The 115,343-nt window shown below is 38.8% G+C and carries 103 protein-coding genes, 1 tRNA gene and 1 pseudogene (2 of these 105 cut by a window edge); 60 read left to right on the top strand and 45 right to left on the bottom strand.

Translation table 11 applies throughout. From position 1 onward, the window contains the following. On the top strand, window positions 1-612 hold the 3' portion of the coding sequence (locus E4T88_RS07290) for a shikimate dehydrogenase family protein (RefSeq protein ID WP_135104807.1). It extends 135 nt beyond the left edge of the window; 612 of the gene's 747 nt are visible here — the last part of the coding sequence; its start codon lies off the left edge, out of view; it ends in the stop codon at window positions 610-612. Between the two features lie 63 nt (window positions 613-675). Further along, a complete protein-coding gene (gene upp, locus E4T88_RS07285; RefSeq protein WP_135104806.1) occupies window positions 676-1,332 on the top strand; it encodes a uracil phosphoribosyltransferase in 657 nt (218 codons plus the stop codon). Window positions 1,333-1,406: 74 nt separating this feature from the next. On the opposite strand, the gene E4T88_RS07280 is transcribed toward upp, so the two are convergent. After that, window positions 1,407-2,330, bottom strand: coding sequence for an HU domain-containing protein (locus tag E4T88_RS07280; protein ID WP_135104805.1), 924 nt, complete (start codon window positions 2,328-2,330; stop codon window positions 1,407-1,409). 132 nt (window positions 2,331-2,462) lie between these two features. Between E4T88_RS07280 and E4T88_RS07275 the strand changes: the two genes are divergently transcribed. The 18 genes from E4T88_RS07275 to E4T88_RS07190 all read left to right on the top strand — a co-directional run bounded on the left by E4T88_RS07275 (window position 2,463) and on the right by E4T88_RS07190 (window position 22,387). Beyond that, window positions 2,463-3,053, top strand: coding sequence for a D-sedoheptulose-7-phosphate isomerase (locus tag E4T88_RS07275; RefSeq protein ID WP_135104804.1), 591 nt, complete (start codon window positions 2,463-2,465; stop codon window positions 3,051-3,053). A 301-nt stretch (window positions 3,054-3,354) separates the two neighbouring features. Continuing rightward, window positions 3,355-5,772, top strand: a complete 2,418-nt coding sequence (locus tag E4T88_RS07270) for an SLBB domain-containing protein (protein WP_135104803.1) — start codon at window positions 3,355-3,357, stop codon at window positions 5,770-5,772. A 1-nt stretch (window position 5,773) separates the two neighbouring features. Continuing rightward, window positions 5,774-6,862: a Wzz/FepE/Etk N-terminal domain-containing protein gene (locus E4T88_RS07265; RefSeq protein WP_135104802.1), complete on the top strand. Its 1,089-nt coding sequence runs from the start codon at window positions 5,774-5,776 to the stop codon at window positions 6,860-6,862. 14 nt (window positions 6,863-6,876) lie between these two features. Next, window positions 6,877-8,394: a lipopolysaccharide biosynthesis protein gene (locus E4T88_RS07260; protein ID WP_135104801.1), complete on the top strand. Its 1,518-nt coding sequence runs from the start codon at window positions 6,877-6,879 to the stop codon at window positions 8,392-8,394. A gap of 39 nt (window positions 8,395-8,433) precedes the next feature. Then, a complete protein-coding gene (locus tag E4T88_RS07255) occupies window positions 8,434-9,672 on the top strand; it encodes a glycosyltransferase family 4 protein (protein WP_135104800.1) in 1,239 nt (412 codons plus the stop codon). 3 nt (window positions 9,673-9,675) lie between these two features. Beyond that, a complete protein-coding gene (locus E4T88_RS18375) occupies window positions 9,676-10,293 on the top strand; it encodes an acyltransferase (protein WP_135104799.1) in 618 nt (205 codons plus the stop codon). 104 nt (window positions 10,294-10,397) lie between these two features. Then, window positions 10,398-11,537: a hypothetical protein gene (locus E4T88_RS07245; RefSeq protein WP_167755441.1), complete on the top strand. Its 1,140-nt coding sequence runs from the start codon at window positions 10,398-10,400 to the stop codon at window positions 11,535-11,537. 3 nt (window positions 11,538-11,540) lie between these two features. Next, window positions 11,541-12,266 carry a glycosyltransferase family 2 protein gene (locus E4T88_RS07240; protein ID WP_135104797.1) on the top strand — a complete coding sequence of 242 codons (726 nt, stop codon included), beginning with the start codon at window positions 11,541-11,543 and terminating at the stop codon, window positions 12,264-12,266. Window positions 12,267-12,300: 34 nt separating this feature from the next. Then, window positions 12,301-13,005 carry a LicD family protein gene (locus tag E4T88_RS07235; protein ID WP_135104796.1) on the top strand — a complete coding sequence of 235 codons (705 nt, stop codon included), beginning with the start codon at window positions 12,301-12,303 and terminating at the stop codon, window positions 13,003-13,005. 1 nt (window position 13,006) lies between these two features. After that, complete coding sequence (locus tag E4T88_RS07230; protein ID WP_135104795.1) at window positions 13,007-14,818, top strand: aminotransferase class I/II-fold pyridoxal phosphate-dependent enzyme; 1,812 nt, start codon at window positions 13,007-13,009, stop codon at window positions 14,816-14,818. Further along, window positions 14,815-15,930, top strand: coding sequence for an NAD/NADP octopine/nopaline dehydrogenase family protein (locus tag E4T88_RS07225; RefSeq protein ID WP_135104794.1), 1,116 nt, complete (start codon window positions 14,815-14,817; stop codon window positions 15,928-15,930). The genes E4T88_RS07230 and E4T88_RS07225 overlap by 4 nt, the downstream gene beginning before the upstream one ends. Next, window positions 15,927-16,976, top strand: coding sequence for a metallophosphoesterase family protein (locus tag E4T88_RS07220; RefSeq protein ID WP_135104793.1), 1,050 nt, complete (start codon window positions 15,927-15,929; stop codon window positions 16,974-16,976). The genes E4T88_RS07225 and E4T88_RS07220 overlap by 4 nt, the downstream gene beginning before the upstream one ends. A 72-nt stretch (window positions 16,977-17,048) precedes the next feature. Next, window positions 17,049-18,005, top strand: coding sequence for a capsular polysaccharide synthesis protein (locus tag E4T88_RS07215; RefSeq protein ID WP_135104792.1), 957 nt, complete (start codon window positions 17,049-17,051; stop codon window positions 18,003-18,005). A gap of 238 nt (window positions 18,006-18,243) precedes the next feature. Continuing rightward, window positions 18,244-19,389, top strand: a complete 1,146-nt coding sequence (locus E4T88_RS07210; protein ID WP_135104791.1) for a DUF1972 domain-containing protein — start codon at window positions 18,244-18,246, stop codon at window positions 19,387-19,389. Beyond that, the gene (locus E4T88_RS07205; protein WP_135104790.1) at window positions 19,382-19,615 is read left to right on the top strand and encodes a hypothetical protein; all 234 of its coding nucleotides are present in this window, start codon (window positions 19,382-19,384) and stop codon (window positions 19,613-19,615) included. The genes E4T88_RS07210 and E4T88_RS07205 overlap by 8 nt, the downstream gene beginning before the upstream one ends. Window positions 19,616-19,627: 12 nt before the next feature. Next, entirely contained in the window at window positions 19,628-20,614 is a 987-nt protein-coding gene (locus E4T88_RS07200) for a glycosyltransferase family 1 protein (RefSeq protein ID WP_135104789.1), read from the top strand. Window positions 20,615-20,617: 3 nt separating this feature from the next. After that, window positions 20,618-21,880 carry a protoporphyrinogen/coproporphyrinogen oxidase gene (locus E4T88_RS07195; protein WP_135104788.1) on the top strand — a complete coding sequence of 421 codons (1,263 nt, stop codon included), beginning with the start codon at window positions 20,618-20,620 and terminating at the stop codon, window positions 21,878-21,880. Between the two features lie 24 nt (window positions 21,881-21,904). Then, window positions 21,905-22,387: a GAF domain-containing protein gene (locus E4T88_RS07190; RefSeq protein ID WP_135104787.1), complete on the top strand. Its 483-nt coding sequence runs from the start codon at window positions 21,905-21,907 to the stop codon at window positions 22,385-22,387. 6 nt (window positions 22,388-22,393) lie between these two features. On the opposite strand, the gene E4T88_RS07185 is transcribed toward E4T88_RS07190, so the two are convergent. Both E4T88_RS07185 and E4T88_RS07180 read right to left on the bottom strand, forming a co-directional pair. Then, entirely contained in the window at window positions 22,394-24,223 is a 1,830-nt protein-coding gene (locus E4T88_RS07185; protein ID WP_167755447.1) for an SLC13 family permease, read from the bottom strand. A 469-nt stretch (window positions 24,224-24,692) separates the two neighbouring features. Further along, on the bottom strand, window positions 24,693-25,220 hold the full coding sequence (locus E4T88_RS07180) for a hypothetical protein (protein WP_135104785.1): 528 nt from the start codon (window positions 25,218-25,220) through the stop codon (window positions 24,693-24,695). Between the two features lie 397 nt (window positions 25,221-25,617). Between E4T88_RS07180 and E4T88_RS07175 the strand changes: the two genes are divergently transcribed. The 6 genes from E4T88_RS07175 (at window position 25,618) to E4T88_RS07150 (ending at window position 33,786) form a co-directional block, all read left to right on the top strand. After that, complete coding sequence (locus tag E4T88_RS07175) at window positions 25,618-26,172, top strand: nucleotide exchange factor GrpE (RefSeq protein WP_135104784.1); 555 nt, start codon at window positions 25,618-25,620, stop codon at window positions 26,170-26,172. A 15-nt stretch (window positions 26,173-26,187) separates the two neighbouring features. Beyond that, complete coding sequence (dnaJ, locus tag E4T88_RS07170; protein WP_135104783.1) at window positions 26,188-27,324, top strand: molecular chaperone DnaJ; 1,137 nt, start codon at window positions 26,188-26,190, stop codon at window positions 27,322-27,324. A 151-nt stretch (window positions 27,325-27,475) separates the two neighbouring features. Continuing rightward, complete coding sequence (locus E4T88_RS07165) at window positions 27,476-28,570, top strand: Nif3-like dinuclear metal center hexameric protein (protein WP_135104782.1); 1,095 nt, start codon at window positions 27,476-27,478, stop codon at window positions 28,568-28,570. A gap of 111 nt (window positions 28,571-28,681) precedes the next feature. Beyond that, complete coding sequence (locus E4T88_RS07160; RefSeq protein WP_135104781.1) at window positions 28,682-29,437, top strand: zinc ribbon domain-containing protein; 756 nt, start codon at window positions 28,682-28,684, stop codon at window positions 29,435-29,437. Between the two features lie 328 nt (window positions 29,438-29,765). Next, complete coding sequence (locus E4T88_RS07155) at window positions 29,766-32,309, top strand: adenosylcobalamin-dependent ribonucleoside-diphosphate reductase (protein WP_135104780.1); 2,544 nt, start codon at window positions 29,766-29,768, stop codon at window positions 32,307-32,309. Between the two features lie 94 nt (window positions 32,310-32,403). Continuing rightward, window positions 32,404-33,786, top strand: coding sequence for a DUF3329 domain-containing protein (locus tag E4T88_RS07150; protein WP_135104779.1), 1,383 nt, complete (start codon window positions 32,404-32,406; stop codon window positions 33,784-33,786). A gap of 12 nt (window positions 33,787-33,798) precedes the next feature. On the opposite strand, the gene E4T88_RS07145 is transcribed toward E4T88_RS07150, so the two are convergent. The 5 genes from E4T88_RS07145 to E4T88_RS07125 form a co-directional block, all read right to left on the bottom strand. Then, window positions 33,799-34,446 carry a LysE family translocator gene (locus E4T88_RS07145; RefSeq protein ID WP_135104778.1) on the bottom strand — a complete coding sequence of 216 codons (648 nt, stop codon included), beginning with the start codon at window positions 34,444-34,446 and terminating at the stop codon, window positions 33,799-33,801. A 309-nt stretch (window positions 34,447-34,755) separates the two neighbouring features. Further along, a complete protein-coding gene (locus E4T88_RS07140) occupies window positions 34,756-37,041 on the bottom strand; it encodes a TonB-dependent receptor (protein ID WP_135104777.1) in 2,286 nt (761 codons plus the stop codon). Window positions 37,042-37,238: 197 nt separating this feature from the next. After that, complete coding sequence (locus E4T88_RS07135; protein WP_135104776.1) at window positions 37,239-37,619, bottom strand: DUF8478 family putative metalloprotein; 381 nt, start codon at window positions 37,617-37,619, stop codon at window positions 37,239-37,241. 17 nt (window positions 37,620-37,636) lie between these two features. After that, entirely contained in the window at window positions 37,637-39,049 is a 1,413-nt protein-coding gene (locus tag E4T88_RS07130; RefSeq protein WP_135104775.1) for a DUF4270 domain-containing protein, read from the bottom strand. Window positions 39,050-39,146: 97 nt separating this feature from the next. After that, window positions 39,147-39,953, bottom strand: a complete 807-nt coding sequence (locus E4T88_RS07125) for a glycogen/starch synthase (protein WP_135104774.1) — start codon at window positions 39,951-39,953, stop codon at window positions 39,147-39,149. Window positions 39,954-40,182: 229 nt separating this feature from the next. Here E4T88_RS07125 and panC point away from each other — a divergent pair, with 229 nt between their 5' ends. Genes panC through E4T88_RS07110 form a run of 3 tightly spaced genes read left to right on the top strand, consistent with a single transcriptional unit; the run spans window position 40,183 to window position 42,819 of the window. Further along, a complete protein-coding gene (panC, locus tag E4T88_RS07120; RefSeq protein ID WP_135104773.1) occupies window positions 40,183-41,034 on the top strand; it encodes a pantoate--beta-alanine ligase in 852 nt (283 codons plus the stop codon). A 15-nt stretch (window positions 41,035-41,049) separates the two neighbouring features. After that, window positions 41,050-41,403 (top strand): aspartate 1-decarboxylase, encoded by a 354-nt coding sequence (gene panD / locus E4T88_RS07115; RefSeq protein WP_006843338.1) that lies wholly within the window; start codon window positions 41,050-41,052, stop codon window positions 41,401-41,403. A gap of 60 nt (window positions 41,404-41,463) precedes the next feature. Continuing rightward, window positions 41,464-42,819: an MATE family efflux transporter gene (locus tag E4T88_RS07110; protein ID WP_135104772.1), complete on the top strand. Its 1,356-nt coding sequence runs from the start codon at window positions 41,464-41,466 to the stop codon at window positions 42,817-42,819. Between the two features lie 40 nt (window positions 42,820-42,859). Here E4T88_RS07110 and E4T88_RS07105 read toward each other — a convergent pair whose 3' ends face one another. Beyond that, on the bottom strand, window positions 42,860-43,570 hold the full coding sequence (locus E4T88_RS07105) for a tRNA1(Val) (adenine(37)-N6)-methyltransferase (protein ID WP_135104771.1): 711 nt from the start codon (window positions 43,568-43,570) through the stop codon (window positions 42,860-42,862). 199 nt (window positions 43,571-43,769) lie between these two features. On the opposite strand from E4T88_RS07105, the gene lon reads away from it, so the two are divergent. The 6 genes from lon to E4T88_RS07075 all read left to right on the top strand — a co-directional run bounded on the left by lon (window position 43,770) and on the right by E4T88_RS07075 (window position 49,483). Next, window positions 43,770-46,259: an endopeptidase La gene (gene lon, locus E4T88_RS07100; protein WP_135104770.1), complete on the top strand. Its 2,490-nt coding sequence runs from the start codon at window positions 43,770-43,772 to the stop codon at window positions 46,257-46,259. Between the two features lie 150 nt (window positions 46,260-46,409). Then, window positions 46,410-46,964 carry a DUF4199 domain-containing protein gene (locus E4T88_RS07095; RefSeq protein ID WP_135104769.1) on the top strand — a complete coding sequence of 185 codons (555 nt, stop codon included), beginning with the start codon at window positions 46,410-46,412 and terminating at the stop codon, window positions 46,962-46,964. Between the two features lie 7 nt (window positions 46,965-46,971). Then, complete coding sequence (locus tag E4T88_RS07090; RefSeq protein ID WP_135104768.1) at window positions 46,972-47,922, top strand: glycosyltransferase family 2 protein; 951 nt, start codon at window positions 46,972-46,974, stop codon at window positions 47,920-47,922. An 86-nt stretch (window positions 47,923-48,008) separates the two neighbouring features. After that, entirely contained in the window at window positions 48,009-48,527 is a 519-nt protein-coding gene (locus tag E4T88_RS07085; protein ID WP_135104767.1) for a nitroreductase family protein, read from the top strand. Then, window positions 48,524-49,102, top strand: a complete 579-nt coding sequence (locus tag E4T88_RS07080; protein WP_228093796.1) for a manganese efflux pump MntP — start codon at window positions 48,524-48,526, stop codon at window positions 49,100-49,102. Before E4T88_RS07085 ends, E4T88_RS07080 begins: the two co-directional genes overlap by 4 nt. A 129-nt stretch (window positions 49,103-49,231) precedes the next feature. Beyond that, the gene (locus E4T88_RS07075; protein WP_135104766.1) at window positions 49,232-49,483 is read left to right on the top strand and encodes a DUF4834 family protein; all 252 of its coding nucleotides are present in this window, start codon (window positions 49,232-49,234) and stop codon (window positions 49,481-49,483) included. Between the two features lie 71 nt (window positions 49,484-49,554). On the opposite strand, the gene E4T88_RS07070 is transcribed toward E4T88_RS07075, so the two are convergent. The 22 genes from E4T88_RS07070 to E4T88_RS06965 all read right to left on the bottom strand — a co-directional run bounded on the left by E4T88_RS07070 (window position 49,555) and on the right by E4T88_RS06965 (window position 74,137). Then, window positions 49,555-50,223 (bottom strand): HD domain-containing protein, encoded by a 669-nt coding sequence (locus E4T88_RS07070; RefSeq protein WP_135104765.1) that lies wholly within the window; start codon window positions 50,221-50,223, stop codon window positions 49,555-49,557. Between the two features lie 125 nt (window positions 50,224-50,348). Continuing rightward, the gene (gene asnS, locus E4T88_RS07065; protein WP_135104764.1) at window positions 50,349-51,749 is read right to left on the bottom strand and encodes an asparagine--tRNA ligase; all 1,401 of its coding nucleotides are present in this window, start codon (window positions 51,747-51,749) and stop codon (window positions 50,349-50,351) included. Between the two features lie 99 nt (window positions 51,750-51,848). Continuing rightward, entirely contained in the window at window positions 51,849-53,294 is a 1,446-nt protein-coding gene (locus E4T88_RS07060; protein ID WP_135104763.1) for a pseudouridine synthase, read from the bottom strand. A gap of 77 nt (window positions 53,295-53,371) precedes the next feature. After that, entirely contained in the window at window positions 53,372-54,715 is a 1,344-nt protein-coding gene (gene purB / locus E4T88_RS07055; RefSeq protein ID WP_135104762.1) for an adenylosuccinate lyase, read from the bottom strand. 335 nt (window positions 54,716-55,050) lie between these two features. Next, window positions 55,051-56,154, bottom strand: a complete 1,104-nt coding sequence (locus E4T88_RS07050; protein WP_135104761.1) for a DegT/DnrJ/EryC1/StrS family aminotransferase — start codon at window positions 56,152-56,154, stop codon at window positions 55,051-55,053. 5 nt (window positions 56,155-56,159) lie between these two features. Further along, the gene (gene recN / locus E4T88_RS07045) at window positions 56,160-57,824 is read right to left on the bottom strand and encodes a DNA repair protein RecN (RefSeq protein ID WP_135104760.1); all 1,665 of its coding nucleotides are present in this window, start codon (window positions 57,822-57,824) and stop codon (window positions 56,160-56,162) included. 10 nt (window positions 57,825-57,834) lie between these two features. After that, window positions 57,835-59,028, bottom strand: coding sequence for a metallophosphoesterase (locus E4T88_RS07040; RefSeq protein ID WP_135104759.1), 1,194 nt, complete (start codon window positions 59,026-59,028; stop codon window positions 57,835-57,837). Continuing rightward, complete coding sequence (locus E4T88_RS07035) at window positions 59,025-60,158, bottom strand: metallophosphoesterase (RefSeq protein WP_228093795.1); 1,134 nt, start codon at window positions 60,156-60,158, stop codon at window positions 59,025-59,027. Before E4T88_RS07035 ends, E4T88_RS07040 begins: the two co-directional genes overlap by 4 nt. Before the next feature lie 151 nt (window positions 60,159-60,309). After that, window positions 60,310-60,993, bottom strand: a complete 684-nt coding sequence (locus E4T88_RS07030) for a zinc metallopeptidase (protein WP_135104757.1) — start codon at window positions 60,991-60,993, stop codon at window positions 60,310-60,312. A 263-nt stretch (window positions 60,994-61,256) separates the two neighbouring features. Beyond that, a complete protein-coding gene (locus E4T88_RS07025) occupies window positions 61,257-62,522 on the bottom strand; it encodes an adenylosuccinate synthase (protein WP_135104756.1) in 1,266 nt (421 codons plus the stop codon). Then, a complete protein-coding gene (locus E4T88_RS07020) occupies window positions 62,519-63,031 on the bottom strand; it encodes a Fur family transcriptional regulator (RefSeq protein WP_135104755.1) in 513 nt (170 codons plus the stop codon). Before E4T88_RS07020 ends, E4T88_RS07025 begins: the two co-directional genes overlap by 4 nt. Before the next feature lie 174 nt (window positions 63,032-63,205). Further along, entirely contained in the window at window positions 63,206-63,964 is a 759-nt protein-coding gene (locus E4T88_RS07015) for a NigD1/NigD2 family lipoprotein (protein ID WP_135104754.1), read from the bottom strand. A 139-nt stretch (window positions 63,965-64,103) separates the two neighbouring features. Beyond that, window positions 64,104-64,550: a nucleoside deaminase gene (locus E4T88_RS07010; protein ID WP_135104753.1), complete on the bottom strand. Its 447-nt coding sequence runs from the start codon at window positions 64,548-64,550 to the stop codon at window positions 64,104-64,106. Beyond that, a complete protein-coding gene (locus E4T88_RS07005) occupies window positions 64,547-64,762 on the bottom strand; it encodes a hypothetical protein (protein ID WP_018074919.1) in 216 nt (71 codons plus the stop codon). Before E4T88_RS07005 ends, E4T88_RS07010 begins: the two co-directional genes overlap by 4 nt. A gap of 63 nt (window positions 64,763-64,825) precedes the next feature. Continuing rightward, window positions 64,826-65,911 (bottom strand): DNA polymerase IV, encoded by a 1,086-nt coding sequence (gene dinB, locus E4T88_RS07000; RefSeq protein ID WP_135104752.1) that lies wholly within the window; start codon window positions 65,909-65,911, stop codon window positions 64,826-64,828. 60 nt (window positions 65,912-65,971) lie between these two features. Next, window positions 65,972-67,147 (bottom strand): anaerobic sulfatase-maturation protein, encoded by a 1,176-nt coding sequence (locus E4T88_RS06995; protein WP_135104751.1) that lies wholly within the window; start codon window positions 67,145-67,147, stop codon window positions 65,972-65,974. A 70-nt stretch (window positions 67,148-67,217) separates the two neighbouring features. After that, a complete protein-coding gene (locus tag E4T88_RS06990; protein ID WP_185146735.1) occupies window positions 67,218-68,825 on the bottom strand; it encodes a sulfatase family protein in 1,608 nt (535 codons plus the stop codon). Between the two features lie 181 nt (window positions 68,826-69,006). Next, window positions 69,007-69,654 (bottom strand): hypothetical protein, encoded by a 648-nt coding sequence (locus tag E4T88_RS06985; RefSeq protein ID WP_135104750.1) that lies wholly within the window; start codon window positions 69,652-69,654, stop codon window positions 69,007-69,009. Window positions 69,655-69,811: 157 nt separating this feature from the next. Then, window positions 69,812-70,639, bottom strand: a complete 828-nt coding sequence (murI, locus tag E4T88_RS06980; protein ID WP_135105278.1) for a glutamate racemase — start codon at window positions 70,637-70,639, stop codon at window positions 69,812-69,814. 357 nt (window positions 70,640-70,996) lie between these two features. Then, window positions 70,997-71,542, bottom strand: coding sequence for an REP-associated tyrosine transposase (locus E4T88_RS06975; protein WP_228093794.1), 546 nt, complete (start codon window positions 71,540-71,542; stop codon window positions 70,997-70,999). Window positions 71,543-71,642: 100 nt separating this feature from the next. Further along, a complete protein-coding gene (locus E4T88_RS06970) occupies window positions 71,643-72,128 on the bottom strand; it encodes a GyrI-like domain-containing protein (protein ID WP_135104749.1) in 486 nt (161 codons plus the stop codon). 131 nt (window positions 72,129-72,259) lie between these two features. Continuing rightward, complete coding sequence (locus tag E4T88_RS06965) at window positions 72,260-74,137, bottom strand: ABC-F family ATP-binding cassette domain-containing protein (protein WP_135104748.1); 1,878 nt, start codon at window positions 74,135-74,137, stop codon at window positions 72,260-72,262. A gap of 313 nt (window positions 74,138-74,450) precedes the next feature. On the opposite strand from E4T88_RS06965, the gene E4T88_RS06960 reads away from it, so the two are divergent. After that, the gene (locus E4T88_RS06960) at window positions 74,451-75,584 is read left to right on the top strand and encodes an NAD(P)-dependent alcohol dehydrogenase (protein WP_135104747.1); all 1,134 of its coding nucleotides are present in this window, start codon (window positions 74,451-74,453) and stop codon (window positions 75,582-75,584) included. A gap of 72 nt (window positions 75,585-75,656) precedes the next feature. Here E4T88_RS06960 and E4T88_RS06955 read toward each other — a convergent pair whose 3' ends face one another. Both E4T88_RS06955 and E4T88_RS06950 read right to left on the bottom strand, forming a co-directional pair. Beyond that, window positions 75,657-76,355, bottom strand: a complete 699-nt coding sequence (locus E4T88_RS06955; protein WP_135104746.1) for an LrgB family protein — start codon at window positions 76,353-76,355, stop codon at window positions 75,657-75,659. Then, window positions 76,352-76,699, bottom strand: a complete 348-nt coding sequence (locus E4T88_RS06950) for a CidA/LrgA family protein (protein WP_135104745.1) — start codon at window positions 76,697-76,699, stop codon at window positions 76,352-76,354. The genes E4T88_RS06955 and E4T88_RS06950 overlap by 4 nt, the downstream gene beginning before the upstream one ends. A gap of 400 nt (window positions 76,700-77,099) precedes the next feature. Between E4T88_RS06950 and E4T88_RS06945 the strand changes: the two genes are divergently transcribed. After that, a complete protein-coding gene (locus E4T88_RS06945) occupies window positions 77,100-77,579 on the top strand; it encodes an outer membrane beta-barrel protein (RefSeq protein ID WP_135104744.1) in 480 nt (159 codons plus the stop codon). Window positions 77,580-77,645: 66 nt separating this feature from the next. Here the strand turns inward: E4T88_RS06945 and E4T88_RS06940 are convergent, their stop codons facing one another. From E4T88_RS06940 to E4T88_RS06915, 6 genes are all read right to left on the bottom strand, one after another. Then, a complete protein-coding gene (locus E4T88_RS06940) occupies window positions 77,646-78,452 on the bottom strand; it encodes a UDP-2,3-diacylglucosamine diphosphatase (protein ID WP_135104743.1) in 807 nt (268 codons plus the stop codon). A gap of 10 nt (window positions 78,453-78,462) precedes the next feature. Further along, window positions 78,463-78,777: a metal-sulfur cluster assembly factor gene (locus E4T88_RS06935; protein ID WP_006843372.1), complete on the bottom strand. Its 315-nt coding sequence runs from the start codon at window positions 78,775-78,777 to the stop codon at window positions 78,463-78,465. Window positions 78,778-78,872: 95 nt separating this feature from the next. Further along, a complete protein-coding gene (locus E4T88_RS06930; protein WP_135104742.1) occupies window positions 78,873-79,424 on the bottom strand; it encodes an SMI1/KNR4 family protein in 552 nt (183 codons plus the stop codon). Between the two features lie 21 nt (window positions 79,425-79,445). Continuing rightward, entirely contained in the window at window positions 79,446-80,144 is a 699-nt protein-coding gene (gene radC, locus E4T88_RS06925; RefSeq protein WP_135104741.1) for a RadC family protein, read from the bottom strand. A 130-nt stretch (window positions 80,145-80,274) separates the two neighbouring features. Beyond that, window positions 80,275-80,841: an elongation factor P gene (gene efp, locus E4T88_RS06920; RefSeq protein WP_135104740.1), complete on the bottom strand. Its 567-nt coding sequence runs from the start codon at window positions 80,839-80,841 to the stop codon at window positions 80,275-80,277. Window positions 80,842-80,939: 98 nt separating this feature from the next. Next, window positions 80,940-83,093 carry a M3 family metallopeptidase gene (locus E4T88_RS06915; RefSeq protein WP_135104739.1) on the bottom strand — a complete coding sequence of 718 codons (2,154 nt, stop codon included), beginning with the start codon at window positions 83,091-83,093 and terminating at the stop codon, window positions 80,940-80,942. Between the two features lie 164 nt (window positions 83,094-83,257). Between E4T88_RS06915 and E4T88_RS06910 the strand changes: the two genes are divergently transcribed. The 4 genes from E4T88_RS06910 to E4T88_RS06895 are packed head-to-tail and all read left to right on the top strand — an operon-like array spanning window position 83,258 to window position 86,597. Continuing rightward, window positions 83,258-83,662 carry a DUF8479 domain-containing protein gene (locus E4T88_RS06910; protein WP_135104738.1) on the top strand — a complete coding sequence of 135 codons (405 nt, stop codon included), beginning with the start codon at window positions 83,258-83,260 and terminating at the stop codon, window positions 83,660-83,662. A gap of 20 nt (window positions 83,663-83,682) precedes the next feature. After that, the gene (locus E4T88_RS06905; protein WP_135104737.1) at window positions 83,683-84,081 is read left to right on the top strand and encodes a DUF805 domain-containing protein; all 399 of its coding nucleotides are present in this window, start codon (window positions 83,683-83,685) and stop codon (window positions 84,079-84,081) included. A gap of 14 nt (window positions 84,082-84,095) precedes the next feature. Then, complete coding sequence (locus tag E4T88_RS06900) at window positions 84,096-84,542, top strand: NanQ anomerase/TabA/YiaL family protein (RefSeq protein WP_135104736.1); 447 nt, start codon at window positions 84,096-84,098, stop codon at window positions 84,540-84,542. 48 nt (window positions 84,543-84,590) lie between these two features. After that, window positions 84,591-86,597 carry an alpha amylase C-terminal domain-containing protein gene (locus E4T88_RS06895; protein ID WP_135104735.1) on the top strand — a complete coding sequence of 669 codons (2,007 nt, stop codon included), beginning with the start codon at window positions 84,591-84,593 and terminating at the stop codon, window positions 86,595-86,597. 57 nt (window positions 86,598-86,654) lie between these two features. Here E4T88_RS06895 and E4T88_RS06890 read toward each other — a convergent pair whose 3' ends face one another. After that, window positions 86,655-87,257 (bottom strand): hypothetical protein, encoded by a 603-nt coding sequence (locus tag E4T88_RS06890; RefSeq protein ID WP_135104734.1) that lies wholly within the window; start codon window positions 87,255-87,257, stop codon window positions 86,655-86,657. Window positions 87,258-87,515: 258 nt separating this feature from the next. On the opposite strand from E4T88_RS06890, the gene E4T88_RS06885 reads away from it, so the two are divergent. The 13 genes and pseudogenes from E4T88_RS06885 (at window position 87,516) to E4T88_RS06825 (ending at window position 104,606) form a co-directional block, all read left to right on the top strand. Beyond that, window positions 87,516-88,490 carry a type I phosphomannose isomerase catalytic subunit gene (locus E4T88_RS06885; protein WP_135104733.1) on the top strand — a complete coding sequence of 325 codons (975 nt, stop codon included), beginning with the start codon at window positions 87,516-87,518 and terminating at the stop codon, window positions 88,488-88,490. Window positions 88,491-88,571: 81 nt separating this feature from the next. Further along, a complete protein-coding gene (gene hemH / locus E4T88_RS06880) occupies window positions 88,572-89,531 on the top strand; it encodes a ferrochelatase (RefSeq protein WP_135104732.1) in 960 nt (319 codons plus the stop codon). Next, a complete protein-coding gene (locus E4T88_RS06875) occupies window positions 89,532-90,695 on the top strand; it encodes a glycosyltransferase (protein ID WP_135104731.1) in 1,164 nt (387 codons plus the stop codon). Between the two features lie 152 nt (window positions 90,696-90,847). Beyond that, window positions 90,848-91,612, top strand: a complete 765-nt coding sequence (locus E4T88_RS06870; RefSeq protein WP_135104730.1) for a ParA family protein — start codon at window positions 90,848-90,850, stop codon at window positions 91,610-91,612. Between the two features lie 34 nt (window positions 91,613-91,646). Continuing rightward, complete coding sequence (locus E4T88_RS06865) at window positions 91,647-92,555, top strand: ParB/RepB/Spo0J family partition protein (protein ID WP_135104729.1); 909 nt, start codon at window positions 91,647-91,649, stop codon at window positions 92,553-92,555. Between the two features lie 26 nt (window positions 92,556-92,581). Continuing rightward, window positions 92,582-93,280, top strand: a complete 699-nt coding sequence (locus E4T88_RS06860; RefSeq protein WP_135104728.1) for a DUF5683 domain-containing protein — start codon at window positions 92,582-92,584, stop codon at window positions 93,278-93,280. A 26-nt stretch (window positions 93,281-93,306) separates the two neighbouring features. After that, window positions 93,307-94,584 (top strand): annotated as a pseudogene (locus tag E4T88_RS18760) (lytic transglycosylase domain-containing protein); the annotation flags it as partial. 824 nt (window positions 94,585-95,408) lie between these two features. Then, complete coding sequence (locus E4T88_RS06850) at window positions 95,409-97,676, top strand: RelA/SpoT family protein (protein ID WP_135104726.1); 2,268 nt, start codon at window positions 95,409-95,411, stop codon at window positions 97,674-97,676. A 133-nt stretch (window positions 97,677-97,809) separates the two neighbouring features. Further along, entirely contained in the window at window positions 97,810-98,277 is a 468-nt protein-coding gene (gene rimP / locus E4T88_RS06845) for a ribosome assembly cofactor RimP (protein ID WP_135104725.1), read from the top strand. A gap of 5 nt (window positions 98,278-98,282) precedes the next feature. Beyond that, window positions 98,283-99,539 carry a transcription termination factor NusA gene (gene nusA / locus E4T88_RS06840; RefSeq protein WP_135104724.1) on the top strand — a complete coding sequence of 419 codons (1,257 nt, stop codon included), beginning with the start codon at window positions 98,283-98,285 and terminating at the stop codon, window positions 99,537-99,539. A 118-nt stretch (window positions 99,540-99,657) separates the two neighbouring features. Then, window positions 99,658-102,630: a translation initiation factor IF-2 gene (gene infB, locus E4T88_RS06835; protein WP_135104723.1), complete on the top strand. Its 2,973-nt coding sequence runs from the start codon at window positions 99,658-99,660 to the stop codon at window positions 102,628-102,630. A gap of 210 nt (window positions 102,631-102,840) precedes the next feature. Beyond that, complete coding sequence (locus E4T88_RS06830; RefSeq protein WP_135104722.1) at window positions 102,841-103,365, top strand: OmpH/Skp family outer membrane protein; 525 nt, start codon at window positions 102,841-102,843, stop codon at window positions 103,363-103,365. Window positions 103,366-103,436: 71 nt separating this feature from the next. Next, window positions 103,437-104,606 carry an MFS transporter gene (locus E4T88_RS06825; RefSeq protein ID WP_135104721.1) on the top strand — a complete coding sequence of 390 codons (1,170 nt, stop codon included), beginning with the start codon at window positions 103,437-103,439 and terminating at the stop codon, window positions 104,604-104,606. Window positions 104,607-104,617: 11 nt separating this feature from the next. On the opposite strand, the gene E4T88_RS06820 is transcribed toward E4T88_RS06825, so the two are convergent. The 4 genes from E4T88_RS06820 to E4T88_RS06805 form a co-directional block, all read right to left on the bottom strand. Next, complete coding sequence (locus E4T88_RS06820; protein ID WP_135104720.1) at window positions 104,618-105,598, bottom strand: Gfo/Idh/MocA family protein; 981 nt, start codon at window positions 105,596-105,598, stop codon at window positions 104,618-104,620. A gap of 7 nt (window positions 105,599-105,605) precedes the next feature. Then, entirely contained in the window at window positions 105,606-106,385 is a 780-nt protein-coding gene (locus tag E4T88_RS06815; RefSeq protein WP_135104719.1) for a 4Fe-4S binding protein, read from the bottom strand. A 94-nt stretch (window positions 106,386-106,479) separates the two neighbouring features. Further along, the gene (locus E4T88_RS06810; RefSeq protein WP_135104718.1) at window positions 106,480-107,343 is read right to left on the bottom strand and encodes a hypothetical protein; all 864 of its coding nucleotides are present in this window, start codon (window positions 107,341-107,343) and stop codon (window positions 106,480-106,482) included. Between the two features lie 211 nt (window positions 107,344-107,554). Then, window positions 107,555-107,737 (bottom strand): hypothetical protein, encoded by a 183-nt coding sequence (locus tag E4T88_RS06805; protein ID WP_135104717.1) that lies wholly within the window; start codon window positions 107,735-107,737, stop codon window positions 107,555-107,557. A gap of 382 nt (window positions 107,738-108,119) precedes the next feature. On the opposite strand from E4T88_RS06805, the gene E4T88_RS17975 reads away from it, so the two are divergent. Together E4T88_RS17975 and E4T88_RS06800 are read left to right on the top strand one after the other, a co-directional pair. Continuing rightward, window positions 108,120-108,287 (top strand): hypothetical protein, encoded by a 168-nt coding sequence (locus E4T88_RS17975; protein WP_167755438.1) that lies wholly within the window; start codon window positions 108,120-108,122, stop codon window positions 108,285-108,287. A 78-nt stretch (window positions 108,288-108,365) separates the two neighbouring features. Next, window positions 108,366-108,863 (top strand): DUF2628 domain-containing protein, encoded by a 498-nt coding sequence (locus E4T88_RS06800; RefSeq protein WP_228093792.1) that lies wholly within the window; start codon window positions 108,366-108,368, stop codon window positions 108,861-108,863. 1,159 nt (window positions 108,864-110,022) lie between these two features. Here the strand turns inward: E4T88_RS06800 and E4T88_RS06790 are convergent. Beyond that, window positions 110,023-110,094 (bottom strand) — tRNA-Arg (locus E4T88_RS06790). Between the two features lie 205 nt (window positions 110,095-110,299). Between E4T88_RS06790 and E4T88_RS06785 the strand changes: the two genes are divergently transcribed. The 4 genes from E4T88_RS06785 to E4T88_RS06770 form a co-directional block, all read left to right on the top strand. Then, window positions 110,300-110,887, top strand: a complete 588-nt coding sequence (locus tag E4T88_RS06785) for a DUF3109 family protein (protein WP_135104715.1) — start codon at window positions 110,300-110,302, stop codon at window positions 110,885-110,887. A gap of 71 nt (window positions 110,888-110,958) precedes the next feature. Further along, complete coding sequence (locus E4T88_RS06780; protein ID WP_135104714.1) at window positions 110,959-111,480, top strand: NUDIX domain-containing protein; 522 nt, start codon at window positions 110,959-110,961, stop codon at window positions 111,478-111,480. Next, window positions 111,477-114,473, top strand: coding sequence for a tetratricopeptide repeat protein (locus E4T88_RS06775; protein ID WP_135104713.1), 2,997 nt, complete (start codon window positions 111,477-111,479; stop codon window positions 114,471-114,473). Before E4T88_RS06780 ends, E4T88_RS06775 begins: the two co-directional genes overlap by 4 nt. 27 nt (window positions 114,474-114,500) lie before the next feature. After that, a protein-coding gene (locus tag E4T88_RS06770; protein ID WP_228093791.1) for a TonB-dependent receptor crosses the window boundary here: on the top strand, window positions 114,501-115,343 show its beginning. It continues 939 nt past the right edge of the window; the window shows 843 of its 1,782 coding nt (coding positions 1-843); the start codon lies at window positions 114,501-114,503; the stop codon falls past the right edge of the window.

Below are 115,343 nucleotides of genomic sequence, written 5' to 3'. Positions count from 1 at the left end.
GATATTATCCGCAACTATCCAAACCTTAAAGGTCTGAATGTAACAATCCCATACAAAGAAAAAATAATACCATACCTCGATGGGCTCGACAAAGGGGCTGAAAGGATCGGGGCCGTAAATGTGGTAAAAGTAATCCGAGACAAAAACAATGCAATAAGATTGATCGGATACAACTCCGATATTATCGGATTTCAGGAATCTATCAGGCCGCTTATCAATACGGCTATCCATAAAAAAGCATTGATATTAGGAACAGGCGGTGCATCCAAAGCGGTAAAAGGAGCGTTAGATGCACTAGGCATAGAGTGGATATATGTATCGAGAACTCCGAGTGAAGGACAATTATCATACAGCGATATCGACTCACAGGTAATGGAGAAATATACCGTCATCGTCAACACATCGCCACTGGGCACTTTTCCGGACGTAGACAATGCCCCCGACATCCCATACACCCTGCTCACAGACAAACACCTGCTTTTCGATCTGGTGTATAATCCGGCTGAAACAAAGTTTCTGAGGCTGGGCAAAGAGAATAAGGCTAGCATAAAAAACGGAGCCCAAATGCTCGAGCTGCAAGCCATTGCAGCATGGAAAATATGGAATGAATAAATTCCTTCGTAAGACAAATAGAAATGTGAAAGAAAACTTATACCTTTAAAGTCAAAAATCAAGATGAGAATTATAAATCTTTCAGAGCAAAACACTATCCTCAATCGTTTTGTCAGCGAATTGCGCGATGTAGACATCCAGAAGGATAGCATGCGTTTCAGACGAAATGTTGAACGCATAGGAGAAACAATGGCTTATGAGATCAGTAAAACACTGAATTACGCGCCGCTCGAAACTCAAACACCTCTGGGTACATCGATCACAAATGTGCCTACCGACCCTATCGTTATCGCTACAATACTTCGTGCAGGACTTGTTTTTCATCATGGATTTCTGGAATGCTTCGACAAAGCAGAGAATGCTTTTGTTTCTGCCTACAGGAAATACAGAGAAAACCATCAAAGTTTTCATATCCACATCGAATACATCGCTTCTCCACAAATAGAGAATAAGGTTTTGATCCTTACCGACCCGATGTTAGCTACAGGTGGCAGTATGGATTTATCGTATCAGGCGCTATTGACCAAAGGTGAGCCAAGCCATGTACATATAGCTACTATAATAGCAAGTAAGCAAGCTATTGATTATTGTGCAAAAAACTTCCCTCAGGAAAAGACTACAATATGGGCTGCGGCTATCGATCCCGAACTGAACGAATCGGCATATATAGTTCCCGGATTAGGTGATGCCGGAGATTTGGCATACGGAGAAAAAGAATAAATAAGATATTTATAAAATCAAAAAAGAGGAAAGACTTATCTTTCCTCTTTTTTTGTTATATATCGCTCTACTAATTAGTTCCTTTTGGAATACAACCAAGCTGTTTCGTATTTTGGATTCTCTTTACGGAATGTGTCCAAAAAGCCTTCGGCTTCAGGCTTATCAGAGAATGAAGCTACATAGATACGGAAACGACCTCCTGCCTCTAAGATATTTACACTCTGAAGACCACTCTTCTTAATCTTATCCAACAAACGTTCTGCTCTGGATTGTGTATCCTCTCCCCCTACAATGATATAGTATGTACGTAAAGATTGAGGCTGTGCTTCAGGCTCTTTGCTCTCTACCTTGGTTTCTAGAACTTTAACAGAATCAGCCTCCAACAATGGTTTTACTTGTTCTGCAAGAGAATAGATAAAGCCTGACTGCTGAGTTATGGCACCTTGCAAACCTGTATTATTACTTACATTTGCTGATGGTACAGTGAATAAAAACATTGCAACCAAGGCAGCGGCAATACTTCCGAGCGTATATTTAATCGGAAAGCTTTTTCTTGAAGCAGACTCCCGTCTATTTATATTCGACAGGTTGCTTAACCCCACAGCGGTAAGACCATAAAGAGAAGGAAACACAAAAGATGAATTAGCCTCGAACAGAAGTTTACCTTCCTTATTCATGTATAAGCTACCCAATCTTCCACAAGATACAGGCTTTTGAGTAGAAAGCTCTTGTTTTAAGCCTTTGACAAAATCTTTTATTTTTTGCAATGCAGCATTATATGTCATTTTACCGTCTCTTATATAATAAGAGACGATTACACCATCATCATGCTTCAGATCAGGGTTGAAAGTTATCATATATCCGGGTACGCACACATTAGCATCAATATGATGCAATGGTTCCTCCTGATTGACAATAAACCCACCCAACTCCGGTATAGTCACACAGTTATGGATTGGCAAGGCAAATTCTAAATATGTAAAGACTTTGTTTTCCATAGAGGCAAAGATAATTATAAGTTGTAGAAATGAAAAAGATGATGTTCTCTTTTATTTAAAAAGTTACTAACAATTAACCGTGAAAATTGTTAAAAAAAAGTTACTTTTGGGACTAATTAGCTAAAACAGAATATGGAACTTGAACAAATTATTACAGAGCACATCCGAAAGTCTATCTCTGTAAAGGAATCTATACTATCCAATCCTGCCATCATAGCAAGCATCAAAGATGCTGCTACAGCAACAGTGGATGCTTACAAAAGAGGAAAAAAAACACTGATTGCAGGAAATGGAGGAAGTGCTGCAGATGCACAACATATAGCCGGGGAGTTTGTTAGCCGATTTTATTTCGATAGACCCGGAATCCCTTCCATAGCATTATCAACTGATACATCTATTATAACTGCAATAGGAAACGACTACGGGTTCGATAGGCTTTTTGAGAGACAAGTGCATGCTCAGGGTGCAGAAGGCGATATTTTTATCGGTCTTACAACATCCGGCAACTCCGAAAACATTGTCAGGGCACTACATGCATGTAAAGAAAAAGGTATAAATTCTATAATTTTGACGGGTAAATCAGGAGGCAAAGCTTCTGAGCTATGTGATATTTGCATAAAAGTTCCGTCGGAGGAAACTCCAAGGATACAGGAATCACATATACTAATAGCCCATATTATTTGCTGTATCGTTGAAGAAGAGTTATTTGGAAATCAAAAGTAGCCTCAATCTTGATTGTATTGAAACCGACTCCGGATACCAATATATATATTATCTAAAATTGTTTTAACTTAAAAATTAGCTACATTTGTAACGTTAAAAATAACAAACATTGTATGATCGAGACACAATATCAAAATAGATTACCCCAGAACCATCTGATAGGCACCTAAATACACATTGATGGTTGTTGCAAAAGGATATTTATAGATTATTGAATTGTGTATTAAAATATAAACCTTCAAGACAAATTAACATAGAAAATCTAGAGTCATTGCTTTTAAGCCTTTAATATTTTAAATATATGAAAAGAGTTATTCTTTATTTTTTTATTTCATTAATTTCAGGAAACCTGTTGTTTGCCCAGATGTCCGATTCACAGGTCATAGAATATGTTAAAACAGAGGCAGCCAAAGGAACTTCCCAACAAATGATTGCTACCGAACTTTTAAAGCGGGGAGCAACTCAAGACCAGCTATTAAGGATAAAAAGTCAGGTAAATCAGCAAAATCAGAATACCAGCAATATAAACACCCCTACAAGCAGACCAACACTCAGAAAAGACGTAACGAGTGAAACGTATGCTCTTAGAAATGACTCCATAGCCAGACTGTTGGAATACCAACGAGAATATGGCCTTTTAGAAGATAACAAACCTGTAATTTTCGGTAAAAATATATTCAACCAAAAGAATCTTTCATTTCTACCTAATATGAATATCCCGACGCCCGAAGATTATAAATTAGGACCCGGTGATGAAATAGTCATTGATATCTGGGGGGCATCTCAAGCATCACTGCAACAAATAATTTCTCCGGAGGGGAGTATTGTGGTAGACAGGCTTGGCCCTGTTTACTTAAACGGAATGACAATAAGAGAAGCAAACTCTTATATACAACAAAAGTTTTCGAGTGTTTATTCAGGCATCGGTAATGAAGGAGGGTCTTCTCAAATAAAACTTACTTTAGGCCAAATACGTACTATCCAGATAAACATATTAGGAGAGGTGGCCGTACCGGGTACATATGCTTTATCTTCTCTCTCATCGGTATTTCATGCTTTATACAATGCAGGAGGGATAAATGACATCGGTTCTTTACGTTCTATTCAACTGTATCGTAAAGGTAAGCTCATAAAAACAATAGACATCTATCAGTACCTATTGAATGGGAATGCAAGTGGCGAAACCCGTTTGATGGACGGAGATATTATTATGGTTCCTCCATATATCTCTCTTGTAGAGATAGTAGGGAAAATAAAACGCCCTATGTTTTATGAGATGACAGTAACCGAAACCCTTTCAGACCTAATCAAATATTCGGGAGGTTTTACGGGTGATGCATACAAAGAAAAAATAGATATTACCAGAAAGACAGGGAAATACGATAAGGCATATACTGTTAGTTCAAAAGATTTTGAGAACTTCATATTGGACGATAAAGATAGCATCTTTGTTAGTGCGGGATTAAATCAGTTTGACAATAGAGTTGAAATAAAAGGAGCTGTATTCAGACCCGGTTACTATGAAGTGGGCGAACAGATAAAAACAATAAAGAATCTAATAGAAAAAGCCGGAGGCATTAAAGAAAATGCATTCCTCAACAGAGCGATACTCACAAGGGAAAAAGCTGACTTAACTCGTGAAACAGTTCCTATCAACCTGAAAAATCTTCTTGAAGGCCGTACCGCTGATATTAACCTGAAGAAAAACGATATGCTCCTCGTAGCTTCAGATAGCGTATTAGTTGAATTAGGCAGCTTCACCATTTATGGAGATGTACAGACTCCAGGAGAGTATGACTATGCAGAAGGAACAAGCATCGAAGATTTAATCATCAAGGCCGGGGGGCTTCTAAAATCAGCCTCTTTAGCAAAAGTGGATGTTTCGAGAAGGATCGTTGACCCTTTAAGTATTGAGAGTCCAAATGTGATAGCCGATATTTATACATTTAATATAAAAAATGGATTGATAGTAGATGGTCCACCGGATTTTGTATTGAATCCATACGATCAGGTATACATCCGCCGTAGTCCGGGATATATCGAGCAGAGAAATATAGAGATTGCAGGCGAAGTTCTATTTCCGGGCAGATATGCTTTGAAGGAAAAAACTGAAAGGCTTTCGGATATTGTAAAACGAGCTGGCAATTTAACCCCCCACGCATTTTCTGCAGGAGCAAGATTGTTAAGAGAGAAAACAATAATGGAAATGACTGAAGAAAGAAAAGCTATGCAAGCCCTATCGAAGGGACTGAAAGATTCTATTTCTACAGATTTACTAAACATTAATCCTTATTACTCAGTAGGTATAGAATTGGACAAAGCGATTGCAAATCCAAAATCAGAATATGACCTTGTCCTTCGTGAAGGAGATCAACTTATTGTACCGGAATATGATAATACGGTAAGAATAAATGGCTCCGTCATGTACCCAAATACTGTTCTATACAAAAGAGGACAGAAAGTATCTTATTACATTAATCAAGCTGGAGGATACAGTGATTTGGCAGAAAAGAAAAGAGCATATATCGTATATATGAATGGAACTGTTGCAAAGGTAAAGGGTTCAAATAGAGATGCAATCCAACCGGGATGTAATATTGTTATCCCATCTAAGGAACAGAAAGAGAAAATGTCATTAGCTCAGATATTAAGCCTAGGGACCAGTGTTACTTCTATGGCTTCTGTCGTTGCTTTATTAATAAATAATTTGAGCAAGTAAAATGGAAGGACAAAGACAAGATAATATATCAGAGGAAAAAGAAATAGACTTATTGGCATTGGTAAACAAAATCTGGCTAAAGAAAAAGTTTATACTAAAAGTTGTTGGTATAGCTTTTATTCTCGGATTGGTGGTTGCTTTTAGTATTCCGAAAGAATATACGACAAGGGTCATTTTAGTCCCCGATACTCAAACCTCGGGAACAATGGGATCTTTGGCTGCTTTAGCCGGAATAAACTTAAATAGTATGACAGGAACAGATGCCTTGGCTTCTCCTGACCTCTACCCAGACATCATTAATTCTTCACCTTTCCTCCAGGGGTTATTCGATATTCCGGTAATAGATGCCGATAAGAACATTGATACTACTCTCTACTCATATTTAAACGACCATCAGTCGGCCGCCTGGTGGAGTTATATATTAAATGCTGGAGGATTATTAAAAAAGCAATTCTCATCGAATGATAAAAATATAAATATGATAAAAGCTCCAAATAGTCGTTTTATTTCTCAAGAAGAACAAAATGTACTGAATAATTTAAAAAGCAGATTGACTATTAATTCTGATAAAAAGACAGGAGTTATTACTCTCGAGATAATTATGCAGAGCCCAGAGATATCTGCATATATAGCAGATACACTCACTTCTTACCTTCAGGCATATGTCATCAATTATCGTACACAAAAAGCTCGAAATGATTTAGCCTATGCAGAAAAACTATATGAGGAGTCGAAAATAAATTATTATAAGGCGCAAAAAGCTCTGGCAACATTTACAGATGGAAATCTTAATGTTGTTTCCGCTCAATTTGGGACAACACAAGAACGGTTACAGAATGAATCAAACCTAGCCTATTCTGTTTATAATCAGACAGCCCAGCAGGTACAGATGGCAAAACTAAAAGTACAGAATACAACGCCTGTTTTCACGGTTATTCAACCAGCGGTAAAACCATTACAAGCTTCAAAACCATCTAAGAAAATAATATTAGTATGTTTTATGTTTTTATCCTTATTAGGAGCTTCATTATGGACTCTAAGAAACGATTTATTCGACATTTCGAACAGAAATGAAGAAGCTGATACTTGATAAGAATAATTATAATGCAAGAGAATAATAAACGTATAGCTAAAAACACTCTATTTCTCTATTTTCGGATGTTGTTCACAATGGGGGTTAATTTATATACTTCCCGCGTAATATTGAAAACATTAGGAGTAGAGGATTTTGGGATATACAATGTCGTTGGCGGAGTTGTAGCTATGTTTGCCTTTATAAATGGCTCATTGACATCTGGAACCCAACGTTTTCTAACATTTCAAATAGGGAAAAACAATTTCGTTGGACTGAAAAAAATCTTTTCGGCATCACTCAACACACACATTATTTTAGCCTTAATAATCCTAATTCTTGCAGAAACAATTGGACTTTGGTTTTTAAAAAATGAGATAAGCATTCCTGAAAATCGTGAATATGCGGCTTTCTGGGTCTATCAGTTTTCTGTTTTTGCTATACTTCTATCTATCATCCAAGTTCCATATAATGCCAGTATCATAGCACATGAGCAAATGAATGTTTATGCATATGTAAGCATTATTGATGTTACTTTAAAACTAATAGTTGTTTATCTATTATCTATTTCAGAATATGATAAACTCATTACTTATTCGTTCCTAATTTTTATAGTAAATAGCATTATAATAAATATTTATATTATTTACTGTAGAAAGAAATACTCTGAATGCCGATTTGAATTAGTATCAGATAAATCCATATATAAATCTATATTAACTTTCTCCGGTTGGAATACTTTTGGAAGTGGTGCTGTCGTTGGAGCAACACAAGGAATTAATATTGTATTAAACATATTTTTTGGACCAGCAGTTAATGCCGCACGAGGAATTTCCGTGCAAGTTAACAATGCAATCACATCTTTTGTTAATAATTTTCAAACGGCAGTGAATCCACAAATAGTAAAACTATATGCTGCTGGAAAAATAAGTGAATTATATACTCTGTTATTTCAGAACGCTAAATTTTCTTTTTGCATGATGTGGTGTTTACTCCTCCCTATATTCTTAAAATTAGAAATAATATTAAAACTTTGGCTAGTAGAAGTTCCTGAATACACAGCCTTATTCTGTCGATTAATTCTCTTACAATCTTTAATCTCATGTTTACAACGTCCTTTCGTGATGGCCATTAATGCAACAGGAAAAATAAAATTATTAAACATTGTATCCGGGGGGATCTTATTAGCCGTATTACCTATATCTTATATTTTATTAAAGGAAGGGGTAGCTCTTTATATACCTTTTATTGTTCATATTATAGCATCTATTTGTGGGTTTTTTATAGAATTATTCTTACTTCATAAATATATACGTTTACCAATAAATAGATTATTTACCGATGTATTTATTCCAATATTATTTATTATCATTTGTTCTTTACCTATACCTATAATCGTTTGTTATAGCCTGGCTGACAATATACTATCTTTAACATGGGTAATCGTAATATCGCTAATATCAGTTATTATACCTGTGTACAATATAGCTCTAAGTAAAGAAATGAAAGACAAAATAAAGCAACGAATAAAAAGATATAATATAAAATAAAAACATGCTAGTAAAAGAATTTCTAAATATTGCAACAATATGAAAGTTCTCTGGTTTACAAATACAGCGTCTTTATATCAACAAAACAATAATGCTTACAATGGCGGAGGTTGGATCGAATCGTTGGAATCGAATATTCGCACTAATCCGACAATAGATCTAGCAATATCATTTTTCCATTCAGATACTATTTTTAAAATTAAAAAAAATAATGTAACTTATTATCCAATATATGAAAAACGTAATATATTAAAAAAAGTATTACATGAGCTAAATCCGGATCAAAGAAATGACGAGAATATTCACCGTTTTTTACGTGTTATAAATGATTTTAATCCTGATATTATCCACATATTTGGCTCTGAGAAATCTTTCGGATTAGTTGCCAAATATACCTCTATACCTGTTATCCTTCATATACAGGGGATCATAAATCCTTATTTGAATGCATGGTATCCTCCAGGATACAGTAATATGGGGATGTATTCTCTATTTCGTTTTAATCCATTACGTATATATTCTTATTTCAGAGGCTATAAATATTTTTCGATAAGAGCCAAACAAGAGTTAAAAAGGCTTTCGTATGTTCGAAACTATATGGGACGTACAGAATGGGATAAATTAGTAACATCAATATTATCTCCAGGCTCAAATTATTACTATTGCAGTGAGGTGTTACGTTCTCCTTTCTATACAAATACACCATGGAGGTTTCATCAACGGGATAAAATTATAATAGCGACAACAATATCATCACCTCTTTATAAAGGTTTTGATTTAATATTAAAAACAGCGGCTCTTCTTTCCTCTCTGCCATCATTATCTTTTGAATGGCGTATTTTTGGAAATATAGACCCCAAATTAACAGAACGGAAATTAAAGATAAGAGCAGCAAATGTTCATGTTGATTTACGAGGAGTACTCTCTGCAGAATCTTTAGCGAAGGAGCTTCTTGATGCTGATATGTTTGTACACCCCTCTTATATTGATAATAGTCCCAATAGTATTTGCGAAGCTCAATTATTAGGCCTACCCGTAATCTCTACAAATGTAGGTGGAATTTCTTCTTTGATAGAACAGAATGAGACAGGAATTCTAATACCGGCAAATGACCCTTATACACTATGCGCTAAAATACAAAAAGTATTTAATGATCCGGATTTTGCCGCATACTTGGGCAAAAATGCAAGAGACTGCGCATTAAAACGACATAACATTGAATCTATTGTAACTCAGAATATATCGATTTATAAATCCATTCTATCTAAGCAGATTTAAACTATGTCACGAAATACTTTCTATTTTATTTTCCGACTTCCGGTAAAAATTGCAATTTTTCTTTCCAGAATCTGGAATCCTATCAAATTTCGTTTGGCTGGGATAATTATAGGGAAAAATGCCTGTATAAGAGGTAAGATATTTATTGATATGGGTAAAGGTTCACAAATCATTATAGGTAATAATTTAACTATCTCCAGTGGATTAAATATCAACCCCCTTTCTCGTAATATACGGGCGTGTATCAGCGCATATAAAGGGGCTACAATTAAAATAGGGAATAATGTAGGAATAAGCTCTGCATGTATATGGTCTTCTAAATCTATAACCATTGGTAACAATGTAAAAATAGGAGGCGATAGTATTATCATTGATAGTGATTCTCATAGTTTAGATTATTTAATACGCAAAGATTCTGACAACAAAATAATTAGCAAAGATATCATTATAGAAGATGATGTATGGATCGGTACCCGATCTATAATTTTGAAAGGAGTTACAATTGGTGCACGTTCTATTATAGGAGCAGGTAGCGTTGTTACAAAAGATATTCCGACAGATTGTATAGCTGCAGGTAACCCTTGTCGTATAATACGACATTTAGAAAATAAAAATTCATGAGAGTTAGGCTAAAAAAATATATATTCACCCTTAGAAGAAATAACAATGAAATAATAACGGAGTTACTTCTCGCCAGTCTTCTGTTATTTACAATTGCTCCACTTATGCCTAAACTCTATTATCCACTTGGTGCTGTTAGCTATTTGCTATTTATTTATGCATTTTTTATTAAACGCTGGTCACTACCATTTAAAAGCAATACTGATATTGTTTATATTTTTTTGCTTTTTATTATTCTCTTAGTAATTCTTCGTCCTGTCCTAAAATTCAATTTATCCGAATATAGAGGACAGCTACTTTATCCATATGGTTTTCTGGCCCACATCTTACCATTTATATTGTTATTAAGACTCCACAATATTTCCTTCCCGATAGTAAAAAGATATTTATACATTTATGGAACAATCGGAATATTCTTTTTTATAATTGACATCAATACAATCTTTATAGATAATACAAATTTAGGTTTCAATGAATATCAAGAATATTTATTTACAATAAGTAGATCTCTGACCTTTTTAACTGCAGGACTAATCGTATTTTTTATTCCTCAATTTTTTTCAAAGAAAGTAAAAGTATTAACTATTATCTGTTTTTTATTAGCTTTGTTTATTCAGGCATTTGCTGCGCGAAGAGGTGGTATTTTACTACTGCTTATTATTTTATGCTTTTCACTATATTTAGTGCTAGATAAAAGATATGGATTTGTAACTAAAGGTATAATATTCGTTATTGTAATAGCATTCATTTCTATTCTTTTTTATCTGGTTGCTGATAATTTCGCATTATTGCTCGAAAGGTTGGATAAAGACACAAGAGGCGTTGTAGAAGTCTATTTATATAGGAGTCTAGATCATAATTATACGGACTGGATCTTTGGTAGAGGCTTAGACGGAACTTATTATTTTCCGATAGGAGATCCTGAGTCTTTTCCTGATATGAACAGAGGAGTTATAGAAACAGGCTATTTATATTACATCTTGAAGGGCGGACTACTCTATTTATTCTGCTATATTGTTATATTACTGGTAGCTTTTATCAAAGGTTTCTTCTTTTCAAATAATACATTATGTAAAGGTATGTCGCTATATATTTTATATAATCTAATTAGTTTATATCCGTTTGGCTTACCAAGTTTTTCATTTAGTACATTTATTCTTTGGCTTTCAGTAGTATGGTGTATGCGAAGCTCATGCCTAAAAAAAACAGATATGGAAGTACAAACCTTATTCAATAGCAAATAGAATATGAGAGAAGATATTTTAATTACAGTTGTTCTTGTGACTTATAATGCAGCAGAAACCATAGAAACAGCCATCTTAAGTGTATTGAATCAGACATATAAAAATATCGAATGCCTTGTAATAGATGGAGCCTCTACGGATAATACTGTTGATATTATAAAAAAGTATAATATCAGATACATCTCAGAACCTGATAAAGGTATATATGATGCTATGAATAAGGGCTGGAAACAAGGAAGAGGAGAATGGGTTTTATATCTAGGTGCAGATGACGAATTGGTCTCAAACGGCATAGAAGCTCTAGTTAATGTCAGCTCTAATGCGGAAATAGTTTATGGTGATACAATCTTAAAGTTTCTTTCGGGTAATACTAAAAGAAGAGGAATTCAAGATTTATCGGTGATAAAATACTATCTATGCAGTAGTCATCAGTCATTTATGATGAAAAAAAGCGTCATTGATAGCTTAGGTGGATTCAATTTAAAATACAAAATATATGGCGATTTTGATTTGATACAAAGAGCCTATATCAATGGTTATAGATTTAGACAAACAAAAGAAGTGATATCTATATTCTTCCTTGGAGGTATTAGTACAAATAATATTATGGCAGAAAGAGAACGATATATATTGCTAAAAGATAATAAATTAGCCAAACATCCTCTCTTAGTATGCTCCTATTTTGCTTTAAAAAAGATACTTTTAAAGATAAAACATTTATATTCATAAAAGATTAAAGAATAAACATTTAGATATAGAAAAAGTGAAAAAAATAAATACACCTAAAGGGATATATAAATATAAATTTGTTCCTCTTTGTGCAGAAAAGAAAAGAATTAACAAGGAAATTGCAAAAGAAAATTTATTATTATTTAAGAAAATAGCAGAAAAGAATAATCTTCAATTTTCTTTAGCTTTTGGGACAATGCTCGGTGCTATAAGAGAACATGACTTTATTGATCATGACGATGATATTGACCTATGGATTTTGAGTGAGCAGCAAGATACCTTCTTCAATATGTTGTTCGAGTTAAGAGAATATGGATTCGAACTTGTTCGCTTCCATCGAAAAGGATTAGGCTCTATTATACGGAAAGGTGAGAATATAGACATTTATGTTCTATATCCGATAGCAGAGGGCTTAAGAGGATATTATGGCAATCCTATTCCGGAAAAATATGTAACAAAATTAAGTCTATATGAATTTCAAGGGGAACTCTTTCATGGAGCTACAAATAGTGAAGAGTTGATGGTCTTCTTTTATGGCGAGAATTGGAGAACTCCCATCGCTTATGCAAATTTCGATCTACCCTTTTATAAATGGTTGGTATCTCTAATAAAAGAATATGCGATCTCTTATACTCCAAATTGGCTATTTAATTCAATAACTAATAAGAGAAAAAAACGTAAAATGGACTTATATTTAAAACGCCTTAATAGATTAAATAATTTCTTACAAAAAAAATAATATGCAAGCAATAATTTTAGCAGCAGGAATGGGTAAACGACTTGGTGACCTAACTAAGGATAACACTAAATGTATGGTTAAAGTTAATGGCATCACTCTAATTGAACGAATGCTGCAACAGATAACCAAACATGGTATTCAGAAAATTATTATGGTGATAGGTTATCATGGAAATGAATTAAAAGCTTACATTGACAGTTTACCCGACAAATATGATATCAAATACATAGAAAATCCTGTATATGAAACGACAAACAACATCTATTCTCTATATTTGGCAAAAGATTATTTATTGAAAGATGATACACTTTTATTTGAATCAGACTTGATATTTGAAGATAAACTAATTGAAAATATTCTGGCTCATCCTTATCCAAATTTAGCATTAGTTGCTAAATTTGAAAGTTGGATGGATGGTACAGTTGTCACACTTGATGATGAACATAACATTGTAAAATTTATTACAAAAGAGTCATTTGTTTTTGAAGAAATATCCTCTTATTTTAAGACAGTCAATATTTATAAATTTTCAAAAGAATTTTCTAATACCCGATATGTTCCATTCCTCGAGGCATATAGTAAAGCTCTGGGGAATAACGAATACTATGAACAGGTATTAAAAGTCATCGCCTTACTTGACCAACCAGACATTAAAGCATTGGACATAAGAGATCTGTCATGGTATGAAATTGATGATATACAGGATCTGGATATTGCCGAATCGATCTTTGCTGATGAAGATACGCGATTAACCAAGCTCCAGAAACGATATGGAGGATACTGGCGTTATCCTCACATTATCGATTTCTGTTATTTGGTAAATCCATATTTTCCGAATAGTAAACTTCTTTCAGAGATTAAAGCCAACTTTGAACGACTACTGGTCGAATACCCATCAGGATTAGCAATCAATAATCTCTTAGCTGCAAAATATTTTTGGATCAAACCTGAATATATTTGTGTAGGAAACGGAGCCGCCGAACTAATAAAGAGTTTGATGAATGTGATCGAAGGTAAAATTGGAATTAATTATCCTACATTTGAAGAATATCCCAACCGATATAGTGATGACAGAATCATTGGATATACTACAACAAATCCAGACTTTCACTATGGTGCTGAAGATCTAATCCAATATTACAATGATAAAAATATTTCTTCTCTAATCCTTATCAATCCGGATAATCCATCAGGTAATTTTATTTACAAAGAGGACATTCTGAGAATATTAAAGTGGGCACAAAAAAAAGGTATCAGAGTAATAATTGATGAATCCTTTGTAGATTTTTCTGACGATTTTGAAAAAAATAGTTTATTAAAAAACGAAATATTAGAAGAATATAAAAACTTAATCGTAATTAAAAGTATTTCTAAATCATATGGTGTTCCGGGCTTACGTTTAGGTATAATTGCATCTTCAGATTCCCAAATAATGACATTTCTGAAAAAAGATGTATCTATCTGGAATATTAATTCTTTTGCTGAATTTTATTTACAGATATATGGCAAATATGAACAAAACTACAAAACAGCATGTCGCAGTTTTGTTGCTGAACGTGAACGATTCAAGGAACAGTTGTCTAAGATTACTTTTCTTCGAGTAATACCTTCGCAAGCCAATTATTTTTTGTGTGAAGTGATATCTAATAAAACAGCAGTACAATTAACTCGAGAATTATTAAAGCACAATATATTAATAAAAGACTGTTCTGGCAAGCATGGATTTGAGAACAAAGAATATGTACGTATCGCTGTTAGAAATACTGCTGATAATGATTTATTGATTGAAAAATTACATATTCTAGAATCATGAAATTAACAGTCTTCGGAGCCGGTAATATAGGAACATTTATAGCAGCATATCTCTCGCTCCAAAAAGCAAATAAGGTATCATTATATACTCCGAATAAAAATAAGATATCCAATATTATAAAAATAGACGATATTGAGAATAGAAAGACTTACTATTCAAATCACATTTCTGTAAATGATGACTTGCAAGAGTCCTTACAAGGAGCTGATTATGTTTTCCTAACATATCCTTCTGATCTTCTATTCGATAAGCTTCAACAAATGAAGGATTATCTGACTGCTGGCACAAAGATAGTCGTTGTGCCGGGTACAGGCGGAGTAGAGTTTCACACTCACTTTTTATTACAAAAAGAATGTATGTTGGTAGGATTACAAAGAGTTCCTGCAATATGCAGATTAAAGGAATATGGTAGATCTGTTTGCGTAACAGGATGGAAAAAACAACTATATATTTCGTCTTTGCCTGCTAAAGGTCAACAATGTGTCATTGACGATCTTAGTAAATTATTCAATATCCCTGTACAATCTGTAGGAGCGTATTATAATATAACTTTGACTCCGTCTAATCCAATCCTACATACCTCAAGACTATATGCTCTATTTAGAGATTACTTTGAGGGAAAAACATATTCTACCAATCCGGGATTTTATGAAGATTGGGATAATTATTCTTCTGAGATATTAATACAATGTGATGAGGAATTACAAAAAGTATATAAAACATTAAGCCACAACGACAATAAAGTTATTCCATTATTAACTCATTACGAATCTGTTGATGCAGAATCTTTAACAAAAAAAATAAGATCAATCAAAGCGTTCGAAGGGATAAAGAGCCCTATGATAAATAAAGGTTCTGCATATATTCCAGATCTATCTTCCCGCTATTTTCTAGAAGATTTTTCTTATGGACTATGCATAATAAAAGGACTTGCTTTAATTTACGGTCTAAAAACACCAACAATCGATTCATCTATTCAATGGATGCAACGATTATATAAGAAAGAATATATCGATTTATCCGCTAATTTAGGGAAAGATTATGTCGAAACAGGAATGCCACAACGATTTGGAATAAATAGTATAGATAAGATTGAACAAATATATATATGAAAAGAATTTATTTATTTATTGCGTTTGTCATCTCTATACTATTCCTTTCATGTAATAAAGAAGATGATATTGACATCAGAACATCAACCGGGCTTTACGGTGAAGCTAACAAAACTCTACAGAGATTTAAAGACTGGCGTAGAAATGATGATGTTATTATTTTTCCAATAATAACGGATTTACACTCAGGTGGAAATGATAAGTATAAACATATTTCTTATGTAATGCAAACAGATAGCCTTTTCGGCTATGATTTCATTGCTCATCTTGGCGATTTTGGTATAGATGTGGATAAGACAAATACTCTACTTAAAGAAATTTCTACAATACATGAAAAGTATAATAAATTGACGATATTTTGTAAAGGAAATCATGAAGATTTTATTTCTAATGTAGCTTTTTCTAATTCCTTACAAGTTCCCTCTCTAAATAAAAGTAAGTATAAGGTAAATATCTATTCAAATGGGGCATTTGGATATTATGACATTGATAATAAAAAAACTAGAATTTTCTTTCTTAATACCTCTGATAGTATCTCTTATTGTATTAGAAAAAAACAACTCCAATATGTGATTGATAATCTATCAACAATTCCGAATAATGATTGGTGTGTGGTCTTTCTTGGCCACTGGTGTCCGCATCCAATCGGCTACTGGAATAATTCAACAAGTCAGAAGATTAATCATAAAACGTTTATGAAGATTCTAGAGTCATATGCGTCGAAAAAAAATGGTGTAGCAGACATATCTGAAAATATAAACTTATCATGGGATTTTACTAAAGCCAAGGGTAAGTTAGTTGGTTATTTATGTGGTGATTCTCATTTTGACACCCAAGTAAAAGACAATGGAGTAAACTATATAATAACACAGGGATATGGGACTATATCTGAATCCCAAAAGCCGCAAGGAGCTATCACGACCCCCTTTGACTACAATAAGCAAATGCTTGTTGATATTGTAGCGATAAAGCCGTCAGAAGGAAAAATGAAGTTTTTCAGACTTGGAGCTGGCAGTAGTAACCGAGATAGAGAATTTTACTTTTAGTAATCTAATAAGAAATATCAGTTTTTGATATAAAAAGTATATTATCTTTATGAAAAGAAATGAGAGCTGTGAATGGAAAAATTGAGTAAAATATTTAAAAAAGCCGGAGGGAAAAGCTTAATCAAACAATACTGGAAAACAGGTGTACTTGGTTTTGCCATTATTGAGGCTTTATTGTTAGGATTTTCTAAAAAAGGGTTGGAGATTTTAAGGCTTTCTGTCCAGTATAAAACACAAGCAAAGCTAAAGAAAAAATACCAATATGTGTTGGATAGGTGCGATAAAATTGATTATGATTCTCTTCCGAAGGAACAATCTAATAAAGTATGGGTGTGCTGGTTGCAAGGAATGGAGAATGCACCCTTAGTTGTGCAAAAATGTCATGCTTCACTACATAAATATTTAAAAGACAAAGAAATTATATTACTTACATCTAATAATATACAAGAATACATAACCCTCCCCCTATTTATTATGGATAAATGGGAAAAAGGGATTATATCAAATGCCCATTTCTCAGACCTAATACGTGTAGAACTATTAATTCGTTATGGAGGAACGTGGATAGATTCTACTGTCCTTTGCACCGGTTCTAATATTCCAAATTATATTCTCAACTCCAATTTATTTTTTTATCAACTATTAAAACCCGGTAGAGATGGTCATTGCCTTAATATATCCAATTGGTTTATCTCATCCTCAACTAATAATAAGATTATTCTAATTCTAAAAGAACTCCTACATGAGTATTGGATAAAAAATAATTCTGTATCCGATTATTATATTTTTCATATGTTTGTCGGGATAATCTGTGAAAAATATCCAGAGGAAGAACAAAAAATTACTAAATTTTGTAATTCCATCCCACATATTCTTCAACTAGATCTATTTGAACCCTTTGATGAAGATAAATTTGAAGCTATTAAACACATGACCTGTTTCCATAAACTTAGCTATAAATTCGAGGAAGAACTGTTAAAGAAAAAAGGGACTTTTTACGACATCATCATTAATAAAAAACAGGTATAAAATGGTTACCGAAGATAGTTTTTTTGATGAAAGAACCATAGCAAGGAACTCAAGTTCTCTAATGAATTAATTTAATAAGAACCTTTACGAGTAGTGTATAATAATTTTACATATATAAATTTTATTCCATATAGTCTATATGTTATTATTAGTTTAATACTGGGAGTAATTATTACAATTATAGTTTCAAAATATATTGTACAAAGGAATAAAAAACTTAGTATTTAATTTATATTCAATGAAAATAGCATTCATCTCCACCCGTGGAATCCCTAACAATTACGGAGGATTCGAACAATTCGCCGAATACATTTCGGTTGGATTAGTACAACGAGGACATGAGGTCGTAGTATATTCTCCTCGCTTTCATCCATATAAAGAATCAACATATAAAGGAGTACGTATAAAGCATATATATAGTCCTGAATTGTGGATGGGCGGTTCTGTAGGTAGTTTCTTCTATGACTTTAGCTCATTAAAGGATGCTTTAAAGAAAGAAAAATTTGATATAATCTATGATGCCGGATATACAAGCATCATACCCGCATATATTTGGTATAATATAAAAGATATTAAATACCCGATAGTTGTTACCAATATGGATGGACTGGAGTATAAACGAACAAAATTCAGTAAAAAAGTTCAGAAATTCCTGTTTTGGGAAGAACGTATGGCTGTAAAGCACAGCCACTATCTTATTGCAGACAATCTCGGCATTAAAGATTATTATAAAGAGAAATACAATAAAGATAGTAAGTTTCTTGCTTATGGAGCTGATATACATGAAGACTATAACAAAGAGCATCTCCATGAATACGGCTTAAGCCCTGATAACTATTTCTTGCTAATAGCTCGAATGGAACCAGAAAATAATATAGAAATGATTATACAGGGATATATAGAATCTAATCATGTAGACAGAACGTTAATTGTTGTAGGCAAAACAAATACTCCCCACGGAAAAGAATTAATTGAAAAATATAAAGGCTATAAATCAGTTCGTTTTGTTGGAGGAATATACGATTTTAAAAAGATAAATTCAGTTCGCTATTTTTCTACAGCATATTTTCACGGTCATAGTGTGGGAGGGACCAATCCTTCTTTACTAGAAGCAATGGCCTCTAGCTGCTTTATTATAGCGAATGATAACATATTTAACAAAGCCGTATTGAATAATAATGCATTATACTTTGCGAATAAAGAGGATATCACCACAATAGTAAATAATATTGATAGCAATTTGAACCAATACAAAAATATATTCATCAATAATAACTTAGAATGTATTAGAGAAGAATATTCTTGGGAAAAGCTGATTGATGACCATGAAAAATATTTTCTGGAAATTTTATCAAGTCACTCAAAATGCAACAATAATGGCTGAACACCTCCACATATACTCTTCTTCCAAAGAAGAAAAATATCTGGAGGAAAAAGAATTTCGTCCGATGGCAATGCAAGTGTTAGCTCCGGGCGCATTAAAGCCCGAAGAAGCCATAAAATACGTGTGCCGTTTCCCTCGTATTGAATCTATTCTGTTCGGATCTTCTTCACGTAATCATATTCAACAAACAAAATATTTGATTGATAAATACTCCCTGAAATTATAATTACTAACTAATATGATGTTATCTAAGATAATTACTACTCGGAAATATAAAGCTTGGCCAAGCTTCCATCTGATTTATGAATGGGAAGATATTATTTCCAATACATTCAACATTCCGTTATTTTATGAATCTAAACTATATGGTATGTTTAATTCTATCATTCGAAGAGTACCATATAATGGATCTATTCCATTGATTAATAAAAAATATTCTAATATGCTGCGCTTTGAAATATCTGCAAGAAACAGCTCAGATACTTACAATCGTGAAAATATATTGCCTGTGATTGTTGACTTCCATATATCAGAAAGCGATTTAACAGGATTTATCAACGCTTATAAAAATAATCCTTTTGTGCTTATATCAAGTGCAGAGGTAATGAAGTTTTTGGATGAACGTGAGGTTCCTCTTAAATATTATCATTTTCCTCTCTCATTACCAGATTTTTATCAATTTAAAAAAGATATGCTATCTGATAAAAAATATGACTTATTATTGGCCGGAAGACAGAATCCTATTTTGAAAGAATATCTGGATCAATATATTAAAGAGAATCCCAATTTTGTCTATGTATATGAAAAGCTAGAAGATGGGAAATTCACCTATTGCACAAATAAAGGAGAGATCTTAGGCGAATTTAAAGATAGAAAAAGTTATATCTCTTTATTACGCCAAAGTCGCGTAAGCCTTTATTCTACACCAGGAATTGATGGAGGTGAATCCCGGACTAAAGGTTTTAATCAGGTTACGCCTAAATTTTTAGAATTTCTTGCTGCAGGATGTCATGTATTAGCACGATATAAGGATAACCCTGATACAGATTTTTTCCATATTTCAGAATTTTCTCCTCATATTAATTCTTATGAAATGTTTAAAAGGGAGATGGATTATGCTCTAAATCATCCTATTGATGCAGACAAATATGAATCCTATTTGGAAAAACATTATACATCCTGCCGAGTTAACTTACTTAAAAACATACTAAAAAATTACAATTAAAGAATGGACAAGATAGCGATTATCGGAGCTGGAATATCAGGATTATCTGCAGCTCAGCTCCTAAGTGAACATGCGGATATAACTATTTTTGAAAAGGATAGTCAATCTGGAGGTCTAATTAAATGTATTAGAGTTGAGGATAATTTGTATCACATAGTAGGTGGACACGTATTTAATTCAAAAAATAAAAAAGTATTAGATTGGTTTTGGTCTTTTTTTAATAAAGAGCAGGATTTTACTTCAACTATAAGAAATACTGTTATCAATTTACTGAATTTCGTAAAATACCCTATAGAGAATAATATTTACCAATTATCTGAAGATCAAGTCAAAAATATTCTTAAAGATTTATTATCCATTAGCAAAATACCCAGCGAAACTTTTGAAAATTTTGAAGAGTTTTTATTAAAACGATTTGGAAAAACATTATATGAACTATATTTCAAACCATATAATGAAAAAATATGGAAACAGGACTTAAATAAAATACCCCTATCTTGGTTGGAAGGTAAACTACCAATGCCTACTGTTGAAGAGATCTTATTAAACAATATTTTTAGGAAAGAAGAAAAAGAAATGGTTCATAGTAGTTTTTTTTATCCCAAGATCAATGGATCTCAATTCATAGCTGACAGATTATCAAAAGAGCTAAATATAAAATATAATACTCCTATTTCTTCTATTAGATATATAGCAGATACAAGAAGCTGGATTATTGATAATGAGAAGTTTGATTTTGTTATTTATACGGGTAATATCAAAGATCTGAAAACGAAAATAGATACTCAATTGAACTTAAAGAATATTTTTAACGCTATCAGTGATTTGGAGTTTCATGGTACAACTTCTGTTTTATGCAAAATTGACCCAAATCCTTATAGTTGGATATATCTGCCAAATAAAAACTGTGATGCTCACAGAATAATATGCACTGGAAATTTTTCAGCAACAAATAATAGCCAGGGGATAACTACAGCTACTGTTGAATTTACTGATCATGTAGATAAGAATAAAATTGTAGATAATTTAAAATTGCTCCCTTTTTCACCTCAATATATAACACACAGGTATACAGAATACACTTATCCTATTCAATCTGTAGACACAAGAAAAGTAATTGATTCTTTTAAAAGAAAATTAGAATCGCAACAATTCTTTTTGCTAGGACGTTTTGCAGAATGGGAATATTATAATATGGATACTGCAATAGGCGCAGCAATGTCATTGTCAGAAAAAATTATAAACTTGATTAAAGGAAACTCTTAATATTATTTTTTTTTCATACTAATCATGTCACACTCTCTCCACATATCCACTTCTTCCAAAGAAGAAAAATACCTCACTCTCCTACCTCAGCTAAAAGGCTTGCTTGAAGGGGAGACAGACACTATTGCCAATATGGCAAATATATCTGCTGCCTTGAAAATGACGTTTGGATTTTTCTGGGTAGGATTCTATATAGTAAAAAGAGAAGAGCTCGTGCTCGGCCCGTTCCAAGGAACAATAGCCTGCACCCGTATCAAATACGGTAAAGGCGTTTGCGGCACAGCATGGAAAGAAAAGCGAACAGTTATAGTAGAGAATGTTAACGAATTCCCCGGACATATAGCTTGTGATGCCGCTTCGCTGTCCGAAATTGTAGTGCCTCTATTCAACCATAACGACGTAATCGCTGTTTTAGATGTAGATAGTGAATACCTGAATCATTTCGACAAAACGGACGCTCTCTACCTCGAGCAGATAGTGAAGCTGCTTGAAGATAAAATCAATTAAACCCTTTTAGAAAGGAAACAATAAAGGAAGAGCCAGTATCATAATTATTCCCATAATCACTTGCAAAGGTAAGCCGACCTTCATATAATCCATAAAGGTATAACGTCCTGCAGTCATCACCAATGCATTGGGCGGTGTAGAAAACGGAGAAGCAAAACACATACTGGCCGCAACTGCTACGGCAAACAAGAACGGATAAGGACTTATGCCCATCCCCTCAGCAGCCTTTAAGGCTATAGGCGTAAACAGCACCGCTGTGGCAGTATTACTTATAAACATAGTGAGCAAAGACGTACAAAAGTAAATCCCCGCAAGCAACGCATAAGGACCCATATCTCCCAAATGATTAACCAAAGAACCTGAGATAAGAGTGTCTACTCCTGTATTCTGAAAAGCAGTAGCCATCGGCAACATTGCACCAATCAGTACTACACTTTCCCAGTTTATGCTATTATACGCTTCTTCCATATTACGAAGACAGCCCGTTACCACCATCAGCACAGCAGCTAACATAATAGCAATCACCGAAGGTAGAATCTCTAACACCATTGCCAATACCATCAATATCATTATACCGGCTGCAATAGGAGCATTCTGATCCAATGTTACTTTAGCTGCCTCTTTCAGTGGTTGACCTACAAGCACCAGATCATCCTGCCTATTGTCTAAGTTTGCTAAATCTTTCCAAGTACCCTGTATCAGAAGAGCATCCCCCGAATGCAGCTTAGTATCTTTAATGTCCCGCATCTTATATTCATTCTGACGCTGAATACCCAACACATTTACGTTGTACTCTTCCCTGAAACTAATTTCAGAAATCGTACGATTTATCAATCTGGAATTAGGCATAATAAATATCTCTGCAATACCCGACTCCTGAAATCCTGCGAATGGAGTTTCATCGGTTTTTTTCTCCAAATGGAGATCATTATCAGAAACAAATCTTTCTATATTTTCTATATCTCCGAGGCAATATAATACATCATCTTTCAATATTACCGATTTGGGGCCTGCAACCTCCTCTACAAACTTTTTTCTGAATCTCGAATTACCATTCTTGCGTATAATTTTACTGATACTGATATCGTAGGTTGAAGCAATCTTTAGTTCGGCAAGCGTTTTGTTCAACAAAGGCGAATCAGACTTTACCTCTACCTTGTACGATTGTTGTTGCAGTTGGTATTCCTGAGCCAATTCAACCAAAGATTTTCCTTCTTTCTTCTTGCCCGATGATGAATCACTCTTTGAAACAAGCAGCTTGCTCAAGAAGAAGAGAACGACAACACCAATACCCAACGCAATGAAACCGATAGGCGCAAACGAGAAAAACGATAAGGCCTCATATCCGGCATCGACAAGCGCATTCTGAATCACAAGATTGGGAGGTGTACTAATCAACGTAAACATACCCATACTACTGGCAAAAGCCAAAGGCATAAGGTAACGACGTGGACTTATATTGGCACTCGCAGCCATACTCACAATAATAGGCATCATCACGGCCACAGTGCCCGTATTACTCACAAAAGCCCCGATAGAGGCCGTAACCAACATTACCAGAATAAAGAGTTTATTCTCATTCTGTCCTGCAGTCTGAAGTATTTTACTACTAATCATCTTTGCCAAACCTGTGCGGAAAATACCTGCTCCTACAACAAAGAGACCAATCATCATAATTACAACCGAATTGGAAAAACCGGCTAATGCTTCGGTAGGAGTCAACACTCCGGTTAATGCCAATATGAGCAAAGCACATACAGCCACAAGGTCTGAGCGAACCTTTCCCCGCATGAAGAAAAAAGAAGCGACCAACAAAGTTGCTAATGTTATATTGATAGGAGATAGTAAAGACGAAAGTTCCATTTGCGTAATTGTTTATAATTCCTTTCCAGTTTGTAAACAATGCAAAGATAAAAAATACTGATTCATCCAGCTACTTGTTTCTAACAACAACAATAAAAAGATAAGAATTGTTTGTATTTTTTCACTTTCGTTGAGTACGAAGTCTTTTTATAGAAAAAGGGATATTATACGAAGGATTCTCTTACGGCTTGCTAAGGAGAGGAATTTAGTTGTCTCCGAACAGAATGAAGCGCCTAAGGCTTAACAGTCTACAAGCAAGACTCCGTTCTGTTCAGAAAACAACAACATACAAACACGCTTCTGTGTACAAAGATACTTATATGTGAAAAAGGAATATCTTTTTATAAATTATACTCTAAAACACTACAAAAACAAGAATGTTCACACATTATGTTATACGCTAATATTTTTTAAATGTTACACGAATGTCAAAAATATACTTTTAATCAATAATACCTCCGATAATACTTCTGATACTTATCCCTGTAAAACAATCATCTTGGCAACCCTTCTCATTATAACCACACAAGGAAATCATTCCATCATTTTTTGTTTCAAAGTAAGTTTCTGTGCCTTTCCTTTTTTTCAACCAGTCTTGTTCCGCCCTTTGATAAACTTCATCAAGAGTTAAAACATCCGATGCAGGCGTATCTTTATGACTACCTAGTTGCAATCCTGTTTCAGTCCACTCCAATTCAAGATTAGGACTTACTTCACTCGGATAGCCGGTATATTTAAAGCTTCGCTGATTTACCTTGCCATTATAAACAGTGATAGTCGTTTGCCACGAATAACCAACCCATGTAGCTCCGGTTGTTGTATATTCGTATGTATTATTGGTTTGTTTCTTAAAACGATTCCAAACTTCCTGACTATCCTTGAATTTATCTTCATATTCAAAATCGCCTTTATCACAAGATGTAAAAGCAAAACCAACGAACAATAGTATTAGTAGCATTTTATGTTTCATCGTCTATACACTTTGGGGTTATTTATTAGCAATATATTATTTTTTCAAACTAGATCTTTTTATTTTAGCAACACTTTCTGAATAGAAATAAGCAAGTTCATCTCCTATAATATTATGATGCAATACGAGTCTTTTTCGTTGCATTTACTTTTTATATATCTCAAAAAAATAAAACTTGACAATTTAAGGATATATCAATCCGTTCAGCACAACAAAGATACTCTATATATTCCTTTGCAGTACAATCTATATTTTATTTGAGAATTGAGACTCCATCAGAATTTTGGCAAGCCTTTTGCTATATACTTATCAACATCAATTTGGATACAATAAATTACGCTTGTTAATTTATTGACAATATCTTTGTTATTAGCTGAAAATAAAATAAATATAAAATATGAAAGAGGATATTTCTGATAAAGATCTTGAAAGAGATGAATTTGTAGAAACAGACAATCTGACAAATAATCAGACAGAAGAAAATGCAGGAGACGAAGCAAGTGACAATGTGACCGATTGGGAAGCAAAATACAATGAGCTCAATAACTCTTACCTGCGCCTTAATGCTGAATTCGACAACTATCGCAAACGTACATTGAAAGAAAAAGCCGAGCTGCTTAAATCAGGTAGCGAAAGAGTGTTGCTTGACATCATAGCGGTAGTCGATGACTTTGAGAGAGCATTAGACAACATCTCAAAAACGGAAGACATAGATGCTGTAAAAGAAGGTATAGATCTTATATACAGCAAGTTTTCAAACTTCCTCACCAAGCACGGAGTAAAAGAGATAGAAACCATCGGTCATGCATTCGACACCGATAAGCATGAGGCGGTGACTACTATTCCGGCTCAGAGCGAAGAAGACAAAGACAAAATCATAGACAGTATACAGAAAGGATATACACTCGATGATAAAATCATCAGATATCCTAAAGTAATTGTTGCAAAATAAAACAAGAATATTTCGATGGCAACAAAGAGAGACTACTACGAAGTGCTGGAGGTAACCAAGACCGCAACATCTGAGGAAATAAAAAAAGCATATCGCAAAAAAGCAATTCAGTATCACCCCGACAAAAACCCGGGAAACAGTGAGGCAGAAGAAAAATTTAAGGAAGCTGCCGAAGCCTACGAAATACTGAGCGACGAGCAGAAACGTGCCAAATATGACAGATACGGACACGAAGCTCCGGGCGGATTTGGCGGTGCAGGAGGATTCTCGATGGATGACATATTCTCTCAGTTTGGCGATATATTCGGCGGGCACTTTGGAGGAGGATTTGGCGGATTTGGCGGGCAACGTGGCCCTAGAACAAACAGAGGTTCAGACCTTCGTGTAAAAGTCAAATTATCTCTGAAAGATATCGCATCGGGTGTAGAGAAAAAAATAAAAGTAAACAAATTTGTTTCTTGTACGCACTGTAAAGGTACAGGAGCAGACAAAGGCACAGCCTACGAAACTTGTTCGACCTGTAAAGGCTCGGGTGTTGTTACTCGTGTGATGAACACCATTTTGGGGCAAATGCAGACACAGTCTACTTGCCCGACATGTAACGGTGAAGGAAAGACCATTACAAAAAAATGTGCTCACTGTGCCGGAGAAGGTATCACCCGCGAAGAAGAAGTGATAACCATCAACATTCCTGCCGGAGTAGCAGAAGGCATGCAACTATCGATGAGTGGTAAGGGAAATGCAGCCCGTCATGGTGGTATAAATGGCGACTTGCTTATCTTGGTAGAAGAAGAACCGCATCCTGAGCTGTTCAGAGACGACAATGATATAGTTTACAACCTACTGTTAAGTGTTTCTACAGCCGCACTAGGTGGTAATGTCGTTGTACCTACTATAGACGGAAAGGTAAAGGTAACGATAGAACCGGGAACACAACCGGGTAAGGTTTTGCGACTCAAAAATAAAGGTCTGCCAAGCATCAACAGATACGGCACGGGAGACTTGTTGATAAACATCAGTGTCTATATTCCCGAAAACCTGAGCGACAGCGAGAAAGAGACCCTCACAGGATTGGAAAACTCTCCTAACTTTCAGCCTAGCAAATCGGTAAAAGAGAAAATATTCACTCATTTCAGAAAAATGTTCGATTAATCTCAATATTATTTAGATAAATAAAAAGCAATTCTTCCTTCTATAAGGGAGAGTTGCTTTTTTATTTCTCCTGACCTATATAAATGATGTAATATTTCATTTTCTATTATATCTTTGTTATAACCTAATGTTTATACAAATACAGCGAGCGATGAAGATTAAAGATATTCTGCATGTCATAGAACAGATTGCCCCTATTCCTTTGCAGGAAGGATTTGATAATAGTGGAGTGCAAATAGGAGATATACATCAGGAAGCCAAAGGCGCAATTGTTTGTATAGACGTCACCGAGGCCGTAATGGACGAAGCGATAGCCTTAGGCTGCAATCTGATCATATCGCACCATCCTCTGGCGTTCCGCAGCTTCAAATCTCTCACAGGCAAAAATTATATCGAACGCTGCATGATAAAGGCATGCAAGCACGACATCGTTGTATATGCAGCCCATACCAATCTGGATAATGCTTCGGAAGGAATTAATCAGTATTTGGCTGATATGCTCAACCTGCAACATGTAAGGATTCTTGATCCGCAAAAGGACAAACTACTTAAGCTTGTAACCATTGTTCCACATTCACATGCCGAGCTTTTGCGCAATACATTGTTCAATGCAGGAGCCGGATCGATAGGCAACTACGACTCGTGCAGCTACAATATTACAGGAGAAGGAACATTCAGAGCAGGTGATGAAGCCAAGCCCTACTGTGGCGAAATAGGTGAATTGCACACCGAACCCGAGACACGCATCGAAATGGTATTGCCTGTATACAAGCGGTCGGAAGTTTTGCGCGCACTCATCTCCGTACATCCCTACGAAGAACCCGCATACGATTTCTACGCTTTACAAAACGAGTGGAGTAAAGCCGGAAGCGGTATCGTGGGTACGCTGCCCGAAGAGATGGACGAAGAAGATTTCTTATACTTGCTCAAAGACACATTCCACCTCAATATGCTGCAGCACTCGCCTTTGCGTGGCACACCTATACGCGACGTGGCTATATGCAGCGGCAGCGGGGCATTTCTTATTCCGAAAGCAGTTTCTTACAGTGCTGATATTTTCATCACGGGAGAGGCTAAGTATAACGACTTCTATGACGTAGAAGACAAAATATTGCTTGCAGTGATAGGACATTACGAGTCTGAAATTTTCACAAAGAATATTTTTTTCGATATTATTTCAAAAAAATATCCTACCTTTGCAGTATATATGTCAGGGTTTGACGTAAATCCTGTAAAATATTTGTAATCAGGCGGTGACCTACTCCCGCTTATTACGGATGATGTAGTAAGAAGATAGTTGAAACTATTCGATTACTGCATTTTTTTATGATAGAAATTCAATAAACAAAAATATCTTATGGCAAAAAAATCTACAGAAAAAGAAGTAACGGTAGAAGAAAAGCTACATACGCTTTATCATCTACAGCTGAAACTATCTGAAATAGATAATATCAAAATCCTACGTGGAGAACTTCCTCTTGAAGTAGCCGACCTTGAAGATGAAATCATCGGATTGGAAACTCGTATCAAAAAACACGAGGCTGAATTAAAAGAAGCTGATACTGCAATTTCGCATCAAAAGCAAAAAGCAAAAGACAGCGAGCTCAAAATTGCAAAATATAAAGAACAGCTTGATAATGTTCGCAACAATCGTGAGTTTGATCACCTCAGCAAAGAGATAGAGTTCGAAACATTGGAAATTGAACTTTCAGAAAAACGTATCCGCGAATTTAGCCAGGATTCTAAAAGCCTTGCTGAGCAAATAGAAAAGAGTAAAGCTTTTCTTAGCGAACGTGCTGCCGACCTTGCTCAAAAGAAAGAAGAACTGGATGGCATTGTATCTGAAACAAAACAACAAGAAGAACAACTTCGCGACGAAGTGAAAGATATCGAGGCCGAAGTAGAACCTCGTTTATTACAAGCCTTCAAGAGAATTCGCAAAAGTGCACGCAACGGTTTGGCTGTTGTATGTATAGAGCGTGGTGCTTGCGGGGGTTGCTTCAACAAAATTCCACCACAAAAACAAATGGATATCAAAATCGGCAAGAAAATTATCGTTTGCGAATATTGTGGTCGTATCATGATTGATCCGGAACTAATAGCAGCAGAGTAACTTATCAGAAAATAACATATTTTACAAATAATCGGAAAGGTTAAAAAGATCTTTCTGATTATTTTTTTTGCTTTTTTCTTAAACATTATCTTCCACATCTTGTTCTATTTACTATACAGTGAAAAACAAAATGGAAAACTTTTCTCCAATATATAATTTTTACACATCTAATTTTCAGATAATTAAATTTTAAAACGGAAAACTTTTTACTTTGTTAATAAATATATATTACAAAATTTGTTTCATCATCACATAATCTGTAATATTGCATTAACAAAAAAAAATCAAGAGAAACAGACAAAATAATTTATATAAAAAACATAAACAAATGGCACAGAAGGTTTACACTTTTGACGAGGCGTATAAAGCCGCACTTGATTACTTTAACGGTGATGAGCTAGCCGCTAAAGTATGGGTTAACAAATATGCCCTAAAAGATGCGACAGGCAATATCTACGAACAATCGCCCGAAGATATGCATTGGAGATTGGCGAACGAAATAGGCCGTATAGAATCAAAATATAAAAATGGACTCACTACCCAAGAGCTATACGACTTGTTTGACCAATTTAAATATATTGTGCCACAAGGAAGCCCAATGACAGGAATAGGCAATGACTATCAAATAGCATCATTGTCGAACTGTTTTGTTATCGGCATGGATGGATCATCGGATTCGTACGGGGCTATTATCCGCGTCGACGAAGAACAAGTACAACTAATGAAACGCCGTGGAGGTGTTGGACACGATTTATCACACATACGTCCTAAAGGATCTCCGGTAAAGAACTCAGCTCTTACATCTACCGGACTTGTCCCTTTTATGGAAAGATATTCCAACTCTACACGTGAAGTCGCTCAAGATGGACGTCGTGGAGCCCTTATGCTTAGCGTATCTATCAAGCACCCTGACTCGGAATCGTTCATTGATGCAAAAATGATAGAAGGGAAGGTTACGGGCGCCAATGTTTCGGTGAGAATAGACGATGCCTTTATGCAAGCAGTAGTAGACGGAACACCGTATACACAGCAATACCCGATAGACTCGAACACCCCGACTACAGTAAGAGACACTAACGCTACCGACCTGTGGAAAAAGATAGTTCACAATGCATGGAAATCGGCCGAACCGGGAGTATTGTTTTGGGATACCATCATCAGAGAATCTGTGCCGGACTGCTATGCAGACCTTGGATTCAAGACTATATCCACAAATCCATGTGGCGAGATTCCTCTTTGTCCTTATGACAGCTGCCGTCTATTGGCTATCAATTTATATTCATACGTAGTGAATCCATTCAAAGAAGATGCATATTTCGACTTCGAACTATTCAAAAAACACGTGGGACTGGCACAACGAATCATGGACGATATTATCGATCTTGAAACCGAGAAGATAGATAAGATCCTGAACAAGATAGAAATTGACCCTGAAAACGAAGAAGTAAAATGGCCTGAAAGGCATCTATGGGAAAAAATCCGTAAGAAAACACTACAAGGCCGCCGTACAGGAGTAGGTATCACAGCCGAGGGCGACATGATTGCCGCTATGGGCTTGCGCTACGGAACAGAAGAGGCTACAACTTTTGCCGAAGAAGTACACCGCACACTGGCTATTGCTGCATACCGTGCTTCTGTGGAACTGGCGAAGGAACGTGGAGCATTCGAAATATTCGACATCGAACGTGAAAGAAACAATCCTTTCATCAATCGTTTGGCTGAAGTTGATCCGAAACTATACAAAGACATGGAAAAATACGGACGTCGCAACATAGCATGTCTTACAGTAGCACCTACAGGAACAACAAGCTTGATGACACAGTCGACATCAGGTATCGAGCCGGTATTCCTCCCGGTATACAAACGTCGCCGCAAAGTGAATCCAAACGACAAAGAAGTCCGTGTAGACTTTGTTGACGAAAACGGAGACTCTTGGGAAGAATATGTCGTATTCCACCATAAGTTTGTAACATGGATGGAAAGTAAAGGATATCCTGCTGCCAAACGATATACAAATGAAGAAATAGACAAGATGGTTGCCGAATCGCCTTACTACAAGGCTACTTCAAACGATGTAGACTGGCTACAGAAAGTAAAAATGCAGGGACGCATCCAAAAGTGGGTAGACCACTCTATCAGCGTAACCATCAACCTGCCATCTGATGTTTCGGAAGACCTCGTGAACCAACTTTATATAGAAGCTTGGAAAAGCGGATGTAAAGGATGTACTGTATACCGTGACGGATCGCGCGCCGGAGTTCTTATTGCCAACGACAGCAAAAAGGAAGAAGAAGACTGCGGAGACTGCTACGAACGCCCTCAGATAGTAATGGAACGCCCTCGCGAACTGGCTGCGGATGTCATCAAATTCCAAAACAACAAGGAAAAATGGATTGCTTTCATCGGCTTATTAGACGGACGCCCTTACGAGATCTTTACCGGATTGTCGGACGACGATGAAGGCCTTGTGCTTCCGAAGAACATCAATCAAGGTGTGATTATCAAAACAATGAATGACGAAGGTCAACGTTCATACGACTTCCAGTTTAAGAATAAGAGAGGTTATAAAACAACAATCGAAGGACTGAACGGCAAGTTCAACCCGGAGTTCTGGAACTACGCCAAACTAATATCAGGAGTGTTGCGTTACGGAATGCCTATCGATCAGGTTGTAAAACTTGTTCAGGGACTTGAACTCAATAGCGAAACAATCAACACATGGAAGAATGGTGTTGAACGTGCACTGAAGAAATACCTACCGAACGAAACAGAAGCCAAAGGTCAAAAATGTCCTGTCTGTGGATTAGAAACATTGGTATATCAAGAAGGTTGTATGAAATGTACAAACTGTGGTGCATCGAAATGCGGATAAAGCATTTTTCAATAATAATAACAAAGCAGCAAGACAATTTATCTTGCTGCTTTTGTTTTTTATTGTATTTTTGTAGCAAACTTACAATAACTTCATGTACGCCCAGAACAACAGTTTCGACCATGGAGTATCTCTTTTTCGAAAAATATATAGCAAGACGGAGAGACTCTTATATTCTATCAGCAACACCAAAACAAAGATAAGGGCGTGTTGGATAGTTGTGATACTAATCTGTTTCACAGCTCTATATTCACTAAACAGATTGACTCCTATTATATCCGATGACTTTGCATATCTCTTTATCTACGGAGAAGAAGGTCGTATCACTTCGATCAAGGACATTATACATTCTCAAGTCAACCATTACTACATGTGGGGAGGACGCTCCGTTGTTCATTTTATCGCACAAATACTGCTAATGCTCCCTACCGATGTAGCAGATCTACTAAATACACTAGTTTATTTAAGCTATATCTTCTTAATCTACCTGCACATCAAAGGAAGAACAAAAAATAGTATTTTCTTATTCTTAACCGTCAATCTTGGAGTATGGTTTTCACAACCCGTAATTGGCGATACCATCTTTTGGCTAACGGGCTCTGCCAACTACCTTTGGGGAACATGGCTGATTTTACTATTCCTTTTGCCCTTCAGGCTGTACATAGGAAGAGTATCAACGCCTATACTACAAGCTTTTTACTCTATGTGTATTTTCACACTGGGAATACTAGCCGGATGGACAAACGAAAACACAGCGGCTGCAATGTTAGTGATTGTTATAGGCTTTTTCATATATTACCGTTCACACAAGTGGTCTATTCCTGTTTGGGCTATTGCTGGATTTGCCGGAGCTATTATAGGCTTTATCATCATGATAGCTGCTCCGGGAAACTTCGTAAGAGCGGGAGAATCTACATCATTCAGCCTATACAACTTAAGTTACCGCCTATTTATGTGGACGCTTACATTCTTTTATTATAGCGGACCTCTTTTTCTTATTACTCTCATTTCCATTATCACTTTCAGTCGTTTCTCGAGAGGAGATAAAAAAGACAAAATGAAGCTTGTGCTTATATATGCAGTAGCTGCTATTGCAGCAGTATATGCCATGCTGGCTTCACCTACATTCCCCCGCAGAGCACTTTTCGGCGTTGTCACGTTCCTTATTATTGCCATAGGCATCTGCTTTTATAACCTGGATTATAAAAACGTATTTTTGAGGCAAATAAGACTTATCGTAGTATCAGTATCACTGATAGCCTTTTTATTTACCTTTTATCTGGGCTGGAAAGAAATTAATTCATACAGCAAGATAGTAGCACAACGGGAAGTTGCTATAAAACAAGCGAAAGAAAAAGGTTTAGATTATTGTGAATTTACACGATACAACGGAAGTTCGTACATACACGGAGAAGACCCATATTCAGAGGAGCTAATGTCTCGCTATTATGGGATAAGGATCAAATTAAAAGATTGAAACGGGATTAAGCTAGAAGATATCTATTCCCATCAGTGTACCTGTAATAATACCGGCTACACCGAGACCTACCAATAGTACCCCTATGATCTTATTAAATATCTGAAGCCCTCTGGGATTGAAGCGGGATCGCAGTTTATTAACAAAGTAAGTAACCAGCAACCACCACAGCATAGCTCCGATACCAATAAAAGATATGGTAAGAAGATCGTATCCGAAAGGCTTATCCGCATCAATCACATTGAAGCGAGCAAACAGGGCTATATAAAGAAATAACGTAGCGATATTGGAAACGGTAAGTCCTAGCGAAGATGCAAAGACCTTCCAGAAAGACATGGCATTTTCTTTTAGTTTAGTAAGGCTTTTCGACGGGTTTTTATTAAAAACTACATACCCGAAAGCAATGAGGACGACACTACCCACAATCTTAAGAGGGCCTTCGTGTTGTTGAATAAATTCGGTGCTGAACCCTAGACCTAAAGCTGCAATAATAGCAAGCAATGCTATCAGCATATCACCCACAGCGGCTCCGAGTCCGGTTATCAACCCTTGCTTCTTTCCTTCATTCAGAGTACGCTGAATACACAGCATACCAACAGGTCCCATAGGAGCAGAAGATAAAAAACCAATAAATAATCCTTTTATAATGATATATACCATTAACTATATATTAGTGGAACACCCTGTCTGTCAACAGGGAAAAACTATAAGGTTTTATTTTTTTATAGTTAAGAGTCCCTCTCAGCTTCACAAAGATAGTATCAAAATCTTAGAATATGACACAAATGCGGTAAAACCGAGTTTGAGATTAAGGATTTTTAATCTAATCGAATCATCATCGGTGGTTTAAAAATATCAATTTATATTTTCTTTTATCTTGTTAAATAAAAAATTGAAAAGTGGAGAATAAAAGGAAATTTGAAGAAGGTGCCCCAAGAGTCTTGCGGCATTCTTGAGACACCTTTATATTTATATAGAACTTATTTTAAGACCGATAAAGAATGTACGAGGCAATGATGGTCCGTAAATGTATTCAGAATCCCGGTTAGGGCCTTTGTCGTAATCTTTCTGTATCTGGTTGAACATGTTCTGTATCCCGCCATTAATCTCCACTTTGTTAGTAGCATTCAGATTGAAAAAATAAGACAACTTCACGGTCATATCCACAAAGCTGCGTGTTTTTACAGTCACATCTTTATCAACACCCTCTGCACCGGCAAAGTGGGGAGCCAACATAGAGCCTGTATACACACCCGACAAGGAAACGGCATAGCTTTTCTTAGGCGTAGCGGTTGCCGAAAAGAATCCGTACGTATCAGGTGATCGGAGCATCTTCTTCACAGGTTCTACATACGACTCTGACGACCAGCTTACAGGCTCTGTATAGCGGCTTCTCTGCCAAGTAAATCCACCTTGCAGCTCAAGCCAGTCGATAGGCTGTATTGTTGTTTCCAGATTCAACCCGTATACGTATGCACCATCTCCATTCTTGCGGGTCATTATAATATTACCCATAGCGTCGGTTCCTGTTTCTTCTACTATAAACACCCTGTTTATCTTATTGTAAAATCCTTCGACAAGAAAATAGGAATAAAACTTATTATTAAACAAAGTATAATCAAATCCTCCATTGATAGCATTCGAATATTCACGTTTCAGGTTTTCACCAAGAACAGTAATTGTTGCCTTTCCTCCGATAACAGGTACGTCCAGATCAGAAGCAATTATTTCGGGAGCCCTGTAGCCCATCGAATATGCCGCACGTAAATTCACTTTCTCCCCCACTCTGTATCTGATGCTTGACCGGGGAATGATATTTACATTACTCAGCTTATTATGCTTGTCACCTCTTATTCCTACAATGAAAGTCAGCTTGTCGTCACGCCACTCATTCTGCGCATAGAGGCTAGTTACATTGACTATTTGCTTTATATTCCGGCTATGAATCGTATCATGAAGGTTTGTATACTCTTGTGTAAAACCTACAGTAAATTTAGCAGGCATAAACAGCAGTTTATCGGTATTCACCTCGTAGCGAACAGTACCTGTAGCTGCCAGTTCGGATGTATTACCGTACCCATTCAGATCACGACCGCCGCCATAGTAACTATCTCTACCTGTTTTTTGAATAGAGCCATTCACCGTCAACTTACGTTTGTTATCGTCACTCGAATGTATATACCCTACGCTCCCGGCATGTATACTATAATCTGTAGTCTCGGCTATCTCCGCTTCATGGGGTGGGCGATTGAGATTATCTCCTCCTCTTCTGTACTCGGAGATATAGTGATATTCGAGCGTGAGCTTATCATTTAAAGTAGGCTTTGTAAAACTGCGGAAACCAATAGATGTCGCCTTATTTTTTCCAATTTCGGAGAAACCATCATCATTGGCATCCCATGCATTACGATGGCGCATATTAGCAAATAATGAAATACCCGAAGTCTTCGTCCTGTCTACAAATGAAGAATTGAGAGATAGAATATTATCCGCCGATTTTCCATCTATCAAAGACATATTGTATTTTGCCTGATAAGAATTCTTCTCCGGCTCTTTTGTTATCACATTAATAACTCCACCAATTGCATTTGCGCCATATAGAACAGAGCCACCACCTCTGATTACTTCGACTTGTTCTATCATATTAGTCGGCATCTGTTCTAATCCATACATTTTAGATAGGGATGTAAATACGGCTTGTCCGTCAATAAGCATTTGCGAGTACTGACCCTCCAAGCCATTGATGCGGACTTCTTGTGTACCGCAATTCTGGCAATTGGTTTCTACACGCAAGCCCGGCATATAATTCAAGCCTTGCGAGAGCGATACAGAGTTTGTAGCCTCAAATGTTTTTGTTGTAAGCTCGTTCACCACCACAGGCGAAACCTTCCGATTGAGCGCCCTCAAAGATGCAGTTACTGCAATTTCGCCGAGTTGCTGATTCTCAGGTTCTATGTACATGGTTACATTTCGGGTAACACCCTGCCCTATAGTTACCTCTTGCCTTATGGGAGCATATCCGATATACTGAGTTACCAGAATATATGTCCCTGCGGGCAATTTATCGATAGAGAAATGCCCTGTTTCGTCTGTTACGGCAGCATGCTTGGTTTTATCGATATAAACAGTTACACCCGGAAGGTGCTCTTCAGTTTGCCCATCGAGGACATGCCCTTTGATTGATGAAGGTTTCGATTGCGCTATAGAACTTATAGCATATAGTATATAGAATGATAAAAGTATAATCTTTTTCATATTGATTAAATATATAGTAATGGTATAATAACAATGCAGTAATGCACCATTTTGTATGATGTATTGGCAACACAAATCTCGTCCAAGAAATTTGCATTACACTTTTTTGGGAATAAGTTAACTGAATAAAGATTGAAGCATGAACACTTCAATCATAAGGAGGAAATCAATTCCTCATAATTAGACTTTATATCGTCTCAGGATAGAAACGAAGGGGGTGCTCTATAGTTGGCAGAATACAGAACAGGAGGAATTACATCCTTTAGTATTACCTGCTTGTATGTAAAGATTATCTCGGGAATGTATATATCCCCGATATGGGAAGATATAGCCTCAAAAGAAGCTAGATTGGATACCTGATTGAAGGTAAAGAAACCGGCTGAGGTATGATGATGAGTTTCGAATGGCAGTTGCCTGTTATCGTCGCCACCTTTTGCCAGTTTTTTGTATGGATGTGAATGTACATACACCACTCCATTGTAGACGTGGCTATGTACAAAATAAGATACACAGCCCAGATATCCTATATACAATAGGAATAATACTCTGGCTGTGTATCTTATTTTATTTATCGACACTATATCTTTTTAGCTAATCATTTCGAGCTGCTATTATAGTTACTGAATATAAGCCCCATCTTCATATTATTAGCATCTGTTCTGAATATAGCTGATGCAGGAGTCATTAAGTTATAAACATTTGTGTACATAGTAACACTAGACCCTGAAGACGTTGTAGACGACTGAGTCTTAGTAGAAACAGGTATAACCAAATATTTAAGATCAGGAATATTGTCTTTTCCCTTATAATAATCCATATAGTGATTAATCAGGTTAGCTATATTATTCACAGTACTCTTTGATATATTTCCATAGACAAAATTATAAATATTAGTCGACGACCGCTCCATCACAAAGCTGGTTTTGGCATCCGGTCTATTCTTATTTCTATCTGAGAAGAAATTAGTCAAAGAATCTTTATTTATAAACAAAAGAGTTGATGGTCTTCCCAAGTTGGTTTTTTCTTCCTCCTCGGTGAATCCTTTAATCTTAAAGTTAGCAGCGTTCAATTTATTATTTTTCTTGCCCGTCTCTTCGGCTTTTTTCATTATTTCGGCCAAAGGTATTGTCAATTCGGTACATACTCCCGCCGGGCTTTTCATGTATGTACGTGTATCATTGTTAGTAAACAAGTAGTCCGGATTTTTGTTCTGAATGTGGTTCAACTGTATCACTTCGGGCGTAAATGCCATTCTAAATATCCCTACTCGAACAGAGTCTTGGGTATCAGCTAGATTTCTGCCATTATATTTAAGATATACCTTAAATATTGTAGTACTCGCGCTAATCATTGTTCCCGAACCAAAGGTAGATGTAAGATACATACCTTTAAAGAATTTACGGAAAGAATCAGAATTTTTGAATGTTGCACCTTTCGAGTTCACCCATTCATCATAAAACTCTTGCCCCATCGATTTTTTGAGACGAAGTGAATACGTCCTTTGACCGCTATTGTTCGGAGCAGAAGTCACTGTAAATATACCTTGTCCTAGAGGTTGCGACATATCACAATATTTCTTCGGATCTATATTCGTAAAGAAATTAGCGGTAAGAGGCTGTGTTGCTTTGTATGCAGCTATACCAAACGGAGCGATACTATCTCCCAAATACTGATCTGAAATCACCTCAAGAAAAGTCGAATCGATAGAAAGCGTCTTTGGTGGAAATTCAGTATTTTCAGGACAATATAGTTCTGATAAATAGTCAGACTTTATGTTCCCGAATACAGGATCCACATAATTCCCTAATAACCCCATTTGAGATTTGGCATATACCGAATCTTCGAGCGATACGGTTCTTGCTGTTATGGCAACAGTATCAACATATACAAATATATCGTCTCCTTCGGGCAGTATAGAATTTCCTATCTTGTTCAAATCGTCATCACAAGAAATAAAAACAACCATCAGGATTGTAATTATCAGACTCAGTAAAGCTTTACTCTTCATTCAAAATTAAGGGTTAAATTAAATTGGTTTCAAATATCCAAAAAAATGCTGTTCTCATGAAATAAAACAGCATTTTTCTATTTTTATTTTAGATACTTTAAAGATTCTCGTAAAAATTATTGATTGCATCAACAGAATTTTCCAGATCTCCCTGATAAGGAAGGAAGTTTTTACCTGATTTACTTGCGTAATCGAGTACATCTTTATTGATCAAATCTTCACTTTGTATTACTCCGTCTGCATTTTTAATCGCAAATTTAGCCAGAGTTTCGAAATCAACAACACCTTTTAGGTCTGTGATTTCCTTATCTTTTATTCCGTCGAACTTTAATTTGTCGATAAACTTATTGCTGAACGGCTTCTTAAAGTCATCATTATAGAGAGAGTAAACAACCTTTGAATTTTTGAAACAAGGGTCGTCAGCATATGCTGTCTTAATATAAAGACCTGTAAGTGCTGTCATCCAACCATGACAATCGATTACATCAGGTATCCAACGAAGTTTTTTTATTGTTTCCAATACACCCCTCACATAGAATATGCTTCGTTCGTCATTGTCGTCAAACTCCACTCCGTGATCATCCGCCACAGTATATTTACGTTTGAAGTAATCATCATTATCTATAAAGTAGATCTGCATGCGAGCAGCCTGTATCGATGCCACTTTTATTATCAGAGGATGGTCTGTATCATCTATTATAAGATTCATTCCCGATAGGCGTATAACTTCATGCAACTGATTACGCCGTTCGTTTATACTGCCGAACTTCGGCATAAACGTTCTTATTTCCTGTCCTTTTTCTTGTATTGCTTGAGGTAAGTATCTACAATTAGTTGCTATTGGTGAATCCGGCAAGTAAGGAGTGATCTCCTGCGTGATGTATAAAATCTTTTTAGTACCCATTTAATTATAATCCTCTTCTGTTTCTTGAATTGAAAGTACAAAGATAATAAAAAAAAATCTTGTTTTTTGCAAATTTTACAAGACAAAATCCTGCAACCCTTTAATTTAAGGTCTTTCTTCCTTGTTTTGGTGAAGATTTATTCGTTAAAATTGAAACAAAAAAGCCTGATTGTTTCGTCGTTACACAAATATTTAGTTGCTTTGTATCCGCTTTTGATTTTTGAAAAAGATGAGATTATTAAATACTGTAAAAGAGGTACAAGATGTTGTTGCACCATTGCGCCTGAAAGACAAAAAAATAGGATTCGTACCCACCATGGGTGCACTGCATAACGGTCATATTTCTCTTGTAAAACAATGTATCGCAGACAATGACATCTCTATTGTCAGCATATTTGTAAACCCGACACAGTTTAACAACAAAGAAGATCTTGTAAAATATCCGCGCAACCTGGAACAAGATTGCCTATTTCTGGAAAAAGCAGGCGTAGACTTCGTCTTTGCTCCTTCCGAAAAAGAAATATACCCCGAGCCGGATACAAGAGAGTTCGATTTTGGACAGATTGACAAAGTGATGGAAGGCGTGCATCGCCCCGGACACTTCAACGGTGTAGCACAAGTTGTAAGCCGTTTGTTCGACATTGTAAAACCTGACAAAGCTTATTTTGGCGAAAAAGATTTCCAACAATTGGCTGTAATCAGGGCTATGGTCAAACAACTGGAGCTGCCGGTACAGATTGTACCAATGCCGATAGTACGGGAACCCAGCGGACTGGCACTAAGCAGTCGGAACGAAAGACTGAACGCAGCTCAAAAACAGGTGGCTGTAAATATATCTAAAACCTTATTCGAAAGTAAGGAATGGATGCAATCCCAGACCGTAAAAGAGGTAATAGACAAAGTAACCAATCAGCTCAATTCACATGAAGAGTTGAGTGTGGAATACTATGAAATAGTAGACGGCGATTCTTTACAGTCGGTAAACAACTGGCAAGAATCTGATTATATAGTAGGATGCATCGCAGTATTTTGTGGCGATGTACGTTTGATAGATAATATTGTATACAAAGCGAAAGCTTAATTATAAAGATAAAAAATGATCATAGAAGTTGTAAAATCGAAGTTACACCGTGTTACTGTAACCGAAGCCAACTTGAATTATATCGGAAGTATCACGATAGATGAAGATTTGATGGACGCGGCAAACCTGATAGAAGGCGAAAAAGTCCAGATCGTCAACAACAACAATGGCGAACGCCTCGAAACATACGTCATCAGAGGTGAACGTGGATCGGGTGCTATTTGCCTAAATGGAGCTGCCGCCCGCAAAGTACAACCGGGAGACATTGTTATTATAATGTCTTATGCCCAAATGGAGTTTGAAGAAGCTAAGTCTTTCAAGCCATGGGTTGTATTTCCTGACACTAAGACTAACAAGATTATCAAATAAGACCTATTTTTAGGAATTTGTATTAACTCTGCTATTGGCAAATAGCAAACAGCTAAACTTATGCATTCATATACATATAAAGATATATGGAAGGTAAGTATTCCTATTATGTTAGGATTACTTGCCCAGAATATTATACAACTCACAGGTACTTTTTTCCTCGGACATGTTGTCAACCCCGACCACCCCGGTTTGGCGGGTATATACCAAAGTGCTTCGGGACTTGCGGGAATATATTATGTAGCCATTTTTACGCTTTGCTTCGGTTTCAGTATCGGTGGGCAGATTATGATCAGCCGTCGCAATGGCGAAAAAAATTACGATAAGATAGGTACTATCGTGATACAGGGGCTTATGTTTTTACAGGTATTTGCTCTTATTCTGTTTTTCATGTCACAGCTACTGATCGATCAGGTGCTGTCTACATTCCTCAAATCGCCCGACGTATTTGACGCTATCGACAGATATTTATCTATACGCATCTACGGATTTTTCTTTGCGGCATTCAACGTAATGTTCCGTGCATTCTATGTAGGAATTGCCCGCACAAAGGTATTGACATTCAATGCAATCACAATGGCTGTTGTAAATATCATAGCCGACTATGCCCTGATATTCGGTAACTTCGGTTGCCCTGAGATGGGAATTGAAGGTGCTGCCATCGCTGCGGTATTGTCAGAGATAGCCTCTGTACTATTTTTTACCATATATACATTTGCAACCGTCGACTTCAAGAAATATGGTTTTGCAAAGATGAAATTCAAGCTATCCATTATCCGAAGCATCCTGAATATATCATCCTTTACGATGGTGCAGTATTTTATCTCCATGTCTACATGGTTTATCTTCTTCGTTGCCATAGAACAGCACTCCGAAGATGCGCTTAAAATAACAAACCTCGTCCGAAGTTTCTATATGGTTTACTTTATTCCGATGAATGCTTTGGCTACCACCGCCAACACACTGGTGGGCAATACGATGGGCGCAGGGAATATAAAAGGAGTTATCCCCCTTGTGAAGAAAATATGCTTATTAAACCTCGGAATAATCGTTCTCATGATGGGAATAACATTTATTTCTCCAGAGTTTTGGATATCAATCATAGCTCCTATCGATCAGAAAACGCTTATCGGAGAAACGGTGATACCTCTCATCGTATTACTTTTCTCGCTACCGATATCAGCACTAAGTATTGTAGTATTCAACTCCATATCTGGAACAGGAAACACCAAAGCTGCCCTTATATTGGAAATGATAACAATGGTAATATACATTGTGGCTATGTCGTGGATAGTAATATATAAGGAAATGTCTGTAGCGTGGTGTTGGACTGTAGAATACTTTTATTGGGGACCTCTATTAATATTCTCAATCATATATCTCACACGAGCCCGATGGCAAAATAAAGTAGTGTAGGAAAACAGTTATAGCGAAACGTATAATCCGAAAAGTCAATTTACATTTTCAGATAAAAATCTTTCAATAAAGCAGTAAAGCCATCTGAATATACATGTCTTGCTTTTTCTATAATCAAATCATTTTCGATTGGTGTGACTTCTTCTTTCGACAGTTCTATCAGAATGCGTTTTGGTACAGAATCCGGGGTAGGAAACACATTGGTAATACGCGACACTGACAGCTTATATTGTTCTGCAAGCTTTATAAGCTCTTCTTTGTAATCAAAAGGATAGATAAAAGATATCCGCCCCGCTTGAGACAAAAGTGAAGCAGACAAGCCAATCAAATCTGCAACAGGCAAACTATCGGTATGCCTTGCCAAAGAACGTTCTTTGTTTGGCGACTTTAAGGATTGTACAAAAAAAGGAGGGTTGGAAACAATCACATCATATCGTTTCTCAGCTTTTGAGCTAAACTCTTGCAACGAAGCATTCCAAGAATTGATACGGTTACCAAATGGAGAATTTTCAATATTATCCTTTGCCTGACTTACAGCATCGCTATCAATGTCTATTGCGTCTATTACTGCTTTTTCGTTGCGCTGAGCCATCATCAACGAAATGAGTCCCGTACCTGTACCTATATCCAGAATATTATCGCCTGAAACATTGACCCACGCACCAAGCAAAACACCGTCTGTACCTACCTTCATGGCACAACGATCGTGATAAACTGTAAACTTTTTGAACCTGAAATAAGGATTCGGCATATTTATATAAGTAACATTTTTATAGTAAAATCAATGTATAATTTCTTATTACATGTGTTATACTATCACTCATTCAAAAAATCTATAACCATTTATGGCATAAATTTTGTTATATATGTAAGCAAAGTTAGTTATTATTCCATATTTTTATCTGCTTCTTGTAAAAAGGAGCATAAAAACAAAAACAAGGATTATAAATATGTTTAGTAAAAAGAAAGATTTTCTCAGTCTCGAAGAAAACAATGGACCGGTTATATCGATCATAGCTAATGACTTCGATGATGGAGATTGCTATATAAATGAAAACGACCTGAAAGAAGAAATCGCGATTCTTCCGCTAAGAAACACGATTATTTTTCCGGGGACGAGCATGCCGATATCCGTTGCACGAAAAAAATCGTTGAAGCTGATAAAAAGTGTAAGCCGTCTGAAAGGGAAATACGTGGGACTTGTCTGCCAAAAAGACGCAGACAACGAAGAACCCGAAATCAACGACCTGTATTCGATAGGCGTTATCGGCGAAATTATACGTGTAATCGAGCTTCCAGACGATGAGAACGTGACTGTCATCTTTCAAGGAAAAAAACGTTTTCGCCTGACAGAACTGACACAAACCGAACCGTTCCTTAAAGGAAGATACGAAATAAAGGAAAGTGTTCCTGTTCTCAAGACAGACACAGAATACAAAGCACTGTTAGATTCTATTCGCGACCAGATGATACTCATGCTGCGTATGTATGGCGAACCACCGAAGGAATTCATACAGCGAATAAAGTCGGATAGTGTATCTTCGGTATTGGTAAATTACTGTTGTGCAAATCTGCCTGTTTCGGGATCTGAAAAGCAAGCTCTGTTGGAAATAGACGACGAAAAAGAACGTGCTTACCGCCTGTTGGTTATCCTCAACCGTGAAACACAGATGATGGAGATGAAGCTCAACATCCAAATGAAAACGCGTGAAGAGCTCAACCAACAACAGAAAGAATACTTCCTTCAACAACAGATAAAAACAATTCAGGACGAATTGGGCGGAAGCCCACAACAAGCCGACCTCGAAGAGTTTAAACAGAGAGCAGCAAAGAAGAAGTGGGGTAAAGATGTAGCCGCTATTTTCGAAAAAGAAATAACAAAGCTCGAACGCCTGCATCCGCAGTCACCCGACTACTCTACTCAATATACATATATAGAAACCATACTTGACTTGCCTTGGGGTGAGTACACGAAAGACAATTTCAATCTGAAAAATGCTCAGAAGGTGCTCGATCAAGATCACTTTGGTTTGGAGAAAGTAAAAGAGCGTATCATTGAGCATCTTGCCGTACTGAAACTGAAAGGCGACCTCAAATCGCCAATCATTTGTCTGTATGGCCCTCCGGGAGTGGGGAAAACATCCTTAGGCAAATCTGTAGCAAAAGCACTCAACCGTAACTATGTGAGAGTGTCTTTGGGAGGATTGCACGACGAGTCGGAAATACGAGGACACCGCCGTACATATATAGGTGCGATGCCGGGGCGTATTATTCAGAATATACTGAAAGCCGGTTCTTCAAATCCTGTATTCGTGCTGGATGAGATCGATAAAATAGGTAGTGATTTTAAAGGTGATCCGTCTTCTGCCCTATTAGAAGTCCTTGACCCTGAACAAAATTCAACATTCCATGACAATTACCTGAATATCGATTACGATTTATCGAAAGTAATGTTCCTTGCTACTGCAAACAACCTATCGACCATCTCTCAGCCATTGCTCGACCGTATGGAACTGATAGACGTAAGCGGATACATTATAGAAGAGAAAATAGAAATAGCTCGCCGTCACCTGATACCTAAACAATTGGAAAATCACGGATTGACAAAAGACACTATCGATATTCCGAAAAAGACAATAGAAAAAATTGTAGAAAACTATACCCGCGAATCGGGAGTGCGTGAACTGGATAAGAAGATTGCCAAGATTATGCGTAAACTGGCTCGTAAGGTAGCTTCTGACGATGAATACAAGAAAGTGATCGATCCGGATGATTTGCAAGAGTATCTGGGAGCAGTAGAATATACCCGTGATCAATATCAGGGCAACGAATATGCGGGAGTCGTTACAGGCTTGGCTTGGACTTCGGTAGGTGGAGAAATTCTGTTTATAGAAACTTCGCTAAACAAAGGCAAGGGTGGCAAACTAACCCTTACAGGAAATCTGGGGGATGTGATGAAAGAATCGGCCATACTTGCACTCCAATACTTACAGTCGCATGGACAGCAATTGCTCGGTATCGACGAAAAGGTATTCGACAACTGGAATGTACATGTACACGTTCCCGAAGGGGCTATTCCGAAAGATGGCCCATCGGCAGGTATAACAATGGTTACATCGCTGGCTTCAGCTTTCACCCAACGCAAGGTTAGACCAAATCTGGCAATGACCGGAGAAATAACCCTGCGTGGAAAAGTTCTTCCTGTGGGTGGCATCCGTGAGAAAATACTGGCTGCAAAACGTGCCGGAATAAAAGAGATTATCCTTTGTAAAGAAAACAAAAAGAATATAGATGAAATCAAACCTCTATATCTCAAAGGATTGACTTTCCACTATGTAGATGACATAAAGGAGGTTCTCGATATAGCTTTGCTAAAAGAGAAGGTGAAACACCCTTTAGACTTAACCATAAAAGAAGAAAAAGAGAACAAAGGGAACTAATAGGTAAAGAAATTTCTGAATACATAAAGAGGCTGTCTAATTTTTTGGATAGCCTCTTTCTATAATACACTACCCTCTTACTTATTTCTTGGTAATTGTTTATGGGTCTGCTTTATAGAATCTGATAATTTTCTTACATTTGTATCACTTATGGCAAAAAATCAACGTTTAGGCGAAAGCTTCTCTATAATCAACAGATATGCTATGTTTTATGGTCTGTTGCTCGGATTATTCTGGGTTATCAGATACATATTTCTAATTGTAGCAGGCATAGGTGTATCAGACAGGTTTGCATTCATCTTTTATCTGCTCAACATTGTCACATTGCTGGTAGTGTATATTTTCTATTACAGGTTTAAGACTTCCGACCCCGACAATCCGCAAAGCGCATGGCATTGCATCGCCTTTACGGTATTGATGTGCTTTTACGCCTCTTTTCTCGAAGGTGTAATCATGTTTGCTCACTATCAGTTTATCGACCCGGCATTCTTTAGCCGCATGATAGAGCCGGTGATGAAAAGTATAGAAGTTGCCCCTATAATAAAAGTACCTGAGGCCGACTACGAACGGGCAAAAGACATTATGAGAGTAATATTTTCCAACAAACTGACATATATCGTAATGGAATTTATAAAGAACATATTCTTAGGATTTTTCCTTAGCTTTGTTCTCAACTTTGTAGTCAAAATAAAAAAGAATAACTAAGGCATCTATGGATATATCTGTTGTTATACCTTTATATAATGAAGAAGAATCGCTAAGCGAGCTCCATGCGTGGATAAAAAGGGTTATGAATGAGAACGGCTTCTCGTACGAGATCATTTTTGTTGACGATGGCAGCAAAGATCGTTCGTGGGAAATAATATCTGATTTGAAAAAATCGGACGAAAATGTAAAAGCAATCCGATTCAGACGCAACTATGGCAAATCTCCTGCCTTGCATTGCGCTTTCGGACGTACAACCGGCGATGTTGTGATCACAATGGATGCCGATTTGCAAGACAGTCCGGACGAAATACCGGAACTCTACAAGATGATAAAGGAAGACAAGTATGATCTTGTTTCGGGATGGAAAAAGAAACGTTACGATCCACTGTCGAAAACATTGCCTACAAAGCTATTTAATGCCACAGCCAGAAAAGTTTCGGGAGTGAAGCTCCACGACTTCAACTGCGGGCTGAAAGCCTATCGCAAAGATGTGGTGAAAAGCATAGAGATATATAACGATATGCACCGTTATATACCATACCTTGCTAAAATAGCAGGGTTTACAAAAATTACAGAAAAAGAAGTACACCACCAAGCCCGTAAATATGGTAAAAGTAAATTTGCCGGATTCAGCCGCTTTGTAAACGGTTATCTCGATTTGCTAACCCTTTGGTTCTTATCGGTATTTGGACGAAAACCAATGCACTTTTTTGGACTGTGGGGTACTGTCATGTTCTTTATCGGATTCATAGCTGCTGTTATTTTAGGTTGCAGCAAATTGTATGCTATGAGCAAAGGGATAGCGCACCCGTTGGTGACTAGTTCGCCGTACTTCTTCATTGCTATGACAATGATGATACTGGGAACCCAACTTTTTCTTGCGGGATTTCTGGGAGAGATTATCTCACGCAGTTCGAGCGAAAGAAACAATTATAAAGTAGAAGAAGAATTATAAGTAAGTCTGAATATCAGCCTATAGCTGTATCCTTTTCATTACATTAAGAATAAAAGGATATCAGTTAAGACTACTACATAAAGCTAATGCGACTAAAAAATCTTATCGAAAACCGCTATTCGGTTAGGGCTTACATACCTCAACCTATAGAAGCGGAAAAAGTGAATTACATTCTTGATTGTGCACGCCTGGCACCATCAGCTTGTAACTACCAGCCTTGGGTATTTTATGTTGTTACCAACAAGGATGCAATAGAAAAAATACAGGAATCGTACAACAGAGAGTGGTTCAAATCGGCACCTATGCATATTATCGTGTGCAAAGACTCTGAGCAATCGTGGAAAAGAAAAAATACTGACAATAAAGACTTTGGTGATGTAGACGCAGCCATTGCTGCCGAGCATATATGCCTCGCAGCGGCTGAAACAGGCTTAGGAACGTGCTGGGTTTGTAACTTCGACCCTCATATTCTGCGTAAGGCTCTCGATATACCGGCTCATCTGGAAGCCGTAGCCATATTCCCCCTCGGATATATTGACGAAGAAAAAAGTATTAGCCCAAACAAAAACCGCAAGAGACTGAACGAGATTACCAAATGGATATGATCCAGATTATTATATTAGCAATAGGCCTGTCGATGGACAGCCTCGTTATAGCGCTTACCAGTGGGGCTATAATAAAAAATCACGACACGATCAACATTCTGAAAATAGCGGGTATGCTGGCATTCATGCAAATGAGCCTCACTGTTTTCGGATGGTTTATAGGCTCTACATTTGCTGAATATATCGACGAGTACGATCATTGGCTGGCATTTATCATTCTCTTCTTCTTAGGCACAAGAGTAATATACTCGAGTATCAAAAACGAAGGAGAGAGTAAACCATTCAATCCGCTTAATTTCAAAACCATGTTTAGTCTGGGCGTTGCAACCAGTATCGATGCCACAGCCGTAGGGCTATCCATGTCGCTAATCAATATAAATATATTCTTTCCGGCAATAGTCATAGGTGCAGTCACAATGCTTGTAGCTTCGTTTGGAGTAATATCGGGAAGCAAAGTAGGACAACGCTACAATCTTAGAATAAATATTATAGGAGGTATTATCCTCATCATTATCGGATGCAGTATACTTATGCAACATACAGTTTTTCATCACGAAGGGCTGGCTATTATCTGATATTGTTTACAATGCTAAAGTCTTGTTAAATAAATAAAACTATTACATCTAAAGGCTTATATACGTGTTATCTTTAGTAAGGCAAATATTATATTTGCTTTGGTTATAATTTATAAAACTAAAAAACAAATGACACTTATATTCTTTCTGATATTTTCCATTGCTATTTTAGGGATAATGTTTGTCTTTTCTCTGATCAGGGGAGTAGCGTCTTTTATATTCGGAAGACCATCGTCTTCTCCTTTTTCGGGACACAGGGCAAATAATACTTATTCATCGAATAATAACGAGCAATACAATCACTCATCAAAAAACGATCAGCGCAAAGTCTTTTCGAAGAACGAAGGCGAATATGTAAAGTTTGAAGAGATAAAAGAATAGGAAAAAGTAAACATAAACACAAAGCAGAAAGTCTAACGATTTTCTGCTTTATTTGTTTATACATTAAATGTCTACATTATCGCATTACCATTTATATTCAATTTAAAGCTGAACCCGAAATAGTCTGTCGCCTTACGGCATAGGAGCATACGCTCTATAAAGATCTCAAAATATTCCATCACAGCACTGATCTTCGTATCAATTGTAAGACAAAGAGTTATCGTCTTATTCTCTGTATCGAGTTTTAAATCAGCTTTCTCTACCGCATAGTTTACTCTATCATGTATATCGGTATTTATAGTTCTTTTGCGACGTACCCTGCTGCGACGCACATCTGTCTTATCGGCAATAATGAGTGCTGCCGCTACAGCATTGACAGGGAAGGCTGTTTTTTCATCATGGTTTCCTATAGCAGTGATAATCGTTGCAATATCTTCGGCTGGCATACCCATTTTTTCTAATAACCTAAAAGCCATCACTGCTCCGCTTTGCGCATGGTCGGCACGATTTATTACATTCCCTATATCGTGCATATAAGCAGCTATCTTTGCCAATTCTATATCCCGATCTTCATAGCCCAGATCTTTTAGTAATTGTCCTGCAACTTCGGCGCATTTGGTTGTATGGGCAAAGCTATGTTCGGTGTATCCCATCACAGCCAATGATGCGTCGGCCTGCTTGATATATGTTTTTATTTCCTGAGACTTCTTTACGTCTGCAAATGTTATTTTAATACTCATATTCAGTATTTGTAGGGTGTGGGGCTACAAATATATTATTTTTTGAGTAATACAAAGAACTAACTCTTCAAAATAAAAAGAGCAGCAAAATATTTTGCTGCTCTTTCTTATACTTAATTACCTAATTAAAACTCGGCATTGTTTGGTGTACGAGGGAAAGGAATCACATCACGGATATTCGCCATACCTGTAATAAAGAGGATAAGACGTTCAAATCCTAATCCGAAACCGGCATGAGGCGCTGTTCCGAACTTACGTGTTTCGAGGTACCACCAGATAGGGTCTGTATTCATTCCCAGCTCCTTAGTACGAGTAACAAGTTTTTCATAATCAGCTTCACGCTCCGAACCTCCGATAATTTCTCCGATCTTTGGGAAAAGGACATCCATTCCACGAACAGTTTTACCATCTTCGTTCTGTTTCATATAGAAAGACTTGATCTCCTTTGGATAGTCGGTCAGGATAACAGGACGTTTGAAGTGCTTTTCTACCAGATAGCGTTCATGTTCCGATTGCAAGTCAGCTCCCCAATAAACAGGGAATTCGAACTTGTGTCCGCTCTTCTCCAATATTTCTACCCCTTCGGTATATGTAAGGCGTACAAAGTCGTTAGCTGTAACAAAGTTCAGACGGTCTATCAATTCTTTATCAAAATGCTCGCTCAGGAATTCAAGATCATCCTTACAATTTTCCAATGCATAACGTATCAGATATTTTAGGAAGTCTTCCGCCAAGTCCATATTGTCGTGAATATCATAGAACGCTACTTCGGGCTCTATCATCCAAAATTCGGCAAGATGTCGTGGAGTATTAGAATTCTCGGCACGGAATGTCGGACCAAATGTATAAATAGCACCAAGAGCCATTGCTCCAAGCTCTCCTTCGAGCTGTCCCGATACGGTAAGGTTGGTCTGGCGTCCGAAGAAATCTTCGGCATAGTCTACCTGCCCTTTATCGTTGCGTGGAACATTATTAAAGTCGAGTGTAGTTACCTGAAACATAGATCCTGCACCTTCTGCATCCGAAGCAGTTACAATAGGAGTATGGAAATAGAAAAATCCATTATCATTGAAATATTTATGAATGGCATAAGCCATATGGTGACGTATACGGAATATTGCACCGAAAGTATTTGTACGAGGGCGCAGATAAGCAATCTCTCTCAAAAACTCGAGTGAGTGCCCTTTCTTTTGCAAGGGATAAGTTTCAGGGTCTGCTGTTCCGTAGATCTCTACTGAATCTGCCTGAATTTCCATTGTTTGTCCCTTACCCTGCGATTCTACCAACTTTCCGATAACATGGATACATGCTCCGGTAGTTACAGGTTTGAAGAACGTCTCTCCAAATTTTTCCACATCGGCTACGATCTGAAGATTATGAATTGTAGAGCCATCGTTCAGGTGAATAAAATTCACATATTTATTACCACGAATAGTTCTTACCCATCCTTTTACGGCGACTGTAGCTCCAAATTCTTTCTCTTTTCGGAGCAGATCTACAATTTTTGTTCTACGAATACTTTCCATTTTTGTAATGTGTATTAAATCTTCAATTTGTCTATTTTGAACAAACTTGGCATAATGCCTTTTTCAGGTTATGCCAAGTCTTCATTTAATATAATTATTTTATTCAAAAGCTCCCATACGAAGCATGTTCACTTCTTTTTCGGTCAGATAACGCCATTTGCTTCTCGGTATGTTTTTCTTTGTCAATCCGGCAAAGTATACACGGTCGAGTTTCACCACCTGATAACCTAATTTTTCGAATATACGACGAACAATTCGGTTGCGTCCCGAGTGTATTTCAATACCCACTACATTCAGTACATCTTCTGCCTGATATGCTATTGAGTCGGCATGTATCTCTCCATCATCCAGTTCTACTCCGTCGGCTATAGCCTGCATATCTTCAATAGCTACGTCACGGTCGAGAGTAACCTGATAGATTTTCTTTTTCTTAAACTTAGGATGCATCAGTTTAGACGCAAGGTCTCCGTCGTTTGTCAACAATAAAACACCTGTTGTGTTTCTATCGAGACGACCAACCGGATAGATACGTTCCGGGCAGGCATTTTTCACCAAGTCCATCACAGTAAGACGGTTTTGCGGATCATCTGATGTTGTTACACAATTTTTCGGTTTGTTGAGCAATACATATACTTTACTTTCCAAGCGTACCGGTTGATCGTGGAATGTAACCAAGTCACCACGTGTAACTTTTGCTCCCAACTGATCTACTACCTCACCGTTTACCTTCACTACACCCGATGTGATAAACGCATCAGCTTCGCGACGAGAACATACTCCGGCATTAGCCAGATATTTGTTCAAACGTAAAGGTGTACTTGGATCTATATTTTCTTTGTACTTTACAGGCTTAACAAGTCTTTTAACTCCTTCGGCTGCTTTATTATAGCCACTGCCACCACGGTTAGCACCACCATAACTGCTACCGCCGCTGCGATTACCGCCGCCATAGCTACCGCCACCGCCACGATTGCCACCGCCATAGCTACCACCTCCGGTACGATTGCCGCCGCCATAACTGCTGCCTCCGGTACGATTACCGCCACCATAGCTGCTACCTCCGGTGCGATTACCACCGCCATAGCTACCGCCACCACTGCTGTAGTTGCCACCGCTACGGTTACCACTATTATAATTACCGCCACGATTGCCCGAGTCGTAGTTACCGCCACGGTTGCCACCGCTGCTATAGTTACCACCGCTACGGTTACCGCTATTGTAATTACCTCCGCGATTACCAGAATCGTAGTTACCGCCACGACTGCCTGAATAGCCACCGCCGTCTCTGTCTCTATTATCGGAATAACCGCCACCGCTATATGATCGACGTTCTTCGTTTCCTCTATCGTAAGAAGAGCCTTGTCTGTCGCCACCAGCCTTATACGGATTTCTTTCTTTTCCACGGTCAGGGCTATCGTAAGATTGTTTGCGTAGATCGCCTACACGAGCTCGCTTCTTCTTTACAGGATCATTTCCATTTGATTTGTTTTCTGATGAAGAGTAACCATCCCGGCCGTCTCTATCATTTCCATTTTCTGTCACCATTTGATTTTTTTCTTGTTTAATTATATTACATTCATTTTTTTCAAAACAACCTCACGGTTATTATACAACGTAAAAATTTATACACCAGTGTAAGTATGAGGTGTAATTTTTCTCAGTTCATCTTTCACAGCATCACTGACATTCAGCTCATCGATGAATTCTGCAATTGATTCTGCTGTAATTGCATTGTTCGTACGAGTAAGAGCCTTCAGTGCTTCATAAGGTTTCGGATATCCTTCACGACGAAGAATCGTTTGAATTCCTTCTGCTACAACTGCCCAGCAATTGTCCAGATCTCTATATAATGCTTCTTTATTCAATAATAATTTATCCAACCCTTTCAATGTACTTTGAATAGCAATCACGATATGCCCCATTGGTATACCTATATTACGCAATACAGTAGAGTCTGTCAAGTCTCTTTGCAAGCGCGAAACAGGCAGTTTACCAGCCAAGTGTTCCAATATTGCATTTGCTATACCCAGGTTACCTTCTGCATTTTCAAAATCGATAGGGTTTACTTTGTGCGGCATTGCCGATGATCCTATTTCTCCTTCTTTGATCTTTTGCTTAAAATACTCCATCGAAATATATTGCCAAAAATCTCTGTTGAGGTCTATCATTATCGTATCGATGCGTTTCAAAGCATCAAACACCGCTGCCAAGTTGTCATAATTGGATATCTGTGTTGTCCACTCTTCTCTCACCAAGCCCAACTTTTCGGATACAAACTTGTTTCCAAAAGCTTTCCAGTCATATTCGGGATAGGCTACCGTGTGTGCGTTATAATTTCCTGTAGCTCCTCCAAATTTAGCCGACAAAGGCACCGATCGGAGCAATTGCAACTGAGCCTGAAGGCGGCTGGCAAAAACCATAATCTCCTTACCCAAGCGTGTTGGCGATGCCGGTTGTCCGTGCGTTTTAGCCAGCATAGCTACGTCAGCCCAAGCCTCAGCCTGAGATGTGAGCTTCACGATCAACTCATCGAGCAAAGGATAATACACGTCTGTCAAAGCATCTTTTAAAGATAATGGTACAGATGTATTATTTATATCCTGTGAGGTAAGTCCAAAGTGAATAAACTCTTTGTATTGTTCAAGCCCAAGCTCATCGAATTTTTCTTTTATAAAATATTCGACAGCTTTTACATCATGATTTGTTACTTTTTCAGTCTCTTTTACACGTGAAGCATCTTCTTCCGAAAAATTATCAACGATAGACTGCAGTTTAGGAAAAACTTCTTTATCTATATTTTTCAATTGAGGTAGCGGCAATTCGCATAGAGCTATAAAGTATTCTACTTCTACTCGCACGCGATACTTAACAAGGGCATACTCTGAAAAATAATCGGCTAGTTTCTCTGTCTTATTGCGATAACGACCATCTATTGGCGAAATGGCAGTTAAGGGAGTTAGTCTCATTTTATGTTATAAGTACTTATGTGTTTTTAATTAGTCTTTTCTTAAAAAATCTCTCTTTCAATATCACTACTTACTTTGAACTACAAATATACAACAAAATATAGTTCTAAAAGGTTTTTATAGACTGTAAATCATCGTTTTTTTTATCTTTTTAAGACAAAACAAAACAGCCTTGAAGTTCTTTACCTGAAGAGCATTTATAAAAACATTGTACCGCATTTCTTCGGAAATAAAAAATTCACTTCGAATTTCTCTATTTGCGTTTACAATTTTCTTTAAAACACGAGAGAAGCGAACACCACACACAGAAGATAAAAAAACTAATAATCAAAGAATTAAAAACTATTTAAAGTCTTAATTATCTTTACCAATTCATCTTCTCGCAAAGACGAATAAAGCGGAAGACTTAATACCTCATCTTGCAGCAGTTCAGAAACAGGCAGATGCAAATGATTTAGTTCAGCATAAGCCGGCTGTTTGTGTATAGCATAAGGGTAATGTATTTGAGTCTGGATGGAGTTTTGCGATAAGTACTGCTGGAGTTCTTCACGATCTTTGCAACGCAACACAAACAAATGAAACACATGGCTATCCCAATCTCTTATTTCAGGCAAAATGAACCTGTCATTTTTTATGTTATCCAAGTAAAACTTTGCAATCTCCCGACGGCGTGAATTATCCGCATCCAAATATTTTAATTTAACTGAGAGGATTGCAGCTTGTATTTCATCAAGGCGGGAGTTTAGTCCCTTGTAGTTGTGTATATATTTTTCATCTGAACCATAATTCGATAAACTATTCACCACCTCTGCCAATTGTGTATCGTCCGTTGTTACTGCTCCTGCATCGCCCAACGAGCCAAGATTTTTCACAGGATAAAAGCTAAATGCTGCCGCATCGCCAATACTGCCCGTTTTTCTGCCTTTATAGACTGCACCTTGTGCTTGTGCAGCATCTTCGATAAGCTGAAGGTTATATTTGAGAGCTAATTGCTTGAGCTTATACATATCTGCGACTTGCCCATATAGATGAACCGCAATTATAGCACGGCTTTTGTTTGTTATCTTTTCTTCTGCTGAAGCAGGGTCGATATTGTATGTCACAAGGTCGCAATCTGCCAAAACAGGGACAAGCCCGCATTGCGTAACAGCTAAGACAGTAGCGATAAATGTATTTGCAGGAAGAATTACCTCATCACCCTCCTTTATACGCCCCATCACCATATATCCCATCAGAATGAGACGCAGGGCATCAAGACCGTTGCCCACACCCACACAGTGAGAGACACCACAGTAAGAAGCAAATTGAGACTGGAAGGATTCATTCGCTGCTCCTCGTATATACCAGCCTGAGTGTATAATACGAGCAGTTGCTTCTTTCAGTTCAGTTGCATAGCGTTCGTTTTCTCGTTTTAAGTTAAGGAATAAAATTTCGTTCATGCTGTTTAGACTTTTTTGTCCAACATTACTTTCGCATTTTGTATAGCCGCCTCTGTTACTGTAGAACCACTCAGCATGCGGGCTATTTCCGTTAAACGTTCTTCATCGGACAAACGCACCAAGTTTGTAGTTGTGGTATGTTCGTCATCCAATTTATAAACCTTGTAATGCGCTTTCCCTTTGGCGGCAATCTGAGGCAAGTGTGTTATTGCCAGCACTTGCATATTCTTGCCAAACTCACGCATCACCTCTCCCATTTTGTCTGCTATCTCGCCCGAAACACCTGTATCTATTTCATCGAATATAATAGTAGGCAATGCGGTTGCACCTGCAATCATGGATTTGAGGCAGAGCATCAGACGGGAAATTTCACCACCCGAAGCTATCTCCGCAACAGGCTGTAGAGGTACATTTTTGTTTGCAGAGAACTGAAACAGCACTCTGTCTAACCCATATATATTGGGATGTTTCTCTGTTATAATTTCACTTCTGAAACGAATGTTAGGCATACCCAGATAAGCAACCCGATCGGTCAGATCTTTCTCGAAACTATCGGTTATCGACGTACGACTATCGGTCAACTGCTTAGCTAGAGCGAATACCTTTTCCGACTTTTCGTGGACTTCCTTTTCAAGAGCTTCCACTTGCTGATCGGATGATTCTATATTTTCTATCTTTTGCTTAAATTCTTCATACAAAGCCAACAACTCGGATACAGCATTTACATGATATTTCTTCTGCAATGTGTAGATCAGATCGAGCCGTGATTCGATAAAAGCCAAACGCTCAGGGTTGAATTCCACGTCGTTTGCGAGCTTATCCATTTCGGAGGCAAGGTCTTTAAGATCGATATACGCTGTTTGCAAACGCTCGGATATTTCTTCCGAACGGGCATATACCTTTGCTAACTGTTGAGACGTATTGAGTCCTTCTTTGAGACCCAGCACGATTCCCTTATCATCGTCAGACAACAAGGAGTGTATCTTGAATAATGCCGACTTTATATCTTCGGCGTGAGTAAGTGTCTCCAGTTCGTTTTCCAATTCTTCCTGCTCTCCTTCCTGAAGAGCGGCTTCTGTCAAGGATTCGATCTGAAAACGAAGATAATCTTCTTCCTCTTTACTTTTCCTCACCGCTTCACGCAGCTCTGCCAATGCCTTTTCCGATTGCTTGTATTGATGGAAAGCTTGTTGGTATCTGCTCAGCAACTCTTTGTTGCCCGCCAAAGCATCTACCACCTGCATTTGGAAACGGGTGTCGGATAGCAACAAGTTCTGATGCTGCGAGTGTATATCGATCAACTGACTACCCAATTCTTTCAGATCAGTGAGCGAAACAGGCGAATCGTTGATAAATGCTCTTGATTTTCCTGTAGAGAGTATCTCCCTGCGCAGGATATAACTATCGGAATCGTACTCTATACCTTTCTCTTCGCAGAAAGCTCTGAGATCGTATGCCGAAACATCGAACGATCCTTCGATAACACATTTACTCTCCCCCTGCTTGATAGCCTTGATATCGGCACGCTGCCCAAGTATAAGAGACAGTGCTCCCAGAATAATAGATTTTCCGGCTCCTGTTTCTCCGGTAATAACAGAAAAGCCAGGCTCGAAGTCAATTTCAAGACTATCTATCAAGGCATAATTTTTTATGTATAGCGATCTTAGCATGGCTAATATATCATTTACTAAAGTTGACATTGAGAACTACAATCTCCGACACTGTGCCAATCCTGTATTGAGGTCCCGCCAACCCAAGTCCGGAGGACACATATACATGCGTATCTCCTTTTTTCTTATATCCGTAGGGAATCTCATACATAAACCTCATTTTGGAAGAAATACTCTCGGGCAATATCCCCGAGTTGTATATCATGGACGAAACAGCCATAATCACATTGTTTGGAAAAAACTGACCGTTGTGCGTATGACCATACAGAGCGATATCTGCACCAGCTTCAACCTCTTCCTGCAAGCGATGCGGCTCGTGATTCATCACAATGACAGGATATTGCCGGTCTACACCCTGCATTATTTCGGGTAATTGTTTACGGTTTTTACACATATCATCTTCTCTGCCTACAAGATAGAAAGAATCTGCGATCATAACAGTAGTATCACGCAAAACATTTATTCCGGCCTTTTGGCTCAACCACAAGATTTTTTCGTCCTTAGGCTCGTCCAGCTCTATATACTCATGATTTCCTGTAGACGCATACACCCCATAAGGAGCTTTGAGCCGATGAAACTCTGTTTCCATTTGCTGCTCGTATAGCGATTTGGCATCATAATCGACAATATCACCCACCAACAATATCAGGTCGGGTTTCTGCTCCATTATCTTATCCACATACATGGAAATAATTTTCTTGTCGATCAGATATCCCGCATGTATATCTGTAGCCACCACGATGCGCAAGTTTTTCACATTGGGCGAATGCTTCTCTATCGTGAGGTTCTTCTCCGTTATCACAGGATGCCAGAATCGGTAGTTCCCATTCCACATCACAGCCACGACCAAAAGCAATGCTGTACAAAAATAAACAAGTCGGGGCTTTTTTGCTGCAAAATCGAGCGAAAATATTTTTTTCTTTTTATTTATATATTTCACTAAATCATACAATAAGAGCAATGACGTCATATAGATAGTAAACAACATCCACGTTGTACCCGTCCAGGCGAATGTATGAAGCGCATCGAACGATAAGTGTTTTGAGGTAAAGAATCCGATAAAGTATATTATCAGCTCTGCAACATATATGGCAGTGTAGGGAATCTTAATATACTTCTTATCGGGCAATGCCTGCCATCCTCTCCAGTAGATGTATGCACTGAAGAATATCTGAATCATTATGGCATTGAAAAAGACTCTCATTTCTTTTTATTCACATCTATTACAACATACTCGGATTGTGTACCTATACGGAATTTCCCTCCCCAAAGACCAATCCCCGAACTTACGTATATATTTGCATTCCCTTTTTTTACAAAACCATGATCTCTCTCATATATTTTTTTGGTAATCATTGATATAGGCCACACCTGCCCTTGGTGGGTATGTCCCGAAATCTGTATATCAATACCGTTGGCTTCTGCCTCTTCGAGGTGATAAGGCTGATGATCGAGCATTATGATTGGCTTGGTATGATCGAGCCCCGCGACAAGCTCCTCCAATGATTTGCGATTCGGGTTAGACTTATCGTCTCTCCCAACCACGTAAAAACAACTATCTACCTCGGCTACGGAATCACGCAAGAGATGTACCCCTGCTTTTGTAATAAAATCGAAGCTCTCTTTTGCTCCGCTTATATACTCGTGATTTCCGGGGCAAGCATAAATGCCCATCGGTGCCTTTATCTTATGAAAGACTTCTGCAAAATGCCCTTCTTTGAGCGGACGCACGCTATTGTCGATAATATCTCCGGCAATGAGTACAATGTCAGGATTTTCGGCATTTATTAGGTCTACCCATTTTTCAAACTCTTTTTCACCGATGCCATACCCCAAATGCAGGTCGGTAATGGCAACAATGCGTAACGAGCGTGGCGAAATAGTATCACCAAAGGTTTTATATATCTGAACAGGAAGATCGACCCTCACTTTCCACTGATATTTAAGATAGCCGCAGGTCATCAGCAGTGCAACAAAGCCTACCATCAGCCCCAGACCAACCCAGTTGTCTCTCGTATAACGGGTGATGGAATCGCTCGGCATAAAGTGCAGCAACTTATTACTAAGCCCCAGCAAATCCTTTGCAGCAATTATCATTAGGAAATAAAGAAGGATGAAAAACCATGCTGTACCCACTTTGTATAGCAACGAAGTAAGCCCTACCGGCAAGGAGTCCCCGATCAAGAAGGATATGAAAAATGAAGTAACCGCTATAACCGCAAACGACAAAAGTGCTATACGCCCCACATTACTCGGAGGCATCGCAATCCAAAAGTGCCTGAATACATAAAAATTAGCTAAGAGGTATACTGTGAATACTATAATAAAAAACATCGATTTCATTTATACGTTTATTGTGTGTATGTATATACAGATGCAAAAGATGCATAGGTAAAGAGTACGGGCTATTAACCTTTCGGTTTATGTGAAAAAAGAGCAGTCGCCAATGACCACTCTTTCGAATATCTTTCTATCGTATAAACGATTAGCTACGTCTGCCACTCATGGCTATCATGATGTAATATATAAGCGTAGCCAATGAGCCGATAGCTGCTATCACATAGGTATAAGCTGCCCATTTGAGAGCATCCTTTGCCATATCATGATTGTTTACATTTGTCACTCCGGCAGTATTAAGCCATGCCAAAGCGCGGCTACTGGCATTCACCTCTACAGGGAGTGTAACAAAACTGAATATTGTTGTCATTGCAAAAAGAGCAATACCAATCCATATCAAGGCAGGAAATATATTAATCGTAAATATTCCGGCAAGAATAACCCACATCACAATGCTTGATGAAAAGCTTACAACAGGTACAAGAGCCGAACGCATCTTCAACGGTCCATACTCGTGAGCATGCTGTACCGCATGACCACATTCGTGAGCAGCTACAGCAGCAGCAGCCACACTATTGCTGGCATATACACCTTCGCTCAGATTGACTGTCTTATTGGCAGGGTTGTAGTGATCCGAAAGCATACCGCTTGTAGATACAACTTTCACATCATAAATTCCATTGTCATGAAGCATCTTTTCGGCTACATCACGACCTGTCATTCCGCTGCTCAACGGAACTTTAGAGTACTTATTAAACTTGCTTTTCAGCATCTGCTGAACTGCAAAACTGGCTATTGCTATTAGTCCAAATAATATCCAACCTATAGGCATAGTCTATTTCTTTTTAAAATGATTTTTTCTACTAATTTACTTGTTAGTAACTAAACAAAAAATGTGCCACCTGAGTTTTTGTCATATAATGTATTTGAATGACAATCACATTTCTTAATTAAATTTGACTTATTTTTCGTTTCAGCCGTCTCTATTAAAAACCTAATGTCATGCAGAATGAAATAAAACCGTCTTTTTCTATCTTGAAGACGCCTTACTCTCATTCAGCATGACAAAGAGGTCGATATATTTCTTATCAGAAATTATTTACGAATAATGGTCTGCGCTCTGTCCGGTCCGAGCGAAACAATACGGATAGGCACACCCAGTTCTTTTTCGAGGAATGCAACATAATCGCTGAATTCTTTCGGGAACTGGTCTTCCTTCTGCATTTTTGTCATATCGGTTTTCCAACCCTTCATTTCCTGATATATAGGTTTGATACTATCATCTATCTCGAAAGGAAATTCGGTTACTCTCTCTCCGTTTACTTCATAAGCCACACAGGCTTTTATAGTTTCGAATGTATCGAGCACGTCGCTCTTCATCATTATCAGCTGGCTCACACCATCTATCATTATAGCATAGCGCAAAGCAACCAGATCGATCCATCCGCAACGACGCGGACGACCTGTTACCGAGCCAAACTCAAATCCGAATTCACGCAACTTATCTCCCGTAGCATCATGCAGCTCGGTAGGAAACGGCCCACTACCCACGCGTGTACAATATGCCTTGAAGATACCATACACCTCACCGATGTTTCGAGGGGCAACACCCAGACCTGTAGAAGCTCCGGCTGTAATCGTATTGGAAGAAGTAACAAACGGATACGACCCGAAGTCGATATCCAACATTGTACCTTGTGCACCTTCTGCCAATATTTTTTTGCCCGACTTGGTAGCATTATTTATAAAGTGCTCGCTGTCGATAAAAGTAAATTCTTTGAGTTTCTTCACTCCTTCAAACCACTCTTTTTCGATATCAGCCAGCGCATTTGTATCGTAATTATATTGATTGAGAATCCTCAGATGTTTTGCTTTGGCAGCATTGTACTTTTCTTCAAAGTTGTGAAGAATATCGCCCACACGCAAGCCGTTGCGGCTAACCTTGTCGGTATATGTAGGTCCAATACCCTTACCTGTAGTTCCTATCTTAGAGTCTCCCTTCGATGCTTCGTAGCATGCGTCGAGCAAACGGTGTGTAGGAAGGATAAGGTGAGCCTTCTTTGAGATATATAGTCTCGATTTGAGATCATGTCCCGATTTTTCCAATGCTTCTATTTCTCCTTTGAATAAAGCAGGATCGAGCACAACTCCGTTGCCGATAACATTCAGTTTATTTCCCTGAAATATACCGGATGGTACTGAACGGAGAACATACTTTTTGCCTTCAAATTCAAGTGTATGCCCTGCATTTGGACCACCTTGAAAACGGGCTACGATTTCATAATCAGGCGTTAGAACATCTACTATCTTTCCTTTACCTTCGTCGCCCCATTGCAGGCCGAGCAATACATCTACTTTCATTTTTTCTTATTAATACGAGTATTCTTACTTTCTGTTACTTTATTCTTTTTTTCTTCCGTCTTCTTAGCCCGTATACATTTGTTGCATATACCATAAATATACATGCTGTAATAGCTAACCTTGAAGCGTTGTAGTTTTTTCTGTTGCGCAGGAGTGAACAGGTTGCCATTTTTGTGCTCTTTCACCTCGCCGCAACTAAGACAGATCAGATGGTCATGGTTCTCATTTCCATAAGCACGTTCGTACTGAGACACATTTGCTCCAAACTGATGCTTGACTACCAGATTACAATCCAGCAACAGCTCTATAGTATTGTACAATGTGGCTCGGCTAACTCTAAAACACGACTGCTTCATAGAATTGTAAAGGGAATCCATATCGAAATGCCCTTTAGTAGAATAGATGTGATCCAGTATTGCGTATCTTTCGGGAGTTTTACGATGCTTGTTTAAATTCAGATAATCTGTGAATTCGTTCTTAACTTGGTCTTTTAGTTTAATGTTATCCATTTAAAAAAATCTGATCTGAACAAAAATACATCTTTTTAAAGAATAAACAGTGGTATAACCTCAGAAAAAAAAGAAAGTGTTCATAAAAATCAGTATCTCAAAGACTTTATAGCAGAAAAAAGAAAAAGAGAACTCTCACGAGCTCTCTTTTTCGAAAGGAAATCAAAAAGAATATTAATAAATATTCAGGTTAGTTGTTTTACTGTCGTCGCTTGGTATGTCTTTAGATTGAGCCTCAACCGCACCATACTTGTATTCAATCGTATCTGTCTTGGTTTTCCCACCAAAGTCCATCCATGTTATTTCAAATGTTACTTTATCTCGTCCTGCTATCAAATATGGCGCTAGATCGAAAGATACATAGCCACTCACAGGATAATGCTCCGGATCTTGTCGTTGGTTGTGTCTGAATTCCAGCTTCACCACATCACCTGACACCGACAAGTCGGGCTGTGCTGACACAAGATTGAGCATGTGGGCTGTGGTTCCGCCACTGTTATATCCAAAATAGATATTCAGATAGCCTCCGCTTGCCCATGCAGAATGAACCTTAATAGGATTGTGACCGATGCTGTCTTGCTTTGCCTGATCGTCGGACGGAATGTATACTACGCCCTTTGTCAACACTTCTTTGTAGCCGTTGAGTTTGATAGCATGATCATATCCCTGATATTGGTCGGATAAAATTGTGTAGTTTATAATAGCTCTGTTATATTTTGGTTTCAGATTTAACCCAACAGGAGCTGCAATCCACAGTTTTTTTCCATTGTCGAGCGTAAAATCATACGTATTTTCTCCCACTTTGTTTACGGTTACCATAGACACCCAGTATTTATCGAGTGAGTAACCATCATCGTCCGAACAAGAAGAAAATCCTGCTGTTAAAACAAAGCCGAGAATTGATGCTAAAAATAGTTTTACAGTTTTCTTCATAACTCTTTAATTTTTTAATCTATAGTTTAAAATACTTTTGCCTTACAATATAATAGACAATATTTCGTCCCTCATGCTGCATGAGAAAATATAAATTAATGTTAAACAATTAGTTATTGTCTATAATGCAGAAAGTTAACTACCTCTTCTGTTTGAAAAATTCTTTCATCAAAGAAGCGCATTCGTCTTCCATGACACCGGAAACAACTTCAGTTTTGGGGTGTAATATGGATGGGGAAAATACAGAGTAGCCTTTTTTTTCATCTTTTGCCCCATATACAATTTTAGATATTTGAGACCAGAGTATACCTCCGGCACACATCGGGCATGGCTCTATGGTAACATACAGAATACAATCGGTAAGATATTTACCACCAAGCACATTGGCGGCTGCCGTAATCGCCTGCATCTCTGCATGGGCTGTGACATCGTTGAGCGTTTCGGTGAGATTATGTCCACGTGCAATGATACGCCCCTTGCAAACAACTATCGCACCTATAGGAACTTCACCCTTGTCGAATGCCTGACGGGCTTCGTTAAGAGCCTGACGCATATAGTACTCGTCGTTGAGAATATTGGTTGTCATCGGCGCATTTCGTTTTCGCCAAAGAGCGTAGGATAATCCTGCTCAAGGCTTTTAAGCACATGGGTAATAATTGTTTCCCTGCACCATCGCGAACGGTTTGCTATCTTGTATTTCTTGATGTACGAAGATATAAGGGCATACTCTTCTTCGTTGAGCGAGAAAAGCAAATGTTTCGTGCGGTTACTATGTGCCCCTTTCTTCTTTGGTTTCATTGCTGCAAAAGTAAGTACTTATCTGAATATCTGAAAGGATTTTGAGAAGAATATACATTTAGCCTAACCTTTAGCCTCATCTTCTTCAAAATTGATGCGCAACTGAACAGCATCATACCAACCCATCTCATCATCGCTATTCTTTACACCCAAACCTATAAGGCGAACTTTAGGAGATAAATCAACGAGCTTAAGCAACTCAAATCCTGCTTTGTAAAACGATTCGTAGTCTTCCACAGCATCGGCGAATGTACGGCTTCGGGTTATTATCTTAAAGTCAGCATATTTGATTTTCAGGGTTACGGTTCGTCCCTTAAACTTCTTCTTCTGTAAGTAATCGAACGTATCACGTGCCACGACATCCAACTCCACAGCCAATTCGTCAAGCGAGTCGATATCCCTGTCGAAGGTTGTTTCGGAGCTGATGGACTTTCTGATGCGTTGCGACTCTACAGGACGATAATCGATGGCTCGTGCATTCTGATAATAAATATGTCCTGCTTTACCAAAAACAGATACAAGTTCATTCTCCGAACGTTGCTTCAAGTCCCACCCCGTCTTGATACCCATTTGATGCATTACTTTGGCTGTAACCTTCCCTACCCCAAAGAATTGCTCAATAGCTAGTGACTCCACAAACTGCTCAGCTACTTTAGGCTTTACAACAAACAGCCCGTTTGGTTTATTCTGATCGGAGGCAATCTTTGCTAAAAACTTATTGAACGAAACTCCCGCCGAAGCCGTTAGGTTTGTCGCATCTCGTATTTTTTGCTTTATCTCCTGTGCTATCTGAGTGGCTGAAGCTATATTCATATTATTCTCGGTAACATCGAGGAACGCCTCGTCCAGCGAGAGAGGCTCTACCAAATCGGTATATTCGTGGAATATCTCCATTATTTGTTTCGAAACAGACTTATAGACATCGAAGCGTGCGGGAACAAATATCAGATGCGGACATTTACGCAAAGCCGTTTTGGAAGCCATAGCCGAACGCACTCCGTAGCGACGAGCCTCGTAACTGGCTGCCGCCACTACTCCCCGAGGCCCCGCATAACCCACAGCAAGAGGCTTACCCCTGTATTCGGGATAGTCGCGTTGCTCGATAGATGCATAGAAAGCATCCATATCTATGTGGATTATTTTTCGCATATTCTTTCTTACTCCAACTAAAAAGTAACAAAAGTGTACATAAAAATCTTATTGCAATAATTATTTTAAGACTTTCATAATATTACCGGGAGGACGTTGTGCTTCCAGCTCTTTTTTCATGAAGTCCATATAGGGGGCTATATGTTCGAAGAACTTGTAATAGCCATTACATAGATAATTTATTTCTTCGCCCGATTGAGTTTTTGAAATTCGGTTTTTAGGGCATTCGCCACGACAAGCAAACAAATACTTACATTGCTTACACTGAGATGACAAGGAAGCCGACTTTGCTAACCCAAATTCGGTTTGTTGCGTCGAATACATCATCTCTATCAATGTCTTGTCGTTTATATTACCCAACTTATATTGAGGATATACAAAGTGATCGCAAGAATACACATCACCATTAAATTCCATAACTCCGGCATGTCCGCAATTCTTAGCAAAGATACAAATTCCGGGGTCGACACCAACCCAATTGGCCAGTGCAGAATCGAAGTATTGAACAAAATAGATTCCGACATCTTTCCTTACCCACTCGTTGAATATAGCAATAAGAAAATCGCCCCATTTTTCGGGCGTAACACTCCATTGAGTCACATTCCCCTTGCTGTCTCTTTCCACAGCAGGAGAGAATTGGATGTAATGAGAATCGATATCTTTAAAAAACTGATAAAACTGTAGCGGATGGTTGATATTAAAGTCATTTACAACTCCCATTATATTGTATTCCACTCCATGCTTCTTTAGAAGATTGATCCCCCCCACAACACGATCGAATGTCGGACGCCTATCTTTTGTTGTTCTGTATTTGTCATGGAAGGGCTTAGCCCCATCAATGGAAATGCCGATCAGGAAGTTTTTTTCTCTAAAAAATTCACACCATTCATCGTTCAACAGCGTGCCGTTCGTTTGCAGAGTATTCGATATCTGTTTCCCTTTAGCATATTTACGTTGCAACTCCAGTGCTTTCTTATAAAACGAGATGTCACGCATCAAAGGTTCGCCCCCATGCCATGTAAAAAGTATCGGCTGCATGGTTTGTGCCTCGATGTATTGAGAGACAAACCGTTCCAGAAGATCGTCACTCATTATTGTCTTATTATCCTTGTCGGGATACAGCTCCTTCTTCTCCAGATAATAGCAATAAGTGCACCCTAGATTACAAACAGCTCCTATTGGCTTGAGCATCACATACAGTGGCTTTGCAAAAGGAGCATACGTTTTCGAAGACATCCGGTCTGGTTTTAGATTGTGATATTATTTCTAGTTGATAATAGACGGACGGAAAGAGTTTTTCACTCACTTAAAATTCATCTACCTTGAGTTTCTTTCTATAATTATCGAGAGTAGTCTGTAACTCCTTCGTTATTTCTTCATACCCTTCTTTTCCGTAGAGATTATGTAATTCAGTCGGATCATTTTGCAAGTCAAACAACTCGTTACAATTAATATCTTCATCATTGCCTATTTCGCCTTTACCGTAAAAATGAATCAGCTTATACCTTTCTGTCCTCACACCATCATGACGGCGTACATTGTGAATCGCAGGATAGTCATAATAGTGATAATATAAGTCTTTTCTCCAATTTTTAGGAGTCTTGCCGTCAAACAATCCTTCAAGAGAAACTCCGCTCATTTCTGTGGGTTTCTCTATTCCGGCTAATGACAAGTAAGTAGGAGCAAAGTCTATATTCTGCACCAAAGCATCGGTTTTCGTCCCTGACATTATGGCTTTGGGATAACGTATTATCAGCGGTGTTCTGAACGATTCTTCGTACATAAAACGCTTATCAAACCACCCATGTTCTCCCATATAAAAACCTTGATCGGAGGTGTACACAATAATTGTATTATCCATCAAACCCTCTTTTTCGAGGTAATCAATCAAGCGTCCGACTTCATCGTCAATCGATTTTATACAGCGAAGATAGTCTCTCATATAACGTTGAAATTTCCAATCGAGCAGCGCATCGCCGGACAGGTTACTGTTAATGAATTCCATATTCTTAGGATGATAGGCCTTCTCCCAAGCTTCACGCTGAGCGGGAGTCATTTGATCCATCGCTTGTTGCAATCCACCGTCACTCCATTCCTTATTATAGGGTGGTGTATTCTTCAATTCATTTAGTTTCAAATCATAAATAAATGTCATCGTCTTATCGATAGTCATATCCTGAGTGCGGGCAGCAGAGCAACGGCTTTCGTAATCGTCATAGAATGTTTCAGGTTTAGGGAATTCCACATCTTCGTACAAGTCATAATACTTCGCTTCGGGCATCCAGTTTCTGTGTGGAGCTTTATGATGTACCAACAGGGCAAAAGGTTTGCTCTTATCTCTGTTTTTAAGAAAGTCTATCGAATGAGTTGTAATCAGGTTGGTTGCATACCCCTCTTCGCGTATGTATTTGCCGTGAGAGTCTTTCGTTTTGAAGCTCGGATTATAATAATCTCCCTGATCGTTGAGCACGCAATAATAATCAAATCCTTTTGGTTCGCATTGCATATGCCATTTACCTACAACTCCTGTTTGATATCCTGCCTGCGTAAGTAATTCAGAAAAAAAGATTTTGGTTGTATCTATACCTGCACCGAGCTGACGTTGCCCATTCTGATGGCTATACAAGCCTGTCATAAGACATGCCCGGCTAGGGGTAGACAATGAGTTTTCGACAAAAGCTTGCTGAAACAGCATGCCTTCGTTCGCTAATCGGTCTATATTGGGTGTAGGAGCCAACTTGGAGATAGGATGCCCGTATGCACTGATTGTCTGAAACGAATGATCGTCCGTCATTATATGAATAATATTGGGACGGGATTGAGGTGCATCACTCTGTTTATTTTGGCTATAACTATATGGGCTGAGTATTGACGCAGGAATAATTACTAAAGTAAACCTCTTTAAATCTATCATGGAATATCAGGTGTTTGGGTTAAAACAATACTCTAAAATTAATAAAAATAAATTGAATGATAAAACAAAAGTAACACACCTCAGGCTGTTACTTTTATATTACTTTCCTTACATCTAATGTTACACTTACTGAAAGATAGAAAATTGCTGGTTCAAGAAGCGAAAAAAGAATCATCACTTATTACTGATACCCATATTCTAGAAGCAATGTTTCTATTTTTTTCCACAGTTGCCCATTTTCGTTAATCTCAATAACGTGGCTATGCGACTTGTCGAAACGTGAAGTTAAAATGAATTCATCATCCTCTCCCGCCAGATCAGCCATAAAACTATGAGTCAATGCCATTTTAGGATAATTGTCACGAAACAGCATTTTTGTTTTGTGATGAGAATGATTTAAATAAACTCCCAAAATAAACTCGACACGCTGATTGAGGCTCAAGGGATATGTTCCCAATGATGGTTTGTAAAGCGTATTGAAGAGTATCTTCTCATCTTCATATTTTAAAGACTGCAAGCAGTTGCAAATATTGTTGGAAGAGAAAGTGATTGTAGTCTCTTTACTTTCATCGTCAGTTTCTGTTTTTACATCTAAGTCTTCTTTTACATTCACCTCTCTGAACAAGCTTTGACACAATTTCTTGAAATTATCAATTCTAATTTGTTCGGGTAAATCATCCGGTTTTAATGTAAATATCTGGACAATATTTTTATTGTAGTTAAAACTTCCGGGTTGCTTACTAAACACAAATCCAAAGATGCGATAAGCACTTGGAGGATATTTTGAGAAATTCCACTGTTCCTGATATTCTTTCGAAAGGTAGCTCATCCTGTTTGTTTATTTTTATTGAAATGCTCTAAATGATGTATATTTATATAATATACAATAGGGGGTTTTTACTTTTCTATTTCCTTTTTGTAAAATCCATGCCAATTAATAAAAACAAATATAATTGTTTTTTAGCAGACCGAAAAATAAGGGATTTTTAATCGAGTGTAATGTGCTTTACTTCTATCTCTTTGTTCAGAAAAATAGTTGCCGCACCTGAAAACTTTTCGGAAGATTCGGTTGTAAAATAATGCGTCTCTCCGTTTTTGGTACATGCCTCATCCATCTCGGGATGCCGTCGCAGATAATCTTTGAGGCTATGGGCAATGTATTCTCCCTGAGGCAAGGCGGTTACCTCCTCAGGTAGGATTTTCTTTATCTTATTCAGCAACAACGGGTAATGCGTGCAACCGAGAATAAGTGTATCTATATCGGGATCTTTAGCTAAAATATTATCGAGATTTTTTTTCACAAAGTAGTCTGCTCCTTCACTTTCGTATTCGTTATTTTCTACCAAAGGAACCCACATAGGGCAAGCCTCACCGGTTACTTTTATATCGGGAAACAGTTTGTTTATCTCTATCGGGTACGACTGCGATTGTATAGTGCCCACTGTACCCAATACTCCTACATGCCTGCTGCGTGTTATCTGTCCAATGATCTCGGCTGTAGGGCGTATAATACCCAACACCCTCTTATCGGGATTCATATTTGGCAGATCTTTTTGCTGAATGGTACGCAAAGCTTTTGCCGATGCTGTATTACAGGCAAGGATAACAAGGTTACACCCCATATCGAACAATGCCGTTACAGCCTGCTTGGTAAACTCATAGACTACCTCAAACGATCGAGCGCCATAAGGTGCACGTGAATTATCGCCAAGATAGCAATAATCGTATTCGGGCATAAGAGCTTGTATCTCCGATAGTATCGTGAGACCTCCATATCCTGAATCAAATACACCAATAGGTCCGGGTTTAAGCATCATCTTTTTGTTTCTGCAAAGATAAATACAATATTGAAGTTATTTGATTAATCTTGATATTAAAAATTAAATCGGGAGTTGTATCATTCCTCTATCTTTCTTTCGGATTTATAATCCGGAAGGATGGTAGTATATTTATCATGATTCTATTTGCGGATTACAAATCCTACTAATATATACTTTCGGATTGCAAATCCGAAAGGACGATCGTATACTTTCGGATTACAAATCCGAAAGGACGAAAGAGATAACATATCTAGTTATAAAATCAGGAAAAAATAATTATTTTCACCCTTCGTTACAGAGGATTTGTAATCACCTGCCTTTTATTATAAGGATTTGCAATCCGAAAAAAAACTAAACAATAATAACATTTAGCAGACCCTTCCCGCCTGCATAATCTATAGCTGAACTATACTTATACTCCTCCGGCTTATCAACAATTTCGGCTATCACCGGATTTTGGTGAATATAATTCAATTTTTGTACTAAATAATCATACATATAAATAGGTTGCATATCGTTTCCATCTTGCCAAAAATGATAATTCTTAATCTTCTTATCGTTTCGTGCAGCGTACTCAAAACGGTTTAACATCCATTCGCGACGCGACTCCTGAATGTCGCTTTCTAACGAACTAATAATTTCCTTATTTGTATGTTTCTTAAAATCGCGCAGAATGTCACTCATCGTATTTTCCCCTTCTGCACTTACACTCATATGCAAATGATTACTCATTAATACCCAGGCATATATTAATAAACCCTTGTTTTGTTGGCAATATTGCAATGACTCTATTATGATATGTTTATATCGTGGACGAGTAAAGATATCAACCCAATCGACAACTGTAGTTGTTGTAAAATATATATCTTGTGCTATTCGGTTTTGTATATTTATCATGATTCTATTGCGGATTGCAAATCCTGCTAATATATACTTTCGGATTGCAAATCCGAAAGGACGATCGGACGGTAAAATTGGAGAGGAACAAATCTTCTCTTTACTTTTTAATCTTTATCGGGATATAGATATCCTCTTCAGATTCAGGATCATTATTTTTATATTTCTCACCCAACACTTCAAAATGAGGTCTGTTATTATCTAAGAGATATTCAGATTGGGGTAGCCACTCATTAAAAATATATCCAAAGACACGTGTATCTGTACTCAACCCCTTATAATGAATCAGGGCATAAAGTCCTCCTTGTATAGTATAACTTTCCATATTCTGAGGAATATCTTCAACCAGTGAAACCTCTACAGCAGCCCACTTTCTAAAATTTATATTTGGAGAAAAATCAAAAGAAACTGGATAAATTTGCATAGAGATTAAATCAGAATTTATTATACGTTTAATTTCATGCTTTCGAGGCATAAAACTTCTCCACAAATTTGCGGTCAAGTTATTAGCATAAGACATTTCTAAAGATAATCCTACTAATTTTCGTTCGTTTAACTCTATTATTTTAACATTCAAATTTTTCATTATATTTCTATCTTTATCGAATGTAATTAATACTTTCGTTGCAGGGGATTTGTAATCACCTGCGTTCTACTATAAGGATTTGCAATCCGAAAGATTAAGTCATGAGGGATTTGCAATCACCTATTCTAATACTATGCCAACTCGCTCAACTCCAGCCAACGCATTGTTTTCTCTTCTATCTCCTCCATCAGTTGACTGATACGATTCGATTTCTGCAATAATTCATCAGTGGATAATGTACCGCTGGATAATTCATTTTCAAGGTTCGCTTTCTCTTCTTCTAGTTGCGGTATCAGCGCATCGAGTTCTTCAAACTCACGCTTTTCTTTGAACGAAAGCTTTTTCTTTTCGTCATTCTTAGGCTGCGCCTGTTGCACCTTTTCTTCTTTAGGCTTCGCAGCTTGTTCCTTTTCTTTTTCAAGAAGCTCCTGCACCTCTTTCCACTCACGGTACTGAGTATAGTTGCCTGGGAAATCCTTTATACGTGCGCTTCCCTGAAAAGCAAGCAAGTGATCTACCACTTTATCCATAAAATAACGGTCGTGCGATACCACAATCACACAACCTTTGAACTGTTGAAGGTATTCTTCGAGAATATTGAGCGTAACGATATCCAAATCGTTGGTAGGCTCATCCAATACCAAGAAGTTAGGGTTGGTTATCAAGACTGTACAGAGATACAGACGACGTTTTTCTCCTCCCGAAAGTTTATAGACAAAATTGTGCTGTTTTTCGGGTGGAAAGAGAAAATGTTGTAGAAATTGTGATGCTGTCAGCCTGCTGCCATTGCCCAAATCTATCACCTCAGCTATATTCTGAACCACGTCAATAACCTTCATCTGTTCGTCAAACTTCAGTCCGTCCTGACTGTAGTAACCGAATTTTACAGTTTCGCCAATATCGAACCCTCCTTTGTCGGGAGCAACCTCCCCCATCAGCATTTTGATGAATGTAGATTTCCCCGTACCGTTATTTCCTACAATACCCAGTTTTTCGTATCGGGCAAACACATAATTAAAATCTTCGAGTATCTTAATATCTCCAAAGGATTTGTAAACATGCTGTGCTTCGAAAATCTTATTGCCGATATATGTACCTTTCATCTGTAATTGCACATTTCCGGCATCACGCACCTGCTGGGCTTTCTTTTCCAAGTCGTAGAATGCATCGATCCTCGACTTTGCCTTCGTAGCCCGGGCTTGCGGTTGACGACGCATCCACTCCAGCTCTTTACGCAAAATATTGTTTGCACGATCCAACTCGGCATTCTGAGCAGAAATACGCTCGTCTCGCTTTTCGAGATAGTACGAAAAATTTCCTTTATACTGATACAACTGTTGTTGATCTATCTCTATGATTTCGTTACATACACGATCGAGAAAATAGCGGTCGTGCGTTACCATCAACAGACTCAAACGTGAACGTTGAAGGTATTCTTCGAGCCACTCCACCATATCGAGGTCGAGGTGGTTGGTAGGCTCATCGAGAATAATAAGATCGGGTTCCGTAATCAGCACATTGGCGAGTGCCACACGCTTGAGCTGTCCTCCCGACAGCTGAGATATTTTTTGTTCGAAATCGGTAATTTTCAGTTGTCCCAAAATCTGCTTTGCACGATGCTCGTAGTCCCATGCCTGCAAAATATCCATCTTTTGCAAGATAGCATCAAGCCCCGAATGATCTTTCGAGTTGATTACCCTTTCGTATTCGGCAATGAGGTCTGTAACATCATTCCCCGAATGGAAACACGCTTCTAGCACCGTCAGATTCTCGGGATAGGTAGGATCTTGTTCAAGATAGGCAACACGCAAGTCGCGGCGAAAAACAACGGCTCCGCTATCGTAAGGTTCTTTTCCTGTGAGGATATTCAACAAGGTGGTCTTGCCCGACCCATTTTTTGCGATCAGCCCGATGCGTTCGCCTTCGGCTATACCGAATGATATATCACGAAACAAAACCAGATCACCAAAGCTTTTTGTAAGTCCTTCAACTTGCAGGAAAGAAGCCATATATATTTTGAGTTATAAATTGAAAACTATTTTTTTTAACCGAGATTGTATTTCTAATCATCGCAAAGGTAACCAAAAAAAGAACTGCCTGATATTATAAGTAACCTAAAACATTATCACCGCAGATCACCTCCACTCAGTCATACTGACGATAGGGAGTATCTTTTGTCTTTAACAAGTAAAATAAGACAAGAATATTTTCAAATCTCCGGTATAAAAAAAGTGATTTTTCCTTTAGGGTTTTTCTTTTCTCAACGATCATATTATGTATACGGTCATTTTAGTCTATCACTTTAAAGTATCGACAATCATCATGAAGACACAATTTCTTAGCAGCTTCGTCGCTATGTTTATTTTCGGAGTCATTCACCTGAATGCTCAATGCGATCACCAACATGATGGGCATATCTGTACAAAAGCTTATGCTGCAACAGATCCCTCCGCTCCTCTTACCCCTTACGAATTTGAACGCAGAAACCTCAACGATGATGATATTCTGATAGAGATACTGTATTCGGGTATCTGCCACTCAGATATACATACCGTTAAAGGCGACTGGGGGCAAGTAGCCTATCCGCTTGTTCCGGGACATGAGATTGTGGGCAAGGTAGTGAAAGCAGGCAAGAATGTTACTAAGTTCAAAGTCGGAGATTATGCAGGTGTGGGTTGTATGGTCAACTCGTGCGGAGAATGTTACTATTGCAAAGCGGGTGAAGAACAATATTGTACCAAAGGGGCTACTTATACCTACAGCAGCAAGGAAGGTGACGGATATACGCAAGGCGGATACTCAAACAACATCGTTGTCAGAGAAGCTTTTGCGATAACCATACCGAAAGGAGCTCCTCTCGAAAAAATAGCTCCTCTTCTATGTGCAGGTATTACTACCTATTCGCCTTTGAAATATAATAAGGTGAAGGCGGGCGATAAGGTTGCTGTTGCGGGCTTTGGAGGATTGGGACATATGGCTGTGCAATATGCCATTAAGATGGGAGCCGAAGTTACTGTTTTCGACATTACCGAAGATAAACGTGAGGCTGCCGCCAAACTGGGTGCGGTAAGATATGTAAACACAAAAAATGCAGACGAATCGAAAGGTCTGGAAGGTACATTCGATCTCATTTTGAGTACGATCCCTGCTTCGTTCAGCGTAGAATCGTATCTGTCGATGCTAAAAGTTGATGGTACAATGGTTCTGATTGGTGTTCCGGCTATCAAAGACATGCCATCTGTTCAAACGTGGGCTCTGCAAGGACGCAAGAAAATATATGGAACGTTGATCGGCGGCATACGCGAGACACAGGAAATGATGGATTACTCGGTCGCTAACAACATTTACCCGATGGTAGAGATTATACCGATACAGCAAGTAAATGAAGCATACAAAAATGTACTGGCCGGAAAAGTTCAATTCCGTTACGTTATAGACATATCATCTTTGAGATAAGAGTTTTGCTGAATTCAATAAGCTATTTATGCTTGGAGGCTGATAAGGATTTTTCATCCTATCGGCCTTTTTCTATAATGAAGCAAACAGCTGGTGCAATATCGGTATCAGCAATGCAGTCATTACCCCCATCAAACCGATGGCAAGCCCGCTCAATGCGCCTTCTATCATCCCCATTTCCATTGCTTTGGCCGTGCCTACTCCGTGTGAAGAAGCTCCCATAGCCAAGCCTCTGGCAACACTGCTTTTGATACCAAGCAAACGTAATATAGGTGGTCCGATAATACTTCCGAATATACCGCAGAAAAGCACAATCACCGCCGTAAGTGATACATTACCGCCCGACTGTTCGGCAATACTCATCGCAATGGGTGTAGTCACCGATTTGGGTTCGAGAGAATGGATAAGCATCTGATCGGCTCCTGTTATTCTCGCTAATAGTACCACACTGAGTATCCCCACAATGCTACCCATAAAGATAGAAGTAAGGATGGATATTACATTGCCCTTGAGGTACGCCAACTGCTCGTATAGGATATAGCCTAACGCCACAACGGAAGGCCCGAGCATGAAGCTAACAAACCGACTGCTCTCTTCAAAAGTCCGGTAATCGATACCTGTCACCTTCAAGAATACTATAATAATAGCAATGGCAACAATCATAGGATGCAACAAAGCGATGCGTGTCTTCTTAAAAACCCATTGTCCGAACAGGTAGCTGCCAAAAACAAGGAGAAGCGTAAATTCTGTGGATTCAAATAGTGCTCTCATTTTCTTCTTTGTTCCATTTGTTGTTGAACAATAGCGACAACCACAATAACCAATACCGTACTCACCGAACAAACGATGAGTATAGACATCCAGAATTTACTGATCACACCATACGCACCCAATAAGCCTGCTCCGGCAGGAATAAAGAATATTGCCATGTTGCGGGTAAACACATTTGCTACGTCTTTTACATTGTCGGGAGAGATAGCCTTGAAGTAAAGACTGAGGAATAATAAAATCATTCCGATGATATTCCCGGGAACGAATCCTTGAATAAGATAACTGATTCCTTGTCCCAAGAAATAAAACAGGAGAATGATAAAGATACCTTTTATCATTTTCATAACGATAACCTTCTAATTAACTCGGGTACAAAGTTAGATGTTTTTTATTGATAAGCTATCAGACCTTACTTTAATTTTTCAGACAGAGTAAACTCCCTAAGTATTATTTAACTATGTAGATTTCAAAGTCATTTCAAAGGCTGTAAATATTTATCAAAAACGCTTTTATTTAGAAAAAACAAACCTAAAAGCACAAATATTTGTGAACTTTATATTATGTTTGTGCGTTTGTTTGTTAAAAGGGATTTAAAAAGGACACAATAATAACATTAAATAAAAAATTAAAACCAGAACAAATTTTTTAACCGTAGCACATTACAATCTGAAAAAAATAATCAAATCTTAATTTTAAATATTTAAAGTATATTTTATTGTATAATAATTTATTAAATAATTGTATATGAAAAAAGTATTATTCGTTTTTATGTTTGCCTTATTGGCAATCGGAGTGCAAGCACAACAAGGGTCGAAAGCTATTATGCCCAAGTTAGGTTACCAAACAGAATTTGAACGTCTAGGCTTAGGGGTCGAAGGTCGTTATTTTCTAACAAACAATATCCGCATCGCTCCGGGGTTAACATTCCTTGTTCCAAATAATAATATTACAGGATTGGATGTTGACATCAATGTGCATTACGTATTTCCTATAGAAGGTGTACAGGGACTAGCTCTTTATCCTTTTGTGGGTGGAGCAATGTTGAATAACCGTATTTCAGTTAGTGGAGTAAGTGCTAGTGATACTAGTTTCGGTATCAATATTGGAGCGGGTGGACAATATGATATTACAGATAATGGATATCTAAACTTCGAGTTTAAATATACATTTGTAGAACATCAAGACCCTGCGTATTTCATGCTTGGTTATGGAATCAGATTCTAAATATCTATAAATAATAAAAAAGGGAGAATAAAGATTCTCCCTTTTTTTTGTCTATTATTTAACCCTCTACTCTTCAAACATCTCTAACGAAAAGTTCTCCCCATCGTATACGCCATAAGAGAAAAACTTAATCCAATCGCCCAATATCACGACCCTGCCGGTAGCAGAGATCATCAGATCGAGCATTATATGCCGATGTCCGAAGATGAAGAAGTTGATATTCGGAGCCAGTTTCAAATGATTTTTGGCATAGACCACCAAGTGTTCTTTATCTTCACCAAAATAGTCCGGCATCTCGTCGTTCTCACGATTGTGGTTCGACCACCATTGCGCAAAGCCTACTGTCCAACGGGGATGAATAGCGGCATAAGCTTTTCTGCATATTTTGCTATGGAAAACAGACCGCAGGATTTTAAATGATGCGGAATCATCTCCTAAGCCATCTCCATGTGCCAGAAAAAACTTTTTGCCGAATATTTCTTTCACCAAAGGCTGAACATGAACAATCATACCACACTCTTTCTGTAAATAGTCGGTCACCCAAATATCGTGATTGCCGATAAAGAAATGCACCTCTATCCCCATATCTGTAAGCTCGGCTACTTTGCCCAAGAAGCGGACAAATCCACGCGGAACCACATTCCGGTACTCGAACCAGTAGTCGAAGATATCACCCAACAGATAAACAGCCTGTGCATCTTGCTTTACCATATCAAGCCAACGACACAGCTTGCGCTCCACCTCATGTTGTGGGAAATAACTTTCTTTGATTTTTACAGATGGCAATGTCATCATCTGTTGCTTATCCATTTTTTTCTTATGAAAAGCTGAACCCAAATGGGCATCGGATAAAAAATAAACTTTCTTTCCCACCGCCTGTGTTTTATAAAAATCCTAACTCAAGTTTTGCCTCTTCGCTAAGCATATCTTTGTTCCACTCGGGCTCGAAAGTAAGATCTACGATCACATTATTGACTCCCGCAACCGACTGCACTTTATATCTTACATCTTCGAGTATAAAATCGGCTGCCGGACAGTTTGGAGCTGTCAGCGTCATTGTGATGGTTACATTTTTATCATCGTCTATATCCACTTCGTAGATTAGTCCGAGATCGTAAACATTGACTGGTATTTCCGGGTCGTAAACAGTCTTCAACATGTTTACTATTTTGCTTTCTAATTGTAATAAATCACTCATAATTCATTTTTTGTATGTGAGTTATAAACATTCTTTGGCATATAATGTTTACAATCACCCTCTGTTAGAGGTACAAAAATAATGAAAAAAGATGATTATACGAACATCGCCCGGTTCAAGTCGTATGCAAAATTAGCAACCCAAGAGCCAAAAGATGGTGCTTGCCTGAATCGACCGGTATCATCGTGCCATATACGAATTATCTGACCCCGCGATCCCCTGTTTGCAGGAGCCATATCTAAACACAAGTGATTGCCCAAACCGTCGTCGGTAAAAGGTATCCACGAGCGACTATGCCACACTTCTTGTACGCCATCGTCTGCATTTGCCATCGCATCATCAAAGGCTCCGACAGTAGCCAGACGTTGCCAGATTACCCATTCTTCTACAATACGTTCAAGACTCATCAACTCTTCACCGTTAACGATACCATACGCATTGGGTATCTGCCCGTTATGTATTTTATAAAATTCGAGAAAATCGATGGGTAACTTTACACCAAGCACAGACTCGGCCCAGCCTATCTGTTCTTGCGTTGCCCCGGGTAGTAATACTGCATCAGGTTTCACGCCTCGTTTCAATAAATAGCTCTCTATACGAGGCCAACTTTGCTCTACAATTGAGTTTTGTGTAATAGCGGTTTTCATCTTTATACTTATTTTGCTCTTCTATAATCTCCCAGTATCCATATAGCTGTAATATGAGTTGTCACAAACAATAATATGATCGAGCAGGCGGATATCCATAATATGTCCTGCTTCTTTGAGCCGCTTTGTAATCTGATCATCATCGTCGCTCGGTTGAGTGTTTCCCGAGGGATGATTATGACACAGTACCATAGCCGAGGCTAAGGATTGGATACCTTCTTTCATTATCAGACGGATATCCACTACTGTTGCGGTCAAACCACCTTTACTTATCTGTATATTTTTCACCACTTTATTAGCCCGGTTAAGGAACAAAACCCATACTTCTTCATGCTTTAGGTCTGCTAATATCGGATGAAATATATCATACACATCTTTACTGGACGTAATTTGCGGACTGACAAGGGCTTCAGACAATTTCCTTCTTTTTCCCAATTCCAGTGCCGCCACTATTGTTATTGCTTTCGCTTCTCCTATTCCTTTAAAATCCTTTATAAGGTCTTTTATTTCCAATTTACCCAGAGTGTTCAGGTTATTGGAAACGCTATGTAAAATCCGTTGGGACAGCTCAACCGCTGTTTCGCTTTTATTGCCCGAACCGATCAGTATACCTAGCAATTCAGCATCAGAAAGTGCCGATACCCCTTTTAACAACATCTTTTCGCGGGGTCGGTCTTCTTCAGCCCAATCCTTAATGTTTAGTTTCGTATTAAGTTTCATGTAGGTTATTTGTCTCCTAGATCCATTCAACTTCAAAAATATACATAAAATTTGAATATAAAATATTTTTCATAAAAAAAATAAGGTCAGTTTTGAAAACTGACCTTATCCCCTATAAAACTAATAATTACTATGCTTTTACTCTTTCTACATACGAGCCGTCGGCTGTATTAATTTTAATTTTGTCTCCTTCGTTTATAAAGAGTGGAACACGCACCTCAGCCCCTGTTTCTACAGTAGCCGGCTTTAACGTATTGGTTGCAGTATCGCCTTTGAGTCCGGGTTCGGTATACGTTACCAAAAGTACAACGTTCTGAGGCATTTCGGCTGTCAATACAGTTTCTGTTTCGGCATGAACCTGTATCTCTACCATATCTCCTTCTTTAAGAAAAGCCACCCCGGCTATCATATCCCCTGCAAGTGATATTTGTTCGAAAGTTTCGGTATTCATAAAGTTATACCCCATATCGTCCTGGTAAAGGAATTGATACGGACGTCTTTCGATACGCACTTCATCCAGCTTCACTCCGGCATTGAATGTTCTTTCAAGAACGCGTCCGGTAGTTACACTCCTCATTTTTGTACGTACAAATGCGGCACCTTTACCCGGTTTCACATGAAGGAATTCGATTATTACATAATATTGTCCATCGATATCGATGCACATACCGTTTCTTATATCTGCAGTAGTTGCCATTGATTGTATTTTATTGTTATTATTTTTTTCGAGTTGCAAAGATAATAAATTACATTTATCAGCCAACAGTTATCAGTTAACAAACAACTTAGAACTTATTACTTTACAAATCCCCTGTTCTTCAACAGATAAATCGGATTAGGTTCTGCGCCCCTGAACTTTTTGTACAATACCATTGGCTCTTCCGATCCGCCTTTCGACAATACGTTTTCACGGAACGATTTTGCAGTTTCCTGATCAAAAATATTTCCTTTTTCTACAAAAGCCTGGAATGCGTCAGAGTCCAAAACTTCAGACCACAAGTAGCTGTAATATCCCGAAGAATAACCTCCGCTGAATACATGTTGGAAATACGTGCTTCTGTATCGAGGTATTATTTCGGAGATCAAGCCGATTTCTTTCATTGCATCTGCCTCAAATTTATCTACGTTCAGTTTTTCAAGACCTTCGCCATGTTTAGGGTCAAAGTTTGGAGAAGAAGCGGTCAGGGTATGCCATTTCATATCCAGAATTGCAGCAGCCACAAGTTCAGTGGTAGCAAATCCTTGATTGAAGTAACCCGCATTCTGAATCTTTTGTATCAACTCGGCAGGAATAGTTTCACCTGTTTCATAATGCTTTGCATACATCTTCAACACTTCCGGTTCAAATGCCCAGTGCTCCATGATCTGAGAAGGCAGCTCTACAAAGTCGCGAACAACCGATGTACCCGACACGCCGTTGTAAGTACATTTAGATAACAATCCGTGCAATCCATGTCCGAATTCGTGGAACATCGTTTCCACCTGATCGAGAGTCAACAGTGCCGGCTTGCCATCTGTTGGAGGATTGTAGTTACCCACATTGTAGATCAATGGATAAACAAACTCACCTTTATATACTTCCTGTTTGCGGAAGCTGCTCATCCATGCTCCCGGACGCTTACCCTGACGTGCAAAATCGTCGAAATAAATGATTCCGATAAATGAACCGTCAGCATCACTTACCTCATATGCTTTTACGTCTTGCTGATATACAGGTATATCTGTTTTCGGCTTGAATGTAATGCCATATAGTTTGTTTGCCACAGCAAATACACCTTCACGCACATTATCCGCTTTGAAGTAAGGTTTCAAAGCCTCTTCATCCAATGCGTATTTTTCTTTACGAAGCTTTTCGGCATAGTACCACCAGTCCCATGATTCTATTTTGATATCATGTCCTTCTTTCTTGGCAATAGCCTGAAGTTCGGCAGCCTCTTTTTGAGCTTGCGGCAAAGCATACTTCCATATATTGTTTAGCAGCCCCATCACATTTTCAGGAGTCTTAGCCATTGTTTCTTCGAGCACATAGTCGGCGTGTGATTTATAGCCTAGCATATTTGCTTTTTCGAGTCTGAGGCTAACTATCTTCTTGATGTTTTCTTTGTTGTCGAATTCATTTCCGTTATCACAACGCATATACATCGCCTTATATAGTTTTTCGCGAAGCGCGCGATTGTCGGCATATTGCAAAAACGGCTCCCAGCTTGGTTTGCTCAGACCAAACACCCATTTACCTTCCAGCCCTTTGTCTTTTGCTGTTTTAGCTGCAGCGGCAATCACATCCTCAGGAAGTCCCGAGAGATCTTCTTTTTTGTCTATTACCAATTGGTAGCTATCTGTCTCTTTCAACAGGTTCTGATTAAAATTAAGCGATGCGTTGCTCAATTCTTTGTTGATCTCACGCAAACGTGCTTGCTTCGAACCATCGAGCAGGATACCCGAACGGACAAAGCCTTTGTATGTTTTATCCAACAACATCTTTTGCTCTGTTGTCAGGGTCTTTACTTGCAGGCTATCGTCGTACACGGTTTTGATACGTGCAAAAAGCTTTTCGTTGAAGTTGATATTATCATAGTGCTCGGTACGTAAAGGCGTAATCTCTTTTTCTATGTTCTGATACACAGAATCGGACATTGTACCCGTCATTACAGAAAATACAGAACCTACCCGATCAAGCATCCGGCCCGACTCGTCCAAAGCCACTACTGTATTTTGGAAAGTAGGTGCTTCGGGGTTATTGATGATAGAATCAATCTCGGCATTATGACGCTTCATTGCTTCTTCGAAAGCAGGCATAAAATGTTCTGCTTTTATTTTATCAAAAGGAGGAACCCCTTCCGGAGTGTCGAATTCGGAAAAGAAAGGATTATCTTTCCCATCCTTATTGCTTGTAGTGTTACAAGAATAAACCATAATTAGAATACTAAAAATAAATAAAATTTTCTTCATACAAATAAGTTAATCGTGTGAATGATTAGATTTTATGACAAAAGTAAGTAAAAATAACGTTAAGGAGAAACATTTAATCGGCTTCCACAATAAAAAACAGCGGAATTAACAGATAATCCGATTAATTTTCTTAAACTTGTATGGTTTATAAAATTTAAGAATCCATGAACAAACTTCTAAGTAGCCGAAACCTTATTTGCACATTTCTGCTAATTAGCATTTTTTCATTCACCCGATGTGCAGGCAGTATAGAAAGCAAGTTGCAGGCAATAGCTGCCGAGACAAACAAAGATTGTCCTAAGACATTGGATCAGTGGACTCGCCTAGATAAATGCGTTGCTGTAGGTAGTAGTAATTTTGAGTATCATCTTACCATACTACAAGTGGTGATAAGTGATACCACTACTTTCAAAACACAATTGAAGCCGCAGCTTTTGGAGGTATTGAAAACAAATCCCGACTTAAAAATATTCAGAGATAACGGTATTACCGTAAAGTATATATACAACGACCAAAATGGGAAGTATATATTTTCTACAATCATAACACCTCAGGAGTATAAGCAATAAAAAGAATTACAAAATAAAATATGGAAGACAAACAACGCATGTTTCAAAATCCCTTTTCTGCAAAAGGACGTATCCGCAGATTAGAATATGGACTTAGTTATCTTATTTATGTAGCATACTATTATACGATTGTCCTCATTCTTACCTTGTCTGGAATACTTGAGGATGTAAACTGGAGTTTTCTTATCATTTTCCTTCTTTTGATACCAGCCTATTGGTTTTTGATTGCACAAGGAGCGAAAAGATGTCACGACAGAGGTAATAGCGGATGGTTTCAGCTCGTCCCTTTCTATGCTTTTTGGATGCTTTTTGCAGGAAGTGATTATGGCGAAAATGAATATGGGTTTAATCCCAAAGGCGAAGGCAACGAAAGTGTAGAAGATATGATAGACAATATAGGAGTACCCGAACAGGAGTAAAAGAAGATAAAAAAATGATATTAGACAAATTAGAAAACTCAGGAAAATACGAACATCTACACCCGCTGTTTAAACAGGCATTCGACTATCTGAAATCGATTGATTTCTCGAAAGCTGAACCGACTAAAACAGAGCTAAAAGGCAAAGACCTTTTTGTTATGATAAGCGACAGCGACCTGAGAGCCGCCGACAATGCGAAGCCGGAGGCACACAACAAATATATAGATATACAACTGCCAATAAGCAGGCCTGAAACCTTCGGGTGGAAAGCTCACCAAGACCTGACGCATCCTATTGGCAACTTTGATGAAGAAAAAGACATTCAGTTCTTTGACGACAAAACTGAAACACAGATAACAGTCTTACCCGGCAACTTTCTTATATTCTTCCCAGAAGATGGGCATGCCCCTTGTATAGGCGAAGGACAGGTAAGAAAAGTAGTGGTAAAAATAAAAATATAAGTTCCTCCCCCACTTTGGGAGACGAACTGTAATTAACAATTGACAGACATGCTTAAACTCATTAAAAACGACCCTTGGTTAGAACCTTATGCAGCAGCGATAGAAGGCCGTTATGAATATATCCAGAAAAGAGAGGCCGACCTTACCTGCAACGGAAAGATCACTCTTTCTGAATTTGCCTCAGGACACCTGTATTTTGGGCTTCACAAAACAGAAACGTCGTGGATATTCAGAGAATGGGCCCCGAATGCAACCGCGATCTATATGATAGGCGATTTCAACGGCTGGCAAAAAACTGAAGAATTCAGACTGCAACCAAACGGTAACGGTGAGTGGCAAATAGAACTGCCTCTGGACAAAATAAAACACCACGACCTGTACAAACTTATTGTATGTTGGAATGGTGGCGAGGGCGAACGTATCCCCGCATGGACAACCAGGGTAGTACAAGACCATCATACTCATATATTCAGCGCACAGGTGTGGGACCCGTTGCTACCTTATGAGTTTCGCACAAAAAAATTTAAGCCCAACACGAATCCCCTTTTGATTTACGAGTGCCATATAGGGATGGCTGTAGAAGACGAAAGAGTGGGTACATACGAAGAGTTCAGAATAAATGTACTTCCCCGTATCAAAGAAGACGGCTACAATGCCATTCAGATAATGGCTATACAGGAGCATCCGTATTACGGGTCGTTCGGATATCACGTCTCCAGCTTTTTTGCGGCATCTTCACGCTTTGGCACACCCGACGAACTAAAGCATCTGATAGACGATGCGCATGCGATGGGTATAGCCGTGATTATGGATATCGTACACTCGCATGCCGTAAAAAATGAAAAAGAAGGACTGGGACGATTCGATGGCTCTTACACCCAATATTTTCATGGAGGCAGCAGGCGCGAGCATCCGGCTTGGGATTCATTGATTTTCGACTATGGAAAAAGTCAGGTCATACACTTTCTGCTTTCCAATTGTAAGTTTTGGCTCGAGGAATACAACTTCGACGGATTCCGTTTCGATGGTGTCACCTCTATGCTTTATTACTCGCACGGACTGGGAGATAACTTTAGCGGCTATGAGGACTACTACAACGGCAACGAAGACGACGATGCCATTTGCTACCTTACATTGGCAAACAAGCTAATCCACGAAGTACGCCCTAATGCCATTACCATAGCCGAAGAAGTAAGCGGCATGCCGGGACTGGCAACGAAGATAAAAGACGGCGGATACGGCTTCGATTACCGCATGGCGATGAACATACCCGACTACTGGATAAAAATCATCAAAGAGCGAAAAGACGAAGACTGGCATCCTACAAGCATATTCTGGGAACTGACAAATCGCCGTGAGGAAGAGAAAACAATCTCTTACGCCGAGAGCCACGACCAAGCATTGGTAGGCGACAAAACAATAATATTCAGACTTATAGACTCTGACATGTATTGGTATATGTCGAAGCATTACGGCAGCTCGTATGCCACCGACAGAGGAATAGCGCTGCATAAAATGATACGCCTTGCAACTGCCTCAACAATCAATGGCGGCTACCTCAACTTTATGGGTAACGAATTCGGGCATCCCGAATGGGTTGACTTCCCTCGCGAAGGCAATGGATGGTCGCACAAATATGCCCGCAGACAATGGTGGCTGGCCGACAACAAAGACCTGCGCTATCATTATTTGGGCGACTTTGATAAAGCCATGCTTTCGCTTCTAAAATCGGAAAAGAAATTTGAGCAAACACCTATTATAAGGCTGTGGGATAAGGACGAAGATCAGGTGCTCGCCTACATGCGTGGCAATCTGATATTTGTTTTCAGTTTCAACCCGAGCCAATCGTTCTATGACTATGGATTTCTTGCTCCCGAAGGAAAATATCAGGTGGTGCTCGATACCGACTCTCTCGCTTTTGGAGGTAATGGCCTGACGGACGACAGTATAGAACACTTCACTTTACATGACGAGCTATACCACAAAGACGGAAAAGGCTGGCTCAAGTTGTATATACCTGCGCGTACAGCTTTTGTACTGAGAAAAATAGACTAGCTATCAGATAAAACAAGTTGCCTTAAAGGTAGAAGGAGTCTATCTTTAAGGCAATTTTCATCTTTCAATCTTCAATATTACCACTTCTTTCACCGAATTATATTTCAGTTCATTCTTCGAAAAACCCTTCTTTAAGATTGTATCATAAACATCAACTCCGGGCAGCATATCCAGCCCTCTATCTTCGGCTCTACCGGGAGATAAATAAAAATAAATAGAATCGACCGTAAATGACGCAACCTTCATCAGGCTATATTCATTTTTGTCGTACCTCACATAGTAAACGTCACCTACCTGTGGATTCTCTACCTTGTCTTTTATATCAATCTCGCCGGATATAGCGTTTACTACAACCCATACAAAAATAAAGATGACTAGTAGTGCGAGCACAGATGGCATAATGAATATCCACCGAGGAGTTCTGAACCGATTGCGAATTTCGTCCGTCACGGGAAATTGTTGAATAGTAAACGATGTTTCGCATGAACAACAAACAGGAATGAAGTGTTTAGTTGTGGGAAATAAAGGAATCTGAAGCAGATGAAAATAACGCTGATATGGCATCATCAGAATAGAATCTTCCTTACCACATGCAGGGCATGACTGTCCTGTGTGAATAGGAGAAGCAGACGTTCCCCTTGTTCCAAAAATAAAATTCATAGCATACTCTATTATCGTGTAACTGTAAGTTTGTGTGCTTAGTAAGTTTCTACGAATATATTAAATTTTTATAAATAAAGATTGCACTTATTTAGGTAAATTAAATAATAACGGATAATAATAAAAAGATTGACTATTTTTGTTCTGATTTCTTGAAAAGCATACAATAAACGTAAGTATACTGATCGGAAATCACGAAAATAGATTAATCGCAATCACGGATATTCCGTGTAATCACAAAAATAAATTTTCAACCAAATGAGTTTATACCCATTAAAATTTAAACCTATCCTCAAATCCATCATCTGGGGGGGAGACGAAATATGTAAGTTTAAAAACGTAAGCCCGCTTCAGGAAGGGATCGGCGAAAGCTGGGAAATATCAAGCGTGGAAGGCAACGTTTCGGTAGTGGCCAACGGTGCGTTGGAAAACAAAAGCCTCGACGAAATTATTTCTACATACAAAGAGCAGTTGCTCGGGAAGAAGAATTTCGAAACGTTCGGCACTACATTTCCTTTGCTTATCAAGTTTATAGATGCACGTGACAATCTGTCGATACAGGTACATCCTGACGATGAACTGGCAAAGAAAAGACACAACTCTTTCGGGAAAACCGAAATGTGGTATGTTATCAATGCTGCTCCGGGCGCATTCCTATATTCGGGATTCGAAAAAGAAATAACTCCCGATGGATATGTAAAAAGCATTGAAGACAATACATTTGTAGATTACCTTGCAAAACATGACGTTAAAAAAGGAGATGTATTCTTCTTGCCTGCCGGACGTGTTCATGCAATCGGCGCCGGAACATTCATCGCCGAAATACAACAAACATCGAACATCACATACCGCATCTACGACTACAACCGTAAAGATGCCAACGGTAACGGACGCGAACTGCATACCGAATTGGCAAAAGATGCTATCGATTATAAATTGTACGACAGCTACCAAACAGCATACACACGCAAGGAAAATCAACCGGTAGAATTGGAATCGTGCAGATACTTCACAACCAATCTGCTTGAGCTTACCAAAGATATTACAAGAGACTATAGTGACAATGACTCATTTGTTGCTTATATTTGTATGGGAGGTGCTTGCAATATACGAGACAATAAAGGCAACGACCTGAGTGTGAAGCAAGGCGAAACAATCCTTATCCCTGCCGACACACAAAGCGTAAGCATCAGCCCCGAAGGCAATGTCCTACTTTTGGAAACATATGTATAGTTAGTTTATAAGATATTTATATAATAACGCGACACCATATTTTCCTTTTCGGGAGTGTATGGTGTCTTTTTTAGAAGAAAAATGAGAGGAGTATTAATAGTAAATACAGGCAGTCCGAAGACATGTGAACGAAAAGATGTAAAATTCTTTATCCGATCGATGCTTTCAGACCCCTATGTGATGACCGTTCCCGATTGGTTTCGACCTATCTTGGTCAACGGAATTATTATTCCGCTCCGTCAGTTCAGCTCTACAGCGCATTACGAACTCATTTGGGACAATTCGCTCGACGACTCGCCATTGATACATCAGGCAAAACAATTGTCCGAAAAGCTGGAAGAGCTCACTGGCCTACCCACCGAACCCGCCATGAGATACGGACAACCCGATACAACTGCCGCACTCGATTACCTGATGAGCAAGAATAACCGATTGCACGAGGTGGTTGTGTTCCCACTGTTTCCACAGTATGCAGAATCATCGTACAAGACAGCGGTAGATCAGGTTGGCAAAGAGTTTTTTAAACGTCCGTACCCTTTCAGACTAAAATTTATAGAGCCGTACTTCAATCATCCTGCCTATATTTCTGCTTTAGCCGAAAGTATACGACCATATATCGAAAAAGAATACGACAAAATTATTTTCAGTTTCCATAGCCTTCCGCTCGACCATGTAGAAGAAGGCTGGAAGAAAGGAAAAGAATTCGACTACGTATACCAAACCAAAGAAACGGTGAGGCTTGTGATCAAGGAGCTGGGTATCGACACCAAGAAAACCCGCCAAACCTACCACTCGGCGATGGGCAAGAAATGGCTGGGCCCCGACTTGGATGAAATAGTAAAAGAACTGGCAGAAGAAGGTCAGAAGAAACTGCTGGTGGTTGCTCCGGGCTTTGCTGCCGACAATCTGGAAACATTATACGATATAGATATAAGAACAAAAGAACTGTTCCTAAAACAAGGAGGTACAGACCTTACATATATCCCTTGCCTCAACAGTGAGCCGCATTGGGTAGAAGCTGTAGCTAAAATAATTTCTTAGATGAAACGTATTTTATTCTTCAACGATGGCATGGAAACAGGCGGAACCGAAAAGCTATTGGTGAGCCTGCTCAATCATCTGGCAGGTAAAAAGTGTGTGATCACGCTTCTTTTGCCAATGCCTTCGGACAAGAATATATTGATCGAAGAAATATCACAATCCATTACTATAAAGTATATATACAAAGAGAATACATCGCACCTGAAAAAAAAGTTGGGAGAGAATTTTATGGTATTCTTTCCCCGCTTGTTTGCGAAATGGAAAGGCATAAAAGAATCTGACTACGACCAGATCGTTTGTTTCAAAGAAACATTCTTTGCTCGTATATTCAGCAAGATGCGTTTATCCAAAATTTTATGGATACACAATATTTTATATAAACGCACATACGAAACAGATTCTTTGCGAGATAAATTCTCGGCATGGCTCAACAAGAAGCAATTAAAGCTTGTACAAGCGTCATACAACCATTTCGATAAAATAGTATGTGTGTCGGATGCAGCCAAAAATGCATACCTCTCTGTATTGCACAACGAAACAAGCCCCAATCAGGACATACGGGTATTATACAACGCTATAGACCTTACAAAAGCGATAGAAAAATCGAAACAAACGATAGAAACCCTGCCGCAAGGACAAACCAACTTCATATTACTGACACGCACTTCTCCCGAAAAGCGTACCGACAGACTGATTAGCGCAGCAAGGAGGTTAAAAGAAGAAGGGTATGATTTCCATATATATATAATAGGCGAAGGCATGGATAGCCAATCGATGCAAGATTCCATTGCAATATCACACCTGCAGGATATTATCACGCTGAAAGGACGAATAGACAATCCTTTTCCTTATATATTACAGTGCAAATGGTCGCTATGTGTATCAGAGAGAGAAAGCTTTTCACTCGCCTTACTCGAATCGATGGCACTAAAAACACCTGTGATAACGACCAACTGCGGAGGCCCCGGCAACATTGTAGACGGAGGCAAATACGGCATCCTTGTAGACAATAGTACCAAAGGGGTTTATCAGGGCATGAAGATGGTTTTGGACAACCCTACCCTATCCGTTAAATACAGTGCAGACCTCCACAAGGCTGTTGCCCGATTCGACTATCAGGGCTGGCTGAAAAGCGTGGAAAAACTATTGGCTGTTAATTCATAGCTTTTGGTGTACAAGCAGATAAATGCGCTCGGCTTTTATTAACAATCTGCCTGACTTTTCAACAAAAAATATCTTGTTACACATATTTAACTTCTAAATCCTATTTTTATTTATTTAATTTGTCCTCGGAAATTTTATTATTAACTTTCTCTATGGGTAAAATTATAGCATTAGCTAATCAAAAGGGTGGCGTAGGAAAAACCACCACCACAATCAACTTGGCGGCATCGTTGGCAGCACTCGAAAAAAAGGTACTGGTAGTAGACGCCGACCCTCAAGCAAATGCATCTTCCGGACTTGGGGTAGACATAAAGAAAGTAAACAAAACGATCTATGAATGCCTTATCGGTACAGCATTGCCCAAAGATGCAATCGTAAAGACCGACATAGAACGCCTTGATGTACTGCCTTCGCACATCAATCTGGTAGGTGCCGAACTGGAAATGCTGAATATAGAAAATAGGGAAAAACAACTAGCGGCAGTGTTAGTTCCCATGAAGGCCGATTATGATTTTATACTCATCGACTGCTCTCCGTCATTGGGGCTGATTACAGTAAATGCGCTTACAGCGGCAGACTCTATCATCATACCCGTGCAGTGCGAATATTTCGCCCTCGAAGGAATCAGCAAATTACTGAATACAATAAAGATAATAAAGAACAAGCTAAACCCGGCATTGGAAATAGAAGGATTCCTTCTCACGATGTACGATGCCCGTTTGCGCTTGGCAAACCAAATATATGAAGAGGTGAAAAACCACTTCCAAGACTTGGTATTTACTACCGTTATACAGCGAAATATCAAGCTCAGCGAATCGCAAAGTTTCGCTCAGCCGGTATTGGTATATGATGCAGCATCCAAAGGAGCGATCAATCATATGCAGCTGGCGCAAGAGCTTATTGAGAAAAATTCTTAACTTTGTTTTTCTGTAGAATATATAACTAACAATTATGGCTAAAAAAATGGTTTTAGGAAGAGGACTCGATGCACTGATTGCCATTGACGAAGTAAAGACCGAAGGCTCTTCCTCTATCAACGAAATAGAATTATCGAAGATACAGGCTAATCCCGATCAGCCAAGACGTATTTTTGATGACGAAGCATTACAAGAGCTTGCATCTTCTATTCGGCAGATAGGTGTTATACAGCCAATTACTTTACGAAAAATAAACGAAGACTCATATCAGATCATAGCCGGAGAGCGTCGCTACAGAGCTTCACTCATGGCCTCCCTGACTACAATCCCTGCATATATAAAAACGGCAGAGGACGAAAATGTGATGGAGATGGCCCTTGTGGAAAATATCCAGCGTGAAGACCTCAACTCGATAGAAATAGCTTTGGCATATCAGAATCTGATAGAAACATATGATCTTACACAGGAACGACTGAGCGAACGTGTAGGAAAGAAAAGGACAACAATAGCCAACTACCTGCGCTTGTTGAAGCTTCCGGCTGAAATACAAATGGGCATCAGAGACAAGAAGATAGATATGGCACACGCCCGTACACTTGTCACTCTCGAAGACCCTGCGGCTCAGCTCGAAGTATACGAACTGATACTTGAAGAAGGACTGTCGGTGCGCAAAGTAGAAGAATACGTAAGAGCTATCAGCAAGGGAGAAAAGCTTGAAGATCTGCTTAAAGAAGAGAAAGCAGTAGAAACCGTAAAAAAAGCGGGGATAAAAAAGGCGACTCCCGAAGAATTTGAATTGTTGAAAGACCATTTATCAAAATTCTTTTCTACAAAGGTTCAACTGACTTGCAACGAAAAAGGAAAAGGGAAAATAAGCATCCCTTTCAAGTCGGAAGAAGATCTGGAAAAAATTATAGCTATTTTTGACCAATTAAAAAAATAAAACGAAGTATTCTCCGTAATATCTATATGAGGAAGGGGTTAATAATTGGTTTGTGTTGCGTTTTAGGGAACTTTTGTCTGAGTAGCAATGCTCAGGAGGCACTTCCAAATGATTCTACCATTCTCAAAAATGCACGGCGGGAAGCAAAAGAAAACGCTATCAAGAGTGATACCGTATCTCCGCTGATAAGCGAAAAACCTGTAGTGGTATTAGCCGATTCTATAATTACGATTGGCAAACCTGAGTTTAAGCCTGACTCTAAAAAGGCAGTCTTATACTCGGCTATCTTTCCCGGAGCAGGGCAAATTTATAACCGCAAATACTGGAAACTACCCATTATCTATGGAGGCGCATTAGGACTTACCTATGCCATAACATGGAATGGAGCACGGTACAACGAGTATTCGCAGGCTTATAAAGACCTTGTATTGGGCACAGGAACGAGCTATCTGAACTTTATCAGTAACAAAGATGTACAAGCAAATAAGCAAGTTTGGATCGATAGATTTAAGCGTCAGAAAGACTTTTTCAGGAGAAATCGCGACTTGGCTATTATTGCTTCGGTTGGAGTATATGCACTATGTATGATCGACGCGTATGTCGATGCTCAATTATATGATTTTGATATGTCTCCGGATCTATCCATGCGGATTGAACCCATGATCTGGATACCGACACCCTATTCTAAAGCCGCTTTCGGGCTTCAATGTATTATAAATTTTTAAACTAAGCAGGGTTCCTATCCCTTGCTATGTATCATAAAAAAACACTTATGCTGAGAAAAATTATATTTACCGGATTTCTTATTGGCTGCTCACTCGCAGTCGTCGGGCAAAGTAATCGCAAATCTCTCGCATTACGCGACACAATCACAGACAATTCGATTGTTTTCCCTGCAGACATGGAGCAAAATTACGACCAGTTGTTGTCTACATGGAGTAAGAATGTTAAATATGGAGACGATTGCAAATCGCTAAGCGACCTGCCAATCGTTTTTGACGATTCAATCTACATACGCCGCTTGTATAGCCTGCCCACCAAGATGGAAATGGTATTCAATCCCGTAGTCAGAAGCTATATAGAAATGTATGCAGGACGTAGAAAAAATCAGGTAAGCTACATGCTGGGTGAAGGAAAGTTTTATTTCCCTCTATTCGAAGAAGCTCTCGACCGTGAAGGATTACCTCTCGAACTAAAATATCTGCCCGTTATAGAATCAGCACTCAATCCTATTGCCCGCTCAAGAGTAGGAGCAACAGGACTTTGGCAATTCATGGCAAGTACCGGAAAGATGTACGATCTGGAGATAAACAGTTTGGTAGACGAACGCCGCGACCCGATGAAGTCGACAAATGCCGCTGCCAAATACCTAAAAGATTTATACTCTATCTATGGCGACTGGAATCTTGTAATCGCTGCATACAACTGCGGACCCGGGAATGTAAACAAAGCCATACGACGCAGTGGCGGACAAACCGACTATTGGGCCATCTACCCTTATCTGCCCCGCGAAACCAGAGGATATGTACCTGCATTTATTGCTGCTACATATATAATGAATTATTACAACGATCATAATATCTGCCCTATAGAATGCAGCAATCCGGCATCGATGGACTCGTTGATGATTAATAAAAACGTGCACTTCCAGCAAATTGCCGATATAATAAATGTATCTGTTGACGACTTGCGCCAGTTCAACCCTCAGTTTAAGAGCGACATAATACCCGGCGAATACAAAGGATATGCACTGAATCTGCCAATACAAAAGGTATCTGCATTTATCGAGAACAAGGATACAATATACGCTCATAAGTTTGAAGAACTGATGCCGCACCGCAAAGTTGCAGGATTAGACGTAGTTGGCGGAGGCACATCCGGCTCCAAAACAATTACTTATCGGGTAAAAAGAGGAGACACACTATCTAAGCTGGCAAGCAAATACGGAGTAACATCCAATCAGATAAAACAATGGAATAGCCTGTCTTCTAACAAACTGACAGTAGGCAGACGCCTGAAAATATATCGTGAAGTTCCGCAAAAGGCAGAGCAACAATCAGGCGAAGCAGTATTGGCATCCAATACCCAAAGCTCGGACAACACTAGCAATAAGTCGGTAAATACCGTCAAAAAAACCGAAGCCAAAACAGTAACCTCATACTACAAAGTTCGCAGAGGTGATACTTGGGCAGGGATAGCAAAGAAAAACGGAACAACAGTGGCTCAGCTAAAGAAATGGAACAATATAAAAAGCAATAGCCTGATAGCCGGTAAGCAACTAAAGATTCAGAAAACGAAATATATTGAGGTAGAAGAAGAAGTAGCTGTGCAAAACAAACTGAGTGAGCCAATATTGCCAACAGTAGAAATAGATACAGCCTTTACAGCATCACTCTTCGATACCTACCTGAAAAAAGTAGGAACAGAACGAGACGAATCTCAGCTTCCTCGTGTACGCATAGCTTCAGACGATGAAGACGATGAAGATGACAACTCCACTGCTAAAGAAACCCGCTCGGCAGGCGAATCCAAAATTATATACCACAAAGTAAGAATTGGAGAAACCATTACACAGATAGCTTCACGCTATAATGTAACAAAAAAGGAGATCATAACTTGGAATAAGCTGTCATCGAATGTAGCAAAGGTTGGACAACGATTATTAATCATTCTTCCCGACAGTAGAACCGAAGGTGCATCTAATATCAAAGCCCAACAGCCAACGAAAGACGAAACGCTTACAGCCGGCAACTAATAAGGAAATAAAACATTATTGTTAAAACCACTTTATTACAACACTCTTGCTGTTAATTATCGTTGAATTTATTATTTTTGTATCCTTACTGAATATTTATGGGTAAAGAGGATACACATACGAATGATGATTTAGCCATCGAGTCGGAATTTAACGGTCTGATCGATGATTATCTTAAGACGAACCACAGGCGCAAGGTAGAAATTATAACCAAAGCTTTCCTTTTGGCAAAGGAGGCTCACAAAGGAGCCCGTCGCCGTTCGGGAGAGCCATATATTATGCACCCGATAGCCGTCGCACGCATTGTTTGCGGCGAGATAGGGCTTGGTTCCACATCCATCTGTGCGGCATTGCTGCACGACGTGGTAGAAGATACCGAATATACAGTAGAAGATATAAAAGTTCTCTTTGGTGAGAAAATAGCTCAGATTGTAGACGGGCTTACAAAGATATCGAGTGGTATGTTTGGTGAAAATGTTTCGGCACAGGCCGAGAACTTCAGAAAGCTGCTGCTTACCATGTCGGACGACATCCGTGTTATTCTGGTCAAGATAGCCGACCGCTTGCATAATATGCGCACATTGGGGTCTATGGCGCCGGCCAAGCAATACAAGATAGCCGGAGAAACCATGTTTATCTATGCACCCCTCGCCCATCGCTTAGGACTATTTGCCATAAAAACAGAACTTGAAGAACTCAGCTTCAAATGGGAAAACCCACAAATATATCAGGAAATATCATCCAAACTTCAAGAAACACACCTCTCCAGAAAAGACCTCTACGAGCATTTTGCACAACCGGTTATAGAAAAACTGAATGAGCTTGGATTCAAATACGAAATCAGGGCTCGAGACAAATCAGTATATTCTATCTGGAATAAGATGCAAGCCAAAGGTGTGCCATTCGAGGAGATATACGATATATTCGCTGTCCGCATCATTTTCGAAAACGAACTCGGTGTAGACGAGAAAAAGCGATGTTGGGATATATATTCCGTCATAACAGATATTTATAAGCTTCGCCCCGATCGTATCCGAGACTGGGTAAGCCGCCCTAAAGCCAACGGTTATCAAGCACTGCACCTCACCGTAATGGGACCCGACGGACAGTGGGTAGAAATACAAATACGCAGCCGTCGCATGGACGATGTAGCCGAAAAAGGATTTGCGGCACATTGGAAATACAAAGAAGGCAAAATAGAAGAAGATACCGAGCTAGACAAATGGCTCAAAACCATTCAGGAAATACTGGAAAGCCCAAGCCCGAATGCATTGGATTTTCTGGATACAATAAAGCTTAATCTTTTTTCGCAAGAAATATTCGTATTCACCCCAAAAGGTGAAATCAGGACATTGGCGCAGGGAGCCACAGCTTTAGACTTTGCTTACGATCTGCACTCCGATATCGGAGACCATTGCATCGGAGCCAAAGTAAATCATAAGCTCGTTCCGCTGAGTGAAAAGCTAAAAAGCGGAGATCAGGTAGAAATACTTACATCGAAATCGCAGATACCAAAACTGGAATGGCTGAGCATCGTTACTACTGCCAAAGCCCGCACAAAGGTAGAATATGCTCTGCGAAAACTGAAAAGGGACATCGCCAAGCAAGGAGAGGAAATGCTTTACAAAAGCACCGAAGGCTCAACGATAGAAATTACGCAGCCCATCCTCGACAAAATGATGGACTATTATCAGAAAACGAATAAAGAAGACCTTTTCTATGCTATCGGCAACCAAGAAATAGCACTGCCTCAGAAAATAGAAAAACTGCTGACCCTAAAAAGGCAAAACCCTAACAATGGCATATTCAGCTACATGAAACAAGCATTGCATGTAGGCAAAAAGATAGGGAAAGCAGAAACAAAAATATCGGAGAACGAACCGATTGATCCTAAAAAAACATATATCCTCGAAGAAGATTCTTTCAACAAGAATTTTATAATGCCAACCTGCTGCAACCCCATTCCGGGCGACAAGGTGATCGGATATATTACAGATAACAACGAAGTAGAAGTACACAGCATAAACTGCCCCGTAGCGCTCAAGCTAAAAGCCAGCCACGGCAACAGAATTGTAAACCTCGAATGGGGTAGCTATACACAATTTCCGTTCATTTCGGCAATCACCATAAACGGTATCGACCGCATAGGAATGCTCAACGACATCACGAAAGTAATTACTGCCGGATCGCTGAATATCAAGAATATGAGCATAGAATCCAACGACGGTGTATTTGAAGGGCGAATCGTGGTAAACGTTCACGATGTGAACGACTTGCAGGCATTATGCGCTCGCTTAGCCAAAATAAAGGGAGTAAAAGCCGTTAACAGGAAGCAAATCGGTGGGGAATATACTCAACCTGTATAAATAAAAAATCTTAAGATCAAGATATTCGCTTCCAAAATTTGGAAAAAAAAATAAAATTCCCTAATTTTGTATCCGAAATACAAAAGGGAGAGAAGGAGGCTATGGCTTCCTTTTTTTATTACTTGGTAAAAAGATGATAGAAAAAGAACTCATTAAAGATATCACAGAGAAATATCTGGAAGGAATAACAATGTTTCTTGTAGATGTAGTGGTAAAGCCCGGCAATGCTATTGTTGTAGAAGTAGACAGCGACGAAGGAGTAAGCATTGACGACTGCATTGCATTGAGCCGCAATATAGAATCGCATCTGGACAGGGATGCGGAAGATTTTGAGCTCGAAGTAGGATCGGCAGGTATTACTTCTCCTCTGAAAATACCACGCCAGTACAAGAAAAATATTGGTAACGAAGTGGAAGTGCTGACGAAGAAAGGACAAAAACTTTCGGGTGTACTCAAATCGTGCGACGATAATTCTTTTGTAATTACCGTTACCAAGATGGTGAAACCCGATGGAGGGAAAAAGAAAGTTGCTGTAGATGAAGATTTCTCTTTTGTTTATCAAGACGTAAAACATACAAAATATTTAATAAGATTTAAATAACAACCATGGCTAAGAAAGAAACTATCAATCTAATTGATACATTTTCAGAATTTAAAGAACTGAAGAGCATAGACAGAATGACTATGATCAGTGTGCTCGAAGACTCTTTCCGCAATGTAATAGCAAAACTGTTTGGGTCGAATGATAATTATGACGTAATCATCAACCCCGACAAAGGAGACCTTGAGATATGGCGCAACCGTGTCATCGTAGAAGACGATCAATTAGAGGATGATAATACAGAAATTGCACTTTCGGAAGCCAAAAAGATAGACGAAGACTTTGAGGTAGGAGAAGAAGTGACAGACGAGGTGTTTTTCGAAGACTTCGGACGTCGTGCCATCCTCAACCTTCGCCAAACGTTGACATCCAAAATACTTGAGCTGCAAAAAGAAAGCTTATATAACCGTTACAAAGAGAAGATAGGCGAAATCGTATCGGGTGAAGTTTACCAGATATGGAAAAAAGAAATCCTGCTGCTTGATGACGAAAAAGAAGAACTTCTTTTACCTAAAACAGAGCAGATCCCTAGCGACTTTTTCCGCAAAGGCGAGCATGTTCGTGCAGTAGTAGAAAGAGTTGACAATAAGAACAACAATCCGAAGATTATTTTATCAAGAACTTCACCGACATTCCTCGAAAGATTGCTCGAGCTCGAAGTTCCTGAAATAAACGACGGACTGATCACAATAAAAAACATAGCCCGCATACCGGGAGAAAGAGCCAAAGTAGCCGTAGAATCGTACGACGAGCGCATCGACCCTGTGGGTGCCTGCGTGGGTATGAAAGGATCGCGTATACATGGAATCGTGAGAGAGTTGCGCAACGAAAATATCGACATTATCAACTATACGTCGAATATGAACCTGTATATACAACGTGCTCTTAGCCCTGCCAAAATAACTTCGGTGAAGATCAACGAAGAAGAAAAACGTGCAGAAGTATTGTTGCGTCCCGAAGAAGTATCGCTTGCTATCGGTAAGGGCGGTTTCAACATCAAGCTGGCCAGTATGCTTACAGGATACACGATAGACGTATATCGCGACATCGACGACTTCGACGAAGAGGATATCTACTTAGACGAGTTCCGCGACGAAATCGACGGATGGGTTATCGATCAGTTGAAAAAAATTGGTTGTGTTACAGCTAAAAACGTGTTGGCTACCGACAGAGACAAACTCATACAGGAAGCCGACCTTGAAGAAAACACTGTAGACGAAGTACTCAATATTTTACGTGCCGAATTTGATGATGAAGCTTAAGCTTTATTTGGTGATTAGCTGATTTCTTAATACTTTTGTATTTGGAGAAAGCCAACCTCATCTGTTTTCAGAAGCATTTATTGGGTTCACTGTCTATTTTTAGAATTAAAAAAAATATATGTCGATAAGATTAATAAAAATATCCAAAGATTTGAATGTAGGAATCAGCAGCCTTGTTGAATTCCTACATAAGAAAGGCTTTGATGTAGAATCAAACCCGAATACTAAAATTGGCAGTGAACAATACGAATTGCTGGTAAAAGAATTCGGACGAGACTCCGACATCGATGCACTATTAAGCAGACGAGAAGAAAAGAAAGAGCTTGTCAAAGCTCAGGCTAAGAAAGAAGAGGAAGAAGCCAAAGCTCAAAGTGAACCGGAAGTGATCAGAACTGAGATACCCGAATCCATTAAGCCGCATGTGCAGATTGTGGATAAGATTGATCTCGATGCTCTGAACAGACCAAAAAGAGTAGAAGTGAAACAAGAAGAGCAAGCCCCTGAGGTGGAGGCTCCAGTTGTTGAATCACCAAAGGTTGAGGTTACTGAAGTAAAAGCCCCAGAAATAGAAGTAGCAGAAGCCCCGGCTCCTATTGTAGAAAAAGTAGAAGAAGAGCCTAAGGCCGAAGAAGAAATAAAGCAACCGGCTATAGAAAAAACACCAAAAGAAGAACCTGTGTTTATACAAAAAGAAGAAAAAGCCATTATTGAGAAAGACGAAGAAAAAGAGGATAAACCTCAACCAACGTCTACAGCTCCCGCAAATGAGGAAACAGAAGAAAAGGGAGATAAGATATTCAGGCTGAATAAGGCAACAATAAAATCAAACATTGTTGTAAAAGGCTCTATCGATCTAAGTTCGATAAACGACAAAACCCGTCCTGCAAAGAAAACCAAAGCCGAAAAGAAAAAAGAACGCTTGGAAAAAGAAATGCAAGATCAGAAAAGGGTGAAAGAAAACACTGTTCGCCTGTTGAAAAAAGAAACAGACGAAGAGAAGAAACGAAAAGCGATCAACGATGACAATGATGACGCATCGAAGAAAAAACGCAATCGGATCAAAAAAGGAAAAGTCGATATCGAGAAAGGGGCTATACCTCAAGGTGGCGGTGGCGGACAACAACAGCCAAATGCCGGAGGTGACAGATCGAAACGCAGCGTACGCAAGCCTATCATCAAGCATGCCGTAAACGAAGAAGACGTACAAAAACAAATAAAAGAAACCCTGGCGCGTTTGACTAGCAAAGGCGGAAAAAACAAAGGGGCTAAATATAGAAGAGAGAAGCGTGAAGCTGTATCTCAAAGACAACAGGAGGAACTCGAACAACAGATGCACGAAAGCAAGGTGTTGAAGATTACAGAATTTGTAACCGCCAACGACCTCGCCAACATGATGAATGTACCTGTGATAAAAGTTATCTCTACTTGTATGAGTATCGGTATCATGGTGTCTATCAACCAACGACTAGATGCTGAAACGATCAACATCGTTGCCGAAGAATTCGGATTCGAAACCGAATACGTAAGCGCCGAAGTAGTGGAAGCAATAAACGAGGAAGAAGACAATCCGGAAGATATGGAACCTCGTGCTCCTATCGTTACGGTAATGGGACACGTAGACCACGGTAAAACATCGCTACTGGATACCATACGCCAAACAAATGTGATTGCCGGCGAAGCAGGGGGAATCACCCAGCACATCGGGGCATACAACGTTAAACTGAAATCGGGAAGACGTATCACATTCCTCGATACTCCGGGTCACGAAGCCTTTACGGCGATGCGTGCACGTGGTGCAAAAGTAACAGATATAGCAATTATCATTGTAGCAGCCGACGACAGCGTCATGCCTCAAACCGTGGAAGCAATAAACCACGCGGCAGCGGCAGGCGTACCAATCGTGTTTGCTATCAACAAAATAGACAAGCCAAGTGCCAATCCTGAAAAGATAAAGGAAACACTGGCAGGAATGAACTACCTTGTAGAAGACTGGGGTGGAAAATACCAGTCGCAAGATATCTCGGCAAAACAAGGTCTCGGCGTAGATGAACTACTCGAAAAAGTACTATTGGAAGCCGAACTCCTAGATCTGAAAGCAAACCCTAACAGAAGAGCTACCGGATCGGTTATCGAGTCGTCTCTCGACAAAGGTAGAGGATACCTGTCTACAGTACTTGTAGAAAACGGTACACTCAAAAAAGGAGATATCGTATTGGCAGGAACATATTATGGTCGTGTAAAAGCAATGTTTAACGAGCGTAACCAACCTACAGATGCAGCTGCGCCAGCCGCTCCTGCACTCATACTAGGTCTTAATGGTGCTCCACAGGCCGGTGATATATTCCATGTGCTGGAAACAGAACAGGAAGCCCGCGAAATAGCCACAAAACGTGAACAGCTACAACGCGAACAAGGTCTGCGTACACAGAAAATACTTACGCTCGATGATATAGGTCGCCGTATTGCTATCGGTAACTTCCAACAGCTCAACGTGATTGTGAAAGGTGACGTGGATGGTTCGGTAGAAGCTCTTGCAGACTCGCTGATCAGGCTGTCGACAGAAGAGATACAGGTGAATGTAATACACAAAGCCGTAGGTCAGATATCGGAATCAGACATCACGCTGGCTGCCGCATCAGACGCTATCGTTATCGGATTCCAGGTGCGTCCGTCACAGGCTGCACGCAGATCCGCAGATAAGGATGGTGTTGAAATCCGCTTATATTCTATCATCTACGATGCTATAGAAGAAGTGAAGTCGGCGATGGAAGGTATGTTATCTCCTGAAATCAAAGAAGTACAAACCGGATATGTGGAAGTACGCGAAGTGTTCAAGATCACGAAGGTGGGAACAGTTGCCGGTTGTATGGTGAAAGAAGGAAAACTGAAACGTGCAAACAAGATTCGCCTTATCCGCGACGGTATCGTGATCTATTCGGGAGAGCTGGGATCGCTCAAACGCTTCAAAGACGATGTGAAAGAAGTTGCATCGGGATATGAGTGCGGTTTGAACATCCACAACTACAATGATATAAAAGTTGGCGACATTATTGAGCCATTTGAAGAAATAGAAGTGAAGAAAACTTTGTAATATTAAATTATTGTATACCTTTGTATCCAATATAATAAAGATTTAACCTAAGAAACCAATTGATAGTTGTTACAAGCAAATCTTGCCTTGAAGGTCGGTGGTACTAACCATGCCACCGAAACACACAACTATCAATCAGTTTTGCGGTTGATTACAAAAATTTCTTCGTCAGATTTTGAAAATTGTCACACACAGAAACGACAAATCATCATGATGAAAAAAATTATTCTTATATCTACCCTTATAATTCTTCCTTTATTTTTTGCGAAAGATCTGGCAGCACAAACTGCTCAACAGATTGCGTTTATTAATTCGAACGAGTTGCTCGAAGCCATGCCCGAAAAGGTGAAAGCATCGAATCAGTTGATCGACCTGAATAACAAGTATAAGGAAGAGATGAAGGTTATGCAGAATGATTATAATAAAAAATATTCTGACTTCATATCATATCAGACATCTATGGCGGAAAATATCCGTTTGCGCCGTATGCAAGAACTTTACGAGCTTGAGCGTCAAATCAATGATTTTATGAAAGTGGCACAGGAGGATATCCAAAATCAGGAGAAAACTCTGATAGAACCTCTACGCCAGCGACTAAAGGATGCGATCTATCAGGTAGGTATCGAAAACGGATTCGTATGTATTTACGATCTTGCCAATCCGTCTATAGCATTCGTTACTCCGGATGCTACTAATGCTACATTGTTAGTAAAACAGAAATTAGGAATCAGGTAAGATTTATCAAATAATTGTATAATGAATGCTTCTGATTATCGGAAGCATTTTGTTTTTAGGCAACACCGTATATGTCACAAAAAGCAAAACTTTGGTCGTTAAGCTATCTCAATGTATGTTTGGCTAACTTCCTGATGGCATGCTCATTCAATCTGCTAATGCCATCCATACCTCTATATATTACCGAACAGATGGGCGTTCCCCAATCTCAAACGGGTATTGTGCTGGCATCGTATGCCATTGCACTGATGTTTGTACGTCCTTTTTCGGGATTTATCGTAGACTTATATTCCCGCAAGAAGATACTGCTGATTGCTTTTTCGTGCTATGTACTTATATTCTTCGGCTATTTTTGGGCAACAACCGTCTTGCTGTTCATTGTTGTCCGTTTCATACATGGCATCACTTGGGGATTATCTACCGTATCGTCGAGCACGCTGGCGATAGATGTTGTTCCTTCCGAGCGGCGAGCAGAGGGTATTGGCTACTATGGTACATTTATGAATGTAGCGATGGCCATCGGTCCTTTTATAGCCATCCATATATACAATCATTCCGGATTTGATGTATTGCTTTGGTGCGCCATTGCAATGGGAGCACTGGGTATTATCACCGTATCGCTTATAAAAGCACCGATAAAGACAAAAGTAGAAAGACAGAAAATTTCGTTCGACCGCTTTTTCCTCATCAAGGGCTGGCCTATATTCCTCAACCAACTCCTACCCTGCTTTGCATGGGGTACGATAGGCCCGTTCGTTGCGCAGTATGGCAAGGGAATAGGTATTCCGAATGCGGGGATTTTCTTCCTGTTCTGGGCGGGCGGTATTATTGCTTCGCGCGTCTTTGCGGGAAAACTGGTTGACAAAGGCAAGATACATGAGGTAAATGTATCGGCAATGGCTATCGTTGCTATTGCTTTCCTTGTATTTGCTCTGGTTCATAATATTTATGCCTTCTGCATATCGGGGCTGTTTATCGGTGTGGGATTCGGGATGATGTTTCCGGCACTGCAAACACTATATATCAATCTTGCCGAAAATAATCAGCGAGGGACAGCCAATTCAACTTACCTTATCGGGTTCGACCTCGGGCTGGCACTCGGTATGCTGGTAGGTGGTTACCTCACAGGATATTTTTCCTTCGAAACACTATATATGGTTGCTTCGGGACTGTGCGCGGTAAGTGTAGTTGTATACTGGGCTTGCTCGCGGGTCATCTTTGAGAGAAAGAGGCTCAGATAAATCGCTGTAATTTATATCTTCCCTATTATCATATCCATCACCTTTGCCGTCCTTAATGCGGTCTCTCCGGTAGATGGGCACGTACAAGATCCTCTGAGTTCATCTACTATCGTCTGAATGAGAGGTTGTTGAATATGATCGGGTTGAGCCGGCATAAAGAACTGCTCTCTATCGGTTGATGATAAGAGAATGGGCGTAAACTGGAAAGTGCTGAAACGAATAGAACCTTCTGTTCCCGTAATGGTTATCGTGTCTTCTCTCGTCTTTTCGGACGATATAAAACACCATTCGGCAACACCTTGCGCCCCCGACTTGAATTGTAAAATTGCGGACAGGGTGTCTGCAACGTCATAATATCCCCCCAGATTACTATAATACCCTTTGGCATCGGTGATCTCACCTAAAAGAAAATCGAGTATATCGAGCGTATGTGGAGCGAGGTCGAAAAAATAACCTTCGCCTGCTATCTCACGTTTTAGCCGCCACGTCTGCTGCTGCTTATCCATATCGGAAGCACTGGCAGGACGGAAGAGACGAACATTAACTGTTAAAATCTTACCAATAGCCTGACTGTCGATCAGATCTTTTACTTTCAGGAAATAAGGCAGTGCTCTGCGATAATGTGCTACAAATAACTTCTGATTGGCCTGCTTCGCCGCTTCTACTATTTCGAGACATTCGGCGTAACTCATGGCCATTGGTTTCTCTACATAAACAGGCTTACCTGCCTGCAACACCCTTATTGCATATTCTTTATGCAAATGTGGCGGAGTAGCTATATATACAATATTTACTTCCGGATCGTTGATCAATTGGTCGGCATCGGTATAATATCTTCTTACACCGTGACGCTTAGCAAAATCCGCTGCTTTTTCTGCATCACGGCGCATAATAGCCCGCAACCATGAATGCTCTATCTCATAAAATGCAGGTCCGCTTTTTCTTTCACATACGGCTCCTGCGCCTATTATACCCCATTTTACACTTTTCATATCGCCTTTATATTTTACACATATACACTTCCGGCTCTTTTCGTGCAGCCATAAGCGGTGCAAATTTCGCTTTTACCGTTTCGTATAATTCGCCTCTAAACGCACGCGAATGCTCAGGACATAGAGTAATACAACGTGCGCAACGGATACATAAATCCATATTCGTCACTTTCGGATTACTCCTTGGTATGGCACTTGTGGGACATTGACTTACACATGTTCCGCAATCGTCGCACCTATCATCACCAGTAGGGACATATCCTCCCTGTGTTGGTTCACGATAGGGATAATTACCTTTAACGTCTGGCAAGCTATATTGTTTGTTTTTGTCGTAAGATTGATATAATCGGAAACATTCTTGTGCAAATTTTTGAATCTCCTGCTTGTCTTCCTTATCGGGACGCCCCACAGCGACATCGGAGAAGATAGAATGGCGTGCAATAAAAGCACCGGCAGCTATGGGCACAAAGCCATTTGCCTCAGATATATCTTTGAGTTCAAGAAGGGCATCGTCATAGTTTCTGTTGCCATACACGCATACCAACACGGCGGGAGTCTTATCACCTTTTATCTTCTCAAATGCGTTAACCGCCAGTTGAGGTACACGTCCTGCATAAACGGGAATACCAAATATGACAAGATCATGACTCTCGATGTTCAAGGTATCGGGAAATCCCATTGTAACGTCATGTTCTCTAACCGTTGCACCCATCTCTTTGCCGATCTTGCGGATTATCTTGCGGGTAGACAGGGAAGGACTAAAATAGATAAGATGTATATTTTTCATATCGGTAGTTTTATAATCGGTATTAAAGTTACAAATAAATACAAAACCCACCTTTATGAGATGGGTCTTATTTTATTATATGATTATACGACTCTCAATTGCTTCTGGGTTCGGCATAAATATAATATGCTTGATAGTCTCCCCAGTCTACATATTTTTGGACTAAGGCAATATTGGTTGTTTTTGTTTCCCAAAGATATCTAGGGGTGTAAGCATCTTCTTCTTGTTTAAATATCTTATGATATGATTCTACAAGTTTATCCGCATCTTTTTCGAAACTGAACTTCGGATCGCCATATAGCTTCGAAATATAGTTTCGTATCAAGGTCTCTTGCTTCTGAGTATAGAAATTCTCTGATAATTTTTCATCTCTACCAACTTCCCAAACAGGCTCAAAATAGACATACAACGAAGGTAATCCATCGATATATCTTTCTATAAAAGAAATTTCCAATTCAGGTTTCAATATGTTTGCTATTCCTGTACGAGGTGTTGAAGAAGTAATATCTTTCCAATTGTATCCAAGAAAATCACGTTTATTGTATACATCAATTTTCACCGAATCGGATAATACTACTTTACCATCCTTAAAACCCTCAAGGATAACATTTCCGTGGCTCTCTTCATAAAAAGAGTGTACCCATTTATTCGTTAAAGACATCCAATTATCGCCATGAGACAGCAAATTAAGACGCCCTTTTTCTCCTTCTATACGCCAAACCAAAGAGTCGTAGCTCTCCATTATATCGAGCATTGTACAGTCTTCACCGGGCACTAAGTAAAATTCCATCATAGTATGGATATTAGCCTCTTGCGCCTTTGCCTTTAAAGAGATTTTTACCGAAGAAGAATTATTACCGTTGCCGGAATCATCACCATCATCTTTAACAAGATCATTGCCATCGGAACACGAATATAGGAATAGGAATGTAAGCAGAATGAATACTATTTTTCTCATAGTTTATGATATCTAGGCGTTTGTTACTTTTATCTTCAAAGTTAACATTTTTTATTTTTCAGATAAAGGAAAGTAAGCCTTTTTGATTATCATTTACCATAAATATGGTATTGTATTGAGCAGAAACACAATATATCTTTGTACTGTGTTTTTCATGGTATTAGATTTATGGTTAAAAAGTTGAGATTGGTTGTCGAGATGACAGCCTTTTTTATTTCCTTTTTTGATCGTCTTCTTTACTATCTTTTATGGTAATATCTCCGCGGAACGCATGAAGATGTTCCGATTCAGCCTTTTTCATGTCACTACTCAATCCTTCTACTTTTTTCATAGGGGCTCCCAGCCTGCTATCGAGCATAGACTTATTTTTCAATTTATCGTCATCGTTAAGCATGGTAGTATTTATTAGATTAGCAATTAAAACTGTATTATCTTAGAACAGCCCTTAACATCAAATTGTTTCTTGATAGTGCGTGAAAATAAGAATCTTAACACCTTTAGCCGCCTTTTTTGATCAATTATCGCAGAAAAGCCAGATTACTTCTTATCAATAACTTAACAATTTACCATAAATATGGTATTGCTATTATATCGAAGACGATTTATCTTTGTAATGTATTTTTCATGGTATTAGACTTTAGGTTATAAAATTGAAGATTGGTTGTCGTGATGACAGCCTTTTTGTTTTTATACAGATAGATAATAAACGAACCGAGAACATTATTCCGATTCGTTTTGTTTAGTCTATGTATGTCGAACATTAAATTTATTGAACCATGAAAGAAGATATATCAAAGACACAATCCAAAGAACATAAATTTGAGGGATACGAACATGCCCGAAAAGTAAAAAACATCAAAAATCCTGTACCTAGCTCCGAAAAATCGGTAAAGGCTGCCACAAACAGAATTAATCCGGATGAGAACTCTAATGATAGAGGGTAGTTTTTTAAAAACTTACTGTAGTAAGATATTGTACCTATTGTTTTATAGGTACAATATTAAGTTGTGGCTTCAAAAAATATGATGAAAGACAAGCAAACTCAAATTACAGGTGAGCAATTTGAAGAGGAGGTGCTATATTCTATTTTTTATGGAAATAATTCCTTCTATTATCTAAACTGTTTAGAGAAAATAAAGAATGGAAAAAAGTTGATATTTAATCTTTATGCTTTCGTTTTTAGTATACTGTGGCTAGCTTACCGTAAAATGTATTTAGAATTTGCTATTTCTTTATTGATAGGAATATCTCTTGCTATATTTATAGGCATATCATTAAGCATATTTACATTGTCCCTAATTCTTGGATTGACAGGAAACTACTTATATGTAAAGAAGTCGATTAGAGAAATGCAAAAAGCACAAGCAAACTACCCCAATTTAAATGACCGGATAGACTATTTGAGAAGAATAGGAGGAGCAAGTTATAATATTGTTTTTACTTTTATTGGTTTATTTATTCTTATCTCACTTCTCACATTTACAATACTAGCATATATTATTGGACATAAAGCTATTTGAGCAATCTGGACTAAATAATATTGTTCCCCTCATCAAATATTTAGAAAAAATTCATTGTATACAGAATCAATATTATGAAATTTTCTTCTAATTTCACAGAGAATATTCTGTTAACCAAAATATAATACAACACTCTCTAAAAAGCATATCTATTTGATTAATAAAACAAACATTATTACGTATGAGCTTACTCGATTATATATTTTTTCGATTTTATGATTATTTCAAGAGAAAAAAAGATTATTATGCGATGACAAATACGCTTATGATTGTATATATAATAGAGCTATCTCTTTTTTTGTTCACGTATTATTTTATTAGTCTGTTTGTAGAATTAAATTTTATAAAAAATATTTTACAGGAGAACAGAAGTAATAAGATTTTAATCGTTACAATTCTTACCATTGTCATTTTTTTTCTCAATTATATTTACTTCTCACCTAAAAGAAAAAAAGATTATTATTTAGGATTAAAGAAAAAATATTTAAAAGATAAATATAAGCTACCAATCTGGATAATGTTTAGTTTTCCTATATTTATTCTGTTTATCTCTATTATTGAATATGGGCTGATTAAAGGAACCCTAAGATCTCCTTTATTAGATAGTATATTTTAGACTTATTGAATGATCTTAAAAGATTCCCTTTAACAAGAAATAAAACAATTATATATGTTCGATTATCTTTTTTATAGATTTTATGATATTTACAAAAGGAAAGAAGGAGATACATCCGCATTCTCTGCTACTGCTGCCATTTCCTTTATCCAAATATTAATCATATCCAGCATTATCTTGTCGATAAGTTTCATTACAAATATTATTTTATCGGTCAACTTCCTGACTCCAGTAATATTAGCAGTAGGAGAAACCTTATCTAAGTTTCTAATTGTATTATTATCCTCATTATTATTTAGCTGTAATTACTTAAAATACAGAAAAAGTTTAGATGAAATTATTTCTAAGTACTCTAAATCCAGATTAAACGGAAAATTAAAAATGTGGATTATTTTTTTGATAATGCCTGCCACTATGCTTTTTCCGTTTGCCTTAAGATATATTTTAAAATTGTTATTCTGAATTTATTATTCCTTATAATCGGACAAAATCATAACAGATTACTAAAAACAACAAAAGCCGCTTCACCAGCGACTTCTCCTGTAGCACAGCCGGGAATCGAACCCGAATCTAAAGTTTAGGAAACTTCTATTCTATCCATTGAACTACTGCGCCATACATCTTATCGTCACTATTGTTTCCGATAAAATCACTGCAAAAATAAGAGAATTTCCGACATTAGGCAAATACATTCTGCGATTTAATCAAATAGTGTTAAAGAAACCCTGTTTTTTCAGGAAATAGGACTTTAGCCAATTGTGTGCTGCTATAAAAACATCTATATTTGCTAAATATTTTTTAAAAACATAACAATAAATAAATGTTTCAAATTGGCGATGCAATAGTCGCATCAGATATAATCGAAGAAAATTTTCTATGCGACCTCTCAGCCTGTATGGGCGAATGCTGCGTAGAAGGCGATGCCGGTGCACCTCTCGAAGAAGACGAAGTAAAGATAATAGAAGACCTCTTATCTGAGGTCTGGGACGACCTGTCGCCCGCTGCTCAAGCAGTAATTAAAGAGCAAGGAGTAGCATATCGCGACCACGATGGAGACATGGTAACCTCTATCGTAAACGGAAAAGACTGTGTGTTTACCTATTACGACGAAAAAGGCATCTGCAAATGTGCTATCGAAAAAGCATACCGCGAAGGGCGTACCAACTTTTACAAACCCATCTCCTGCCATCTGTACCCTATCCGCTTGCAAAAATATAAAGACTTCACCGCCGTTAATTATCATCGGTGGTCGATCTGCAAAGCGGCTGTATTACTGGGTAAGAAGGAAGGATTGAAAGTTTACGAGTTTCTGAAAGAACCGCTTATCCGTCGTTTCGGAGAAGATTGGTACAACGAACTTGTTCTGGTAGCAGAAGAATACAAAAAAGCAGGATACAAATGGCAATAATCTGTAAAGAGCTTATGGTCTGTATCGGCGGTTTACAATATAACTTAAACTCATAACTTTAAACTCAAAACATGCATCCACTACATCAATTCAAATTTTGCCCAAAATGTGGTTCGAGCCATTTTGTGGAGAATAATTTCAAATCGAAAAGATGTGAGACTTGTGGCTTCGTTTATTACTTCAACCCCAGTTCTTCCACAATAGCCATTATTATCAACAGTAATGATGAGCTGCTGGTTGCAACACGGGCTCACGACCCTGCAAAAGGAACATTCGACCTGCCCGGCGGATTTGTAGACATGAACGAAACAGGAGAGGAAGCTGTTATACGAGAGGTGAAAGAAGAAACAGGGCTCCATGTTTCGCAAGCAAAATATATGTTCTCTATCCCCAATACATATGTATATTCAGGGTTTGAGGTGCATACCCTCGATCTGGTTTACCTGTGCAAAGTAGACGATATGCAGAACATAAAAGCTGAGGACGATGTCGCCAGCCTTCAATTTATAAAAATATCAGAGCTTAACCCCGACCTGTTTGGGCTACGTTCGGTAAAAGAAGTAATACAGGAAATCAAAATAATGAAAATATGAGAAAACTGCTATTAGTTATCACCCTTGCATCGGGCTTACATTTGGCTCACGCTCAGAAGTCAGTGTACACAGAACTGCCCGGAAGGCTATTTTCGCAAGGCAAAGAAATGTTCTTAAACAATAACTATGTAGGATGTATCAATACACTACAGGAATTTAAGAACCAGTCGAAAGATATAAAACTGATGGAAGAAGCAGACTATATGATTGTCAGCTCCTTATTTTATCAGGGCAAAGCCGGTGACGGAACAATTTTGAAAGATTTTCTTGACGATTATCCCGAATCTTATCACCGCAATCAGATCAGTTTCTTTACAGGATCAATTCATTTTCAACAAAAAGATTGGAACAAAGCCCTTCATTGGTTTTCACAAGTGGATATCGATTACCTATCGGTAAGCGAGCAAGAAGTCTACAGCTACCGCATGGCGTATGCCAGCCTCCAAAAGGGAGACAGAAAAGAAGCTAAAAACCTATTCGGACTATTGTCTCGCAATAGTAAAAAATATGCAGAGCCGGCATCCTACTATCTGGCTTATGCCAATTTTCAGGAAGGAGAATACGATCAGGCTATCGCTACATTCCGAAAGCTGAAAAGCAAACCCGAATACAAGGAAAATGCAACATTTTTCCTCATACAAAGTGAGTTCCTGCAAGGTAATATGAACGGGACGATAAGCGAAGGACAAGACTTTATCTCGTCGTATCCGGGCAGTAAAAACATCGGAGAAGTATATCGCCTGCTAGGCAGCAGCTACTACCGCCTTGGCAACATACAGAATGCCATCCGCAACTATGAACAATATCGTGCCACTACATCTACACCTTTCCGTGAAGATATGTATCAACTGGCAGAAGCATACTACCAAACAGGTGCGTATGGTAATGCCGTAGAAGCACTTAAAGATGTAGCTTCTACAACCGACAAACTGGGACAAGCAGGACAGATGCTTCTGGGACAGTCTTATCTGAAACTAAACGACACACAGAATGCCGTTATGGCTTTTGAAGCTGCCGCACGCTCCGAGTTCGACCCTTCTATCAGCGAAGGTGCATTATACAACAACGTAATGATACGCAACAGAGACGGAGGAGGTGCTTTTGGCGAAGCTATCACAGCATCGCAACGTTTCCTTGCTCAGTATCCAAATTCGAAATATACGAGTGCAGTAAGCGGAGCTCTGGCTTCCACATTGCTTTCGTCCAAAAACTATAGCACTGCCCTTGCTGCCATCAACAGCATCAAGTCGCCCGATCGTCAGATATTGGAAGCTAAACAAATTATATTATTCCAGTCGGGTGTTCAAAACTTCATCGACAAGCGTTACGACCTTGCCGCCAACGATTTCAATGCAACCATCAATATGGGTAGCTACAATGCCGAAGTGCGCAGCGAAGCATACTTCTGGAGGGGAGACATAGCCTATCGCAGTGCCGACTATGGCTCTGCAGCCAGAGATTATACGGCTTACATTGGTCAGGCTTCCCCTTCGCAAAACAATTATCCGCTTGCTCTATACAACTTGGCTTACGCACAGTTTCAGGACAAAGTTTATTCTTCTGCTTTGAATAACTTCAAAAAATATATTTCGGCAGAAAGAAGCAAGCAATCGCCAAACTATTCCGATGCCCTCAACCGCGTCGGGGATATAAACCTCTACAACAGAAACTTCTCTGAGGCAGAAAGATACTATGCGCAAGCCGTATCTTCAAACCCTGAGAATGCCGATTATTCTGAATTCCAAAAAGCATTTGTATTGGGATTGCAACGCAACTATTCGGGAAAAGTAACGGCACTGAACAGTATGATGGCAAAATATCCGAATTCGCAATACATAGACGATGCACTGTACGAAAAGAGCCGTGCATTGGTAATGCAAAACAAAGAACAGGAAGCAATCTCGGTTCTTGAAAAAATGCTCAAAGACCATCCAAAATCCAATCTGGCACAAAAAGCCGGAGTACAACTCGGACAGTTATACTTCAACACCAACAACCCTCGCAAGTCGGCAGAAGCCTACAAGCAGGTAATTGCCAACTATCCGAATTCGGAAGAAGCACGTACTGCCATAGAAAGCCTTGAAGCAGTTTACAAAGATATGAACGACATCAGCTCTTATGCTTCATATGTCAACTCGTTGGGTAAAGGCACAATCCTTTCGTCCAACCGTCAGGACTCACTCACTTATCTGGCTGCCGAAAACATATATATGAAAGGTCGCAAAGATGAGTCGAAAATAGCATTCAACAAATACCTGCAAGCATATCCTAACGGGGTATTTGCCAGCGATACACACTTCTATCTGGGCGATATGGCATTCGAAGCTAAAGATTTCGATAAAGCACTCACCCACTTCAACGAAGTTATAAACTCAAACAACCCGAAATACATTGCCAATGCCTTGGTGTTTGCATCGGGAATAGAGTTCGACCGCAAAAACTATGAAGCTGCCTATGCCGCTTACGAGCACCTGAATATGGTGGCATCCAATACCGAAAACAAAGACATTGCCCAACTGGGTATGTTGCGTTGTGCTTATCTTCTGAAAAAAGATAACGAGGTAGTAGCTGCCGCAAGCAAAATATTGCAAGGAGCAAAAGCAGCTCCTGCCGTAGCCAACGAAGCCAGATTCTACAGAGGAAAATCGTATATCAACCTAAAGAAGAACGACGAAGCAGCCACAGACTTGCAGGCAGTAGCCAAAGATACTCGCAGCGCATTCGGAGCCGAAGCTCAGTTCTTACTGGCAGATATGTATTACAAGTGGAAATCGTACGACAAAGCAGAAAAACAAGTGCTTGCCTTTATGAAAGAAGGTACACCATACCAATATTGGATGGCACGTGCGGTGGTGGTATTGTCGGATGCTTATGTTGCCAAAGGTGATAAATTCTCGGCACGTCAGTATCTCGAAAGCCTTCAGGCAAATTATAAAGGCAGCGAAGCCGATATAAAAACAATGATAGACGAACGCTTGTCAGCTTTAAAATAACTTATGAACAAATCAGAATTAAAACGTATGAAAACAACATATAAATCATTATTGGTCATAGGACTGGGAATAATAAGCCTGACAGTTTCGGCACAAAAAGACTCTACCATTACTCGTCAGGTGATGCTCGAAAGAGACTATGTACCTACAATGCAAGAAGCATCGAAAGTAAATACACAACCCGATATCTACGCCCCTACTATCAAACCAAAAGAAATCAAGTTCGAGAGCAATACCCCTCAGATCAGATTAGACAACAACAAACTGGGAGCTTCGGCATCGGGTGACATCAAAACAGATGTAGCCTTCGACAAGAAACGTGGCTATGCGGTATTGGGCTTAGGCACAGGTGGAAATATAGATGGAGCTCTCGGGTACAGACTTGTAAACGGAGACAACGATCGCCTCGACTTTTTTGGTACATATAGCGCAACAGGCTCTACAGTAGACTATATCAACGGTAGCGACTATGCCCGCAAAGATGTAAAAGCCAAGTATATGCATGCAGGAGGCAACCTGAAATATCAACACACGTTCGACCCTTCTGTCTTGTCGGTAGGAGCATCATTCTATAATACATCTTACAATTATTATGGAAACAGCTTTATTCCGATCACATCGTCTGCTGTATATCCATTCGATGTAGATAGCAAGCAAGGCGTAAATGTGTTTAAGATCGGAGCAGGACTGAAATCGAGAGAAGAGAACGAAGGCCCGATCAAGTATGACGGAAATGTGAGCTACAATTATTTCACAAATAAGTATGGTCGCCAAAAAGCAGACGACGGAGTAAAAGGGGGCATTATCAATGCCGACCTAAACCTGTATACAGAATTTGGAGCCGATCAGCAAGTAGGGATAAAAGGAATG

Source organism: Dysgonomonas mossii (genome assembly GCF_004569505.1).
GTDB lineage: Bacteria > Bacteroidota > Bacteroidia > Bacteroidales > Dysgonomonadaceae > Dysgonomonas.
This window is presented reverse-complemented; position numbering and strand designations above follow the sequence as displayed.

Excerpts from the sequence above, each read along its gene's own strand:
- E4T88_RS06805 (WP_135104717.1), bottom strand. The coding sequence starts at position 107,737 with ATGCTTAACGATGACGATAAATTGAAAAATAAGTCTATGCTCGATAGC.
- E4T88_RS07150 (WP_135104779.1), top strand. The coding sequence starts at position 32,404 with ATGTACGCCCAGAACAACAGTTTCGACCATGGAGTATCTCTTTTTCGA.
- E4T88_RS06900 (WP_135104736.1), top strand. The coding sequence starts at position 84,096 with ATGATATTAGACAAATTAGAAAACTCAGGAAAATACGAACATCTACAC.
- E4T88_RS07145 (WP_135104778.1), bottom strand. The coding sequence starts at position 34,446 with ATGGTATATATCATTATAAAAGGATTATTTATTGGTTTTTTATCTTCT.
- E4T88_RS07280 (WP_135104805.1), bottom strand. The coding sequence starts at position 2,330 with ATGGAAAACAAAGTCTTTACATATTTAGAATTTGCCTTGCCAATCCAT.
- E4T88_RS07110 (WP_135104772.1), top strand. The coding sequence starts at position 41,464 with ATGCATTCATATACATATAAAGATATATGGAAGGTAAGTATTCCTATT.
- E4T88_RS06985 (WP_135104750.1), bottom strand. The coding sequence starts at position 69,654 with ATGAGCTACCTTTCGAAAGAATATCAGGAACAGTGGAATTTCTCAAAA.
- E4T88_RS07095 (WP_135104769.1), top strand. The coding sequence starts at position 46,410 with ATGGCAAAAAATCAACGTTTAGGCGAAAGCTTCTCTATAATCAACAGA.
- E4T88_RS06860 (WP_135104728.1), top strand. The coding sequence starts at position 92,582 with ATGAGGAAGGGGTTAATAATTGGTTTGTGTTGCGTTTTAGGGAACTTT.
- E4T88_RS06965 (WP_135104748.1), bottom strand. The coding sequence starts at position 74,137 with ATGGCTTCTTTCCTGCAAGTTGAAGGACTTACAAAAAGCTTTGGTGAT.
- E4T88_RS07050 (WP_135104761.1), bottom strand. The coding sequence starts at position 56,154 with ATGAACGAAATTTTATTCCTTAACTTAAAACGAGAAAACGAACGCTAT.
- E4T88_RS06990 (WP_185146735.1), bottom strand. The coding sequence starts at position 68,825 with ATGATAGATTTAAAGAGGTTTACTTTAGTAATTATTCCTGCGTCAATA.
- E4T88_RS07015 (WP_135104754.1), bottom strand. The coding sequence starts at position 63,964 with ATGAAGAAAACTGTAAAACTATTTTTAGCATCAATTCTCGGCTTTGTT.
- E4T88_RS06820 (WP_135104720.1), bottom strand. The coding sequence starts at position 105,598 with ATGAAAAGTGTAAAATGGGGTATAATAGGCGCAGGAGCCGTATGTGAA.
- E4T88_RS06875 (WP_135104731.1), top strand. The coding sequence starts at position 89,532 with ATGAAACGTATTTTATTCTTCAACGATGGCATGGAAACAGGCGGAACC.
- dnaJ (WP_135104783.1), top strand. The coding sequence starts at position 26,188 with ATGGCAACAAAGAGAGACTACTACGAAGTGCTGGAGGTAACCAAGACC.
- E4T88_RS06850 (WP_135104726.1), top strand. The coding sequence starts at position 95,409 with ATGGGTAAAGAGGATACACATACGAATGATGATTTAGCCATCGAGTCG.
- E4T88_RS06915 (WP_135104739.1), bottom strand. The coding sequence starts at position 83,093 with ATGAAGAAAATTTTATTTATTTTTAGTATTCTAATTATGGTTTATTCT.
- E4T88_RS07020 (WP_135104755.1), bottom strand. The coding sequence starts at position 63,031 with ATGGATAACATTAAACTAAAAGACCAAGTTAAGAACGAATTCACAGAT.
- E4T88_RS06935 (WP_006843372.1), bottom strand. The coding sequence starts at position 78,777 with ATGAGTGATTTATTACAATTAGAAAGCAAAATAGTAAACATGTTGAAG.
- E4T88_RS06830 (WP_135104722.1), top strand. The coding sequence starts at position 102,841 with ATGATGAAAAAAATTATTCTTATATCTACCCTTATAATTCTTCCTTTA.
- E4T88_RS06895 (WP_135104735.1), top strand. The coding sequence starts at position 84,591 with ATGCTTAAACTCATTAAAAACGACCCTTGGTTAGAACCTTATGCAGCA.
- E4T88_RS06775 (WP_135104713.1), top strand. The coding sequence starts at position 111,477 with ATGAGAAAACTGCTATTAGTTATCACCCTTGCATCGGGCTTACATTTG.
- E4T88_RS06815 (WP_135104719.1), bottom strand. The coding sequence starts at position 106,385 with ATGAAAAATATACATCTTATCTATTTTAGTCCTTCCCTGTCTACCCGC.
- E4T88_RS06865 (WP_135104729.1), top strand. The coding sequence starts at position 91,647 with ATGGCTAAAAAAATGGTTTTAGGAAGAGGACTCGATGCACTGATTGCC.
- recN (WP_135104760.1), bottom strand. The coding sequence starts at position 57,824 with ATGCTAAGATCGCTATACATAAAAAATTATGCCTTGATAGATAGTCTT.
- nusA (WP_135104724.1), top strand. The coding sequence starts at position 98,283 with ATGGCTAAGAAAGAAACTATCAATCTAATTGATACATTTTCAGAATTT.
- E4T88_RS07140 (WP_135104777.1), bottom strand. The coding sequence starts at position 37,041 with ATGAAAAAGATTATACTTTTATCATTCTATATACTATATGCTATAAGT.
- panC (WP_135104773.1), top strand. The coding sequence starts at position 40,183 with ATGAGATTATTAAATACTGTAAAAGAGGTACAAGATGTTGTTGCACCA.
- E4T88_RS07265 (WP_135104802.1), top strand. The coding sequence starts at position 5,774 with ATGGAAGGACAAAGACAAGATAATATATCAGAGGAAAAAGAAATAGAC.
- E4T88_RS07155 (WP_135104780.1), top strand. The coding sequence starts at position 29,766 with ATGGCACAGAAGGTTTACACTTTTGACGAGGCGTATAAAGCCGCACTT.
- asnS (WP_135104764.1), bottom strand. The coding sequence starts at position 51,749 with ATGGAAAGTATTCGTAGAACAAAAATTGTAGATCTGCTCCGAAAAGAG.
- E4T88_RS06870 (WP_135104730.1), top strand. The coding sequence starts at position 90,848 with ATGGGTAAAATTATAGCATTAGCTAATCAAAAGGGTGGCGTAGGAAAA.
- E4T88_RS06975 (WP_228093794.1), bottom strand. The coding sequence starts at position 71,542 with ATGATAAATATACAAAACCGAATAGCACAAGATATATATTTTACAACA.
- E4T88_RS06955 (WP_135104746.1), bottom strand. The coding sequence starts at position 76,355 with ATGAGAGCACTATTTGAATCCACAGAATTTACGCTTCTCCTTGTTTTT.
- E4T88_RS07090 (WP_135104768.1), top strand. The coding sequence starts at position 46,972 with ATGGATATATCTGTTGTTATACCTTTATATAATGAAGAAGAATCGCTA.
- E4T88_RS06930 (WP_135104742.1), bottom strand. The coding sequence starts at position 79,424 with ATGAAAACCGCTATTACACAAAACTCAATTGTAGAGCAAAGTTGGCCT.
- E4T88_RS07030 (WP_135104757.1), bottom strand. The coding sequence starts at position 60,993 with ATGCCTATAGGTTGGATATTATTTGGACTAATAGCAATAGCCAGTTTT.
- panD (WP_006843338.1), top strand. The coding sequence starts at position 41,050 with ATGATCATAGAAGTTGTAAAATCGAAGTTACACCGTGTTACTGTAACC.
- E4T88_RS07005 (WP_018074919.1), bottom strand. The coding sequence starts at position 64,762 with ATGAAACCAAAGAAGAAAGGGGCACATAGTAACCGCACGAAACATTTG.
- E4T88_RS06905 (WP_135104737.1), top strand. The coding sequence starts at position 83,683 with ATGGAAGACAAACAACGCATGTTTCAAAATCCCTTTTCTGCAAAAGGA.
- hemH (WP_135104732.1), top strand. The coding sequence starts at position 88,572 with ATGAGAGGAGTATTAATAGTAAATACAGGCAGTCCGAAGACATGTGAA.
- E4T88_RS07025 (WP_135104756.1), bottom strand. The coding sequence starts at position 62,522 with ATGAAAGTAGATGTATTGCTCGGCCTGCAATGGGGCGACGAAGGTAAA.
- E4T88_RS07215 (WP_135104792.1), top strand. The coding sequence starts at position 17,049 with ATGGAAAAATTGAGTAAAATATTTAAAAAAGCCGGAGGGAAAAGCTTA.
- E4T88_RS06950 (WP_135104745.1), bottom strand. The coding sequence starts at position 76,699 with ATGAAAATGATAAAAGGTATCTTTATCATTCTCCTGTTTTATTTCTTG.
- E4T88_RS07245 (WP_167755441.1), top strand. The coding sequence starts at position 10,398 with ATGCCTAAACTCTATTATCCACTTGGTGCTGTTAGCTATTTGCTATTT.
- E4T88_RS07125 (WP_135104774.1), bottom strand. The coding sequence starts at position 39,953 with ATGGGTACTAAAAAGATTTTATACATCACGCAGGAGATCACTCCTTAC.
- E4T88_RS07270 (WP_135104803.1), top strand. The coding sequence starts at position 3,355 with ATGAAAAGAGTTATTCTTTATTTTTTTATTTCATTAATTTCAGGAAAC.
- E4T88_RS06780 (WP_135104714.1), top strand. The coding sequence starts at position 110,959 with ATGCATCCACTACATCAATTCAAATTTTGCCCAAAATGTGGTTCGAGC.
- E4T88_RS07165 (WP_135104782.1), top strand. The coding sequence starts at position 27,476 with ATGAAGATTAAAGATATTCTGCATGTCATAGAACAGATTGCCCCTATT.
- murI (WP_135105278.1), bottom strand. The coding sequence starts at position 70,639 with ATGCTTAAACCCGGACCTATTGGTGTATTTGATTCAGGATATGGAGGT.
- E4T88_RS07175 (WP_135104784.1), top strand. The coding sequence starts at position 25,618 with ATGAAAGAGGATATTTCTGATAAAGATCTTGAAAGAGATGAATTTGTA.
- E4T88_RS07040 (WP_135104759.1), bottom strand. The coding sequence starts at position 59,028 with ATGAGAGTCTTTTTCAATGCCATAATGATTCAGATATTCTTCAGTGCA.
- E4T88_RS07230 (WP_135104795.1), top strand. The coding sequence starts at position 13,007 with ATGCAAGCAATAATTTTAGCAGCAGGAATGGGTAAACGACTTGGTGAC.
- infB (WP_135104723.1), top strand. The coding sequence starts at position 99,658 with ATGTCGATAAGATTAATAAAAATATCCAAAGATTTGAATGTAGGAATC.
- E4T88_RS06785 (WP_135104715.1), top strand. The coding sequence starts at position 110,300 with ATGTTTCAAATTGGCGATGCAATAGTCGCATCAGATATAATCGAAGAA.
- E4T88_RS07160 (WP_135104781.1), top strand. The coding sequence starts at position 28,682 with ATGGCAAAAAAATCTACAGAAAAAGAAGTAACGGTAGAAGAAAAGCTA.
- E4T88_RS07200 (WP_135104789.1), top strand. The coding sequence starts at position 19,628 with ATGATGTTATCTAAGATAATTACTACTCGGAAATATAAAGCTTGGCCA.
- E4T88_RS18375 (WP_135104799.1), top strand. The coding sequence starts at position 9,676 with ATGTCACGAAATACTTTCTATTTTATTTTCCGACTTCCGGTAAAAATT.
- lon (WP_135104770.1), top strand. The coding sequence starts at position 43,770 with ATGTTTAGTAAAAAGAAAGATTTTCTCAGTCTCGAAGAAAACAATGGA.
- E4T88_RS07085 (WP_135104767.1), top strand. The coding sequence starts at position 48,009 with ATGCGACTAAAAAATCTTATCGAAAACCGCTATTCGGTTAGGGCTTAC.
- upp (WP_135104806.1), top strand. The coding sequence starts at position 676 with ATGAGAATTATAAATCTTTCAGAGCAAAACACTATCCTCAATCGTTTT.
- E4T88_RS07210 (WP_135104791.1), top strand. The coding sequence starts at position 18,244 with ATGAAAATAGCATTCATCTCCACCCGTGGAATCCCTAACAATTACGGA.
- E4T88_RS06800 (WP_228093792.1), top strand. The coding sequence starts at position 108,366 with ATGATGAAAGACAAGCAAACTCAAATTACAGGTGAGCAATTTGAAGAG.
- E4T88_RS06970 (WP_135104749.1), bottom strand. The coding sequence starts at position 72,128 with ATGAAAAATTTGAATGTTAAAATAATAGAGTTAAACGAACGAAAATTA.
- E4T88_RS07060 (WP_135104763.1), bottom strand. The coding sequence starts at position 53,294 with ATGGTGACAGAAAATGGAAATGATAGAGACGGCCGGGATGGTTACTCT.
- E4T88_RS06945 (WP_135104744.1), top strand. The coding sequence starts at position 77,100 with ATGAAAAAAGTATTATTCGTTTTTATGTTTGCCTTATTGGCAATCGGA.
- E4T88_RS07080 (WP_228093796.1), top strand. The coding sequence starts at position 48,524 with ATGATCCAGATTATTATATTAGCAATAGGCCTGTCGATGGACAGCCTC.
- E4T88_RS07260 (WP_135104801.1), top strand. The coding sequence starts at position 6,877 with ATGCAAGAGAATAATAAACGTATAGCTAAAAACACTCTATTTCTCTAT.
- E4T88_RS06890 (WP_135104734.1), bottom strand. The coding sequence starts at position 87,257 with ATGAATTTTATTTTTGGAACAAGGGGAACGTCTGCTTCTCCTATTCAC.
- E4T88_RS07190 (WP_135104787.1), top strand. The coding sequence starts at position 21,905 with ATGTCACACTCTCTCCACATATCCACTTCTTCCAAAGAAGAAAAATAC.
- E4T88_RS07010 (WP_135104753.1), bottom strand. The coding sequence starts at position 64,550 with ATGACAACCAATATTCTCAACGACGAGTACTATATGCGTCAGGCTCTT.
- E4T88_RS07195 (WP_135104788.1), top strand. The coding sequence starts at position 20,618 with ATGGACAAGATAGCGATTATCGGAGCTGGAATATCAGGATTATCTGCA.
- dinB (WP_135104752.1), bottom strand. The coding sequence starts at position 65,911 with ATGCGAAAAATAATCCACATAGATATGGATGCTTTCTATGCATCTATC.
- E4T88_RS17975 (WP_167755438.1), top strand. The coding sequence starts at position 108,120 with ATGAAAGAAGATATATCAAAGACACAATCCAAAGAACATAAATTTGAG.
- purB (WP_135104762.1), bottom strand. The coding sequence starts at position 54,715 with ATGAGACTAACTCCCTTAACTGCCATTTCGCCAATAGATGGTCGTTAT.
- radC (WP_135104741.1), bottom strand. The coding sequence starts at position 80,144 with ATGAAACTTAATACGAAACTAAACATTAAGGATTGGGCTGAAGAAGAC.
- E4T88_RS07255 (WP_135104800.1), top strand. The coding sequence starts at position 8,434 with ATGAAAGTTCTCTGGTTTACAAATACAGCGTCTTTATATCAACAAAAC.
- E4T88_RS06825 (WP_135104721.1), top strand. The coding sequence starts at position 103,437 with ATGTCACAAAAAGCAAAACTTTGGTCGTTAAGCTATCTCAATGTATGT.
- E4T88_RS07220 (WP_135104793.1), top strand. The coding sequence starts at position 15,927 with ATGAAAAGAATTTATTTATTTATTGCGTTTGTCATCTCTATACTATTC.
- E4T88_RS07225 (WP_135104794.1), top strand. The coding sequence starts at position 14,815 with ATGAAATTAACAGTCTTCGGAGCCGGTAATATAGGAACATTTATAGCA.
- E4T88_RS07130 (WP_135104775.1), bottom strand. The coding sequence starts at position 39,049 with ATGAAGAGTAAAGCTTTACTGAGTCTGATAATTACAATCCTGATGGTT.
- E4T88_RS07180 (WP_135104785.1), bottom strand. The coding sequence starts at position 25,220 with ATGAAACATAAAATGCTACTAATACTATTGTTCGTTGGTTTTGCTTTT.
- rimP (WP_135104725.1), top strand. The coding sequence starts at position 97,810 with ATGATAGAAAAAGAACTCATTAAAGATATCACAGAGAAATATCTGGAA.
- E4T88_RS06995 (WP_135104751.1), bottom strand. The coding sequence starts at position 67,147 with ATGTCTTCGAAAACGTATGCTCCTTTTGCAAAGCCACTGTATGTGATG.
- E4T88_RS07070 (WP_135104765.1), bottom strand. The coding sequence starts at position 50,223 with ATGAGTATTAAAATAACATTTGCAGACGTAAAGAAGTCTCAGGAAATA.
- E4T88_RS07075 (WP_135104766.1), top strand. The coding sequence starts at position 49,232 with ATGACACTTATATTCTTTCTGATATTTTCCATTGCTATTTTAGGGATA.
- E4T88_RS06960 (WP_135104747.1), top strand. The coding sequence starts at position 74,451 with ATGAAGACACAATTTCTTAGCAGCTTCGTCGCTATGTTTATTTTCGGA.
- efp (WP_135104740.1), bottom strand. The coding sequence starts at position 80,841 with ATGGCAACTACTGCAGATATAAGAAACGGTATGTGCATCGATATCGAT.
- E4T88_RS06910 (WP_135104738.1), top strand. The coding sequence starts at position 83,258 with ATGAACAAACTTCTAAGTAGCCGAAACCTTATTTGCACATTTCTGCTA.
- E4T88_RS07240 (WP_135104797.1), top strand. The coding sequence starts at position 11,541 with ATGAGAGAAGATATTTTAATTACAGTTGTTCTTGTGACTTATAATGCA.
- E4T88_RS07275 (WP_135104804.1), top strand. The coding sequence starts at position 2,463 with ATGGAACTTGAACAAATTATTACAGAGCACATCCGAAAGTCTATCTCT.
- E4T88_RS07105 (WP_135104771.1), bottom strand. The coding sequence starts at position 43,570 with ATGCCGAATCCTTATTTCAGGTTCAAAAAGTTTACAGTTTATCACGAT.
- E4T88_RS07205 (WP_135104790.1), top strand. The coding sequence starts at position 19,382 with ATGGCTGAACACCTCCACATATACTCTTCTTCCAAAGAAGAAAAATAT.
- E4T88_RS07035 (WP_228093795.1), bottom strand. The coding sequence starts at position 60,158 with ATGTTTTTTATTATAGTATTCACAGTATACCTCTTAGCTAATTTTTAT.
- E4T88_RS06885 (WP_135104733.1), top strand. The coding sequence starts at position 87,516 with ATGAGTTTATACCCATTAAAATTTAAACCTATCCTCAAATCCATCATC.
- E4T88_RS06810 (WP_135104718.1), bottom strand. The coding sequence starts at position 107,343 with ATGAGAAAAATAGTATTCATTCTGCTTACATTCCTATTCCTATATTCG.